Origin of the sequence: Vibrio owensii (genome assembly GCF_002021755.1) — a bacterium.
Taxonomy (GTDB): Bacteria; Pseudomonadota; Gammaproteobacteria; order Enterobacterales; family Vibrionaceae; genus Vibrio; species Vibrio owensii.
The window spans coordinates 3,114,261-3,229,603 of the sequence record NZ_CP019959.1 but is presented as its reverse complement, the minus strand read 5'-3'; the positions used below and the strand labels follow the sequence as shown (position 1 = coordinate 3,229,603).

Sequence of the window (115,343 nt, the reverse complement as noted above, 5' to 3'; positions counted from 1 at the left end):
TCTGAGAAGCCGTGGATGCCTCAGGTCCAGAAATGCAGACAAAGGATTCGCGCCTGTGTTCGATCAAATGAGAGATCGCCAAATTTGCTCCAGCTTTATGATCACAACTGAGGGAATTGACGGGCGTCCCCTCTGGTACATCAATAAAAACCAGCGTGAGCTGACTGAACTGCTCCACAAGGTTCTCTGCCATCTCTCTGGTAACCGGGGCGTTGATGATAATAGCATCAACTTGCTGGGCAATGAGTTCTCGGATTGCGCTACGGAATTCCTCAATGGAGTTGTCACCTAACACTGCCAGCGCCGTCGCGTAATCCATCTCATGCGCTTGATTGCGAACGCCATTAGCAATAAGAGCCACACCGTGCAATGAGATATCCAAAGAGACAATACCGATGATCCGCGACTTCGCTCGGCTCAACATTTGTGCCCCTTTGTTCGGCACGTATCCAAGCTTTTTGATTGCGTCGTTGACTCGTTTTCGTGTTTCTTCTGCGACGTTATCCGCGCCATTAGTTACGCGTGATACGGTTTGCGTCGAAACCCCAGCTAATCGTGCAACATCTTTAAACGTGACTGCCACTGCGTTCTCCTATTCTGATTTGCTGTTCACTCTACCAAATTCATTCGAATGTTCTCGTGAACAATGTCGTAAAAAACATGAAAAAATGTTCCCGAAAACAGCAGATCTAGCACACAAAACCGCGTTCTAGAACCTGTTCAAAGTCACATTTAAACGGCTACTCAATCGAAATAAAACCAAACAAGCGCATGATTATTTGCAGATTAAATGTTTGCGAAAACAGAGAAACAACATGCAAAAAATTGTTCACTTAAAATCCAAGAATCACAGCATGATCATTAAAGTGGATCGTGTTCCTGAAATCCTTCATTGGGGATCCAAGATCGCTCAGATCGATCCCGATTTAATGCTCTCAACCGAACGTCCTATCTCGCAGGCTCGTCTTGATGTCGACGTACCCCTATCACTTTGTCCTGAGCTTGGTAGTGGTCACTTTAATGCGCCTGGGATTGAAGGGCATCGCAATGGCGAAGACTGGGCTCCCGTGTTCACAACCACATCCATTGAACACGATGACAACAGCGCGACATTTACTCTGCAAGATGACATTGCGGGTCTTGAATTATTGATTGCGCTAAAACTGGACTTTAACAGTGATGTGGTACAGAAACGCATCACCGTAAAAAATACGACTGCCGGTGAGTATTGCTTAGGTAAGCTCTCCTCTACCCTGCCACTTCCTAACCATGCAAACGAACTGATGACGTTCCACGGTCGATGGTGCCATGAGTTTCAAACTCAGCGTTTGAGCTTTGAGCATGGTGGCTTTATGCAAGAAAACCGTCGCGGTCGCACCTCTCACGAAAACTACCCAGGTTTGTTCGCGGGCACTAATGGCTTTAGTGAACAATTGGGGCAAGTTTGGGGCTTCCATCTTGGTTGGAGTGGTAACCACCAACTTCGTGCCGATGTTCGCAGTGACGGTCGTCGCTTTGTTCAAGCTGGTGAACTGCTACTGTCTGGTGAAACGCGTCTACAAAGCGGTGAAACCTACCAATCACCATGGCTTTACGCGACATACAGTAACTCGGGGTTGAATGGAATATCAGATCGATTCCACGAGTTTGTTCGTGCCAATATTATCCAATTTCCAAACAACAAACCTCGCCCTGTTCACTTAAACACGTGGGAAGGCATCTACTTCGATCATAAACCCGAATACATCATGCAGATGGCAACCGAAGCCGCTGAGATGGGTGTCGAGCGCTTCATCATTGACGATGGCTGGTTCATTGGTCGTGATGGCGAACGCGCAGCGCTTGGTGATTGGTACTTGGATGAAACGAAGTACCCGAATGGTCTTGAGCCTGTCATCGAGCACGTAAACAACAAAGGCATGGAATTTGGTCTTTGGGTTGAGCCAGAGATGGTCAGCCAAGACTCAAACCTCTATCGCCAACATCCAGATTGGGTATTGAGTCTGCAAGGCTACCACCAGCCTTCAGGTCGCTGGCAATACGTGTTGGATTTGCAAAATCAAGATTGCTTCAACTACCTGTTTGAGCGTTTGAATGACTTGCTGACTCGCTACAACATCGGCTACCTGAAATGGGATATGAACCGTGAATTGGTTCAACCAGGGCATCAAGGTAAACCTGCTGTGCATGGTCAAACGAAAGCGCTTTACCGCTTGTTAGACGAGCTTCAAGCAGCACACCCTGCGGTTGAAATTGAGTCTTGCTCTTCGGGTGGTGGTCGTATTGATTTTGAAATCCTTAAACGCACTCACCGTTTCTGGGCTTCTGATTGTAACGATGCGCTGGAACGTCAAGCGATTCAACGTGGTATGAGCTACTTCTTCCCACCTGAAGTTATGGGCGCTCACATTGGTCCTGCAGAGTGTCACTCAACCAATCGTCGCCATGCGATCAACATGCGTGGCGTGACGGCGTTAAGTGGTCACATGGGTGTGGAACTCGATCCAGTAAAAGAAAGCGCGGAAGAAAAACAAGCGTTTGCTCATTACATTCAACTGCACAAACAGTATCGCGATTTGCTTCATTCTGGACGTACTTTCCGCATCGATCCTGCCGATCAAAACCAGAACATCTATGGCGTTGAGAACGGACAAGAAATGCTGATTACGGTGTGTCAGTTGGCCATGCCAAGTCATGCGCTGCCATCTCCACTTCGCGTTAGCTGTGCGGATGAAGACGCCCGTTACGAAGTCAAGATTGTTGAAATGCCAAAAACCAGCTTCCAGTTGATGAAGCAACGTCCGCAATGGCTAGACAAAACCCTGACACTAAGTGGCGATAACTTAAAGGAAATTGGGGTGACACTTCCGATTCTCGACCCAGAATCGGCACTGATTGTTCACCTTAAGAAAATTTAAACCTCTATCTGTGCCCTCTAGTGACCGGGTTTCAACTTCGCGTTGTTCCTGATAAAACACTCCTATACGCGCTAGAGGGACACCCTACAACTAACAAGCAAAACTTAATTGCTTAACTTGTTAAGGAAACAAAATGTCTATTACAGTATTACTTTCGTTCTTGCTGTTTACAGGCTTTGTTGTGGTGTTCACTTACAGCAAAGTTAAAAACGATAAAAACACCTCTCAAGATGGCTTCTTCCTTGGTGGACGAAGCTTAACAGGCGGGCTGATTGCCAGCTCTTTGATTCTGACCAACTTGAGTGCCACCAGCTTCGTTGGCATGAGTGCACAATCCTACACCCACAACATGAGTGTGATGGGCTGGGAAGTGGCCTCTGGCGTCACACTGGTTATCATTGCGCTTCTGCTTGTTCCTCGCTACCTCAAGCAAGGCATCACCACTATTCCAGACTTCTTAGAAAGCCGTTACGACATGTCGGTGAAGAAGTTCGTTACCCTGTTGTTCTTGTGCCAATACGTCATCAACATTCTACCTACCACTCTTTACGCTGGCGCAGTGGTACTGGGTGAAATCTTTGATGTACAAGGTTTACTGGGCATTTCTGAGTTCAGCTCTATTGCCCTTATTTCTGCCACTATCGGTTTGCTGGGTTTCTTCTACGCGATTTACGGCGGTCTAAAAGCCGTGGTAATTGCAGACACGATCAACGGCGTAGGCTTGATCACCGGTGGTTTGATGATCCCTGTATTTGGTCTGATGGCATTAGGCGGCGGTAACTTTATGGAAGGTTTGGACGTATTGTTGACAGCCGCACCAGAAAAGCTGCAATCCGTAGGTAAAGAGACCGATCCACTGCCGTTCTCTACCCTGTTCACAGGTCTATTGTTGGTGAACTTATACTACTGGGGTACTGACCAATCAATTATCCAACGTGCACTTGGCGCGAAGAACCTGAAAGAAGGTCAGAAAGGTGTGATTCTGGCGGGTGCGATTAAAGTTATCTCTCCACTTTTCCTAATCATTCCCGGAATCATTGCGTTCCATATGTTTGGCGCAGATGCGGGCAACCCAGATACGATGTACACACGCTTGGTGAACGAAGTGTTGCCTAAGCCGCTTGTTGGTTTCTTCGTTGCGGTCATGTTCGGCGCAATCCTGAGTACCTTTAACGGTGTATTGAACAGCTCAACCACCTTGTTTGCTTTGAACGTTTACAAGCCACTATTTGGCAAAGGCAAATCGGATGAAGAGTTGGTCGGGAAAGGTCGTATTTTCGGCGTTATCATTGCGATCATTTCGGTCTGTATTGCCCCTTTCATCATGTACGCACCAGAAGGCTTGTTCCAATACCTACAAATGGTTGCGGGCTTCTTTAGTGTGCCTATCTTCACCATCGTGTTTGTGGGCTACATTTCAAAACGTGTTCCTGCTATTGCCGCTAAAGTTGCTTTGGTCGTGTTTGTTAGCTCTTACGCTGCGATGCAATTGGTCTTTGGTACACCAATTCACTTCCTACACCAATTAGCGATTCTATTCGTCGTGTGTACTGCTCTGATGTTTGCGATTGGTCACTTCATGCCGCGTGATACAGACTACGTAATGCCAGTGAATGAGAATATCGATGTGACGCCATGGTCATTCCGCTTCGAAGCATCAGCGGTCATCATCTACATGGTATTGGGCGCTTACGTGATGTTTTCAGACTTCGGTTTTGTCTCAAGCGATCCGACTATCATGCAAGTGTACGGCTTCTGTGGTCTGGTGTTGATGTTCGGTGTGGTTTCTAACTACTTCATCAAACGCAGAAAGCACAAAGAAGTGTCAAAGCTCAATGACATGTACATGCCTTAAGTCGACTTAGATTACACACATAAAAATCGGAGCACTGGCTCCGATTTTTGTTTTCTACCGAAACTTCGTCATCAACAACGAGCTTTTGAGGAAAGAAATGTCTCCTCGAGGTACTTTTTAACCTTTCGGATTTTTCGAGGTAAACGCAACATCAGAACATCGAACACATGGAGAAAGACAATCCTTGGGGCACTTTAAATAAACCAAACAAATACATCGTCAGGCTTTATAAAACCTAGAAATCTCGATATTCATGCAACCTTCTATTCGCCTGCCTGTTCACATCAATGAAGTCCCTTTTAGGCAGCGTCTAATTGCGGTTTTACTTTCAAGTTAAAGATGCACCCCGCTTCCCTTTATCTGTCCTTATAGCGCTTAATGAAATCTATCGCTAGAATCGCAGGTCTTTGATTTTACAAGTGACAGATCAATCAACAGCATCGATAACATCACCAAATTCCTCTCTAGAAGCGCAACCAAGTGTGAAAATAGTGATGCTGAAGATGTTCCTAGAAAGGTTAATCATGGCGAATACTAACTACAACGCACCGCTTACATTGCAACTTTATTTGGCCGCTGCATTCTTTTTTGGCACCTATGGCGGACGCGTATGTCCGATGCTCAGTACGCTCAGCGTTTACGAAGTCATTTTGCACTGCGCCGTGGTGTTTACCTTCATTTATTTAGTGCGCCACTTTATTCTCGCGACACACCCGCTAATTGCACAAAACCGCCAAGCTAAGCTGGATACGATTTTATTTACTGCGGTTAGCATCCCTTTCGCGGCTTATTACAACCTTCAGTATGACTTTACGTTCGATAGCAATGTAAAGGTCTTGTTTGGCATGGGGCTATTTGGCTTCCTGACAGGTTCTATCCTTCAACTGCAAAGCAAATTGGCTCAATTTAATGACTTGCGCCAGCAAAACCAATTCGATTTTGTCCTCTCAGGGCAACGTCAATCTATGGTCAAACAGATGATCGGGATGATGATCGCTTTGCTGATTACCTTAACGGCGATTTTGACCATGGTCGCTGTAAAAGACATTTATTGGCTAGAACAGAATCCGGAACAAATCGCCAATGGATTAGGGAAAATTAGTTTCATTAAGGAGCTGGTTTACATAGCTCTTGTCGTTGGTGGATATGTGATCGCGATAATGATTCTTTGGACTCGCTTAATGCGGAAGATTTTGTTTAGTCAAGAACAAGCATTATTGGAAGTCACTCAAGGCAAGGTGACTCAACGCCTTCCTGTATTCCAACATGATGAGCTGGGCTCAATGGCCTGTCTCACCAACCAAATGCTAGACAGCTTGCAAGTTTCGCAAGACGAGGTGAAAACGACGCGTGACGTTGCCATTGTCAGCTTATCTGCCTTGGCAGAGTCTCGCGATAACGAAACTGGCGCACATATCATGCGAACGCAGGAATACGTCAAAGTGCTGGCAGAGCACTTAAGTCAGTTTGAACAGCATCGTATGTTACTCACTCCCAATTACATTGAACTGTTGTATAAATCGGCCCCACTTCACGATGTGGGTAAAGTCGGCGTGCCTGATAGCGTGTTACTCAAACCGGGAAAATTGACCGATGAAGAGTTTGAGATCATGAAGGGCCATGCTGAAATTGGTGCCGAAGCGTTGTCAATTGCAGAAAAACAGCTAGGAAGTAGCTCATTTTTGCGAGTTGCGAAAGAGATCGCGCTAACACACCACGAAAAGTGGGATGGAAGCGGTTATCCGAACCAACTTTCGGGAGAAGCAATCCCACTATCTGGTCGACTCATGGCGTTGGCAGATGTCTACGACGCGCTAATTTCAAAACGCGTTTACAAGCCAGCGTTCAGTCATGACAAGGCGAAAGCGATCATTCTTGAAGGCAGTGGTAAACATTTCGACCCTCAAATCGTCGATGCTTTTCTTGCTGTCGAAACACAATTTCAACATATCGCTCATCAATATCAAGATGAGCAAAACATAGCCGCTTAGTTATTTATCCCCCCTCTTATAACGCATCTTAAGAGGGGTTTTTATGTCAAAAGCATTGGTTATGTTAGATTTCTGTTTCAAATCAAAACTTTTTTAAGTTTTCTTTTCACTAACTGTTGTAACGAATATTGCTGAAAGGTATAAATGTCAGCAGACCCCTTCGATTAACATGGATGAAGATTATGTTTGAAAAAGTAGTTGCCGCTCCGGCCGACCCTATTCTTGGACTGACTGAAGAGTTTAAAAAAGATGCTCGCGCTGAAAAAATTAACCTAGGCGTTGGTATTTACAAGAACGAACAAGGCGAAACCCCTGTTCTTGCGACTGTTAAAAAAGCCGAAGCCGCACTGATTGAAACTGAAAAAACCAAATCTTACCTAACAATCGAAGGTACAGCAGAATACGGTCTAGCAGTGCAAAAACTGCTTTTCGGCGCAGATGCTGAAATCGTTGCTGGTAAGCGTGCTAAAACAGCACAAGCACCAGGTGGTACAGGCGCTCTGCGCGTTGCTGGCGAGTTCATCAAGCGTCAACTTGGCGAAGTGAAGATCTGGATCAGCAACCCAACGTGGGCAAACCACAACGGTGTATTCACTGCTGCTGGCATTGAAACCGCACAATACAGCTACTACAACGCTGAAACAAAAGACAAAGACTTTGATGCGATGCTGACAGATCTGCAAGCTGCATCAGAAGGCGATGTCGTTCTTCTGCACGGCTGCTGCCACAACCCTACAGGTATCGATCCAACGCCAGAAGAGTGGGAAACACTGGCTAAGCTAGTAGCAGACAAGAAACTGCTTCCTCTATTTGACTTTGCATACCAAGGTTTTGCAAAAGGTGTAGAAGAAGACGCGGCTGGCCTACGTATTTTCGCGAAATACAACAAAGAAATCCTAGTGGCGAGCTCTTTCTCTAAGAACTTCGGTCTTTACAATGAGCGTGTAGGTGCGTTCACTCTAGTTGCTGAATCAGAAGAAGTAGCAACAACTGCATTCTCGCAAGTGAAAGCGATCATTCGTTCTATCTACTCTAACCCACCAGCGCACGGCAGTGCTGTTGTGACTCACATTCTTGGCGATGCAGAATTGCGCGCAGAATGGGAAGCTGAAGTAGCAGAAATGCGTGACCGTATCCAAGAGATGCGTGAGCTGTTCGTTGCAACTCTGAAAGCAGAAGGTGTAGACGCGGACTTCAGCTTCATCGAGCGCCAAAACGGTATGTTCTCGTTCTCTGGTCTATCTAAAGAACAGGTGAACCGTCTGAAGGAAGAGTTTGCAATCTACATTGTTGGCTCTGGCCGTATCAGCGTAGCAGGCATGACGAAGTCAAACATGGGTCCTCTGTGTAAAGGTATCGCTGCGGTTCTATAATCGCCATCTAGCGAAAACCGCTTAAAAAGAGAAAAGGTCAGCAATTGCTGACCTTTTTAGTTTCTACTGTTTTGTTAAAACACCGCGATAGAAATCGCGATGTCTTTCTCTTCTGCTACTAGTAAATAAACTTGAAGCTAATGCCTACTTCATTGATGTGATCAGAGGGTTGGCCTTCATAATCCGTATCGCGGAATTGGTAGTAAAGTCCAGTACCGATAACATGATGCCACTGGTAGTTGAAGCCAATTTTGTAGTTGTTCTCGTCAACAATATCGCTGCGGTTTAAATGTACTTCCGCTGTTGCCATTAGCTTCTCGCTGAATAGATAATTCGCACCGATGGTGACACCTTGAATAAACTCACTGTCAGATGAAATGGTACGGTCTGTGTTGTCATCCGTTGCTTTCGCTTTGATCGCACCAAGGCCGTAAATACCATACACATCAAGCTGCTCATTGATGCCATAACGATAACCACCACCAAACATTAAACGGTCGATACGTAAAGTGAAGTCGTCTGGGTGGAAAAATTGTGCGGAATAATCCACATTGAGTAGCCAATTATCACGAACCAAATAATTACCACCCAACCCTAGCGTCGTGGCGTTGGAATTATCTAGCCATTCTTCGTTTGTGGTTCCGGCACCGACATCTAAATTGATGTGCTCGTAACCAAATTTTTCTGCTTGTTCTGCTTCTGAGGCAACGCTCATTATTGGTAATGCTACAAGAGGTGCAGCGAGTAATAGTCTTACCATTCTACTTCCTTCCATGAGTGTCATCCAAAACTCTTCTATAAACGCCATTGTATTGATTTAATTCGGCATCTTGATGACAGCGTAGCCGAATTAATTAGGATTTGCCGTGCGACTTGTCTGAATCTTATCATTGCGCACGAAAAACAGTGATCCGATAAGATTCTGTTTTAAAACTAAGTTAAGATTACCCTATCACTTGCAAACCAAAAGGCACCTTAATGGAAGCAGAACTTCTCGAGATATATAACTTTCTCGCCAAGTATCCCCCATTCAACGAGCTTCCGGAAGAAACGCTCACCAAAGTGACAGAGAACATCGAAATCTCTTACTACCGTCAAGACACTCCTATCATTCATTTCGGCGATCAGATCCACGATCTTTACATGGTTCGTAGCGGTGTAGTTGAAGTCTATCGACGTAAAGGTGAACTGTATAACCGGCTCGACGAAGGCGACCTTTTTGGTCAGATGGGTCTTCTAACCAACAACAAAGTTCGCTTTCCAGTAAAAGCGATTGAAGACTCCCTGCTCTACTGCATTCCTCAAGATATCTTCCAAGAACTGTACGATAACTTCGATTCATTCGCAGATTTTGTTGAAGTAGAAAACAGTGCTCGTTTGCGCCAAGCGGTTTCAGAGAACAACGACGCGAACGATCTAACGACCTCGAAAGTAAAAACACTTCTCACACGCGATGCGCCAACCATCGAGCGCGGTCAAACGATTCAAGAAGCCGCACAATTAATGGCGCAAGATAATGTGTCATCACTGTTGATCGTTGATCCTGATTTTGTGCTCGATGAAGACGATCCACAATCCCCTGTCGTCGGTATTATCACCGACCGCGATTTATGTACCCGCGTCTTGGCAGAAGGGTTGTCGCCTCTCGATGAAGTATCAACGGTCATGACGACCGAGGTTATATCTCTCGATCACAACGCTTACGTTTATGAAGCGATGCTAACTATGCTTCGTTACAACGTTCACCACTTGCCGGTTGTAAAAGATCAAATGCCTATTGGCATCATCGAAGCGACCGACATTGTTCGTTACGAATCGCAAAACTCACTGTTGTTAGTAAGTAGCATCTTCCAACAACAAACCATCGAAGATTTGGCCATTGTCGCTGACGAAGTGAAAAGCAGTTTTGTTCGTCTGGTTAACGAAGACGCCAACTCTCACATGGTCGGCAGTGCGATGTCGGTCATTGGCCGAAGCTTCAAGCAACGCCTGCTCGAAATGGCAGAAGAAGAATTGGGCCCACCGCCAATCCCTTACTGTTTCCTAGCCCTTGGTTCTATGGGCCGTGATGAGCAGCTATTGGTCACAGACCAAGACAACGCCATCATTCTCGACGATACCTACCAAGAGGAAAAACACGGGAAATACTTCGAAGCACTCGCACAATACGTTAGTGATGGTTTGAACGTGTGTGGCTACAAATATTGTACCGGTGACATCATGGCGACCAACCCAGAGTGGCGCATGACACGTTCAGAGTGGGAAGCGTGCTTCGCCGATTGGATTGACGACCCGAACCCGAAAGCCTTGCTCAATGCGTCTATCTTCTTCGATTTAGATGGCGTTTATGGGCGTTTAAAATGGGCAGAACAATTGACGAGTTTCATTGTTCGACGCGCACGTAAGAACAACCGCTTCCTCGCATGCTTGGCTCGTAACGCGTTGAATCGAACCCCACCACTGGGCTTCTTTAAAGACTTTGTGATGGAAAAAGATGGCCAGCACAAAAACTCGATCAACTTGAAACGTCGCGGTACAGCTCCTCTTGTGGACTTGATTCGTGTTCACTCGTTGGCGGTGGGGTCACGCGCTCAAAACTCATTTGAACGACTCGATGACATCATTGATGCGGGCATTTTGCCGAAAGGCCGTGCTCAGGATTTGAAAGACGCGATGGAGTTCATCTCTATGGTACGTATCCGTCACCAAGCGATCGATGTCGAATTGGGTATTGAACCAGATAACAACATTGAGCCAGAAAATCTGTCGGACTTCGAACGACGTAACCTAAAAGATGCGTTCCAGATCCTCAGCAATGGTCAGAACTTCCTTAAGTTCCGTTATCAGGCCAGCAACAAGTTTAAGTGAGGCGTGGAATGATAAAAAAGTTGTTTCAAAAGCCGACCATTCAATGGCATACCAAGTTTCAACACAAGTTGGAGCAAGCGAAAGATGATCGGTTAATTGCCTTTTATGGAAAGGCGTTACCCGCGCCGGAAACCCCGCTGTCCCAAGTGGAATTCGTGGCACTCGATTTCGAAACGACGGGCTTAAATCCGCAAAAAAATGGCATCATCACCATAGGTTTGGTGCCTTTTAATCTCAATCGAATTTTCTTGCGCCAAGCGAAGCACTGGAAAGTACGCCCACAAGAAAAACTCGATGAGGAATCGGTCATCATTCACGGTATTACTCATAGTGAGTTGATCGACGCTCCGGATTTGGGTGAGATTTTAGGACCATTACTTGAAAGCTTGGCGGGAAAGATTGTCGTGGTGCATTACCGCCGTATTGAAAGAGAGTTTCTCGCTCAAGCGTTGCGCACTCGTATCGGCGAAGGCATTGAGTTCCCTGTGCTGGATACGTTGCAAATTGAAGAGGATATTCAACAAAGAACATCTGGTGGTTTGTGGAATAAGCTAAAGGGTAATAAGCCGAAATCCTTACGTTTAGCACAATCACGACGTCGCTATGGCCTTCCAGATTACACGCCACACCATGCGTTAACGGACGCCATTGCCACCGCTGAATTACTTCAAGCGCAAATTGCTCACCACTACAGCGAAAAGCAACCAATCAGTAGCTTGTGGCTGTAGCGAAGCGAGAAGCGAGAAGCGAGAAGCGAGAAGCGAGAAGCGAGAAGCGAGAAGCGAGAAGCGAGAATATTATCTCTAGATAAACAAAAAGGAGCCAATTGGCTCCTTTTCTCTTTTCATTAAACGCGAATATCAGCGCTTAACTAACACTCTAAGCTTACAGCTTGAAGCGTTTGATCTCTTGCTCTAGCTCGTGAGAAAGCTCAGACAGATGCGCCGCTTGCTCTGCTGCTTGGTGCGCTTCAACAGAAAGCTCGTTAGACACGTCACGAATGCCTTCAGTGTTACGAGTGATTTCTGTTGTCACAGACGCTTGCTCTTCCGCTGCAGACGCAATTTGCGTTGCCATGTCGCTGATGCGCTCTACCGCTGAGTGAATTTGAGTAAGGCTCACTGCAGCTGAGTTTGCATCATCAACACTGGTGTCTGCTAGACGACGACTGTCATCCATAATGCCTACCGCTTTCGCTGTTGTGCCTTGTAGCATCTCAATCGTTTCTTGAATCTCTTGAGTAGAAGCATGAGTACGTTGGCTCAGAACACGAACTTCATCCGCAACTACCGCAAAACCACGACCTTGCTCACCCGCACGCGCCGCTTCGATAGCTGCGTTTAGTGCTAGTAGGTTAGTTTGCTCTGCAATGCCTTGGATAGTCGAAAGAATCGTGTTGATTGCGTTACCGTGTGCTTCTAGCTCTTGAATCACGTTGGTTGCAACTTGTACTTCTTGCGCTAGGTTTTGGATAGAGCCTTGCGTTTGAGTCACTTGGCCTGAACCGTGAACACATGCTTGAACCGCTTCTTCAGAGCTTGATGCTGTGTTATCTGCGTTACCTGCAATCTCTTGCGTCGCTGCGGCCATTTCGTTAACAGCCGTCGCGACCATGTTGATTTCGTCTTGCTGGTAAGAAATACGCTGACTACGCTCGTCAGCTTGTTGAGCCGTTGTGCGCGCTTGCTCAGAAAGAGCAGATGACACATGGCTTAACTTGGTTACCATCGTGTGCATATTGCCAACAAAGCGGTTGAAGTTGTCAGCCAGTTTACCGACTTCATCATCACTGCGTGGTTCAAGGCGTTGCGTTAGGTCACCTTCACCCGATGCAATCTCTTCAAGCGCTTGTGATACTCGGCCAAGGTCGCGGAACAAGAAGCCCACTAACCAAGATACGGCCACAATCACCACAATCGTAATCAGTACCGCAGTAATCAGCATTTCACGCAGTAGTTGCGCGTGGCTTGCTTCTTCTGTTGCGCGGTCCATTTCAATCGCGAACATCCAGTTTGTGCCAGGTACTTTACTGAAGTAATAGAGCTTATCTTTGCCCTGAATGGTTGCCGTTTCAATTGAGCCCGTGTTTGCTGCACGTTCAATGGAATCTTTCGTAAATTCTTTAGATAGGTCAGTGATTGGCTTAAGCGTTAAGCTTTTGTTTGGATGAGCAAGGAAAGTTCCGTCATTCATATCGATCAGCATTGCGTGCGCATTTTCACCCGCATCTAAGCTGATAACATCATTGATCAACTGATCAATCAGTACGTCAGCACCAACAACACCAACAAACTTACCGTTTTTCATTACAGGTTCTGCAATGGTAACCAGTAGCGCGTTAGTGATCGCATCTTGGTAAGCTTCAGTGATGATCTGCTTACCTGCTGCATTTGCATCTTTGTACCAAGGGCGAGTACGAGGATCATAGTCTGCACGGTTACGTTCTGGATGAGAACGGTACATGCCACCTTCCGGAGTACCTAGGAAGATATCGTCAAAGCCCCCCGCTTTGCGCGCTTGTTGTAAGAAAGGCACCACGTCTTGCTCTGTTGAGTAGTCGTTGAAAGCCGTTGCAATGTCTTTGCGAATCGCAACCCAGTCAGAAATACCTTCTGATGCTGCGTTACTTAGGCTTTGTGCTCGTGAATAGACACCTGAACGCGTCTGATCAAACAATTGACCAGCCGACAGCCAAGTCAGTGCTGTTGCCATCACTACAACAGCAGATAGGCTTGCGCCAATTAGCTTTTGTTTTAATGATAATTTCATAATTATTTTAAGAGGTTGGGAGAACAGTTAAGGTGGCTGAATATTACACATTTCTGACAAAGTAATCACGAAGATTATTCACAAAATTAAGACAATAACCTGTTGTAAAATAAAGAATTTACTTCGTCATTTTTTTGGCAAGCGTCAGAAAAATCGCACAAAAAAAGCCAGCATTCCGCTGGCTTTTTAACTCGTTAATATCTAACGATATTTATAAATCACATCAATTACTGACGTTCTGTTCTCATGCCCATCAATAGGCTGACACACATTGCAAGCAAAACGAATGTGAATGGTAACGCGGTAGAGATAGCACCAGCCTGCAGCGCTTGAACCGCTTCTGAACCACCAATCCACAGTAGTGCAACCGCAATCGCACCTTCCATAAACGCCCAGAATACACGTTGTAGAACTGGCGCATCCACTTTACCACCAGCAGTAATACTGTCGATAACCAGTGAGCCAGAGTCCGATGAAGTGATGAAGAATACCAATACCAACACAACAGCAATGATAGACAGCATGTTACCGAATGGCAGAACATCAAACATTTGGAACATCGCTAGTGATACGTCAGTTAGACCGTTTGCACCTAGCTCACCCACATTGTTGATCACTTGATCGATAGCTAGACCACCGAATACTGACATCCAAATTAGTGTTACCGCTGTAGGAACAATCAGTACTGCCGTGATGAATTCACGAACTGTACGACCACGAGATACGCGAGCGATGAACATACCTACGAATGGTGACCATGAAATCCACCAAGCCCAGTAGAATACTGTCCAACCTTGGAACCAAGCTTCGTCAGTACGACCAAACGGGTTGCTCAGTGGAACCAAGTTTTCTATGTACGCCATAAAGGTGGTAGGAATTGAACCTAAGCTCACAGCCCAACCAATCAAACCAACAAGGATAAGCAGTAGGAACGCAATAACCATGTTGATGTTACTGATGACCTTTACACCACCATCGATACCACGGATTACCGAAACAACCGCAAGTAACGTCACAATCGTAATAACGACGATCTGTAGGCCTAGACCCGGCTCCACACCAAACACGTGGTGAATACCACTCGCTGCTTGTTGTGCACCAAGACCTAGAGACGTTGCAAGACCAAATAGCGTTGCTAGTACTGCAAGGATATCAACAATATGACCTGCCCAACCCCACGCGCGATCGCCCAACAATGGGTAGAAGATCGAACGCATAGAAAGCGGAAGGCCTTTGTTGTAAGTAAAGAAAGCTAATGATAGTGCTACGACACCGTAGATTGCCCATGGGTGTAGACCCCAGTGGAACATTGTCGCGCCCAGTGCAAGCTTTGCAGCCTCTGGGGTATTGGCTTCAACACCGAGAGGCGTTTCGTACCAACCAGTGAAGTAAGCTACAGGCTCTGCCACACTCCAGAACATCAAACCGATACCCATGCCTGCCGCGAATAACATCGCAAGCCAAGACATGAAAGAGTAATCCGCTACCGCATCTTTACCACCAAGGCGAATCTTACCCATTGGTGACACAATCAAAGCTAAACAGAAGATTACGAAGATGTTGCCTGAAAGGATGAACAGCCAGTCAAATGAGCTAATGATTTTTAGCTTAATGCCATCCAACGCTGTTTTTGCGGTATGTGCATCAAGCACCAACGCCGCGATAAGAAATAGTGCAATGAAACCAGCACTGATACCAAAAACAGGATTATGTACGTCAAAACCCCATTTCTGGACGTTGTCTTGACCAACCGTATAGTCGGTACTGTCGATACTGTACTTATCTATACCTTTTGTCATTGTTCCTCTCTTTTGTGTTCTCGTTTTTCGGCAGCAAACCAAAAATTCATTCGAACACGATACATTTTATTTTCCATGAAAGTGGAAGATCCTACCATTTGAGGCGTTTTTGTCTATCTTTTGCTGATAAAAAATCCAATAACTTACTTTTCAATCAGAAAAATCCACCAAAAAAAGCGAAAACAACCACGACAATAATTAGACCACAAACATTTATTACTATAATAATTCTAGCCGTTACTTTTTTACCCGCCGAATACCCTTAAAAACAATAAGGAGAGCCAAGGCAAATAATTGAAAATTGGTGTCGCGATCCCTAACTAAGCCCTTTTAATAACAACGCTTTTGAGTTAGTGTCGCCTCGTTACATGATCCCTTAATGACTGGATTACGAAATTGGAAAAGTACGAAGAAGTCTTGGTCTCGATTCGTCAGATCATCCGCGCTATTGATTTACATTCAAAGAAGTTGAGCAAAGAGTCTGGTTTGACGGCTCCTCAGCTGATTCTAATGCGTGCTATTAGTGAACTTGATAACGTCACTATCAAGCAATTGTCTAGCCATACCAACATGAGTCAGGCAACGGCTACGACTATCCTTGACCGTTTAGAGCGCAATCAACTTGTCGAACGACGCCGTAGCGTAGAAGACAAACGTAAAGTTCATGCTGTCTTGACGGAAAAAGGCCAAGAAGCGCTTAAACAAGCTCCGACGCCATTGCAAGAGCACTTCATCAGTCGCTTCCAAAAGCTTGAAGAGTGGGAACAAAGCTTGCTGCTATCTTCTGTTCAGCGCATCTCTACCATGATGAACGCAGAAGACATCGATGTTGCGCCAATGCTTGAACTAGGCAGCATCACTAAACCAGAATAAGCTTCTCTGTGCGCTCATGACTCCCATCGGTGATGAGCGCGTTTGCCCTTCTCTTACTCTATCAATCCTGTTTCAAACGCATATTTCGCTAGCTCAGCAGTCGAATGTAAGTCCAGCTTATGTTTAATGTTGTGACGATGCGTTTCCACCGTTCGATAACTGATATCCAAAAGCGTAGCAATCTTTTTACTACTATTCCCCTGTGCGACTAATTTAAGTACCGCTTCTTCGCGGCGACTCAGTGGATTAGGCTTTTGTGCCGCAGGTACAACATCTTGAGTAAACAGTGTTTGGGTGACAGATTCACAAAAATACGTCGAACCTTGATTCACGGTTTTAATCGCTTGAACCATCTTGTCGGCTGAGATTTCTTTCAACATATAACCGACTGCTCCGGCTTGCATCACCTTCATGATGTATTCGCGATTGTCGTGCATAGTCAGCATCAGAATTTTACTTTCCGGGCGTTCTTCCTTAATCACACCTGTTGCTTCTATCCCATTCATAATGGGCATGCTGATATCCATTAAGATGACATCCGGGTTGAGCACTTTTGACACTTCAATGGCTTCAAGCCCATTGCTTGCTGTGCCTATCACATCAATATCAGGTTCCAATTCCAGACGCGCCATAAACCCATCCAGTACAACCTGATGATCGTCCACAATCACCACACTAATTGGTTTATCCATAAACTAATCCATCCAAATCTAACAATACGGTGATTTCCGTTCCCAACCCTGGTTCGCTCATCAATTCAAACTCGCCGCCAATAAACTCGACACGCTCACGCATGTTGCGCAGACCAATCCCCTGGCGGTGTACCGATTGATTGACCATAAAGCCAATACCATCGTCCCGTATCAGTAATTGCAGCATATTGCCCATTTTTTGCAAAATAACGGTGACCTTTTTTGCCTTGGCGTGCTTTTCAATATTATTCAACGATTCCTGAGCAACGCGATATAGCGTGGTCGCCACTTCCGATTTCAGCTTAACCTGCCCTGTATCGAAATGGCTGTCGATGTCCATACCAGAATGGGAATGAAAGTCCTGCAATAACGTAGAAAGCGCCGCCTCTAGGCCGATGTCATCCAAGGCGCTCGGGCGAAGTTGATGGGAGATATGGCGCACTTCGTTAATTGCGGTGATCAACGAACGCTGAGATTTGTCGAGGTGGGATTTGAGCTTTTCATCTTCAATACGATGCCCCATCAAATCGAGATGGCATTTACTTGAAACCAACAACTGATTGATACCATCATGCAGCTCTCTAGCTAGGTGCTTTTTCTCATCCTCTTGGAACATCACCGTTTTATGGGCCAGTTCTTTAAGGTTTTTATCCGCTAAGCGATGCTCATGGAGGTTGATAGCGAGGGTTAAAACAATAATCACAGCGACCGTGACAACCAAAATCACAACTACGGTAAAGAAAGTCGTCTCGATATTCTGATTCACCGCAGCGCGCATGTTGGCAACTTCACGGCTCACATCCTCTATGTACAACCCCGTGCCAATCATCCATTCCCATTTATCAAGCCATGCGGCATAGCTTAACTTAGGCACGACTTCACCTGTGGAGGGTTTCTGCCAAAGGTATTGATGGAAACCGCCGCCAAGTTGGGCTTGATAAAGTAACGCCTCAATCAGGTGATCGCCGTTTTCATCTTGGATGTGAAGTAAGTTCTGCCCCACGAGATCAGGCAGAATCGGATGGACTAAATTAGTACCGTGTTTATCGTAAGCGAAGAAGTAACCATCTGAGCCATAGCGAAGGCGGTTCAGGATGGCTTTTACACGTTCTTTGGCAACATGCTCGTCGATAGTAGAGTCGTTATAGATGTGAGAAATCGCATCGAAAGCCAGATCAACGGTATCTTTCAATGCCACTTCTTTTGATTGGATCAGACTTTGGTGAAAGATCTCCACTTCGCGTTGACCCAACGTTTTCGCTTGGTAGATGGAAATCCAACTGATGCTTGCTGACACCAAAACCACTGGGATCAATGCCAGCAAGATTAATTTGGCTTTGAGAGGCATCCTTTCCTCCAATGAAACGCTGATTAGCTTAATAACTAATCAGCTTAACAACTTGTCTCAAAAGGTAAAAACTCTCAGGTCACAAAAACCTCGTTCCCCGACGACATCATGGCTTTTATGACATGCCGTAAAAGCTTGGGAAGAACAACAGGGAAGCCAGAACCACGATTTGAATCGCGATAAATGGCATAACGCCTCGATAGATATCACGAGTTGTCACACCCGTTGGTGCTACACCTTTTAAATAGAACAAGCTAAATCCAAATGGTGGTGTGAGGAATGAGGTTTGAAGGTTCATGGCAATCAAAATCGCAAACCATGTCATGTTGATACCCATTAACTCAGCTACAGGCGCAATGATCGGCACGATGATGAAACAGATTTCTACAAAGTCGATAAAGAAACCGAGAATAAGAATCACCAACATGGTAATGATCAAAAAGCCCCACTTCTCACCCGGAAGCTCTAGCATCCACTCTTCTACCAAGTAGTCGCCGCCCGTGTAGGTAAATGCCATCGAGAATGCCGTTGCACCCAGTAGAATCGCGAAAACCATCGCTGTGACTTTTACCGTCTCTTTTGATGCTTCATACACCATTGACCAGCTGAACTGTTTGTAAAGTAGCGAAAGTACAATCGCACCAGCACCGCCTAGCGCCGCTGATTCGGTCGGCGTGGCAATACCAGCAAAGATAGAACCCAAAACCACAATGATCAGTGCTAAAGGTGGCAAAACGGCTTTGAGCGCGGTAATCACCTCTTCCTTACGGCTGATGGATTCATCACGTTCGATAGGTTGAGCTGCCTCAGGGTTGAGCTTGGCGTAAATCAAAATATAGATAACGTATGCACCAACCAGCATTAAACCCGGCCAAATCGCGGCTTGGAAAAGGTCTCCGACTGGCACCCCCAACACATCACCAAGAAGAATTAGAACAATAGAAGGTGGAATAATTTGCCCAAGCGTGCCTGACGCACAAATGGTGCCGCATGCCAAACCTTTGTCGTAGTTGTACTTGAGCATCACTGGCAAAGAGATCAACCCCATTGCCACTACTGATGCACCAACCACGCCCGTCGATGCTGCAAGCAGCGCACCAACCAAAACCGTTGAGATAGCGATACCGCCACGAATACCACCAAACAAACGCCCCATCGACTCAAGCAACTGCTCTGCCAGTCGGGTCTTTTGTAAAACCAACCCCATGAAGACAAACAGAGGTACTGCCATCAATACCGTGTTTTCCATGATGGATTGAATGCGATATGGCATGAATGCAAACATCTCGATGCCTTCTGCCCATACGCCGAAAATTAATGCAATGCCGCCAAAGGTAAAGGCAACAGGAAAACCGAGTAGTAACGCAAACAGCGCTACAAAAAACATCACTATACCGATCATGCTGAATTCCTTTTACGACTTACCGTTGTTACCGGCATAGATAAGATGAGGGTTAACAATTTTATTGATGGAATGAAGCAGTAAGCCCATACCACTGATCGCCATAAACAAGAATGAGAGTGGAATCATGGCTTTTATGATCCATCGATATGGTAAACCGCCAGGGTCTCCAGACGTTTCTCCAAGAGCGAAACTCTCTTTGGCAAAATCGATACCGAACCAAGCAACCAATAGGCAGAATGGGAAAAGAAAAAGTAACGTGCCTAAGATATCGATGATGGATTGCGCTTTATACGATAAGCGCTCATAGAAAATGTCGACTCGAACGTGACCACCGGATTTAATCGCGTATGGCACACCCAATAAAAATACAGCGGAAAATAGATGCCACTCCATTTCTTGGAAGGCGATGGATACGTCATTAAACACGTAGCGCATAACAACGTCGTACACCACGTTCGCTAATAACAAAACAAATAGGATGCTGGATAACCACCCCAGAAAATCACCGAAGCGGTTAAAGATTCGCTCAATATAAATAAGGCTTCTCATTCCGAACTCCATGGAACGTGTGGGATTGGCTCCGCTGGTTCGCGGAGCACTTGTTATAGTCTTCTCTAAGAGAAGTTTTTCTTGGGCTTCTTTTGCTGGCTAAATCGCTCGCGCTAGCCAGCATGTCGAAGTTATTGCTGAGCTTGGCTGTTTAGGTAAGCTCGGTGTGAGATATCAGACCAAGGACGCACTTGTTCGATGTAGCTTGCTTGAGATTCTTGAATCTCTTTCGCTAGCGCATCTTTTTCTGCGTGCTGTTTAAGTAGACGTTCGTTCGCTTCACGTAGCGCTGAAATAACTTCAGGCGGGAAGTCTTTTACTTGAACATCAGGGTATTCCGATTGAATTGATGCCCAGTTCTTACCACTCTCGTGCTTAGACTGAGTGTACATGTCGTACGCGGCGGCTTTCATCGCCACTTGAAGGATCGCTTTCAAATCATCTGGTAGACGTTCCCAAGTACGCTTGTTCACTAGGAACTGCAGCTCAGTGCCCGGCTCATGCCAACCTGTGTAGTAGTAAGGCGCAATTTTGTGGAAGCCCATACGTAAATCAAGAGAAGGACCTACCCACTCCAATGCATCAATCGTACGACGCTCAAGCGAGGTGTATAGTTCGCCCGGTGCAATGTTGGTTGGCTTCGCACCTAGCTCAGCAAGGATTTCACCTGCAAAGCCTGGGATACGCATTTTCAGACCTTGCAGGTCATCGACTGATTTGATTTCTTTCTGGAACCAGCCACCCATTTGGGTATCCGTGTTACCACCAGGGAAAGATAATAGGTTGTGCGGGGAGTAAACTTTTTCCATCAACTCCATACCGCCACCGTAGTAGAACCATGCGTATTGTTCTGTTGGCAACATACCGAAAGGCATAGAGGTAAAGTAAAGGGTGTTTGGTACTTTGCCTTTCCAATAGTAAGACGCCGAGTGACCCATATCGTATTGACCGGATTTCACCATATCAAATACACCAAGTGGTGCTTTGTGTTTGTTTGCAGAGTCAATGCGGATTTGTAAGCGTCCGTTTGACATTTCTTCCGCCATTTTTGCCATGTTCTTTGTTGCGTCACCAAAGATAGGGAAGTTTGGCCCCCACGTCTCCGCTAGTTTAAGGCGGTATACTTTGTCATCAGCAGCATGAGCAGAAGTTGCTACGAATGCCATCGTCGCGACCATTGCTGTCGCCTTGAGCACTCGTTTCAGAGATTTTTGGATAAGACTCATCGTTCACGTCCTTTGTCACCAAGATTATTGTTGTCATCCATTACATAAGGATTCGCTATAGAAGATGGGACATTACATGGAAGTAAGAAATGGGCATGAACACGCAACAAAAATGCACTTAAACGTGAGCCTTAGCCATTAGTATTACGTAGTTATACGTAATCTTTTTAATATCAAATTGCAGGAGCTTTTATTATTCAGATAGTTAACTGAAAAGCCATATCATCAAAATCTGATAAAGCACGTACGTAGTTGACTGCGAAAGAATTTACACAGTATTTAATAAAATGTGACAAATGACGGAATTGTATAGTTAGAATACTCAGTTATAAATGAGCGAAAAGCGTTTTTTGGGCAAAAAAATACCCCGACTGGAGTCGAGGTATTCAATTAAGAAACAGAATTACAGCGGTAATTAAACTGCTTTATAGATAACTTTGTTACCTGCTAACTGCTCTTTTTGAACTAGGTTTTCTTCAAGAAGCTTCTTCAGTGCGCCAGTAGCCCATGATGCCGCTTTAGTGTCTTCTTGACCTGCAGCTAGACCAATACCTTTAGGGTTGATACCTTCAGCATTTGCTACAACGATATCTAGAACTTGTTGTTGCTTAGGAGTTAGTGCAACCTCAACAGTTTTCGCTGCAGCTACTTTCTTCTCAGCTACTGCTTTCTCAGCAACAGGTTTTGCCGCTTTTGGTGCCGCAGCTACGTTTGCTACTGTCGCTTTAATGCGTTTTTGCAGTTTCATCTGCACTTTACGCTTATGAGCAAGTCTCATTGAATATTTCTCCAGTTCACTGCATCTCAGCAGGGATGAAAATTTGAAGCGCGTTTTATACCAAAATTCATCAGCGATTTGTAGGTTTTAGCGGCGAAACGCGATGAAAAATGCGCTCACTGCATAGAACGTCTACTATTTAATCAGATAAATTGTGAACGGATTTATTGAATACTGGGTATAAAAACAGAGGTTCTTTGTTCTTGATAGGCAAACAATTGAATATCAAGAAACATGTGTCTCAACGCCATTGTTCATTGAGGTTGAAAGCATGGAAACGCTGCATCTAAGTAACTCACATTTCAAATCCGACTCCCCCATCAACAAACTGATCATGTTTATGGTCGTTACCATCACCATGTTTCTGGTTTTGATTGCGCCGGGATGGAAACAAGCGATGTTGTCGGTCGTACTGATGGCCATCATCGTTGGCTTTGCCATCATCATGATAAAAAAGAGCCAAGTCTCTTTCACCCTTACCGCCTCCCACTTTCAACAACACCTCTTTAAAGGCGGCTGGGTGGTGCGCTGGAAAGACATCGACTCCATCGGCATTTGCACATACGAACAAGAAGGCTGGCACCAACCCCTTCCTTGGATAGGGATTCGGTTGAAGCATTACTCACCTTATCTCAACGCGATTTGTCCACGTATCGCGACGGAAATCTTGCTTGGGCAAAGAGCCCTTCTTTATTTAGGAGCAAAACAAAATAATTGCGAAACAAAGTTTGAAGACATGGTGTTAGACCCCACTCCTTACATCAATAAAGAAGGGATGCACTATGAGGGCCTACAAGCGATGCTAGCGAATAGAATGAAATATCAAAGACGATTTTATGGCTACGACGTGTTTATCTCAGCCAGTGATTTGGATAGAGAAGCGGAAGAGTTTGTGGGATTGGCTCGACGTTACCTAGCGGCCGCCGAGCCAGATGCTTAATTCAAAGACGCCTTAGTAAAGCGGCATTTCGTCAGCAACGAACGGGTTTGTTTTGCGCTCGTGACCAAATGTCGACTGTGGACCATGACCTGGTACGAAAGTAACATCGTTGCCGAGCGGCCATAACTTCTCTTTGATCGAGCTAATCAGCGTGTTGAAGTCACCTTGTGGGAAATCTGTGCGACCAACGCTACCGTTAAACAGAACGTCGCCGACAAACGCCAAGCGTGCTTCTTCGCTGTAAAGCACTACGTGACCCGGTGTATGGCCCGGAGTGTGAATCACGTTTAGGGTTTGATTACCAAAAGTGACCTTGTCACCTTCATTTAGCCACTGATGCGGTTCAAACGCTTCAGTCAGTGGGAAACCAAACATTTGGCTCTGACCTTCTAAACCTTGCAACCAGAAGTTATCTGCCTTGTGTGGGCCGACAATCTCAGTACCACCTAACAGTGCAGACAGTGGCTCTGTACCACCAACGTGGTCCAAGTGGCCGTGTGTTAGCACTAGGTTTACTACTTCAACACCCAGTTCTTTGATCAGCATTGCGAGTTGCTTTTCATCACCACCTGGATCAACCACAATGCCCTTCATGGTTTCATCACACCAGACGATAGAACAGTTTTGAGAGAAAGATGTTACTGGAACAACTTGGTATTTCAGAGCCATAGATAACCTATACCGAATAAATTTGCATGAAAACTGCCGCAACTATGACACTAAGCCCTAGTGACTTCAAGCTTTGTACCATGGGTAATAGGCGACGTTCTGAGACGAGAAACCCTGTCTCAACTTGGCACTACCAAGAACGAACAGCACCCGTATCGATATGAACAAAGTTACTGCGTGGATAATAACCCACACCACCGGCTTTTAGGCTTAATGCCGCATCTCGAACTGTTGAAAGCTTCACGCCATCTAAACGGAAATCAATGGCCTTTCCTTCCATGTGCATGCTCTTTTTCGCCACACCTGAAGAACCATTACGCAATGATGCGTTAGTCAATGGAGAGCGATAGCCAGAGATCACAATCACCTCTGCTTCCGTGCCAATCAACTTTTGGATTTGACTGATCTGATCGAACAGACGTCGATCCATTGGATGAACTTCATTACGGCGATGATCACGACAAAACTGATCAAGACGCTTCAGCTCTTCGTCGACATAATTTGTGCCATTGAAGTAGCACGACTCCAACAACTCACCAGTATTGAGGTTATTCATCGCGAGAACACGAGGTTCATCAGGCAGAGATGCCCAAGACATACTTGGCATTGCTGAAGCAACAACGACACCACCAGCGGTCATTTTAAGAAAATCACGACGGGAAAAATTACGACTTACCATGAAAATACTGCTCAATTACTGTACGAGCAGCGGACATTACCGAAACCAATTTAACGCGTCAAATGCATAAATCGGTCCGGCTTGTCGTTTTTAGGCTGGTTTTTCTGTTTACTTATTGAACAGAAAACAGATTTTATGAATTGTAAATTTTTTTAAATTGAGAACGAATCTCACCCTTGATCATCGTATTGATAAATATCATCACGGTAGTACAAGGTGCCCTCTTCTAACCATGCGGTTTGATAGATGATATGCACTTGAATTCGTTCACTAAGTGGTACAGAGGTGTTAGAGCGACGACCATTTTGACGCTTCTTCGCTAGCCTTTCTTCCAGACCTTGAGTCTTGAAGAGTAACTCCGCCAATTGGTCAGCATGTTCGACACGAACGCAACCAGAACTGAACGCGCGACGATCTTGGTTAAACAGGTTTTTACTTGGTGTGTCGTGCAAGTATATCGCTTGTGGATTCGGCATATTGAATTTATACAGACCCAAAGCATTGTGTGAACCCGATGACTGTCTCATACGATATGGGAAAGTTCTTGGGTTCACGGTTGCCCAGTTGATAGTTGTTGGATCAATGATCTCGCGCGATGTCCAAGAGCGAATAATCTGGATGTTGTGTTGCATCAGATACATCGGATTGCGTTTCACCTTTGGAATGATGTCTTTCACCATGATCTTCCACGGCACATTCCAAGTAGGGTTTAAGATCACTGAGTCCAATGTACCTGTCATGATTGGCGTCTTACGTGATGCTTTCCCTACGACAACTTTAGATTCAAACAACGGCTGCCCATCATGCCAATAAGTCACTTCATATCCGGGAACGTTAACGAATACCACGTTGTCGCGCTCTTTTGCCCAAATACGAGAACGCTCGGCGTTTAAGGCTAATGAGTGCAAACGTTGCTGTGGTGAGAAGTTAATCCAACGAATCGTATTGGGACCGATGATGCCGTCTTGTTTCAAGCCATGAATACGTTGGAACTCCATCACCGCTAGCTCTAGGTTTTCATCATAGAGTGTGGTTTCAGTATCCAAATGCCCAACATCAACACCCACAATCTGCATTCGAGCAATCATGCTGGCTTTATCAAACAACTCATCCCCAACTCGGGCTAAACGTTGATCTTGTTGATAAAGAGGGAACTCAAACTTGGCGTAAGTCGACAAAGATGCATATGCAGTATTGAACGATTCGTCCATTTGCAAAGGTGAGCGCAACTCAGCAAGGAACTCGTCTAACTTTCCGACTGTGATTTCATTACTCAGTAACGAGAGCGTCTCAATACTCGGCGCAGGGAAGCTAACATTACCTTTGTTCGCAAATAACCAATTGATGCCCTCTTCTGGAACCTGCTCTAGGTACGAAAGATACATGAGTAATGAGTCACTCATTACAAGATCGAAATCAAGCTTGTCGCCTTGTTCACGCACTTGTTCTATGCGGCGCAGTTGGTTGTCAAACTCTTGAGTCACATCTGCTAACGCAACGAGCTTAAGCTGAAAAAGGAGTTGTTCTACATCGCTTTCGTTTTCCCAGTTCAAGCGATAATTAGTGCTTTGATACAGTTGATCAATTACATCTGGGTAATGGATCATTTTTTCTACAGACAGCTGATCAACCGCCCCCTCTTGCTCTGTTTGTGCAGAAGCATCGAGAGAAACTACTGTTGAAAAGCTGCAAAACGGCACCAAAAGTGCCGTTATCATTAGGAGTCTAGCAATCACTGAAACGATCCTTCCGTTACATGCCATAAAAAAAGTATGGCAAATATCTCACGGGTTGCAGCTTTAAAATTAAGAATCTGAAGACGAAAACGACAACAAAATTCTCAATAAGTGCTTACTCAATGATCTTTCTAGATAATTCTCGACCAATGGTTATCCCATTGCACACCGCTTGCGAAGGTACTTTTTGATTCTTCAGGCCTTTGTTCGACCACTTTTCCCGCGCCAGAACTGACTCGGAATTCATCACCGTAGGTCACAACACCAGAGGCGTCTGGTAACGCACTTAGCTCTACCAATTTGCCAGTAGATTTAGACCATATACCATAACAACTGCCCGGAGGCGAAGTGGCTAAGATCCATTCATCGGTTGCTGCAATACTCGCAACGTAGTGATTGAAACGCGCCCACTCTTCAGGTTCAGCTTGAAGATCTTGCATTTCACCACCACGCGTGTGCATGGCGATCAGGGCTGGATACTCGTCCGGCTCACCACGATATTGCTGACCACAAAGCACGGTTTCCGCACCATCATGGGCTAAGTGGCGAATACTCAGCTTATGATCGGGTAAAGACACTTGATCCAGTAGCTCCCCTTCCTGTGAAAGGTAACTCAGGCTCGGTCTCATGCTATCAAGATTGAGAGGTTCACGGCCATTAGTGTGTACGCCACCGACGCCAATCGCCAATGCGCCATCAGGCATCATGATCACTTCATGAGGGCCAAGGCCAAAACCCGTTAACTCATCGATTTTTTGATATTGCTTCTGCACATCATAAACACCAATGATCCCACGACTTGTCCCCCTCTCCCCTTCTGTGGCAAATAGCAACGTGCCATCATGGGAGTAAACGCCATGCCCATAGAAATGGCGATTTGGCTTTGCTAGTTGCAGTTTGATCATCTGCTCTGAGCGATAATCAAACACCATGAAGAAAGTTCCAGGTCGACGACCAAAGACTACGGCGTGGCCTTGTTGGTTTGTTGCTACACCATGTCCACGCTCAGGAATCGGCAATGAAGATAGCGGCATACCATGCTCATCCGCTACCACCGCTTCATATTTATCTCTGCCAATGATAGAGCAGCCGATCAACGCAGGCTCACGTGAGCTTGTTGAAGCACAACCAAATGGCATCATAGGCGTAGCCGCCCCGAATAGAGCGGCTTTCAGTAAGTTTCGGCGGGTTTGATCAGTCACCATCGGTTGCATTAAATCCTATAACCACGCCAAGCTCGATCGCGACTTCTTCGTGAATCAGGTACTTCAATTGCTCTAGCTTATTGTATTGAGCGAGCACCATGCGATAGCCTTCTTTTGTTTGTAGTGCAGCAAACAAGCTCTTATCTTCTGGCCAAGTTTCTAACGCCATTTCAAACTGATGAACAACACGGTCTGCGAGATCTGCATGGCCTTGCTCTCTAAGAAGCGCATCTAGACCATTCCCGTTAGCAAAGTACAACGCTTCCATCCCTTGAAGGTTGGATTTTAGGTTCGAAAGCGAGGTTTCTGAACGCCACGATTCTGAGAAATACGGGCGAGGCTTGCCAATCTTCGCTAGCGGTCGACTCAACTTCTTCATGCTGTATTCAAGCTGATTAGAGAGCAGTGAAATGTACTCAGATTCCCATTCCGTCATCTCTAGCGATTTCCAAGGATTCTCTGCCCAAGAATCCGCAATGATCTGCGCTTTGTTATCGAGGTTTTCTGCAATCGAAACGCCTGTCGCACAAGTATTGTTGTTGCTAGATAAGGTCGACGCTTTATCGTAAAGCAGCCATTCCAGTGCCCCTAAACCTTGCACGGTGACACTTTGGGTGGAAATATCTTCTGCACTCCAAGCTTGATCAGATTTCGTCAGTACAGACATCTTACGACCAGTGGTGTTCTTTTTATCTGGCCAAAACTGAACATTCCAGCTTTGCTCCAACGCCATAGCAGGGCCACGTTCTTGACCTTGTAACGCCATCCACGCAAGCATAGTTTGATGCCATTGCTGTTTTACTTGTGCATCATCTTTCGACTCTGATGCGCAGTAATCCGCGAAGCGTTGTTCAAGTTCTGTGGTTTGCGCTAAAAACGTCTGCGCTGATTGAAACTCGACCTCGTACACGCTTTGAGAAATATGGCTTGTACTCTCAGGCTTGGCTGAGCTCGAACCGACGGTCGATTGGCAACCAACCAAACTTAACGTTGCAGCAATCGCACTCACTAACAGTGTTTTTTTCATGGTTGCTTCCTTATAGAGAGTTCAGAAACGCAATCAATGCGTCACGTTCTTTTTTGTTCAGTGCCAAAACGTTTTGTTTCGCCGTTTCAGCTTCGCCGCCGTGCCACAACACCGCTTCCAACAGGTTACGAGCGCGGCCATCATGTAAGAAGTAAGTGTGTCCGTTTACTTCTTCGGTATAACCAATCCCCCATAGAGGTGCCGTTCGCCATTCACGGCCGTTTGCTAAGTATTCCGGACGGTTATCGGCTAAGCCTTCACCCATGTCGTGCAGAAGCATGTCTGTGTATGGATGGATGAGCTGCTCAGAAAGCGCTGGTAACTCTGGTCGCTTGACCGTTTTGACACTGGTTTTATGGCAGCTTTCACAACCAGACGCAGCAAAGATTTGCTGACCAAGTTTCACGCTAGGATCATTGATGTTACGGCGAATAGGTACGGCTAAGTGCTGGCTGTAAAACTCAACGAAGTCGAGAATATTTTCACTCACTTCTGGTTTGCCGCCATTTGGCATGTCGTCACAAATGCTTTGTTTCGAGGTGCAGTTTTCGTTCGGGAATAAATGGCTCGTAAGGCCCACATCACCATTGAATGCCGCCGCATTTTGCTGCATTAGCGTCGGTTGACCGGCTTTCCATCCAAAGCGACCAATCGAGAAGTCGTCCTTCTCAATATCCCACACCTTGTTTACTTTGCCTGAGATACCATCTTTGTTGGCATCTTGTTCGTCAGCCCAAGCGAGTAGCGTTTCGTCGGGAATACTCTCCAACAAGCCAAGACCGATCATTGGCGGTGCCACACGTGCTGAGAACTCAGTATCAGGGTGCATATCGCCGTAACCCAGATCGGTAATGTTCAAATGAGGTTTTCTTAGTGTCACCATCGTACCGTCTTTAAATTTCACTGGCACATCGGTGTAAGTAATTTCGATTTTGCCTTCTGGCGTTTGATCTTGCAGGGCGAAATCTTGAAGCTGGCCACCATAAGTCGGCTCAGGTATGCCACCATCTTTGATGAAGGCTTTCTTTTGTTCTGGCGTCATCGCAGGAATGCTTAAGCGCACTAACATAGACACGGCATGTAAATCATCTTTCTCTGGCGGATGACCTCGACCGTCTTTGATGTGGCAGTTCTGACAACCATTAGTGTTAAAAAGCGGGCCTAGGCCATCACGAGCGTCCGTTGACGCTGGCGCTTGTACCCAAGGGTTACGGAAAAAGCTGTTACCTACGCTAAAGTCGAGGCGCTTACTCATCGGCAGGTTGGCAGCAGGAAGAGAATAGGCGTTCGCGCCATCTTTTTTAACACTGGTTTTGCCACCAGACTTAACATCGTAAGCCATGGCAGAAGAAGAAAGGAACGCGGCTAGCGCAGAAATTAGGTATGGCTTCATATCATTGCTCTACATATACAACAAGGGTGATAACAACGAGCTCAAACGGCAAAAGGGCTCACAAAGAGCCCTTATTTATTATGGTTTTCTTATTAAAACTCGTGGTCAGCAGTATCAGGGCTTAGGCTGTCGATGCCGACAATGTTTGCCGCTCGCTCAATCGCAACAGTTTGCGCTACCAACGACATGATGGTGTCGTTTACTAGCGCGTTGCCTTGTGCGTTACCCGCCGCAATAAGTTGGTCAAAGTGCTGGTTATTCTTCTCTGCAGAAGTCACTAGCTCACCAACTTGGCTACGTGTTGTATCAAACTGCTTTTGAATTTCGGTCGCAGCTTTCTTGTCTTTTTGAGCAACAAGGTCAGCAATACTCGGACCAGACAGTTCTTTGCCGTTTACACCTTTGTATGTACCTGTGTAAACATTGTAGATGCCTTGCTCATTGTAGTAGTGAGAGTTGTGCGTGTTGTCTGAGAAACAATCGTGCTCGTCTTCAGTCGAGTTCGCTTCTAGTGCCACCTTCATACGTTCACCCGCTAACTCACCTAGAGAAAGAGAACCCATGCCGAATAGCATCTTACGAAGACCATTGTCAGCAGATTCGTTCAGTAGCTCTTCACGGTAGTTGCCTTTCACTTCTGCAGACCACTGCTTTTCCATCCACTCTAGGTCTTGAACCAGTAGATCAGCGGCCGCTTTTAGGTACTCACCACGACGATCACAATGACCATTCGTACACTCAGAACCCACAACGAAATCAGTGTAAGCACGTTGACCTGCACCCGCGTTAGTGCCGTTTAGGTCTTGGCCCCAAAGCAAGAATTCAATCGCGTGGTAACCTGACGCAACGTTTGCCTCAGAACCGCCTACTTCGTTTAGATCTGCTAGTAATTCTGGCGTAATTTTTGAAACGTCCAGTTTAGAAGCACCAATCTGCAGACTTGTGTTTGCGATGATATTTGCAGCCGCACCTTCGTTACCCAATTCGTATTGGTAATCAGCCGCTACGTAGTCGATCAGACCTTCATCAAGTGGCCATGCGTTTAACTGACCTTCCCAATCGTCAACAATCGCGTTACCAAAACGGAAAACTTCAGACTGTTGGTAAGGAACGCGAGAATCTAGCCAAGCTTGTTTTACTTCTTCAAGCTTTTTCGCTGATGGTGATTTTAGGAATTCGTCGATTTTTACATCCAGCGCTTTCGCTGTTGTTACTGAATCAGCAAACACAGCATGAGCAACGTCCGCGTAATGTTCGACAACTTGTTGTTTAGTTACTGTAGCAGCAACGGTAGAACCACTGGCAATGAGGAGTGATGCAGCAATAGATTGGACTAAAACTTTTTTTGCATTCATCTGAAGCATCCTTGTTGAGCATTTTAATTATCGTATTGGTAGTGCTAATTATTCTTATTTGCACTTTAGTCCCGAAATAATACAAATTTACAATTTATTTGCAACTCCAGATACAAAAAAAGCCTCATAATAATGAGGCTTTTCACATGCTTTATTGTCAATATTATCTTTATAATTAGACCTTTAGGTTGTGTTTCCCGTGAGAAACTTTTGCCTTAAGGTAATTTTCATTGCCATCTTTGATGTGCGCAGAAGTGTTGACAACTTCTGAAATTTCGATTCCGTATTCCGATAACTCACGGATCTTCTTAGGATTATTCGTTACCAAACGAATCTTGCTAACACCCAATGCTTCTAGCATTTGTGCTGCTTCTGTGAAGTCACGCAGGTCATCATCGAAACCCAAATGATTATTCGCTTCGTAGGTGTTCATGCCTTGGCTTTGCAAGCGGTAAGCATCAATCTTGTTGTATAGACCAATACCGCGCCCTTCTTGGCGAAGGTAAAGGATGATGCCACCTGATTCGCCCATACGATTAATGGTCTCTTCTAGTTGCTCACCACAGTCACAGCGTGAAGAGTGGAACACATCGCCAGTCAAACACTCAGAATGCATGCGAACTAATGGCATGTCCTGAGTTTGGTCTGCTTGTTTGAAGATAATCGCAACATGCTCTTTATCTGTCTTCAGACCATGGAAAGACAGGATTTCGGCATCAATGTTACTTTTAGCCCCGACTTTAAAATCTACTCTGGCACGTACTTCCGCCATATCTACACTCACTCGATTTATTGCTTGATGCATTTTCGTTATCGCATTCATGGGATTGCTCTCATTTGCTCTTCAACTATGGGGATTGATACCGCATTTTTCAATGTTGAGATCACAAAGAACCCTATTCTTATTCATGACAAGCTAGGAAATCCTGTTCGGACACTTCCCGCTAGCCGACTTTACAAATGTTATAATATAACATTTATAATTAACTACAATAAAAAAACCCCAGACAAATTTGCCTGGGGTTTCGAAAGCGTTAGTTGAAGAATTGATTTTAGTGCGTTTGGCTGCGCTTCCATACGGCGAGCTCAATCCAAACCGCTTCAAGTTCTTGAATCTCTTCGTCGGTTAAAACGGCGAGTGTAGAAGTGACTTGTGGCAGCTTCGGTGACTGCAATGCACGAATCTGCGAATAAAAGTCCTTTTTTAATTGCGATATAACTGAATCCACTGCGTACACCTATTCATTCTTTTATTACTCCTCCAGCTCAATTTTTATGGTCTGCTATTCACTGGAGCCTTCATAAATTCGAGAAAATGATAACATTCTGCTTGTTATGTGCACAATTTATTTTTAATAGTGGAATAACGGTCACATTAATTGCGCTTTACCATTCGGATCGAATATAAGACAAAAAGGATCAAAAATAGAGCAGGAAAGATCCACAGTAACGCGGTGGTATAATTAAATGGCGGTTGATACAGAACAATATTCCCATAACGAGCGACTAGGTAGTCTTTTATTTCTTGATTTGAACTGCCTTGATTAGCCATGGTGTACACCTTCAATCTAAGGTCTTTGGCGGCTTGTGCATTGGACTCTACAAGGTTTTGGTTTTGGCATTGCGGACAGCGTAATGTCTTGGCTAATGCGGTTGCGCGCTGTTGCACTTCAACAGAATGAAACTCAAACAGATCAACATTCTGTTCTAAATCCGCACTTCTCGTGAAAGGAGAAAATAGTGTAAATAGGATTAATGTGAGGAGAAGACTATTAAATTGAAACATTCAAATATCCTGAAAATATATCGTTCCATTTATCTGCCGTTAGCTCTCCGCGATATTTGATCAATATACGACCATTTTGATCAATCAAGTAAGTTTCCGGCGTTCCAATAACACCTAGCTCCACAGCGAGCTTTCCATTAGGGTCACTAATTACTTCAATATATGGGTTTCGTTTAGAGCTCAAATATTCACGAGCAGCTTGTTTTTGATCTCTATAATTCAGCCCGATAATAGGCACACCGAGTTCTGCTAACTGCAATAACTCTTCATGCTCTCGCTTGCATACCCCGCACCAAGATGCCCAAACATTCAATAATTTATATCCGTCGCTTTTGAACAATTGCTCAGAAACTATGTCATCAGAGATCAGAGAAGTAGAGCGAAAATTAGGTGTCTCTAAATTTCGTTGTGGGGACAATTCGACATGTGGTCGCTCAGACAAGGCCACCGCAGTAACTACAGCAAACACGGCAACAGCTACAACGAGACCTGCGAGTTTAAGCGTATTTCTCGATCGCATTGATAGCCTCTCTCCTTTTCTTTAGGCCGGTTAATAGCGCACCAAACACAGCTAATAGCCCGCCAGACCATATCCACCAAATACCTGCGCGGTATTGAACTTTAATCGCATAAGCATGAGTGTCGACTTTGTCACCCAATGTCACGTAATAATCGCCATGCCATAGTGAACAAATCGCAGGCTCAGTCATGTTCATTACTCGCACAGGGTAATGGCGCTTCTGCGGGTTGAAATTGAGCATGCGGCCATCTTCCAAATGCAAGGTAATCTGTCCTTGTTCCGCGGTATAGTTCGGCCCCACCAGCCATTCGATACCATGATAATCGATAGTGATCCCCGCCCTTTGTTGAGAACTGCCTGGTTCGACACGTAAATTGTATTCATAAGAGTAGTGACTATTGAATACAGCCCCACTCACCGCCAGAGCAAAACCGATATGTGCCATCACGATTGGCATGAGTTTACGCTTATTGGAACAGCGAAACAGCATAACGAGATGCGCCACAATCACCCAAGTAGCCAATGTTATGGTTAGCAATACTTCGAAATGCAGTGCGTGCACTAAGAAGATAAACCCGATCCCAGCGACAAGAGATAACGCAATACTGATCGCGATATCAGCGCTTACACTCGGAACTGTGCCTTTTGTCCATTTCAGCACCGGCATCAAAGCTAAGGCAATTAGAGCCAGTATGCTTAATGGGAAGATCAGACTATTAAAGTAAGGTGCGCCAACTGAAATGTTCCCTAAGCCGAGCAGTTGATAAACCATCGGATAAAAAGTGCCAAGAAAAACGATGGCAGTCGCAATAACCAGCAGCCCTTTGGCGATATAAGCAGTGTAAGCTCGGCTCGTTAGAGATTGAAGTTTGAAGCGAGGGAGTTGTTCTCCTCGCAAAATCAATACGCCAAAAGTGATAATGACAAGCAAGCTCAATACACCAAGCAGCACCAAACCTTTAGTTGGGTCCACCGCAAAAGCATGCACTGAAGTCAGCACGCCAGAGCGCACCACGAATGTCCCTAAAATGCTTAGGCTGAACGTAGCAAACGCCAGTGCATAGGTGCTCCAAATTGCGCCTCTGTTACGTGTTGCGACAACACCGCTGTGCAACAAAGCAGTACCAGTAAGCCAAGGGAGTAAAGAAGCGTTCTCGACAGGGTCCCAAAACCACCATCCGCCCCACCCTAACTCATTGTACGCCCACCATGCTCCCACCAAGATACCCAACGTGAGCGTTCCCCATGCAAAAAACGCTGCGCTTCGAGCGACCACATACCAATCGCTCATAGGTTGTTTACCCAATAGCGCCGCTAATGCAAAAGCTAATATTGCTGCGTAACCGACATAACCGAGATAAAGCAATGGTGGATGAATGATAAGCCCAACATCTTGCAGCATAGGGTTTAGATCTCGCCCTTCCGAAGCCAATACTTGGGCATATTCGAACGGGTTAGAGGTCATTAACGTGAACCATGCAAACGTCCCGATCAGAACGTTCATGACTCCTAGACAGTCACAAGTATATTGGGCATTGAGCGGTGACTTAAATGCAATAAACGACGCCCATAAACTCAGGGTCACGACCCAAAACAACATGGAGCCTTGGTGCCCACCCCAAGCGGCAGCAATTTTGAAAGCTACGGGAAGTTGACTGTTGGAATGCGTAACAACATATTCCAACGCGAAGTTGTCTTGCACGAAGCAGACGATCAGAAGTGCTAAACAAATGATGGAAGCTAAGCTAATGATGTGGGACATCGCGACTTGATGCGGCAATGTCGCCTTCTTACCCATAGCACGACGTAGCCAATGCAGAAGCGATGCACAAGTCGATGTTACAGCCACCAATATCAGTAAGAAGAACCCTAGCTCGGCCTCCATTTTCCCTCCTTACACTATGGTCATTTGACCGGCATAGAGAATGAAAGTACGCAGCATAAGTACGCCAACCAAGCTCAACGTCGTGACCGCAAAAACATAACTGCCTTTGTGGCGCACTTCAGAAGGCGTCAACCAATTGAGAGTCAAAGGCGTAATCATGCCGATGAACACTACCCCAACCCAGAACCATTGAGCCCAGAATCCACTCGAAATAGCATTCCAAGCCGCGACTTCGTTCTGACCACCGCTGAAGATCAGTCCAGTAAAGAAGGTCACTAAGACAAACAATTCAAACAACACTACTGGGCGTTCAAATCCGTGCACCCAAGACACACTTGGGCTGCTGGTCGACTCTTTAAACACCAAGATTCCGAACATCAAACATGCTGCTGCACCCGAGGACAAACTAGAGAACAGGAACAAGATTGGCAGTACTGGATTGTTTAGCATTGGGTAACTCTTCAACGCAGACAATAGAAAGCCAGTGTATGCCGCAAGCACGATGGCTAAGAATCCCAAAAACAATTCAATTGCGTTGTTGGCTTTCCCCGCCTTAATCAAAATACCATCGGCAAAATCCAGCAGCTTGCTTGGTAACTTCCCTTCACAGAAGCTGATGATTTGATGGCGGAAGATAACGCCAATCCAAACAAACAGCACTAGCATGTACACTTGGAACAAGATCACGCCCATCGACATCACCGACGTTGGGTTGTAGTAGATCATGATCTTCCAAAACTCTAAAGGCTTGGTTAAATGGAAAATCAAAATTACTAACCCAGCAATGATGCCAAATGGCGCAAGCCAAGCCATCGCTTTCATGATGCCGTTGTTTGCGGGATCACCTTCAATCACTTTGCGTTTTAAATAGATAGAAATCATCACCGCACCTGCTGACATCCCAGCAAGGAATAAGTAAATCGCGATGATCCAATCCCAGACTAACGAGTCAAAGTGGAATGCACTTTCGAAGCCGTTCATGATGACACCTCCCCTTTGCTATGCGGAATTTTGTACAGTTTAGGTTGCGTACCTAAATGCGATTTATCGCGATAGACAACATGGCTTTCGATAGCTTTGCTCACCTCGCTAGTTGGGTCATTTAAATCACCAAAGATGAGTGCTTTTGTTGGGCAAGATTCCACGCAAGCTGGCTGCTTACCTTGCGCTAGGTTGGTATCACGGCAGAAGTTACATTTATCCGCAGAGTGATCGACTGGATTAAAAAAGCGCACTTGGTAAGGGCAAGCAGCAAGGCAATAGCCACATCCGACACATTTCTCTTTATGTACATCCACGATGCCGGTCGCTTCATCTTTGTATGCAGCGCCTGTTGGACAAACGTATACACATGGTGGGTTATCACAGTGCTGACAGGATTCACGAGTAAACTGGTATTCCACATCTGGGAACTCGCCAATCGGTTCACTGCGATGAATTTTAAGTCGGGTCACGCCTTCAGGGACTTTATTTACTTCGCGACAAGCATCAGTACAGGCGGTACAGCCAATACAGGTATTTTCATCATGAACCATACCCATGCGTTTCGCTTGTTCACTGTTGCTGGCATAAAGAGAGGAGCTAACAACGGAAGTGCCTGCAACGCCTGTAGTTAAAATCAACGCGCCGCTGCCGGCTAAAAAGTTTCTTCTCGAACATTTCATGCTATCTCTCCTCTTCTTTGGCAAGTTCAGGTTCGACGGCAAATTCAGAGTGACAATCCACACACTGCTTGATCAGTTGTTTTCTGTCGTACGACAACGCTTTGGTTTTCGCTGCGTGTACATCGTGGCAATTTGAACAAGTGAGGTTTTTGGCGTGCACATCGTGTGTCCAGTGGCTTTCTCTCAGCTGTGCCGGTGCGTGGCAATCCACACATTGGCTGTTAGCTTTAAGAATCATGCTTGGATCAAGGAACACTTTGTCGTGTACCTCTTTCGATTGCGCGGCAGAAAACTTAATCACATCAGGCGCGCCTTCACGATGGTCGGGACCAATATTGCTATGGCAATTGGTGCAATTAAGTTGCTTCCCTTGGCTGAGTAGTGCTTGCGGGTCATGCGAAAGGTTCAGAGTCTCTTTGGCATCCTTATGACATTGCAGACACTTGTAGTCTCGGTCACGGATCAACTCGACTTGATGACGCTCAGCTTGAGCACCTTCAATCGGCTCTGAAGAAGTCGCATGGGCGGCGATGGAGAAACCATAGATGGCAAAGACGAAGAGAAGTTTCAGCATTGTCTCTATGGTCAATTTTATATTGCCCATATTGTTCTTTCCTTAGCTCGATAATAATTGATAACTATTCTCAATTATTTATTTGAGCGACAATTAATTTCCTCTGAAGATATTTTTCAAACCTTCAAATGACATCAATTCTTATTTCGGAAAGCCACAACGCTAAACCTATATTTATAATACCTCTATTATTCATAAGGGGTAGAAACACCTGCTCAAAAAGCGAACTAAATCACCCTATTTTTAAAAAGGTTAAAAGCCCAATACATTGACGAACAAGGACTTAACCACTACCACTTTAGGGGTATATAAATTCAAACATGACTGAGATCACTGGTGTAAATTGATCTAAAACAAGACAAGATTCGCTCACTATTTCATCTATCCAATTAAGCAATATTATTAATCGTAGATCTCCAGTTCTTATTTGGAATAGCTTCTCACAACGCTGCTAATAAAAACGAATATGGAGATAACACCGTGAGCATAAAACACTGGATGAGCGCACCTATCGCGGTTGCGACCTTATTCGCCAGCCAATTATTTTTGGTCGGCGCTCCGTTGGCGGCAGAAGAAAAAGACCTCATTGACCCTCGTAATGACGCCTTTGAACAGAACCATCCCGACCAATACCACTCTTGGAAAGCAACATCCGAAAGCGAGCACATTGAAGATGCCCTAAGTGAAGACCCAAACATGGTGATCTTGTGGGCTGGCTATGGCTTTGCAAAAGACTACAACAAAGCACGCGGTCACTTTTACGCACTTGATGATGTTCGCCAAACCTTACGTACCGGCGCACCGACTGATGAAAAATCCGGCCCTATGCCAATGGCCTGTTGGAGCTGTAAAAGCCCTGACGTTGCTCGCGTGATTGATGAACGTGGTGAAGACGGTTATTTCGAAGGTAAATGGGCACGCTTGGGCTCAGAAATCGTCAACCCTATCGGTTGTTCTGACTGTCACGACACTCGCTCTGAAGAATTTAAGAAAGGCGAACCAGCACTGGCGGTAACTCGCCCTTATGTTGAGCGTGCTTTTGATACTATTGGTAAAAACTTTGATGAACAATCTCGCCTAGATAAGCAAGCATCGGTCTGCGCTCAATGTCACGTTGAATACTACTTCACCGGCCCGACTAAAGCGGTTAAGTTCCCATGGGATATGGGCACCACCGTTAATGACATGGAGAAATACTACGACGCGTTGAATTTCAAAGATTGGACGCATGCAGTATCTAAAGCTCCGATGCTAAAAGCACAACACCCGGGTTACGAAACATGGCGCGATGGCATCCATGGCAAAAACAAAGTGGTGTGTGTGGACTGTCACATGCCTAAAGTAACCAAAGAAGACGGCACGGTGTACACAGACCACAAAGTGGGTAACCCGTTTGATCGCTTCGAAGACACCTGTGCACAATGTCATACCCAAACTAAAGAGCAGCTACAAGGCATCGTTTCGACTCGCAAAGCACAAGTATTGAACATGAAGCTAACCGCCGAGAAGCAAATCGTAGCGGCACACTTTGAAGCAGGCGCAGCGTGGAAAGCAGGTGCAACAGAAGCAGAGATGGAACCTATCCTACAAGATATTCGCCATGCACAATGGCGTTGGGACTACGCAATTGCTTCTCACGGTGTTCACATGCATGCTCCTGAGGTAGCACTAGAAGTACTAGGTACTGCAGTTGACCGCGCCGCTGACGCTCGTACCAAGTTGGTTCGCTTACTGGCCACCAAAGGCATTACTGACCCTGTTCAAATTCCAGATATCTCGACCAAAGCCAAAGCACAACAAGCACTGGGCATGGATATGGAGAAAATGAACGCAGACAAGAAACACTTCCTAGAAACAGTAGCGCCAGAGTGGGATAAAGCGGCAGCTGAACGCGAAGCCACGTATTAGTCTAACTGGCAGCGGTTAATTTATAGATACAACAAGGGGCGTACTGAACGCCCCTTTTTTTGTGTTTATTTGTTTCTTTGTTATCTTTATTTCTTCATCCTCGATTCTATCGAGAGACAAAATCGAATGTACTAGCGACGAGGAAGCCTCGGCCTCGGTTGAATATTTGGACGTGTCTTAGGCATCTGCACATTTGGACGAGCAACTGGGCGTTGGATCTTCGTTTCCGGTAATGCTTTTCTTTGTTGAACCTTTTCTTTTACCGCTTTGTCTTGTAAAGCCGCTGGCTCAATACGCTCCGGACGATTCTCCCATTTGGTTTGAATCTCTTGCTTTTGCTCGTCAGGCAATGATTGCCAATGATCGTCGAGTTGGCGTTTCATGTTATCGATATTGGCGGACATATCATCGTCCTTCCAATCCTCGACTTTGTCTTTGATGGATTGCTGTTGGTCTTCATCTAAACCATTCCACCACTCTTCCAGTTTCTCTTTATATTCGTCGTCGTTGTCGCAACAACCCGGATAGTAATAAATCCAGTAGTCGTCATGATCGTACCACCACGGATCGTAATAACCTGAAGAATAATAAACCGAAGAGGAAGAACCAGAATGATCGGAAGAGCTACAACCCGCCAATACAGAGCCGCACAGCAAAACCAATATGCTTAGTGCCTTATTTTTCATTCGTTGCCCACCTTTCCCTCTACTGCTTATTAAATTGTACGCTTACAACAGCTCTTTTGCTTTGTTGATAGAGTTAATGATTTGCACTCTATCTAAATTTGGATCATTAGAATCTAATAATAGTACCCAAGTATCAATGGCTTCCTGAAAGCGGAATGACAGAAAATGGTCATTTGCGATCAAAGACAAAGCCGCTTCATTGTGCGGTTCTATCTGTAGAGCTTGTTCCAGAAGCAGGCTGACTTCTTGCGTCACAGATTGTTGGTGGATGTAGTATAAAGTGGTCGCCTTTGCAGCAAGTTGCGTGGCACTGACAGGTTCAGTCAGTTGGATCGCGTAATCAAAGCAAATCAACGCACCGTCAAATTCACCCTCTAGTAGGTAGCCCTGCCCGAGTTGGAACCACAATTCAGCGTTGTTTGGGTCCTCTCGCAACTGGTCTTGAATCTCTTGCATGATGTCACGAGCAGTCATCATACGTGACATTTCTGCTTGCATCGGTTGAGGTGGAGTTTGACGCAGCAGTAAGAAGCTTGCACTGGTTATGACAAGCACTAACAGACAAAAGCCGAACCATTGGGTAGGTTTAACTTTTGATGCACTCAGTGATAAGAGGACGATGAACAAGCCCATCAAGGAGATGGCAACGAAAAACCAAACAGACATAAAGCAACCTATGAATAAAGATAACGCCAGTGTACTGGTTTCCGACTTTCATTGCGTTGATACAGATACAAAAAAGCCGAGCGTTATGCTCGGCTTTCAAATTTAGCGATTTAGAAGAAGCTTACTCTTCTTCTGAACCTTCAGCTGTATCGTCTGCTGCTGGCGCTTCAGGAGCTTGACCTTCTGCGTTCGCCTCTGTTGCTTCTGCTTCTTCGCCTTCTGGCAATTCAACTTCTTCAACTTCGTCGATGCGTTGTAGGCCAACTACTGATTCGTCTTCGGCTGTACGGATAAGTGTCACACCTTGGGTGTTACGACCAACTTGGCTCACTTCCGCTACACGTGTACGTACTAGAGTACCAGCGTCGGTGATCATCATCATCTCGTCGCCTTCTTCTACTTGTACGGCGCCAACAACTGGACCGTTACGCTCAGAAACCTTGATAGACACAACGCCCTGAGTTGCACGACCTTTCGTTGGGTATTCCGCTAGTTCAGTACGCTTACCGTAGCCGTTTTGTGTAACCGTTAAGATATCGCCTTCGTTAGACGGAACGATTAGAGAAACAACTTGGTCTTCGTCTGCTAGTTTCATACCGCGAACACCCGCCGCTGTACGACCCATTGCACGCACTTTGTCTTCGCTGAAGCGAACCACTTTACCTGCTTTAGAGAACAGCATGATGTCGCTATCGCCGTTTGTGATATCAACGCCAATTAGTGAGTCATCATCACGTAGGTTCACAGCGATTAGGCCGTTTGAACGTACGTTTGCAAACTGGTTCAGTGGGGTCTTCTTAACCGTACCATCGCCTGTCGCCATGAAGATAAATTTCTCTGGTGAGAACTCATCAACAGGAAGAATTGCAGTGATACGCTCACCTTCCTCTAGAGGAAGGATGTTTACGATTGGCTTACCACGTGCAGTACGAGTTGCATGAGGCAATTGGTAAACTTTCAGACGGTAAGTCTTACCACGAGTTGAGAAACACAGAATGTTATCGTGAGTATTTGCAACAAGTAGACGTTCGATGAAGTCTTCATCTTTCATCTTCGTTGCACTCTTACCTTTACCACCACGGCGCTGAGCTTCGTAGTCGCTTAGAATTTGGTACTTAACGTAACCTTCGTGAGACAGAGTTACTACTACGTCTTCACGAGCAATCAGCTCTTCCATGTCGATGTCATGGGTTGCTGCTGTGATTTCTGTACGACGAACATCACCGTAACCATCACGAACCGCTTCAAGTTCTTCGCGGATCACTTCCATTAGACGCTCAGTGCTTGCAAGGATGTGCATTAGCTCTGCGATTTCATCTAGAAGTGCTTTGTATTCATCAAGAATCTTCTCGTGCTCTAGACCGGTTAGACGGTGTAGACGAAGTTCTAGAATTGCTTGAGCTTGAGTCTCTGTTAGGTAGTACAGACCATCACGGATACCGTATTGATCTTCTAGCCATTCTGGACGTGCTGCATCAGTACCAGCACGCTCAAGCATTGATGCTACGTTACCAAGATCCCAACCACGCGATACCAAGCCAACTTTTGCTTCTGCTGGTGTTGGTGCGTTTTTGATCAGCTCGATAACTTCATCGATGTTTGCAAGAGCAAGAGACAGTGCTTCAAGGATATGAGCACGTTCGCGCGCTTTGCGTAGTTCGAAGATAGTACGACGAGTGACAACTTCACGACGGTGGTCAACGAAGCACTTCAACATGTCTTTTAGGTTGAATAGCTGTGGCTGGCCGTTGTTTAGCGCAACCATGTTGATACCGAAAGTCGTTTGAAGCTGAGTTTGTGCGTAAAGGTTGTTCAGAACAACTTCACCCACAGCGTCGCGCTTACATTCAATAACAATACGCATACCGTCTTTATCAGACTCGTCGCGTAGTGCACTGATGCCTTCTACTTTCTTATCTTTAACTAGCTCAGCGATCTTTTCGATCAAGCGAGCTTTGTTTACCTGGTAAGGGATTTCAGTGACGATGATGGTTTCTTTACCATTCTTCTCCACTTCGATTTCCGCTTTTGAACGCATGTAGATCTTGCCGCGACCAGTTTTGTACGCGTCTACGATGCCTTTACGACCGCTGATTAGCGCTGCCGTTGGGAAATCAGGACCAGGGATGTAATCCATTAGTTCATCAATAGTGATTTCTTCATTATTGATGAACGCAAGACAGCCATCGATCACTTCGCCAAGGTTGTGCGGTGGGATGTTGGTTGCCATACCTACCGCGATACCAGAGGCACCGTTTACCAATAGGTTAGGAATTTTAGTTGGAAGAACCGCTGGGATTTGCTCCGTACCATCATAGTTAGGTACGTAGTCCACGGTTTCTTTATCTAGGTCAGCCAGAAGTTCGTGGGCAATTTTCGCCATACGTACTTCGGTATAACGCATTGCCGCAGCAGAGTCGCCATCGATCGAGCCAAAGTTACCTTGACCATCGACCAGCATGTAACGAAGTGAGAACGGCTGAGCCATACGTACGATTGTGTCGTACACAGCGCTATCACCGTGTGGGTGATATTTACCGATTACGTCGCCAACAACACGGGCTGATTTTTTATATGGTTTGTTCCAATCGTTGCCTAGTACGTTCATCGCGAATAAAACGCGGCGGTGTACTGGTTTTAGGCCATCACGCACATCTGGAAGAGCACGACCCACGATTACTGACATCGCGTAGTCTAGGTATGAACCTCTAAGCTCATCTTCAATGTTTACGGGCGTGATCTCTTTAGCTAAATCGCTCATAGAGCCATTATCCCTCTATTATCTGATCGTAATTACGATACGTGTAAGGTGCAAAAATATAACACACAATTCATCAACGGGGCATCACTTTCCCACTCGTTTTATCAGGTTGTGAGCTTCGTTATGAGTTAAATGAAGAGAATTTGCACATTCATCCCATATCTTTATGAAAACTGACTACATTTCCACCAACACCGCTCAAAAATCTCTCCTGTAGCGATTGTGAGAAAAGAAGCAGTTTTAACGTATCGTACCATTGGAGTATAATCACGCCTTCCAAAGGACTATTAGCGAAGCGATATAACTATCATGACAAAAGCACAAAACGTCGACCCAAGTGAAATTAAGAAATTCGAAGAGATGGCTTCTCGTTGGTGGGATTTAGAAGGCGAGTTCAAACCACTTCATCAAATTAACCCGCTTCGCTTGAACTATGTCCTAGAGAAAGCTGACGGCTTATTTGGCAAAAAAGTGCTCGATGTTGGCTGTGGTGGTGGCATTCTTGCGGAAAGCATGGCAAAAGAAGGCGCCGTCGTTACCGGTCTCGATATGGGCAAAGAGCCATTAGAAGTGGCACGTCTTCATGCTCTTGAGACAGGCACTAAGCTGACTTACATCCAAAGCACTATCGAAGATCACGCAGCAGAAAATGCAGGCACTTATGATGTCGTGACTTGTATGGAGATGCTTGAGCACGTTCCTGATCCACTGTCTGTGATTCGCTCTTGCGCGGCATTGGTAAAACCTGGTGGCCACGTCTTCTTCTCTACTTTAAACCGCAACATCAAATCTTACTTATTTGCGATTGTCGGTGCTGAAAAGCTACTCAAGATTGTGCCTGAAGGCACTCATGACCATGAGAAGTTCATCAAACCGGCAGAAATGATGAAGATGATTGACCAAACCGACCTAACTGAAATGGGTATTACAGGTTTGCACTACAACCCTTTTAACGACAGCTACAAACTCGGTCATAATGTGGATGTAAACTACATCGTTCACACTGCTAAATACTGATTAATAAAATCATTATTGCCTAGCCAGTTTGGCGAACAGTAATATGAACTTTATTGAAAAGCGGTAGCACAGAAGCGCCGCTTTTTTTGTCAATTTCTGTAGAAAAAAAGTGCTCTAGATTCCATTTTGACCAATCTGTTTTTAACAAACAAAAACTGTCAAAGATCAAGGAAAATATTTTTACATGCGGTTATTTATGAACCGATCTGAAAAACGTAATTTTCCCCATTCAAGTCAGCCCTTTTCTCATCGGTTAGTGTTCACTTACTGATTTTTTTTATTTTGTTAGTTATCCACAAGTCATCCCAAACCTGTACCTTGAAAACTCAGGGTAATAGCACTATCTTGTAACTCGCAAACAAATGAACCCCTATATGTTGTGTTTCGACTACAATATATAGATAGACTTTGATCACAAAGCCGCCGCAAATTTTACAAGTTTTGCACATAAACAAACAAAAACACGGCTTTTATCAGTTTTCTTAGGGAAATAAAGCAGAATGAACCAACAACTTACCGTCACTAAGCGTGATGGCCGCAAAGAAACTATCGATCTGGAAAAAATCCATCGCGTTATTACGTGGGCTGCAGAAGGCCTGAATAACGTTTCGGTATCACAAGTAGAACTACGCGCTCACATCCAGTTTTACGACGGCATTACGACGACAGATATCCACGAGACTATCATCAAGTCTGCAGCAGACCTGATCTCTGAAGAGACACCGGATTACCAATACCTAGCTGCTCGCCTAGCGGTATTCCACCTACGTAAAAAAGCATACGGCCAATACGAGCCGCCAACGCTGTACAACCACGTAGCTCGTCTTGTTGATATGGGTAAGTACGATCAACACATTCTAGAAGACTACACGAAAGCTGAACTGGACGAACTTGATGCGTACCTTGACCACAAGCGCGATCTGGATTTCTCTTACGCAGCAGTAAAACAGCTAGAAGGCAAATACTTCGTACAAAACCGTGTATCTGGTGAGATCTACGAAAGTGCGCAGTTCCTATACATCCTTGTATCTGCTTGCCTATTCGCTAACTACCCGAAAGAAACGCGTCTTGACTACATCAAGCGTTTCTACGATGCGACGTCGACATTTAAGATTTCTCTACCTACACCAATCATGTCTGGTGTACGTACCCCTACTCGTCAGTTCAGTTCATGTGTACTTATCGAGTGTGGTGATAGCCTTGATTCTATCAACGCAACAGCAAGCTCAATCGTGCGTTACGTTTCTCAACGTGCGGGTATCGGTATCAACGCAGGTCGTATCCGTGCGCTAGGTTCTGAAATCCGTGGTGGTGAAGCATTCCACACAGGGTGTATCCCGTTCTACAAATACTTCCAAACAGCCGTTAAGTGTTGTTCTCAAGGTGGTGTTCGTGGTGGTGCAGCGACTGTGTTTTACCCGCTATGGCACGGCGAAGCTCGCTCGCTAATGGTTCTTAAAAACAACCGTGGTGTTGAAGAGAACCGTGTTCGTCACATGGACTACGGTGTTCAGTTGAATAAACTGATGTACCAACGCCTAGTAGAAGGTGGCAACATCACGTTGTTCTCACCATCAGACGTACCGGGTCTGTACGACGCTTTCTTCGAAAACCAAGAAGAATTCGAACGTCTATACGTGAAATACGAAAACGATCCTTCAATCAAGAAAGAAACGGTTAAAGCGATCGAAATGTTCACTCTGCTAATGCAAGAGCGCGCATCAACAGGCCGTATCTACATTCAGAACGTGGACCACTGTAACACTCACAGCCCATTCGATTCAGAAGTAGCGCCAGTTCGTCAATCAAACCTATGTTTGGAAATCGCACTGCCAACTAAGCCTCTGAAAAACGTTGAAGATGATTCGGGTGAGATCGCTCTGTGTACGCTATCTGCGTTTAACCTAGGTGCTATCAAGTCTCTAGATGACTTTGAAGAGCTATCTGAGCTTGTAGTACGTGCACTAGATGCACTGCTTGATTACCAAGATTACCCACTACCAGCGGCATACAAGTCGACAATGAACCGTCGTACGTTGGGTGTTGGTGTTATCAACTTCGCATACTACCTAGCGAAGAACGGCGTTAAGTACTCTGACGGCAGCGCTAACGGTCTAACTCACCGCACGTTTGAAGCGATTCAATACTACCTATTGAAAGCATCTGTAGCGCTAGCAAAAGAACAAGGTAAGTGTCCTTCGTTCCACGAAACGAACTACGCGAAAGGCCTATTGCCAATCGACACTTACAAGAAAGACGTTGACCTAATCTGTGAAGAAGAACTGCACTACGATTGGGATAGCCTACGTCAAGAGATCATGGAACACGGTCTACGTAACTCAACACTGACTGCGCTAATGCCATCTGAGACTTCTTCTCAGATCTCTAACGCGACAAACGGTATTGAGCCACCACGTGGTTTCGTATCTGTTAAAGCGTCGAAAGACGGTATCTTGAAGCAAGTTGTGCCAGATTTCACTGAACTGAAAGACAACTACGAACTGCTTTGGAACATCGGTTCTAACGACGGTTACCTACACCTTGTGGGCATCATGCAGAAATTCGTTGACCAAGCGATCTCTGCAAACACAAACTACGACCCTTCTGGTTACGAGAGCGGTAAGGTTCCAATGAAGAAACTTCTTCAAGACCTTCTAACTGCGTACAAGTATGGTGTGAAGACACTTTACTACCACAACACTCGTGACGGCGCGAAAGACGACCAGAAAGACGCAGTTCAACCACAAGATGACGATTGTGCAGGCGGCGGTTGTAAGATTTAATCTTACCCACCCTAACAATCCGTAGAAACAAACAATCGAACACCTCCCCGCTTGGGGAGGTCTAAAAGGAATTGAGGCATTATGGCTTACAGTACTTTTAACCAGAACAAAAACGACCAACTAAAGGAACCAATGTTCCTAGGTCAATCAGTGAACGTTGCTCGTTACGACCAACAGAAATTCGAGATCTTCGAAAAGCTAATCGAAAAGCAATTGTCTTTCTTCTGGCGTCCGGAAGAAGTGGACGTATCAAGCGATCGCATCGATTACAACAAGCTACCAGACCACGAGAAGCACATCTTCATCTCAAACCTGAAGTACCAAACGCTGCTTGACTCAATTCAAGGTCGTAGCCCGAACGTTGCACTGCTACCGCTTGTTTCTCTGCCTGAGCTAGAAACTTGGATCGAGACTTGGTCTTTCTCTGAAACGATTCACTCTCGTTCATACACACACATCATCCGTAACATCGTGAATGATCCAAGTGTGGTATTCGACGACATCGTTGAAAACGAGCACATCCTAAAGCGCGCTAAAGACATTGCACACTACTACGATGATCTGATCCAAGCGACAAATGACTACCACCGTTACGGTGAAGGTGAGCACGTTCTGAACGGCGAAACGGTTAAAGTTAGCCTGTACGATCTGAAGAAGAAACTGTACGTGTGTCTGATGTCAGTAAACGCACTAGAAGCAATCCGCTTCTACGTAAGTTTCGCTTGTTCATTCGCTTTCGCAGAGCGTGAGCTAATGGAAGGTAACGCGAAAATCATCAAGCTGATCGCTCGTGATGAAGCCCTTCACCTGAACGGCACACAGCACATGATCAACTTGCTGCGTAACGGCCAAGATGACTTCACATTCATGCAAATCGCTGAAGAAGCAAAGCAAGACTGTTTTGATCTTTTTAAAGAAGCGGCTGAGCAAGAAAAAGAATGGGCAGAATACCTATTCAAAGACGGTTCAATGATCGGTCTGAACAAAGATATCCTAAGCCAATACGTTGAGTACATCACCAACATCCGTATGCAAGCGGTAGGTCTACCAATGGCATACCCGGAAGCAACTTCGAACCCTATCCCATGGATCAACGCTTGGTTGTCATCGGATAACGTTCAGGTTGCGCCACAAGAAGCAGAAATTTCATCTTACCTTGTTGGTCAGATTGACAACGAAGTAAGCGCAGACGACTTCGAAGGATTTGAGCTGTAATGCCAAGCATCAAAATCAACAAACTCGTCAGCATTGAGTCCAACCCATCCAATACAATTTTGGAGACGATGGAACAAGCTGGTTTACTCCCTGAATACAACTGCCGTGACGGACACTGTGGTGCTTGCCGCTGTAAGTTAGAGTCAGGTGAAGTGGAGTATGTTGGTTTTGCTATGGCTTATACTCAGCCAGATGAGATTTTGCCATGTATTTGCAAAGCGAAATCCAGTGTTTCGCTCAGCGGTGTGAACTACGCGATGAAAGAGAAACGCGCGTAGATTTAGCACCAGTGAATACTAAAAAGCCAAGGCATTTGCCTTGGCTTTTTGTTATCTGCTGTTTTCAAGCGACAGCATTAAAGTGCGCTGCTCGGAATATGCATCTCTTTCACTTTCTCTAAGAAAGCGTATTGCGCTGACATTGGCTTTCGCTCCAAATAACGGCGCAACATATCTAATGCCGCCGCACTGATGACTTTGACTTGATCATCGCGTTGATATTTTCTCGATAGCTTGTACAACGCCCCCCACTCTCCCGTAGAAGTGGAAAGTGCGACAGAGAAAACGCCCTCATCAAGCTTACCTGTGACTAACGCTAAATCAGTACCACACTTCTCACGCGTCGCCCCCGCCAGCGCAAACGTCGCCGCTAACGGATCACCTTCGTCTGTAATGGTTTGGCTCTGACCTGCTAATACCCAGCCATGACCAAATTGCTTTTCAACGTTTTCATCACCGTTAAGCCAATAAGTTAAGTGCCCTGCACTGCTCTTCTCTGAAACGGACAAGGTTAATCCTTTATCCACCAGCAGTTGACCTACGTGGTCGACCATTGGCATATCGACACTCACCGTATTGCTTTCAAGGTGCTTGTGAATGATCTGCATGAGCTTCATGCGCTGTTCAACTTGATTCGATGGGCCAAACAGCTTCACTTCAATAAAAGGTAAATACGAACGATAGCCAAGCTCATAACCTTGTGGCAGCTTCATTTGGTCAAGCTTATCTGAAATACCAGACTCCGACAGACCAAAGGTATAAATTCGGCTGCAAGACGCACTTTCGACTTCAGGGAACAGTTTTTTCAAATCTGGCAAAATTTGCGTTTCTGCCATCAGCTTAAATTCACTTGGTACGCCAGGGGTAAAATAAAAGACGGCATCATTGATCAGCATCTTAAAACCGCAAGCGGTACCAATTGGGTTATCTACGATTTCTGCCGTCTCTGGCAACATCGCTTGTTTTAGGTTGCTGTCTGGCATAGGAATACCACGACGCGCATACATTGCCTCTAGATGCTCTAACCAATCTTTGAACAACACAAGCTTACACTCAGCGGCTTTTGCTGCCGCCGCCGCACTCATGTCATCGGTGGTTGGTCCCAAGCCACCATTAACGATGACCACATCGTTATTGAAGCTGAGCATTAGGAATTCTTCAATTAGACTCGACTGCTTGTCACCAACGGTTGAGCGTTTCGTTAAGCCAAATCCATGCTGATAAAATAAGCTAGACAGCCAAGCAGCATTTGTATCAACAATATCACCGTGAAGGACTTCTTCACCGGTACTAAGCATCGCAATTTTCACAACTGACTCCTGAAAATAGGCAAAATCCACATTTTTTCGACATTGTGCCTATATCGTTTTCATTTTATTAGACTAATCTCTTAGTTAATTTGTTGAGATTAAATGTAGGTCAAGTATTTAAATGGCTGTTCTTTTAAGGGATAATTGTGAGCCCGATCATCAAACCAACAACTCGGAGACCTCTGTGTCAAAATCATCCATGTTCAAGAAAACTCTAAGTGGTCTTGTTCTGACTGCGTCAGCTGCGGCGAACGCGAGCCAGTACGATATGAGTAACCATATCGAGTTCTCTTACACGCCTGATTGCCTGTCAGGTTACTGCGAAACGACTACTCTGTATAGCTTCGAACCACAAAATCGTAGCTTTGCTATGGGGTTGGATAGCGATGATTCCTTAAATCTCGACGCAGGTCTTCAACCAAAGCACATGATCGTGCCAAAAGACAAAGATTGGGATTACCTAATGGGTCAAACATATACCATTCTCGGTTTGAGTGTGGCGACTGTTGGTTTGATGACGTTACTACCAGAAAGCATTACTAAATGGGACGAAGAAGACCGTGACATGAGTAAACTCGGTAGTAAGTGGAAAGATAACGTTTCAGACGGTCCAGTTTGGGATCGTGATGAACACTTCCTAAACTACATCATGCACCCTTACTTTGGTGGTGTTTACTACACAGCGGCGCGTCACGCGGGTTACAACGAGTTTGAATCGTTCCTATACTCAGCGACCATGTCGACTTTCTTCTGGGAATACGGTGTCGAAGCGTTTGCTGAAGTCCCATCATGGCAAGACTTGTTTATTACTCCATTTTTTGGTGCCGTGGTAGGTGAAATGATGCTAACAGCCGAGCAAGACATTATTGCCGGCGGCGGTGAAGTGATGGGTTCAGAGACAATGGGTGATGTATCTCTGTTCTTCCTAAACCCTGTAGGTCATATCCACTATTGGGTATCCGATGCTTGGGGTGGTAGCGCAGAATTCCAGTTCAGCTCATCTCCTTGGTTCGGCAACCAAGATGCCGCGAAATTCGCGATGGATGCTGGCGCAAGCTACGATAACATCTTCTACGGTTTCGAAATGAAGGTAACCTTCTAAAACCAAACATTTAAGAAGCAGCTCACGGGCTGCTTTTTTTGTGCCCCAAGCATAGTTTTCATTATTTGCATCACGAATTAGCGTCAAAAATTGACCTTCGTCAAACATAACCCTCCCCCAGCACCTACACTGAAATTAAGGAAAAATTCCAATAACTTAAGTTCTTAAACCTTAAGCTCAAATCACTACAGCGATACGTCTAACCGTGCCGCACCCAAACCTTATTCCGGGAGGGGACATTATGAACACAGTGTTTATCGTTAATTTTGTTGGTCAGGCATCACCCGCAACCATTAAACAGCTAGCAGCGGTTACACATGAAAACGACGGCAAATGGTTAATCAGTAAAGTGAACTTTATTGAGGATCAGGTCGCCGGTGTTATCAAGGTTGAACTTCCTGAAAAGAACGTAGATATCGTTAAAGAAGCGTTCTCTGCTTGCCAAACATTGGTAGTGAGATTTGTTGATTCAGAACCGCATGCTCACGCTCAAGAGACGGTTTTTCAACTGCGTCTGGATGCCAACGATCGAGCTGGTATCGTCAATGAAATCACTCATGTCCTTGACGGACAAGGCATCTCTATTCTTGATATGGACTGCCAACGTGTATTTATTGCTGGCGGCGGCGGTGTTAGCTCAAGTCTTTTCAGTGCAAAAATGGCGATTAAGTTGCCAAGTGAGTTAGGCATTGATGACGTAGCGAATGAGCTAGAAGCACTAAGCGAAGATACACGCGTTATTGTGGAAGGTTAACGCGCTGTTCCTATTATCCAATAAAAAGAGCAGCGTTATGCTGCTCTTTTTCGTTTTGTCTTGGACAATTTGGTGGTTACTTCACTGTCCATTGAGACAACGAACGTTTGAAATCTGAGTAATCAAACTCGTTCAGTTTTTGAATCTCGCCGCTTGAACGCTCGCAGTACACAGATGGCATACGTAGACCGTTAAACCAGTTCAGCTTCACCATGGTGTAACCCGCGCTATCCAGAATATGCAGACGCTGACCAATCTCTAGTGGTTGCTCAAAGTTCGCCACACAGAACTGGTCACCAGCCAGACAAGAACACGAACCAATGATGTATTCGTGCTCGCCGCTTTCAGACGCTTCCAGAATTGACGCTGGCTCATTGTAAATCAAGGTATCTAGTCTATGCGCTTCCGTTGCCGAATCCACAATCGCTGTCTTCTTCACGTTCTCAACGATATCTACCACAGTCACGACAAGATCCGTGGTCTTGGTAATAACGGCTTCGCCCGGCTCTAAGTACATTTGCACGCCATGTTTTTCTGAGAAAGCTTTTAGCGCAAGACCTAGCTTCTCGATGTCGTAGCCCGGCCATGTGAAGAATACACCACCGCCCATGCTTACCCAGTCTAGCTTGTTTAGGTACTCGCCAAACTGCTCTGAGATCGAATCAAGCAAGCCGATAAATGCGTCTACGTCTTTGTTCTCACAGTTCATGTGGAACATCACGCCATCAATACCATCGAAAATTTCTGGCTTGATGTGGTCAGCTTGTACGCCCAAACGAGAGTATTGGCGTGCTGGGTTCGCTAAATCTTGACCCGCGTAGCTTACACCTGGGTTTAGACGCAAACCAATTGATGCTTTACCTTCAACAATATGACGGTATGCCGCCAGCTGTGACTGAGAGTTGAAGATCATCTTGTCGCAGATATCTGCTACTTCACGAACATCATCTTCGCTATAACCCACGCTGTATGCGTGCGTCTCACCGCCAAAAGTTTCGTAGCCAAGCTTTACTTCAAACGGGCCAGAGCTGGTTGTCCCGTCTAGGTAAGGCTTGATGATGTCGAACACACCCCATGTTGAGAAGCACTTCAGTGCCAACACCAGTTTCACGCCAGAGATATCTTTCAGCTGTTTTGCTTTCTCTAAGTTCTCAACCAACTTGTCTTCATTGATCATGAAGTACGGGGTTTTCAGTTGTTCTTTGCTCATAACTAACCATTTATCAACGATTACCCCCCTCTAACTCCCCCTTAGAAAGGGGCAGGATTAAACCAAGCCACCTCTACTCTTGCCAAAAAAGTGGAAGATTTGAAACTAAGTTCAATCTGTCTTTGCTCCTCCCCTGTTCAAGGGGAGGCTGGGAGGGGTTAACCTTAAATACAACAAAAGCAGCCACGGCTTCACGCCATGACTGCTCGAGTAATCTAAATAAGTTTGACGTTAAACTTATTTGTTCAGTTCGTGAATCAGCGGCAAACCTTGACCTGCTTCTAATTCCTGAACATGCCAATCAAGGCCGATAGTTGGCATTGTTTCTAGGAACGGGTCTGGGTTTAGCTGTTCCATGTTGAACACACCTTTATCTGCCCATTCTCCACGGAAGAATTGCAGCGCTGCAGTGATAGCAGGAACACCTGTCGTGTAAGAGATCGCTTGGTGTTCTACATCTTCGTAAGCCACTTCGTGGTCTGCGTTGTTGTAGATAAACACGCTACGCTCTTTACCGTCTTTCTTACCTTGAACCCAAGTACCGATACACGTTAGGCCAGTGTAGCCTGGTGCTAGAGACGTTGGATCTGGTAGCATCGCTTTTAGTACATGAAGAGGTTGGACGACTGTACCATCGTGTAGCGTCAACGGGTCTGGGCTCAATAGGCCGATATCACGCATTACATTGAAGTAGTTGAGGTAACGGTCACCGAAACCCATCCAGAATTCAATGCGTTTAGCAGGGATGAACTCTTTCATTGAGCGAACTTCATCGTGTGCCATTGAGTACACTTTGTGTGAACCACAGTTCGGGAAATCGAACTCTAGCATACGAGAGTGACAAGGTACTTGTTTCCACTCGCCGTTTTCCCAGTAGAATGAATCGCCTTGGATCTCAAGCATGTTCGTTTCTGGGTCAAAGTTCGTCGCAAACTTCTTACCGTGATCGCCTGCGTTCACGTCCATTACGTCAATCGTGTCGATTTCATCAAACAGATGCTTCACTGCGTACGCCGCGAATACTGATACTACGCCTGGATCGAAACCCGCGCCTAGGATACCCGTGATGCCCGCTTCTTCAAACTTCTCACGGTAGCCCCACTGCCAATCGTAAGCTTCGGGAACCTGCTGACCTTCAGAACATAGGTCAACCGCTACTGATGTATCTAGGTATGAAACTTTTGCTCGGTAACACGCTTCCATGATTGGCATGTTAACCCACGGAGGACCCGCGTTGATCACTAGATCCGGTTTTACTTCTTCAATAAGAGCAACCAGAGAATCTACGTCGTCAGCATTCACTGCACGCGCGTCTAGTTTCTTAGCTGAATCTTTCAGGTTGTTTTTCTTCTGAATCGATTCGATGATCTTCTCACACTTACCGATAGTACGTGATGCGATTGTGATATCACCCAGAACGTCGTTGTTTTGTGCTGCTTTATGTGCAACAACCCAGCCAACGCCGCCTGCACCAATCTGTAGAACTGCCATAGTTTTCCGTTACCTTTATTAAACTAGCTCAACTGCTAGCGTGTTGATTTTCAAGAGCAAAGATTCAAAGTCCGCTGTCGTCAGACAAGGATTCAAAATCGTAAATTTAAGAGCGGTCTTACCATCAACGATGGTTTCACCAAGTACCGCGATACCACGAGTTAACGCTTCAAGACGCAATGCTTTGTTCAGTTCATCTAAATCTGCAGATGCGTTGTTTGAGCGTACATTGGTTGCACGGAATAGAACCGTAGAAAGTGCTGGTTCAGCAAGAAGTTCAAACTGCTCGTGGTTGCGAACCATGTCGGCAACCTGCTGCGTTTGTACCAATAAGTGATCGTACATATCGCCAAGCGCCTTAGGACCCACGTTTTGCATCGTCATAAAGACTTTCAATGCGTCAAAACGCTTCGTCGTTGCGATAGATTTGTCGACCAAGTTTGGTAGCTCATCATGTTCACGGTTTAGGTAGTCAGCATGATGAAGCAGGAACTTAAAGTTAGATTTGTCGTTCACCAGCAACGCACCACAGCTGATTGTTTGGTAGAACAGTTTGTGGAAGTCGACACTGATCGAGTGTGCACGCTCTACACCTTTCAGGCGTGATTTGTGGCTGCTAAGAATCAATGCGCCACCGTATGCACCATCCACGTGCATCCACATCTCATGTTTCGCTGCCATATCAGCAATGAATTCTAAATCGTCAATTGCGCCGTGATCGGTCGTACCCGCGGTGCCAACAATAGCGAATGGAATCAAACCTTCTGCTTTTGCCTGTTTTAGAACTCGATCTAACTGAGTAATGTCCATTGTGCCGTCAGCGTTAGCATCGACGGTCATCACGGCTTTCTCACCCAGTCCCATCCAAGATGCTGACTTTTGAACCGTGAAATGCGATTTCTTCGAACATACGATACGAAGTTTGTCCGCGTATTCTGGAAGACCCAGCTTTTGGATTGAGTGGCCACTTAGCTTGTCAGCAATCCAGTCACGCGCCAGCATTAGGCCCATTTGGTTGCTTTGTGTACCGCCGCTAGTGAAAATGCCATCCGACTTCTCACCAAGCTCGTACTTGTCACACAGCCAGTTAATTACTTTCTGCTCAACGTAAGTCGCAGACGATGCTTGATCCCATGAATCCATTGATTGGTTCAATGCTGCAATCATGGCTTCTGCCGCTACCGCAGGCATGAGAGGAGGCGTATGTAGGTGAGCAATACAATCTGGGTGCTGAGTGAAAATCGCATTCTTCGCAACAAGCTCTGCAGCTTCATCAATCACTGACTTTAGCGATGCGTTTTTGTTGTCCAGATCGACCGCGTTAATCGCCGCTTCCAGCAGTTTAGGCTCCATTCCCGAGTATGGTGCATTCACCTGCTCAAACACCGACTTCATTGCTGCAGTCATGTGATTCATCACAGACGCAAACTCAGTACCACCAAGTTCACCAGTTTGAATGAAGTGCTTTTTCCACTCTTCTTGTGGGTCTGCTTCAACGTGGCTACCGCCTGCAGCGATAATTGCGTCTTCCAGAACTCGAAGTGCAAAGTCAATTTGCTCGAAAGAAATGATAAGCGGAGGAAGGAAACGAATGACGGAGCCGTCGCGGCCGCCCTTCTCTACCATCAATCCACGCTCAAGCGCCGCACGTTGGATAGCAAGAGTAAGCTGGCCATCTGACAAAGGCTCACCAAACTTGTTTAGCTCGCCACTTGGATGTTTAATCTCAACACCAAGCATCAGACCTTTGCCGCGTACATCTGCAATACAGTTTACGCGTTTTTGAATACTCTCAAGACCAAAACGAAGGTATTGACCTGCAACATTGGCGTGCTCAACAAGGTTGTCACGTTGAATGATTTCTAATGCTTTCGCACCTGATACCATTGCAAGCTGGTTACCACGGAAAGTACCGGTGTGTTCACCTGGCTTCCATGTGTCATGTTGCTTGTTGATCACCAATAGTGACATTGGCAAGCCACCACCGATCGCTTTAGACAAACACAAAATATCAGGAACAATGCCCGCTTCTTCGAATGCGAAGTTGTAACCCGACTTACCGACACCACATTGAATTTCATCAAAAATCAGTAGGATACCGTGATCGTCACAGATGCGGCGCAGCTCACGTAGCCAGAATGCAGGCGCAGGAATAACACCGCCCTCACCTTGTACTGGCTCTACAATGATTGCTGCTGGCTTCATGATGCCTGCTTCGTCGTCGTTCAGTAGACGCTCGATGTAGCGAATGCTTGCTTTCGCACCTTCATCACCGCCTAGACCAAACGGGCAACGTAAGCTGTAAGGGAATGGCATGAAGTGCACGTCTGACATCAAGCCTGTACGACGAGCTTTGGTGCCCAAGTTCCCCATCATACCCATGGTGCCGTTCGTCATACCGTGGTAGGCACCGCGGAAAGCGAACATGGTGTTACGACCTGTGGTTTGTTTGGCAAGTTTGATTGCTGCCTCAACCGCGTCTGCACCTGAAGGGCCACAGAACTGAATCACACAGTTGTCGCTCAGCTCTTGCGGTAAAAAGCCTTTAACAGACTTGATGAAGTGCGTTTTCGCAGACGTTGCGATATCCAGAGTCTGGTACGGCAAACCAGAATCCAATTGTTCTTTTAGCGCTTGGTTAATCTCTGGGTGGTTGTAACCCAAAGCCAATGTACCCGCACCAGCAAGACAATCTAGGAAGACTTGACCACGCGTATCTTCAACCAAACAACCATAAGCTTGCTTAATCGCGATTGGTAGACGACGTGGGTAAGAACGAACCTCAGATTCATGCTCTGCTTGTTCGATAAGAACTTGATCAGGCGTTAAATCGTAGATTCCTTCAACAACAGGAACCTGGGAGGAAAAGTAATTTGCGATAGTGTTATCGACTTCAAAGGCAGTGCTCATACTACATAATCCCTTGAATTATAATGATTCTCTTTCCTGTATTTATTCTCGTTAGTATTAAATAACAGGAGATATAGATACACCTCCGCATTCGTCATCGATTAAATGACAAATACAGATAACCCGTCACAACGAGCGTGACTTTTTATTTTGATTGGGGAGTAATCAAGGTTCCGTAATGCACCCGTTTTGTAAAACAGGACATTTCGGCAGTATGAAGCTGATTAGTGTGTGTTTGTTTAAAGGTTTCAATGTTGGGTTTCCCATTAACATGCTGTTTCTTACAGCACTAGTATCCCGTCTATCGACAAATGGCTTTGTCGATACCTACCCTACGTAGTGTCACAATCAGCTTGAATGTTCACTACGCGTATCCCCCAGAGAATCAAAGTCGTAATAATACGCTCCGAGATTGCGCGCGAATTTATCACAAACTAAAATCTTCTGGCAATATGTTTTCACAGGTTGCATATTGATTGAGATCACAATCACAGCAAACGTTTACTCAGTTCATTTTCCGCAATATTGATATCTATCGCAGAAATTAGCGTCAGAAGTGGATCATCTGAAATGCTCAAAGGAAGGCTAAGGAAGCTGTGACAGGAAACTTAGGGAACCCTAAAGTTACTATTGAAGATGTGACAAACCGATTCTGATCAGCGGTGTGAAGCTCTGGGGATGAGAAAAGTGAGCTCATAGCAGTTGAATCGATAGAAACGAAAAAGCCCAGCATTTATGCTGGGCTTTCCGAATCTGGAGCGACACACGAGGTTCGAACTCGTGACCTCAACCTTGGCAAGGTTGCGCTCTACCAACTGAGCTAGTGTCGCAGATTTGAGATGGTGCCCCGGGCCGGACTTGAACCGGCACAACGCGAACGTCGAGGGATTTTAAATCCCTTGTGTCTACCAATTCCACCACCAGGGCACACAAATTTCTTTGTAATGCCTTTACAGAAAAGTAAAACACCATCATCTGATACCGCTTAACGCCATATCATTTTTATTTGGAGCGACACACGAGGTTCGAACTCGTGACCTCAACCTTGGCAAGGTTGCGCTCTACCAACTGAGCTAGTGTCGCATTCATTCTAAAAAGAATGATGGAGGCGCCTCCCGGAGTCGAACCGAGGTCCACGGATTTGCAATCCGCTGCATAGCCACTCTGCCAAGGCGCCTCATTTGTGAAGTAAGCATCGCTTCTTTCACCACCCTTTCAAGCCGTGCTCTCTTGGGTACGGAATGCATTCTACGGATTCGGACGATCGAGTCAACACTATTTTTATTTTTTTAAATCGTTTGACCAGAATTTGTGCGAAAGACGGTAAATTGATTAGTTTTAATACTGAGATTAGCCCAAATACTCTTGTTTATCATGAATATCGAGCTACACCTCTCACCTATTCTGTGGCGTTCCTTCTTGTATTAACTATCGATAATTAAAGTAACAAACCGCACTAAGCGTTTAGTCGGATTAAAAACAAGACTCATGTCACATTTTTCTTCATCACAAATCCGAGGCATAAAAAAAGCAGGCTATATCGCCTGCTTCTTAAAATGCTATTTATGTGTTGTTTGATTAATGGTGCTCTTCGTTGAGCAAATCATCTTTCGCCGCCGCTAAGTATTGAACCATTGACCAATACGTTAGGAAAGTCGCGATATAAAGAGCGCCAAAGCCTAGCCATACCATCCAATCATCGTAACGCCAGATCAACACCCACAATGCGAACATTTGAGACACGGTTTTTACTTTACCGACCCAAGAAACCGCAACACTGGCTCGTTTGCCGATTTCTGCCATCCATTCACGCAATGCAGAGATGATGATTTCTCGCGCTATCATAGTTACCGCAGGAATGGTTACCCAAATCGTGTGGTAGTGCTCCGTAATCATAATCAGAGCAGTGGCGACTAAGACCTTATCAGCGACTGGGTCGATGAAGGCACCAAAACGAGAGGTTTGGCCTAACTTACGAGCTAGCATGCCGTCTAACCAATCGGTAAACCCTGCAACCCAGAAAACCATTGCTGCTGCAAAAGGAGCCCAAGAGTAAGGTAGATAGAAAACAACCACAAAAACTGGGATTAGGAACAGTCTTAGTAGAGATAGAATGTTCGGGATATTCAAACGCATTTTATTATTCTCTTACACATTGCGGCTTAATGTTGCGGGATTTTCCTTATTGTTTCAATGCTTGGAAAATAATTTCTGCCAAAGAGTGACTAATTCCCGGTACTTTGGCGATTTCTTCGACACTTGCACGCTTTAATTCCTGTAAACCACCCATGTATTTAAGCAAAGCTTGACGACGTTTTGGGCCAACGCCTTCAATTCCCTCTAAAGCACTGGTGCGACGCGTTTTTCCACGTTTCGCTCTGTGCCCTGCGATAGCATGGTTATGGCTCTCATCTCGAATATGTTGGATCAGGTGCAACGCTGGTGCATCACTTGGCAAGTTGAATTCTTCACCATCTACGGTAATTAAGGTTTCAAGACCTGGTTTACGTGTCACCCCTTTTGCAATACCAATCATAGTCGGACGCTTTGGCCAATCTCCCCAATACTGCGAAATGATTTCATGAGCACGATTCAATTGCCCTTTACCACCATCGATAAAGATAATGTCAGGTATCTTCTCTACATCAAGTTGCTTCGAATAACGACGCTCTAATGCCTGTCCCATCGCCGCGTAATCATCACCACCCGTAATGCCTGTGATGTTGTAGCGACGATACTCTTGCTTGACTGGACCTTCACTGTTGAACACCACACAGGAAGCAATAGTGCTCTCGCCCATCGTATGCGAAATATCGAAACACTCCATTCGAGCGATGGTTTCCACACCCAAGACTTCTCTCAGTGCTTTGAAACGCTGGTTGATGGTCATCTTGTGATTAATCTTAGTGGTAATCGCCGTCAACGCATTGGTATTGGACAACTTAAGGTAACGACCGCGTGAACCTGTTGGAGAACTATGGAATTGAACCTTGCGCCCCGCTACTTCACTCAGAGCTTGCTGAATCGGCTCGATATCGCCACCTAGCTCTTGATTCAAGATAATGCGAGAGGGAATAGTACGCGCCTCGTTATGACTCAAGTAGTACTGGGTAAGGAAGCTATCAAACACTTCTTGTTGACTGGTGTTCTGTGGAATCTTAGGGAAATGGCTACGACTGCCTAGCACCTTACCCTGACGAATCATCAAGATATGGATACAAGCAATGCCGTTTTCTTGGGCAAAACCAAGCACGTCCATATCATCCATGCTGTCTTCTGAAACGTACTGTTGTTCTTGTACGCGTCTAATCGCTTGGATCTGGTCACGGAATTTGGCCGCATCTTCAAAACGAAGTTGTTGGCTTGCCACTTCCATCTTCTCAATGAGTTGCTCAAGTACTTGCTTATCTTTGCCCTGCAAAAACAAACGAACAAAACCCACCAGCTCGGCGTACTCTTCATCCGAAATAATCGTGCTCACACATGGGCCTGCACAGCGACCAATTTGATACATCAAACATGGACGAGTTCGGTTGGAATAGACCGTATCTTCACACTGGCGAACAGGGAGGGTTTTCTGCAAAAGGTGTAAGGTTTCTCGTACCGCGCCAGAATCCGGATACGGCCCAAAGTATTCACCTTTGCGCTTTTTCGCACCACGATGCATAGACAATCGCGGATGTTTATGACCGCTAATAAAAATGTAAGGGTACGATTTATCGTCACGCAGAAGTACGTTGTATTTCGGTAAGTATTGCTTGATGTAGTTATGCTCAAGGATGAGCGCTTCCGTCTCGGTATGAGTGACCGTGACATCAATCTTAGCAATATTGCTTACGAGGGCGCGCGTTTTCTCGCTATCTACTTTTTTACGAAAGTAGCTTGAGAGGCGCTTTTTGAGATCTTTGGCTTTGCCTACATAAATGACAACAGCCTCGGCGTTGTACATTCTGTAAACGCCGGGCTGATGAGTTACTGTCTTGAGAAAGGAAGCCGAATCGAAGGGTTGATTCACACTAAAGGGTCTCGGTGTCCAGCATTCCGTGGCGGATCGCTAAGTGTGTTAACTCAACGTCACCATTAATGTCCAGCTTGCTAAACAGTCGGTAGCGGTAACTGTTGACTGTTTTTGGACTTAAATTCAATTGTTCAGAAATATCCGTTACTTTCTGGCCTTTGGTTATCATCATCATGATCTGCAGTTCGCGTTCAGAAAGATCTTTAAATGGGTTTTCTGAGGCAGGTGAGAATTGACTCAATGCCATCTGCTGCGCAATCTCTGGCGAGATGTAACGCTGCCCACTGTTAACCACACGAATTGCGTTAACCATTTCATCAGGACCCGCGCCTTTAGTTAAATAACCAGAAGCACCCGCCTGCATCACTTTAGTTGGGAACGGATTTTCCGTATGAACGGTTAGTACGATGATTTTTACATCTGGATTCACGCGAAGAATCTTTTTCGTGGCTTCCAAGCCGCCTATTCCTGGCATGTTCATATCCATTAAAACGACGTCAGCATGATTACTACGACACCATTTTACTGCTTCTTCACCGCTGTCAGCTTCTCCTGCTACGTTCATTCCACGGACGTCTTCAATAATACGTCGTATCCCTGTGCGAACCAGCTCGTGATCATCTACAAGGAAAACATTTATCAAACTTGTATCTCCACACTTTTATTGGCTCTGCACCCACATAACATTTGTCAAATGTGGATATCAGTATGAGTGCCTATATACTAACGCATATGGCAAAAAATTGCTTTCTATGAATATGTGCTTAAACGCAAAGTTTGGCAAGAACTTATTCATAAACCACTCTATTATTTGAGTGCGCTCTGTGCAAAGCCGAATTTTAAGACAAGCTAATTAACAACATAAGCTCCAATAAATCAAGCAGCTAGATTTCACTTTGCTCAGCAAAACGCAATATCACCCATAAATGGTTATTCCATAAGCGACATATCTCAGCTTTTGTACACCCAAGGCACCACGATTTAACCAGCAAAATAGAGCGTTACTTTTCACTGGTTATTTTTACAGTTCTTAATGATAGAATACGTTCTTCACTGATTTACAAGGTTTCTCTCTATTGAACATCCAACAAGGCTTCCTTCTCACTCGCCAAGCCCGAGACATCAAAGGTCAAACTCAAATAGAGTTGTGGCTTTCGACCGAGAATGGTCCGACCCAATTGTTGATTCAAGGAGAAAGACCCGTCTTCTTTATTGAACAAGCGCAAATCGAACAAACCAAGCAATTTGCCACTTCTAAACAAATTGCTGTCGACATACGCCCGCTAGAGTTAAAGAGCTTCCAACTAACACGTTTAGCCGCCTGTTATACCCAGACCACAAAAGACGCGTTCGCCCTACAAGATGAACTCAAGCAAAACGACATAGTCCATTTCGAGGGTGATGTACGACTTGCCGATCGTTATCTGATGGAACGCTTTATCAAAGGCAGCATGGAGTTTACCGGGAATCTACAATCTCGAAACGGGTTCCAACGCGTCCAAAACGCAAAGTGTCGCACGGGCGAATACCAACCTAAATTGCATGTAGTTTCCCTCGACTTAGAGTGTTCTGAAAAAGGCATCCTCTATTCCATTGGTTTAGATAGCCCTGTCGATTCACGTGTGATCATGATTGGTGAGCCAGAACCGGCCGATACACCAATTCTATGGGTAAAAGATGAAAAAGCGCTACTTGAAGCTTTGATTGAATGGTTTAAGCAGTTCGACCCAGATGTCATTGTCGGCTGGAACATTATCGACTTCGACTTCCGCCTGCTGCATAAGCGCGCAGAATGGCACAACATGAAGCTGATATTAGGCCGAGCAGACCAACCGAGTTTTTTCCGTAGCTCAGCGCAAAGCCAACAAGGTTTTATTTCTATCCCCGGTCGTGTGGTGCTGGATGGTATAGATACGCTTAAAACCGCGACGTACCACTTCCGCTCATGGTCACTTGAGTCCGTTTCACAAGAACTGCTCGGAGAAGGTAAAGAGATCCATAACGTGCATGACCGAATGGATGAAATCAATCGCATGTACCGTTCAGACAAACCATCTCTGGCGAAATACAACCTGCAAGATTGCGTGTTGGTAAACAAGATTTTCGACCACACTCACCTGCTCGACTTTGCGATTGAACGCTCTCGCCTCACAGGTGTGGAACTGGATCGCGTTGGTGGTTCTGTCGCGGCTTTTACCAATTTGTATCTGCCGCAAATCCACCGAGCCGGTTATGTTGCGCCAAATCTGCATCCAGAAAACTGGATCGCCAGCCCTGGCGGCTATGTGATGGACTCTATCCCTAACCTTTATGATTCCGTATTGGTCCTCGATTTTAAGAGTCTGTACCCCTCTATCATTCGCTCATTTCTGATTGACCCTATGGGCTTAGTCGAAGGTTTGCAGCTTGAAATCGGCAAGGCAGAAGATGAAGCCGTACCGGGATTTCGTGGCGGTCAGTTCCATCGTTCAAAGCACTTCTTGCCAGAGATGATCGAAAAGCTCTGGGCAGCGCGAGATGTTGCCAAGAAGAATAATGAGAAAGCCTTCTCACAAGCCATCAAAATCATCATGAACTCTTTCTATGGTGTGCTTGGTTCTTCCGGCTGTCGTTTCTTTGATACCCGCCTTGCTTCTAGTATCACTATGCGTGGGCACGAAATCATGAAGCAAACTAAAGTTCTGATTGAGGACAAAGGTTATCAAGTGATCTATGGCGACACCGACTCAACCTTTGTTTCTTTAAACGGCGCATATAGCCAAGCAGACGCCGATAAAATTGGTAATGAACTGGTCGACTACATCAACCAGTGGTGGAATAACCATCTGCGCAGCGAGTACAACCTCAACTCGATTCTTGAACTTGAGTACGAAACTCATTATCGCAAGTTCTTGATGCCGACCATTCGAGGTGCCGAAACGGGCTCGAAAAAACGCTATGCAGGCCTGATTGGTGAAGGCGAACAAGAACGCATCATCTTTAAAGGGTTAGAGAGTGCACGTACCGACTGGACACCGCTGGCGCAGCGATTCCAAAACACCTTGTACCAAATGATCTTCCATGGTGAAGACCCTAGTGATTACGTGCGAGAGATGGTTGAGAAGACCAATGCGGGAGAGTTTGATGATCAGTTGGTGTATCAAAAGCGCTTGCGACGCAAATTACATGAGTATCAGAAAAATATTCCGCCACAAGTACGTGCTGCGCGTTTAGCCGACGACATCAATGTCAAACTCGGTCGCCCTCTGCAATATCAAAACCGAGGTCGAATAGAATACTTAATTACTGTGAATGGACCTGAGCCACACGAGTATCTCAATAGCCCTATCGACTACCAGCATTACATTGATAAACAGCTAAAGCCGGTTGCGGATGCGATATTGCCGTTCATTGGCACAGACTTCGAGCAGTTATCTGCGCCGCAGATGGGCCTGTTCTAAATCAGGTTCTAGATTGAAGGGAGTTAACGCTAGCTGACGTTACCCAATACGAAATTCGGTCTTTTGGTACTGAGCCACCAACCACTCACCAAAACCGTCAATTAAACCAATCACAGAACGTTTAGGGATAGCGCGACCAGAGAGCAAAATGCCAAGGCGTTCTATCTCTAGCTGCTTTTCTGGGTGGTATCGTAGAAATTGCTCCCCACATTCAAGCGGATCATCAAACCAACGTTTGTCTCGATACATGACAAGCGAGTACGACGCACGAAGTAGCTTCTTAGCGATAGTTACTTGGGCACTGACCAGCTCTTCAATGCTTTGTGCTTGTACTATCTTAGTGCGATACACCGATAGCCAGTCTTCGACATCCATGTTCCAATGTTTAGCAATCTCCCAACTTGGGACGTAATCTCCAAAACAATCCGCCAGATCATCTCCGTAGACGCACACGCAGCAGTGTTTGAGCATAAAGCCCCAAGTAAAAATGCTGTCTAGGTTTGCGACCTCACTCACCAAGGCGGTACGAATCGATACCCCTTTAACGTGAGGGTATCCCTGTTGAGCACGCCATTTGATGGTGTTCAACAAAGTAGCGCGATTGTTTTCAAAGTTCGACTTAGTGACAACGACCATATCGAGATTCGATTTTCCTGCAACCGCCGACTTGCGTGCCACACTACCGTAGACGTAGACACTATGAAGATTGGCCCCTAGCCCGCCTTTGAGGCACGCCAGAACTTCTCTGAGCAGAGGTTCAAATTCAGGTTGGAATGGATGCTTTGGGTCGATGACAGGGAGAGACATTGAAGAAAACGCGATCTCAAGCTTTTAACGGACGATGGGCTATATGATCCACTAGCCTAGCGTTTGAATCAAGCCCATTAAAGCCCTTATTGACGTGCAAATTACTGTGCGGAATTTTGATGCCAGACAAGCAACTTAGCGCTATAATCACCAAGTTTTGCTTAATAAGTGTAAATAGGAAAATACAATGCCAAAGGCAAGTGAAATCAAAAAAGGCTTCGCAATCGAGTCTAATGGTAAAACTCTTCTAGTAAAAGACATCGAAGTAACCACTCCAGGTGGTCGTGGCGGCGCTAAAATCTACAAAATGCGCTGTACAGATCTAAACACTGGTGCACGTGTAGACGAGCGTTACAAGTCTGATGACGTTGTTGAAACAGTAGAAATGAACAAACGTGCAGTTGTGTACTCATACGCTGATGGCGATGAGCACATCTTCATGGATAACGAAGACTACTCACAATACACATTCAAGCACAACGAAGTTGAAGATGAGCTTCTGTTCATCAACGAAGACACTCAAGGTATTCACCTTATCCTAATCAACGGCTCTGCTGTTGGTATCGAGCTTCCTTCTTCTGTTGAGCTAGTGATTGAAGAAACTGATCCTTCAATTAAAGGTGCATCTGCATCTGCACGTACTAAGCCTGCACGCTTTGCTTCAGGTCTTGTTATTCAAGTTCCTGAGTACATCGCGACTGGTGACCGTGTAATCATCAACACGACTGAACGTAAATACATGAGCCGAGCATAAGTATGTCTGATTTGATTTCTTACGACGACGTTATCGACGCTGCGTACGACATCTTCCTTGAGATGGCTCCAGACAATCTAGAGCCAGCTGATGTCATTCTGTTTACTGCGCAATTTGAAGATCGTGGTGCCGCAGAACTTGTTGAAACTGGTGATGACTGGGTTGAACACGTTGGCTTCGATATCGACAAAGAAGTGTATGCAGAAGTTCGAATCGGCTTAGTAAACGAGGAAAATGACGTACTTGATGACGTTTTTGCTCGTATGCTAATCAGTCGAGACCCAGAACATAAGTTCTGTCATATGCTTTGGAAACGTGATTAACGATTTCCTCATCATGATCAAAAACACCAGCCTCGCGCTGGTGTTTTTTTATGCCTACGATTAACAGTTACTTGTGATTGGCAAACACGAAAGATCGCGAACGCGAAACGCTAGATAAGAAAAAGGCTTGCCAATGTGGCAAGCCTTTCTGATTTTCTGCTATCGATTAACGATGCTTGTTACGTGCGCCTTGGTCACCAGCAGCCTTCTTCGGCTTACGACGAGAAGGGTTGTTGCTGCGACCTTTTGGTGTGTTAACACGCTCTTCGTGACGCTTAACTGCGCGACGAATTTTTTGGCTACGAGCACGTTCACGCTTACGTGATGTGTTGTCTTTGTTTAGATCAAGCATGGTTTCTTTCTCTGGACGAAGTTCTACAAGCTCACGCAGGTAGTTTACTTCTTTCAGGTCTAGTTCCATCCAACCGCCACGAGGCAGTTTCTTGTCTAGGAAGATATCACCGTAACGAACACGCTTTAGACGGCTAACCGTACATTCTTGAGATTCCCACAAACGACGAACCTCACGGTTACGACCTTCGTTAATCACTACGTAGAACGTGTGGTTCATACCTTCACCACCCGCATGTACTACGTCTTCAAAACGAGCCATACCATCTTCAAGTTCAACACCACTTACTAGGTTGCGAACTTTCTTTTCGTTCACTTCACCAAATACGCGTACTAGGTATTCACGCTCAACCTGGCGGCTTGGGTGCATTAGGCGGTTTGCCAACTCACCATCCGTTGTGAAAAGCAGCAGGCCAGATGTGTTCGCATCAAGACGACCAACTGAAATCCAACGAGAGCCACGAATTTTTGGCAGACGATCGAAAACAGTGCGACGACCTTCAGGATCGTGACGAGTACATAGTTCACCTTCTGGCTTGTAGTAAGCCAATACACGACAGATCACTTCTTCTTGTGCCTTTGCAGACACAATGTGACCGTCGATACGAACTACGCTGTTCTCATCTTCTAGTCTTTCACCAAGTTTAGCTACGATTCCGTTCACGCTAACGCGACCAGATTTAATTAACGATTCAATCTCACGACGAGAACCGTGTCCAGCACGTGCTAATACTTTTTGTAACTTTTCGCTCATTTATCTACCTATGTGTCGTCTTCACAGACGTCGAGACCAGAATTGGTCTTCAATTGTGCAAGTTACCCAACCTATTGGGATTTTTTCGGTCGGACATTATACGAGATTCTCTGATTTAATGTAAGCAAAATCGTCGATATTGTCACTGCAGAATGTCCTTCGGAAACTCACACTAAACTCATCATCTTCTCCAACTTAGTACCAGACTCATTGGCATTAGAACCGCACTATTATGGGTCTGTGTCCACCTCTTAAAAAATCCCCTACCTGATAAAATTGTCAGGGCTATAAGAAAGATAACCCTACAGCTTGCTAGCTCCCTTAATCAGATGAAAAGGAATAATAAATGTCTCATACAAATCTTGACCTAAATTGGATATTTGGCACCTCAGAAGATGACAACATGACCGGCACAAAAGGCTCGGACACGACTGATATTTTTGTCGGCTTTGGCGGCGACGATAAGTTTGTTGGCTTTGGTGGAAACGACTATGTCTTCGGTGGTCGTGGTGACGATACCCTACTAGGTGGCAGAGGGAATGACCTACTCTCAGGCGGTTCAGGCGATGATTACTTGTCTGGCGGCTTAGGTAATGACCTGTTATTTGGTGGTTGTGGTGACGATACAATTTTCGACTACTCAGGCAACAACTTTATCAATGCCGGATGGGGTGACGACACCGTAGTTGTCGGTGATGGTCATTCTGTGATTGCTGGCGGTTGCGGCGATGACACGTTCGTAATGACCAACCGTCTTGCTGTTGGCGTTCCCGATCAGCCAGTTTCTTCAAACGACATCGAAGTAAAATCAGAAATTCTCGATTTCAACATTTGTCACGACAAGCTTGTCTTTGATATGGGTTTAGATACCAACAACGATGGTATTCGCGATACGTTCTTGGACTCGGCAGACGACTTAACTCTGTCTTACAACGATTTCGGTTGGGCAGTTTACTCAAGTGACGAGTTTAATGTAGAAGTGACACTGAAAGGTATTGATGCAGGCTACATCAACTACATTGAGCACCACGGCATCGATATCTTCGATTTTGCCTAAATTGATACCATTCCATTGAATCAGAAATAAGCGGATTCAAAGTAAAAAGGGAGGCACTCACGCCTCCCTTTCTTGTTTTGTTAAGAGTAAAACCAGTTACTCAAATGGTGCCGGGTCGCCAGATCCAACACGAGCAACAACCGCTTCACCTTCACTGAAGTCGATAACCGTTGTTGGTTGCTCACCTAAGTAGCCACCGTTAAGAATCACGTCTACGGCGTGCTCTAGTTTGTCACGAATTTCTTCTGGGTCCGATTCCGTCACATCGCTACCCGGTAGGATAAGTGACGTAGACATCATTGGTTCACCAAGTGCTTCCAACAGGTCTAGTGCAATGCGGTTATCCGGTACACGAATACCGATGGTCTTACGTTTTGCATTCATCAAACGACGCGGCACTTCTTTTGTGCCCTTGAAGATGAAAGTGTAAGGACCCGGCGTGTTATTTTTCAGTAGTCGGAATGCCGCGTTGTCTACGCGTGCGTACAAAGAAAGCTCCGACAAATCACGACACAACAAAGTAAAGTTGTGCTTATCATCCAGACGGCGGATCTGACAAATACGTTCTAACGCCTGTTTGTTTTCTAACTGACAGCCTAGTGCGTAACCTGAGTCGGTTGGGTAAACCACCACACCGCCGCTACGAATGATTGCTACTGCTTGATTGATCAAGCGAGCCTGTGGGTTTTCTGGGTGAACGTAAAAAAACTGGCTCATTGTAATTCCTCATTATCGAACCTCTCGGCTCTATATTTTTATCGGTTCTCGATTTCGTCTTGTTGAGCGTTATCCAACGAAGGATCAATACCCCAATCTTTCCAAACTGGTTCTACGCCCGCGGGTAACCAGAGGTTTCTTCCCAATTCCATCCACGGAGATGGATAGTGAAAGTCGCTGCCTTGAGAAGCTAATAGTTTGTATTGTATAGCATAATCAGCCAAGTTGCGTCTTTCTTGTTGCGCTTGTTGAGGCTGTGCCACTTCCATTGCATCCCCACCCGCTTCAACAAACGCGGCTAATAGGCGCTTTACCCACTTCGCAGTCAGTTGATAACGACCCGGATGCGCAAGAACAGCAGAGCCTCCAGCAGCATGAATTGCATCAACCGCATCTTTCATTGAGCACCAATTTGGTGGCACGTAACCTGGGTTAGAGCGGGTTAGAAATTTCTTGAACACCATCTGCATGTTTTTGGCATAACCATTATCCACCAACCACTTGGCAAAGTGTGCACGAGTGATTGGCGCGTCACCCGCGATTTGCTGAACTTCTTCTAGCACACCTTCGCGAGTCGCTTTTTGCAAACGTTCAGCAATCATCTCAGCTCGGGCAACACGATGCGCTTTTTGCTGTTGAATCAGCTCTGCCAGCACAGGGCTTTCTGGATCGATGTTCAATCCAACAATATGGATGTCTTTGTTCTGCCAAACAGTCGAAATTTCTATACCGTTGATGATTTTTATCGGCAGATTATTCTCTTCAACGTATTGCTTGGCCGGAGCTAAGCCGTCAACCGTATCATGATCCGTGATCGCCAAAACCTCGATATCAAAACTCAATGCCCTATCCACTAAATCGTGTGGTGCAAATCGACCATCTGACGCGGTGGTGTGACTGTGTAAATCAATTCTCATCTTTTTGTCGTTTTAATGCTGTTTTGGGGTTGACTTTTCATCTCCGCACTAGTTAACTAGTACACAAATACGAAGTACCTAATTTAAGGCTCACCATGTTACAAGAATTTAACCAAAATCAGGAAGCGAAAGTTGCAGTTCGTCTGAATAAGATGAATTCTGCTGACCTTGCTTGGTGGCGCACTTGGACAAGTTCTTGGTGGGCGAACGTGTACTTCTAGTTTAGAGAATTAAATGTCACAAAGCCCGCTACTTCAGCGGGCTTTTTGTTTTGTCGTCCATCTCACATTCAACTGCTCAAACATTCATCGGACATGACCAAAACTTGATTGGGTGAACGTTTGCTTTATGCGACTATGTACGGCAGGAAGATGTAAAACAGCTATAAGGAGGTCTTGTGAACAAGGCCATTGAAATTAAGAAACTTGGACAGCTTGAAGTGCTAACGGCTTCCGTCCCTTATACTCAAGACCCGACTCGTTTGTTCCACACTTTATGTGAGAACAAAACTGACAGCCTGTTGCTGGAATCTGCTGAGATCGATTCGAAGCAAGATTTGAAATCCCTGCTGATCGTAGATTCAGCGGTTCGCATTGTCTGCTACGGCCACACTGTTAGCATGCACGCCTTGACCAACAACGGTAAAAACCTACTGTCTCACCTAAACCAGAACATTCGTGGTGACGTTGAGAGTAAGTTCGATGGCGAAACGCTAACTTTAGAATTTGACCAACCATGTGACACGTTAGATGAAGATTCTCGCCTACGTGAAGCCTCTTCTTTTGATGCGCTGCGTTTGGTTCAGCATAGTTTTGATATTTCGCAGCAAGACAAACACGCGATTTTCCTTGGTGGTCTGTTTGCCTACGACTTAGTCGCAAACTTCGAGCCGCTTGGTAATGCAGAAGCAACAAATCAGTGCCCAGATTACGTTTTCTACGTCGCGGAAACATTGCTTGTTGTCGACCATCAAACGGAATCTTGCCAGCTTCAAGCGACGTTGTTTGTTGATGGTTCAGAGAAAACAGCGTTAGAGACTCGTATTGCAGAAATCAGCGCTCAGTGTGCAGCGCCAAAACTACTGCCAAGCGCAAAACAAATCGCTGACGTAACGGTAGAACCTAGCGTATCTGATGCAGACTTCTGCCAAACTGTTCGCGACTTAAAAGAGTTCGTAGTGAAAGGCGATGTATTCCAAGTTGTACCATCTCGCCGATTCACTCTACCTTGCCCTTCTCCACTGGCGGCTTACAAAGAACTGAAACAAAGTAACCCAAGCCCTTACATGTTCTACATGCAAGATGAGCTGTTCACTCTGTTTGGCGCATCACCAGAAAGTGCGCTTAAGTACGAAACCGACACTAACCAAATTGAAATCTACCCAATCGCAGGCACTCGTCGCCGTGGCAAACGCCCTAACGGCGAGATTGATTTCGACCTAGATAGCCGCATTGAACTTGAACTGCGCACCGACATGAAAGAGAACGCAGAACACATGATGTTGGTTGACTTAGCACGTAATGACGTCGCTCGTATTGCTCAAGCTGGCACTCGCCACGTAGCAGACCTTCTAAAAGTCGACCGTTACAGCCACGTAATGCACTTGGTATCTCGTGTGGTTGGTCAACTGCGTGAAGACCTAGACGCGCTGCACGCATACCAAGCTTGTATGAACATGGGCACGCTCACTGGTGCACCAAAGATTCGTGCAATGCAGTTGATTCGCGATGTAGAAGGTGCACGACGCGGTAGTTACGGCGGTGCTGTGGGTTACCTTACTGGCGAGGGTACGTTAGATACTTGTATCGTAATCCGCTCAGCGTACGTTGAGAACGGTATTGCTCAAGTTCAAGCTGGTGCGGGCGTGGTGTTCGACTCTGATCCACAAGCGGAAGCAGACGAAACGCGCGGCAAAGCACAAGCGGTAATCTCTGCTATCCAAGCAGCGCATAAGTCACAATAAGGAATAGGGTTCAGAGATGGCTAATATCATTTTTATCGACAACTTTGACTCGTTCACCTACAACCTTGTGGATCAATTCCGCTCGCTAGGTCACTCAGTCAAGATTTACCGAAACAACATCCCAGCAGAAACCATTGAACAAGCGGTAAATGAGCTTGAAAACCCAGTGGTTCTGCTATCACCAGGTCCTGGTGCACCGTCAGAGGCAGGCTCAATGCCAGAGCTTATCCAACGCATGAAAGGCAAAGTGCCGATGCTCGGCATTTGTCTAGGTCACCAAGCGATTGTTGAAGCATACGGCGGCACTGTTGCTGGCGCGGGCGAAATCATTCACGGTAAGGTCTCTATGATGGAGCACCAAAACCATGCGATTTACCAAAACCTACCATCACCACTTGCAATTGCACGTTACCACTCGCTAGTTGCGACCAAGGTTCCTGAGAGCCTAACCATCACAGCAGAAGTGGATGACTTGGTAATGTCTGTTGTACATGAAGAAGATAAAGTTTGCGGGTTCCAGTTCCACCCGGAATCTATTATGACGACCTACGGAGCGACACTGTTGGCCAATGCCATTGAATGGGCACTTGAAGAACAAACTTCAACGAACCCACTCACTGCTTAAAAAGCACTTGGCACATAAGAAATTTAGGAGAGGAAATATGGAAGCAATCATCAACCCTATTATTACCAAACTGTACGAGCAAGAATCGCTTACTCAGGAAGAGAGCCAACAGCTATTCGACATCATTATCCGTGGTGAACTAGACCCAATTTTGATGGCATCAGCACTGACTGCACTAAAAATCAAAGGCGAAACGCCGGATGAAATAGCAGGCGCGGCAAAAGCACTACTGGCAAACGCAAACCCATTCCCTCGCCCAGATTACGATTTCGCAGATATCGTAGGCACTGGCGGCGACGGTCACAACACCATCAACATTTCAACCACTGCGGCGTTTGTTGCTGCAGCATGTGGTCTAAAAGTAGCGAAACACGGTAACCGCAGCGTTTCAAGCAAATCTGGTTCTTCTGACCTTCTTGATTCATTTGGTATTAACCTAGCAATGAGCGCAGAAGATACGCGCAAAGCGGTAGACGAGATCGGTGTTGCTTTCCTATTTGCACCTCAGTACCACGGTGGTGTGCGACATGCGATGCCAGTGCGTCAAACCATGAAAACACGCACTATCTTTAACATTCTTGGCCCACTGATTAACCCTGCTCGTCCTAACATCGAGTTGATGGGCGTTTACAGTGAAGAACTGGTTCGTCCTATCGCAGAAACCATGCTACAAATGGGTATGAAGCGCGCCGCTGTAGTACACGGCAGTGGCTTGGACGAAGTAGCAATTCACGGCGAAACAACCGTTGCTGAAATCAAAGACGGTAAGATCACAGAATATAAACTAACGCCTGCAGACTTCGGCCTAGAAGCGCACCCACTAGAAGCGATCAAAGGTGGCGATCCTGAAGAAAACAAAGCGATCATTACTAATATTCTGACGGGTAAAGGTACAGACGCACAATTAGGTGCAGTGGCAGTGAACGTTGCTCTGCTAATGCGTCTATTCGGCCACGAAGATTTAAAAGCCAACACGCAGCAAGCGATTGAGGCAATGAATTCAGGCAAGGCGTACCAATTGGTACAACAACTTGCCGCACACGCTTAAGGAATTGAAGAAGATGACTGACTTCAACACTCAGAAAGCTGACAACCTGTCTGAACACGTTTCCAAGAAAGAAGCAGAAATGGCAGAAGTACTAGCGAAAATTGTCCGCGACAAATATCAGTGGGTTGCAGACCGTAAGGTGTCTCAACCGCTAAGCACATTTCAGTCTGATTTGCTGCCATCGGACCGCAGCTTCTACGATGCTCTGAGTGGCGAAAAGACGGCATTCATCACCGAATGTAAGAAGGCATCTCCTTCTAAAGGTTTGATTCGTGATCACTTCGACTTGGATTACATTGCATCGGTTTACAACAACCATGCAGATGCAATTTCAGTCCTAACAGACGAGAAGTACTTCCAAGGTAACTTTGACTTTCTTCCTCAAGTGCGTGGTCAAGTCAAACAACCAGTTCTGTGCAAAGATTTCATGGTAGATACTTACCAAGTTTACCTAGCACGTCATTACAGTGCTGATGCTGTGCTATTGATGCTTTCTGTCCTGAATGACGAAGAGTACAAAGCGCTAGAAGAAGCAGCACACAGCCTGAACATGGGTATCTTGACCGAAGTCAGCAACGAAGAAGAGCTTCATCGTGCCGTTAAGCTTGGCGCACGCGTTATCGGCATCAACAACCGTAACCTTCGCGACCTAAGTACTGATTTGAATCGTACTAAAGAACTGGCACCGACAATTCGCGAACTGGCTCCTAACGCAACAGTAATCTCAGAATCTGGCATTTATACACATCAACAAGTTCGTGATTTAGCGGAATACGCAGACGGCTTCTTGATTGGTAGTTCACTGATGGCAGAAGACAACCTTGAACTTGCAGTACGTAAAGTGACGCTGGGTGAAAACAAAGTCTGTGGTCTTACTCATCCAGATGACGCAGCGAAAGCGTATCAAGCTGGTGCGGTATTTGGTGGCTTGATTTTTGTCGAGAAGTCGAAGCGTGCGGTTGACCTTGAAGGTGCTCGCTTAACCATGAGCGGTGCTCCTCTGAATTATGTAGGCGTTTTCCAAAATCACGATATCGATTTTGTTGCTTCTGTCGTGACCTCTTTGGGTTTAAATGCAGTGCAACTGCACGGTCAAGAAGACCAAGCTTACGTAAACCAACTCAAAGCCGAACTGCCAGCAGCAGTAGAAATTTGGAAAGCTTACGGCGTGACTGATGCCAAGCCAGAACTGCTTGCAGACAACATTGATCGCCATTTATTAGATGCGCAAGTTGGCACTCAAACTGGCGGAACTGGTCAAGTGTTCGACTGGTCACTGATCGGCGACCCAAGTCAAATTATGCTAGCGGGCGGACTGTCGCCAGAAAATGCTCAACAAGCAGCGACACTAGGTTGCTTGGGATTAGATTTAAACACTGGTGTAGAAAGCGCACCAGGCAAAAAAGATTCACAGAAGTTGCTCGCGGCATTCACCGCCATTCGCAACTACTAAAGCTGGATATCAGCTAAAAAATTTAAAGCTATTCGTAGCGAAAAATACGAGAAGGAATATAACGATGGCAAAACTGAATGCCTACTTTGGCGAATACGGCGGTCAGTACGTTCCGCAAATTCTAGTTCCAGCACTGGAGCAACTAGAGCAAGCGTTTATCGACGCGCAAGAAGACCCAGAATTCCGCAGTGAGTTCATGACGCTTCTTCAAGAGTATGCGGGCCGTCCAACGGCTTTGACTCTAACTCGTAACCTAACCAAAGGTACGAAAACCAAACTGTACCTAAAACGTGAAGACCTCCTTCACGGTGGCGCGCACAAGACCAACCAAGTGTTAGGTCAAGCACTGCTTGCGAAACGCATGGGTAAAAACGAAATCATCGCTGAAACAGGCGCAGGCCAACACGGTGTTGCGACCGCACTAGCGTGTGCACTACTTGGCCTTAAGTGTCGCGTGTACATGGGTGCAAAAGACGTTGAGCGTCAAAGCCCGAACGTATTCCGTATGAAGCTAATGGGCGCAGAAGTTATTCCTGTCCACTCGGGTTCAGCGACACTTAAAGATGCATGTAACGAAGCGCTGCGCGACTGGTCAGCAACTTACGAAGACGCGCACTACCTACTAGGTACAGCGGCAGGTCCTCACCCATTCCCAACGATCGTGCGCGATTTCCAACGCATGATTGGTGAAGAAACGAAGAATCAGATTTTGGCACGTGAAGGTCGTCTTCCTGATGCGGTTATCGCATGTGTGGGCGGTGGTTCAAACGCGATTGGTATGTTTGCTGACTTCATCGAAGAAGAAAGCGTTCGCCTAATTGGTGTTGAGCCAGCAGGTAAAGGTATCGATACTGACCAGCACGGTGCACCACTTAAACACGGTAAAACGGGCATCTTCTTCGGCATGAAAGCACCGTTGATGCAAGATCCAAACGGCCAAGTTGAAGAGTCTTACTCAGTATCTGCTGGCCTTGATTTCCCTTCAGTTGGTCCACAACACGCACACCTAAACGCAATTGGCCGTGCTGAATATGACAACGTGACGGATGATGAAGCACTAGAAGCATTCCAGGAAATTGCGCGTAACGAAGGTATCATCCCTGCTCTAGAATCTTCTCACGCACTGGCTCATGCACTGCGTATGGCTCGTGAGAATCCAGAAAAAGAACAATTGTTAGTTGTGAACCTATCAGGTCGTGGTGATAAAGATATCTTCACTGTACATGCCATCCTAGAAGAAAAAGGAGCGATCTAATGAGCCGTTATGCAAAGATGTTTGAGCGCCTAAACGAGAAAAACCAAGGCGCGTTTGTACCGTTCGTAACGGTTTGCGATCCAAACGCAGAACAGTCTTACAAGATCATGGAAACATTGGTTGAGTCGGGCGCAGATGCCCTAGAACTCGGTATTCCATTCTCAGATCCTCTTGCGGATGGCCCAACTATCCAAGGCGCTAACATTCGCGCGTTAGACTCAGGTGCAACACCAGATATCTGCTTCGAGCAAATTGGTAAGATCCGAGCTAAGTACCCAGAGTTGCCTATTGGCCTTCTGATGTACGCGAACCTTGTTTACTCTCGTGGTATCGAGAACTTCTATGAGCGTTGTGCAAAAGCAGGTATCGATTCTGTTTTGATTGCAGACGTACCAACTAATGAAAGTGCTGAATTTGTTGCTGCTGCAGAAAAGTTTGGTATTCACCCAATCTTCATCGCACCACCAACGGCAAGTGATGAAACACTGAAGCAAGTATCAGAGTTGGGTGGCGGCTACACTTACCTACTCTCTCGTGCAGGTGTTACTGGCGCAGAAACCAAAGCAAACATGCCTGTAGGTCATATGCTCGATAGACTGAACCAATTTGATGCACCACCAGCGCTACTTGGTTTTGGCATCTCTGAGCCTGCACAGGTGAAACAAGCACTAGAATCTGGTGCGGCTGGTGCAATTTCTGGTTCAGCCGTGGTAAAAATCATTGAAGCGAACGTTGAGCAGCCACAAATTATGCTCGACAAGCTAGGTGAATTCGTTTCTGCAATGAAAGCTGCAACACAAAAATAACGTATCACTGATTTGATAACTATGAGATCGATTCCTTATTAAACATTCGGAATCGATCTTTTTTTTAACATTCAGTTTCTAAAACCTCCCTTCCATTACCATCCATTTTATAAACAACACCAATCAAAACCATTACCTCAAACAATAGCAAACGATTGCTATTGATTAAAAAACTATCATTAATCAAGAAATTCCTAATTAGTCGGTGAGTTTGTACCGGAATTGTATTGCTAATTGTGAATGATAAGTGTAAAAAGCAAGGCGATATAATTATCCAAATAACAACTTTAGATTGGTGGGTAATTTTAGGATTTTACATTTTATTAGCACAGAGGTTATGGAAGTGTTAAAACAAAAGAGTTTGCTAAACAACATTGGCGTGCAAGTCGTCATTGCAATGATCGTAGGTACTGCCGTTGGTGCCTTTATGGGTCAAAGTGCGACTGTATTCGCGCCACTTGGTGCAATCTTTATCAACCTGATCAAGATGCTTGTGATCCCTTTGGTCGCAGTAGCGCTTATCTCAGGTGCGGCAGGTCTAGGCAACAGCCAATCTGCAGGTAAAGTGGGCTTGGTAACCCTAGGTTACTTCGGTCTGACATCCGCCCTAGCAGTAGCACTTGCGCTAGTCATGGGTGAAGTATTCCAACCGGGCATGGGCATCGACGTCTCTGGCGTTGAGGGCATGTTCTCAGCAGAATACGCTTCAAAAGGTGAGCTACCGACTTTCTGGGCAACCATCACTGGTATGATCCCAACTAACGTTTTCCAATCACTAAACGAAGCGAACATCCTTCAGATCCTTGTGTTCTGTATGTTCTTCGGTATCGCGATTTCAAAACAAGAAAAATCACGTCGCGAGCCAATCATCAATGGTGTTAACTGCATCGTTGACGCTATGGTTTGGATGATCAACAAAGTGATGATCATTGCTCCTATCGGTGTATTTGGTCTGATGGCTGAAGCGGTAGGTACGTTCGGTTTTGGTGCCCTGATGGTGGTATTCAAACTGTTCGTTGTTTACGTAGCGGCAATCCTAGTGTTCGGTTTCGTGGTTTACCCAGCGATGGTGCACGTGTTCACTAAGACATCGGCGAAGAAGTTCGTTTCAGCAATGAAAAAGCCACAAGCCGTTGCACTGTCTACAGCTTCTTCAATGGCGACACTGCCAGTAACAATGGATACGTGTGAGAAAGAGTTAGGTGTTCGCAACTCAACAGCATCATTTGTTCTGCCTCTTGGCGCGACCATCAACATGTCTGGTAACGCGATTTACTATGGCCTAGTAGCCATTTTCTTCGCGCAATTATTCAACATCGACCTAGGTATGGGCGCTTACATTGCGATCATCGTAACTTCTACACTAGGCGCAGTAGGCCAAGCAGGTGTTCCTGGTCCTTCATTCCTTGTTGTGGCTGTACTTCTAGCGGCAGGTATCCCAATTGAAGGTCTACCACTATTGTTCGCTCTTGACCGTATCTTCGATATGATTCGTACGGCACTAAACATCACAGGTGACGCAGCATGTGCCGTTATCGTTGATGCTCTAGTGGAAGAAGAAGCACAGCAAGTTGAGCTTCAAAAGCAAGAAGCTTAAGCCTGAATGCAATTTAAACAAGCCGCTCAAAAGAGCGGCTTTTTTTCATCTCAAACTTGCCTTACGTAACCGTTTAAATAGAAACCGGTAGCATATTTTTTCTTTAGTGATATAAGGACGACACAAACATAAAAAATCAATAAACCTAGGCTAGGTTGTCCCATGAAATTAACCTTATCTTTAGGCTCACTGTCGGCTAACAGTTTGTCTATCGAACAAAAACAGCAAGCGCTGCTCGATCTTGTGATCAACGCTTATGAACCACATGAGCGCACCGCGCTTTTTCAAACCATTACGGATTACCGTAAAAACCAACTCACCTCTCTCTTCCCAGAGCATCAGCATAAAAGCTATTCCGTTCTCTTTGAGTTAATGGATTATCGCGATCTTATTCAACGCTATCCAAGCACACTATCAGAAGAAATTGCTCTACTTGAAGACGTTGTAGGACAGTGCTACATGCATTGGTTGGACTTTTGGTGTGAGTGTGAGATCGCTGCGATTAAAGCCAAGTTTCCATTAGAAGAATACGCTTCAACAGCACCCAAACTGCCCTTTGAAGACAGCGCTTATTACGGTGCGCTAATTGAGCGCGTAGAAGATGCTCAACTTATGGTACAAGCTCCGAGCCATCCGCAGGCAATGCCATTGAGTGATGCGATTGCACTCAGCAATCTTGAGCTTTTTATACAAGGTGAAAAGTGGTACGAAATGCTGCCACTGTTGTTTTTGTCCCAAGTTGGCAAACACTTCATCGTGTTAAAGCACCCAGACCAAGAGCCTTGCCCTACTCTCGTTGCTTCTGCACTTATCCAAGATTGGTCCATTCATGATACTTGGCTCAGCTACGCACCGCAGTTTAGTAACGAACAGTGGAATTACTGCTTTCCTAGTTATGGCTACTCCGAATTCACGCGTTTACAGCTATTTACACCATCTGCACTGTTAAAATGTTACTCTCTCCCAGAATTTGATAGTGAATTCAAGTTACAATTGGCTGATACGCAAGCCGTATGTGAAGTGCTGCGCCTGACCGTAAGTGGAAATGCTCAACAAAAACTCTACTTCCTCTACCTCGCTCAAAAAGAACTGATGAGCGTGTTGCATCAAACAGGTTATAAAATCGGCTTCACCATTATCGAGCAACCTTTCATGCTCAACTTTTATCAAGCCATCGACGCAAAAGCGTATTTCCATTCAGGTTATTGCGACTTAAATAACGATGGCAAAGAGACGTACCGTGGATTCTGGAATTTTGAAATGATGGTCAAAGCATTCAGTGATACCGACTTTCGAGGCTATAAACGTGCCGTTCGAGAGATCAGAAAACGTGGTTCCTTAGAAAGAGATGAGCATGTTTGATTTTAGCTTAGAGGCAATAATCTACGCCAAGGCCGTGACGCTCCTCGCGACCGTAGCCGTGGTTATGATGTGGCTCTTCTATTATTGCTATCGCCTGAAACAAAAAAATGAAGTGATCTTCGGTACACACCACGCGCCTTACATAGCGTATTCAGTGTGTATCATTGCGTGGATCAGTAGCAACGCTTACTTCCATACTGACTTATTGCCTCAACTTGGCGCAACGGCCGGCATATTCATGGCAAAGTTTGCCAACCTCGCCTCGTTTTTTGCCTTTGCGTTTGCGTACTACTTCTCTTGCCAACTCGCGGCAGAACAGCGAAAAGGCAAAGTCCATCTATGGCAGCAGGCGATTTTCGTTACCCTTACGGTCTACTCACTGTTTATCAATTTGCGTCCCGATTTGACGGTTGAACATGTGGACATCGTAGGGCCAAGCCAATTCGTCATTGAGTTTGGGCCTCATACTTCGTACTTCTTTATTGGTCTTGTCAGCTTCGTTGTCCTCACGCTAGTAAACCTTGTTGCAATGAGAACCAACAGCAGCAAGCTAACCTTAGCGAAAACGAATTACATGATCGCCGGTATCTTGGTGTTCATGCTGTCTACCGCAACCATTCACCTTGGAATGACCTATTTCATGGGGGATTTCTCACTTACTTGGTTACCACCAGCCTTGTCCATTAGTGAGATGTTGTTTGTCGGTTATGCATTGTTGACCTCTCGCTTCTACAGCGTGAAATATCTGGCCTACATGTGCCTGAGTGCATTGCTCGTTTGTGCGATATTTGTTCTTCCGCTGGGGGCAATATTTATTCCGCTAACGGATAGCAACCAATGGCTTATCGCCACACCTATCTGTGCACTTATCGGTATCACATGGCATTTACTCTACAAACGAGTGAGTCGTTACGCTTCTTTCCTGATTTACGGCAACAAAAAGACTCCGGTTCAACAAATCCTAGCGCTAGAGGAAGATTTTAAACTGTCGATCGATGAGGCTATGCGTCACCTTGGGAATCTACTGCAGATTCCAAATGACAAGTTGCGTCTCGTAACCAGCAACTACAACGAAACCTTTTACGAAGATTACCTTTCTTCTAATAAGTCGGTGTTGGTTCTTGATGAGCTTTCTGAAGAGTTGGATTACAAGGTTTCCGCAAAAGGCTCACTCAAAGCCCTCTACGACAAGATGAGCTCGAACGACACAGCTTTAGTCATGCCTTTATTTGGTCAAGGCAAATCGGTGACGCATTTATTGGTTTCTCCACATAAGAGCAACAATCAAATGTTCTCTAATGAGGAGATCTCTGCGCTGCAGACCTTGCTCACGCGAGTCCAAAGCACTATTGAGGCCGACCGCCGCATTCGTCAAAGTCGTGCTTTAGCAAACTCGATTGCCCATGAGATGCGTAACCCTCTTGCTCAAGTTCAATTACAATTTGAGGCCCTAAAGCAGCACATCGAAGATCAAGCCTCTGTTGAGCAGATCAAATTGGATATAGAGAATGGCCAAGCGGCGATTCAACGTGGTCGCCAACTTATCGATATCATTTTGCGAGAAGTGAGCGACAGCTCTCCGGAGCATGAGCCTACCGCGATGACTTCGATTCACAAAGCCGTCGACCAAGCCGTCAGTCACTACGGTTTTGAAAATGAGAAGATAATTGAAAGAATTCGCTTACCGCAACACACTGACTTTGTTGCAAAACTCAACGAGACCTTATTTAACTTTGTCATTTTCAATCTGATTCGTAATGCAATTTACTATTTTGACTCGTATGCAGATAGTCAAATTGAGATAAGCACCAAAACGGGCGCTTACGAAAATATTCTCGTCTTCCGCGACACTGGTCCAGGCATCGACGAGACGATATCTCACAAGATCTTTGATGACTTTTTCTCTTACCAAAAGAGCGGTGGTAGTGGCTTAGGTTTAGGTTACTGTCAGCGTGTAATGCGTTCATTTGGCGGCAGAATTGAGTGCGAATCTAAGCTTGGCGAATTTACCGAGTTTCATTTGTACTTCCCTGTTGTGCCAAATGCACCAAAAGCCGAAACCTTACGCACACCTTACTTCAATGACTGGAAACACAGTAAACGAAGCACTGAACATAAAGTCACAGCCAACGTACAAATAGATAGCCAAGCACCAACAGTGCTCATTGTCGACGATAAAGAGGTGCAACGTGCGCTTGTACAAATGTATTTGAACCAATTGGGCGTCAACAGCTTACAAGCGAATAACGGTGAAAACGCAGTAGAAGTATTTAAAAACAATCACGTAGATTTAGTTCTAATGGATGTGCAAATGCCTGTTATGAACGGGTTTGATGCAAGCCAAAGAATCAAGGCGCTCTCTTCTCAAACGCCTATCATTGCTTTGTCGGGTGAGTCTGGTGAACGAGAATTAGACATGATCAAAAAGCTGATGGACGGGAGACTAGAAAAGCCAACGACATTGAACGCTTTGCGTCATGTTTTGAACAACTGGTTGAATAAAGATGCCGCGTCTAGCTCTTTTGAAAAAGAGAACGAATAGTTGGCATCCGATATGCATTGCTGAAGTACAAATCGAATTATCCACAGATTCAAGTCCTCTACAGGATGGAGGAGCAGCTTGATAAGGAGTGAACATGATGCTTCATCGACACACATATTACGGCTTGATTCACCACGGTATCAAAACACTGTTGCTTGATCGCGTCGGTCATTACACTGAAGAAGAATACCACCAGTACCTAAGCCTAATGACCGGAAAATCAACGTGTTTTACCATGTCTCATGATGAGTTAGAGGCGACCGTCGATAACCTTCTGAGAGAGGGTTATCTAGAAGATGTTAAGACATTAATCACGCGCTACCAAAACGTCGCGTAGCCACTACTCCTCTCAAAAAATTGCCGTATTGATTACGGCAATTTTTGTTTCCACTAAGCTATAAATGTTCACATTGCCTCAGATTTCGCTAGACTGTCCTCAACTCAACAACTCGGTATTTTTGCAGCATGAAGCAAATCCTTGATTTTATTCCACTCATCGTCTTCTTTGCACTTTATAAGATGTACGACATTTACGTTGCGACTGGTGCTCTTATTGCCGCGACTGCCATCCAGATTGTGTTGACGTTTGTACTGTACAAAAAAGTAGAGAAGATGCAGCTGATCACTTTCGCCATGGTGGCCATCTTTGGCGGTATGACGATATTCCTCCACGATGAGAACTTCATCAAATGGAAAGTGACCATTGTTTACGTGATATTTGCTGTAGGCTTAGCTGTCAGCCACGCAATGGGTAAATCAGCAATCAAAGGCATGTTAGGTAAAGAGATAACGTTGCCGGATGCGGTTTGGACCAAGATTAACTGGGCATGGGTCGGCTTCTTTTCGTTCTGCGCAGGCTTGAACGTATACGTTGCGTTCGAACTCCCATTAGATGTTTGGGTGAACTTCAAAGTGTTTGGTTTGTTGATTGCAACGTTCGCTTATATGATTGCAACGGGCTTCTACATCTATAAACACATGCCAAAAGAACAGAAAGAGCAAAAAGAGAACTCATCCGATGTATCGGTTGATGATTAAAAACTCAGTTTTGCTATAATTCGCTCATATTGATTATTCACAGCGACCTTTGGGTCGCTGTTTTGTTCTTGCTGTCTGGACTTTTGGTGTTGCCTTATTGCAATCCACCCAGACTAGCTTTGCTAGAGTTAATGGATGTCAAAATGAGTCAGGAAATTCAATCCCCTCGCGGCCAATTGCTGCTTCGTACCCTCGCTATGCCTGCCGACACTAACGCCAATGGCGATATTTTCGGTGGCTGGATCATGTCTCAGCTCGATTTAGCGGGCGGTATTCTTGCTAAAGAAATCTCTTCTGGTCGAATCGTAACGGTCTCAGTATCAAGTATCACTTTTAAAAAACCCGTTCGAGTCGGCGACGTTGTGTGTTGTTACGGCGAATGTACTAAAATCGGTCGCACTTCAATGAGCATCGATTTAGAAGTTTGGGTTAAGCCAATCAAAGAACACGGCATTGAAGACCGTTTCATGGTTTGTGACGCCACCTTCAACTATGTTGCGATCGATACTGAAGGCAAACCACGCCCAATTCAGAAGTAATCAAGTACGCCATAACCAATAAATGCTAGGAAGAACCTCACAATTTTTCATGTTCGCTTGTGAGTGACACAAAAAAGGCGTTAAATTAAGACTTTACCCTACCAATTAAGGAAATATGCTATGTGGTACGTCATCTTTTCTCAGGACATCGAGAATTCATTGGAAAAACGTATGAGTGTTAGACCGCAACACCTTGAGCGCTTACAACAGCTTCAAGACGAAGGCCGACTACTCACAGCGGGTCCAATGCCAGCGATCGATTCTGATAATCCAGGTGAAGCGGGCTTTACAGGCTCAACCGTAATAGCAGAGTTTGCTTCTTTGGAAGATGCTCAAGCATGGGCTGATGCCGATCCTTATATCGCGGCGGGTGTTTACGAAAATGTCATCGTAAAACCGTTCAAGAAAGTGTTTTAAGTTATGAAAAAATTACTGTGTCTATTCCTCGCATTTGGTGCCTTAGCTGGCTGTTCATCGAACGATGATAAACAGCGCCAGCTCGAATTGATGGCCTCAAACCGTGCGGGTGTTCTTTCTGCGGGCTTACCGCTTGAATACGGTCCTCTTAAGATTTTACGCATCTCATCCAATAAGAATGTGGTTGAGATGATGATGATCTACAACGACGATGCACTGGGTGCTAAGCCGTTAAACCAAGTTTTGAATACCAGCATTTACACCTACTGCAACACGCCTTCCGTTCGTGAGCAAATCGATATGGGCTTGATGTACCGCATTAAGATCCGTAACTCTCGCGGCCAATTAATGGCAGATGAGCTAGTATCAGAGCAAACTTGTACTGCGACTCAACAGCCACAGTAATGCGCTTATTCGTTCACTAGAATGAGTAAGAGATCAGATAGAAAAAAGCGAGGCTCAATGTCCTCGCTTTTTATTTTCATTTGCTAGTAATCATTAAGCGAGCTCAGTGCGTAACTTTTTCGCGGCTGAGACCAGATTTGCTAACGCCGCTTCTGTCTCTGCCCAGTTTCTCGTCTTCAAACCACAGTCTGGATTCACCCATAAGCGCTGTACTGGCACCTTCTCTGCTGCCTTCTTCAACAGACCTTCAATCCACTCTTGTGTTGGAATGTTCGGTGAGTGAATGTCGTAAACGCCAGGGCCGATTTCGTTTGGATAATTAAACTCTTCAAACGCTTTGAGTAATTCCATGTTCGAGCGAGATGTCTCAATGGTAATGACGTCCGCATCCAACGCCGCCACCGAATCAATAATCTCATTGAACTCGCTGTAACACATGTGGGTGTGGATTTGCGTTTCCGGTTTCGCGCTTGCCGCAGAGATCTTAAACGCATCAACAGCCCATTGCAGATACGCTTTGTGGTCGCGCTTCTTCAAAGGCAGACCTTCACGTATTGCAGGTTCATCAATCTGGATAATATTGATGCCTGCATCTTGTAGGTCGGATACTTCATCACGTAAAGCAAGCGCTAGTTGGTCTGCAATTTCCTTACGAGTGATATCTTCTCGCGGGAATGTCCAACATAGTATTGTCACCGGACCTGTGAGCATGCCTTTCATCTGCTTGCTGGTTAATGACTGCGCGTAGGTAGACCATTCAACCGTGATCGGCTTTTCGCGTTCAATATCTGCCACAACAATGGCTGGTTTCACACAACGAGAGCCGTAGCTTTGTACCCAACCAAACTTTGTGGTTTGGAAGCCAGCCAAGTTTTCGGCAAAGTATTCCACCATATCGTTACGCTCTGCTTCGCCATGCACCAAAACATCAAGGTCGAGCGCTTCTTGGCGTTTTACCGCATCAGCAATATGACCTTTTAGCGCTTGGTGATACTCAGCTTCTGAAAGCTTGCCTGTGCGATATGCGCTACGCTGAACACGGATTTCCCCTGTTTGAGGGAAAGAGCCAATGGTCGTCGTCGGAAGTAGCGGCAAATCAAGCACTTCAGCTTGGTGAGCGGCACGCTCAGCATATGGTGCACTGCGCTCACCGAGTGACGCGGTAATGCTATTCAAACGTGCCTGTACTTGAGGTTTGTTCACATGAGTGGCTGTCTTACGATCCTTAATTGGCTGGCTGTAAGTATCGCAAGCGAGAATGGCGTTTGGGTCACCATCTAGCGCACGCCCAAGTAGCGCCACTTCCGTCACTTTTTGCTTCGCAAACGCAAACCAACTTTTCACTTCTTCACTCAAAGAAGGTTCGAGATCGAGGTCAACAGGGCTATGTAACAGTGAGCAAGAGCTCGCAACCCATAATTGGTCGCCAATTTTATCTTTAACGGGCTGTAAACGTTCCAACTGTTTGCTTAGGTCAGTACGCCACACATTACGTCCATTCACTACACCCGCAGACAATATCCAATCCTCTGGCAACTTAGTGACAACTTCATCCAGTTGCTCTGGTGATGCAGACAAATCAATATGCAGGCCATCCACCGGCAGTTCAATAATCTTGTTTAGTGTGTCACTGACAGAATCAAAATAGGTCGTCAGTAACACTTTCACATCGCTGCGGATCACCTGATATCCGAGCTTGAATGCGTCAGCCCATTTGTCTTCAAGTTCAAGTGAAAGAATAGGTTCGTCAATCTGCACCCACTCGACACCCAAACTTACCAGCTTAGAGAGAATGGCTTGATACGCAGTCAAAATTCTCGGCAATAGCGTTAGGCGGTCAAAGCCCTCTTCCACTTCTTTGCCTAAATACAGGTAACTTAATGGCCCAAGCAGAACCGGCTTCACTTTATGCCCTGCTTTAATCGCGTCGTTTACTTCCTCAAACAATTGCGGCCAACTGACTTCAAATGAATCATCCTTACTGAATTCAGGAACAATGTAGTGATAGTTAGTGTTGAACCACTTCGTCATATCAGAGGCAGCCGCTCCTTTGCAATCACAGCTAGCTTGAGACTGCCCACGGCCGACTTTGAATAGCGTGTCTAGATCTGGAAACCCATTAGCGTGACGCTTCGGTACATGCCCAAGCAACAAAGTGGTTGTAAGTACATGATCGTACCAAGCAAAGTCACCAGCCGCAGCGAAGGTTAAACCCGCTTCCGTTTGCGTGCTCCAGTTCTTCTCACGTAATGCAGCACCAACTTGTTTGAGTTCGTTTTGATCAATTTCTCCTCGCCAGTATTTTTCCTGAGCAAATTTGAGTTCGCGTTTTTCACCAATGCGTGGGTAACCAAGAATATGCGTTGTCGTCGCCATGTCCGTATTCCTTATTCAGTGTCTGATGTTTGAGTCAGAACATCGAGTATGAAACTTACCAAGATGTCTGGATGGCTAAAACTATCTCTCTGACAAGAGAATTGAACAACATCCAATTATTCAACTTGTTTATTAAATAATTTCATAGTGAGGGATCTCACTCGCACTCAATCAAAACAAATGGACGTCTAGACGTTTACATATCCATTTTTTATCGGTAAGTTAATAAAGCTCATGGCAGATACATAAGGATGAATGGGATTCATGATAGAGTTGAAACACTTACGTACCCTCACCTCGTTACGAGATACAGGGTCACTCACAGCGACAGCGACAGCTTTACATCTGACGCAATCAGCCCTTTCTCACCAAATCAAAGATCTCGAATCTCGTATTGGAGGCCAGCTATTCTTGCGTAAAACTCGCCCCGTGAAGTTTACGTCTGAAGGTGAAATCTTGCTTCGACTGGCCGATGACGTCTTGCCTAAACTTGCCAGAGCCGAGAACGAGCTCGCGAGTCTAAAAGAAGATGTGAATGGCCGCTTGCACATGGCAATCGAATGTCACTCTTGCTTCCAGTGGTTGATGCCTGCGCTTAAGGAGTATCAGATCACGTGGCCAAGCGTCACGCTCGACTTCTCCTCCGGATTTGGCTTTGAGCCTCTACCTGCATTACTCGCCGGAGAACTTGATTTGGTGATCACTTCCGACATTCAACCTCGCTCTGAAGTGCACTATGAACCACTGTTTGATTTCGAAATGCGCTTGATCACGTCCACCAGCCATCCCCTTGCCAATAAAGAGATCATTGAACCTGAAGATCTTGCCGATCAAACCATGCTTTCGTATCCAGTTCAGAAACAAAGATTGGATGTGGTGAAACACTTCTTACAGCCAGCAGGTATAGAGCCAGCAAAATGGAAGCAAGCAGATAACACGCTAATGCTCGTACAAATGGTGTCAGCAGGATTGGGCGTCGCGGCATTGCCTAACTGGGCTATTTCGGAGTTTTCACGTCAAGGGCTCATTACCAGTAAGCCGTTTGGTGATGGGTTATGGCGTCGCTTGTTTGCTGCAACACGAAACTCAGAAAAAGATAAGCGTTATTTACAAGCCTTCTTTGCCACCGCGCGCCAACAATGCAAAAGCCACCTTGACGGCATCAAGATGGCTTAAAAATTCGGAAAGCGAGACGAATTTAACGTTCGTAAGATTTGAATTGATTAGTGAGTGGGTCGTATTGATAACCAAGCATATCAAGCTTGCCCACTAGCGATTCCACATCCATTTCGTACATGGAAACGAGCTCTTCAAAGCTGTCGCACTCTAAGCGCAGCTTTTCATTAACGATACCCAGCAAAATAATGCTGTCCCAGTTACTAACATTGCTTAAGTCCATAGCGACACTCCTCTAAGACAAGGTATTCGACCTCAATTCTGTTGAGCACATGCGTCTTGGCGCACTCTAAACGAATAGAGGCTATATCTAAAGCGTAGACTTAATCGGATGATTTGAAAGTGAGCTCGGTCTAAATCCCGAGCTCATTAAGCAGAATTCTGAGAGGATGTAAGGTCACTGAGGCTTATGCGCCAAGTAAAAATAGACCTTGAAGGCTGGTCATTGAAGCAAGAGCCAGTAATAGCGCCGCCGCCAATTGAACTTTATTCGGCGCTTTGTGAGTAAAGATATGCCAGCACCAAACGACAATAGCCACAATCAGCATCGCCAATGACGCCAAGATGTGTTGCGTCACCGAGTTTAGCGTCGCTTCATCCAATTGATACGCCGAGAACAAGGTCATTACGACCAACAACATACCAGAAACCACGCCAGTCACAGGCAAAATACGGTGGAAAGCTTGCAGACGGCTGCGTGCAATAACCAGAAGCAGTTGAGCAAATGCCGCACCCAAGAAGAAGATCATCAGCGCCATCGAAGCCGAGGCTGCCCAATGCGGTTGCTCGAACACTTGAATGCTCACATAAGCAAACGCCAAACCGTTAGCGAGGTGCAGCGCCCATAGCGGACCTTTTTCACGAGTCTTTTTAGTCTGAACTTGAGAGTAGAAATAGAAGATCGCGAACACGACCATAAACGCTTCAATACGGAGTGAAGCCACTGCCAACCAAAGAATACCAATTGACGGCAACATCTTATGCAGACGACCACGTTGACCCGGACAGATATCGCCTTTAATCAAAAGCAAAGTCAACAGCGCTTGCGCGCCAAACAGCATTGGAGGAAAAGTTAACAGCAGTTGTTGAATCATGTTGAATGCAAACTCAAAAGTCATTTTGGGGTGGCGATAATAGCAAATCGCCTACCGCCAAACCACCTAAACGCAACAGGGCTTTTAGTTATTACTTATGGGTCAGCATTCATTACAGTGAGGCCAAATAACTCAACACATCTTCTTGCGTCAGCAAACCGCGATATTCGTTTTGCGAGTCACATAAAATCCAAGGGAACTTGGTGCCTGCTTTTACTAAAGCTTTCACTTCAGAGACCGGTAGGTTTGCATCCACTCTCTCAAGCTCTGTATTCATCACTTGGTTCACTGGTCGCTTCCAAATGCGGTTCTCTCTTTCTGATTCCAGATCCGTCCCCATCGCTGGTGTTAAATGCAAATTGACCTGTTCCTTAGTAATCAGACCAACACAGCACTTTTCATTTATCACGACTAAAGGTGCATCTGGGCTAAGATTCATGTACTCAACCGCCAATGATAATGGCTCTCCAGGGTCTAAACGCCTTACATCACGATGACTCAGTGAAAGTAAAGATTCATCACGTGTTGGCTTTATGACTACCCCGTTAAATCGCTTCTTGTGACATTGAGGCTTGTCCAATAAAACCACAGGAATAGCTTGAGAAAACAAGAACCCCTGCATGTAATCGACGCCAACACTAGCAAGTACTTTTAGTTCCTCTTCTGACTCAACCCCTTCCGCAACCACTTTAACATTCAGCTTATGGGCGAGCTCAGTGATCATCTTAACGATGCTGTATTTTGTACTGCCCTCTTCGATGTTCTTGACGAACTTGCGGTCGATCTTGAGTAGATCAAACTGGCCTTTTTCGAGATAGGAAAACGAAGAATATCCCGTACCAAAATCATCAATCGCGATCTTAATGCCCTGCCCGCGCAATTCTTCCAACGCGACTGTGTGCTCTTGGTCTTGTTCGAAATACGCCGTTTCAGTCAGCTCAATAGTAATACGGCTTGGGTCTACGCCACTCTCTGCGATTAAGTCTAAAGAACTTTGCAGAACTTGAAGGGAATCTAATTTGGTATTTAACGAACGGTTAAGCGTTAAGCCAATCTCCTCACCATAGACTTTTTGAATATGAGGCAATTGCTTGAGTGCAGTTCTACACACTACGTCGTCCAGTGCAGCGATCAACTCTAGGTCTTCCACCACTGAAATCATCTCTTGTGTGTCGTAGGTTTTATTCTGATGGTAGAAACGCGCTAACGCCTCAAACTTCACGATTTTACCAGTGCGCGTTTCAATAATCGGTTGAAAATACACATCGACTAATTGGCTCTCAATTTGCGTTCTTAAAAACGCTTCCAGATGATGACGCTTGACCAACTCGTCATGCAAGTCACTGTTGTAAAAACTAAAGTAACTTTGGTCACCTGTCGGTGCAGAGACCATCGCTTGCGCGGCATGCACCAAAGCTTGTCGTGGATTATTGGTATCGTAACCCAGTACTGATACCCCTGTTTGACCTTCTACAATCACATCATGCATGCTCGAACCCAACTCACTTCTTAGTTCAACAAAAAAGCCTCTCAACGCAATCTGAATCAGCCTCAAAGGGCTAAGCCATTGACAGCGCGGCGTCTGCAAACAAACGACAAATACATCTTTGGATAATTGACCGGCAATGCTCGCGTGTCGACTACGCATCATGAAATCCGCTAAACCGAGCTGTTGCTCAAGCAAGTTTTTACGCGAGAAATTAGGACGTAACGTCATGACGATGTTCAAATCTTTGTTGCCATTTTCTCTTGCTAGATTGGCAAGCTGAGATTCGAATTCGTCACGAGGGGGAAGAAAGGCCGACCATTGTTGAGCTTGTTCTCCCGCTTTTTTCATCCAAAGCAGAGAGGCAGAAATATCCGTCGAAAAACCAAGGAACAGTGTTCGACCAGAGGTAAAATTAAGACGATAGATACACAAATGGTGGGCTTGATTACTTCCGTTTGAAGCGCGACTTAATAGATTGCCACTCCAGTAACCTTCTTGGCTAATCTGCTCCCAGATATCATCGTAGAAGGCTTTACTGTGATGGTCAGAGCTAAAAATGTTAGTTTTCAAACCGACAATATCGCGGTTTTCATACCCCATTTGTTGCTCAAAAGCACGGTTACAACCAAGGATTCGCGTCTCTTGATCAGCAACTAAGATACCTACATTAGGTAAATCGAAGATGGTTTCGAGGATTTTTGCCAATTCCTCACAACCGGTGATACTCAATTGTGGAATAACATTGCCTTGAACGATGTGATCATTCAGGCGTTCAAAGCTCATGTCGACATGAACCAACATGGCCTCATTCGGCATCAAACAACAAGACAAATTGCCGTGCCCGCCATCTCGTTCAATTTGCGCTATTTTTTCCCGTGCGACATCTTGCTGGCCTAGCAACATGTGTTCAAACAAGTCGTCTAATCCGCTAATGGGTTTCTTTAAGCCGAAAGCGGCCATCATGCCATTCTGGTCACATTCAAATTCTCGGGTCTGAATATCGTAAGACCAATCGATAACCTGAGAATGACCGGCCGCTGGCTGCACATCTCCTTGTGCAATAGACAATAGTTCACTCATTACCTAGCCCCCTATTTTTATCAGCCATTGCCTCTTTTTACTGATTACCCATGGTGTCGCCTGATTTTGCTGTAGTTTTATGATTGCAAAGTGGTCATACACAATTTGGAACGTCACGGCGTTCGGTCAGTATTTAGAGTCAAAATGACGTATGCATTAGCATGCACTTAAATAAATTATAGGAAGAGTTTTCAATAAGCACACCATTGCTTATCAATAAATTTTCACCATTAGAAAAGCCAATAACCACAAGGCTTTGAAGGACATAACGCAGTAAAAAACACCAATGCAATTGCGAGTAGTTTTCATCTACGAATAAAACTTACTGAACTAAGCTTGATAAGGGAACTTGGGTATAGATACCTGATTATCAAATCGCTATAATTCGCGCTCCCTGGAACAGAGAGCAAAATATGACCAACGACATTACTCCTATTCATGAGTACAAAAAATACTGGGCTGAGTGTTTTGGTACGGCACCCTTCTTGCCGACCAGTCGCAAAGAAATGGACGCCCTAGGATGGGATAGTTGTGACATTATCATTGTCACGGGTGACGCGTATGTAGACCACCCGAGCTTTGGTATGGCGATCATTGGCCGTCTATTGGAATCTCAAGGTTTCCGTGTCGGTATCATTGCTCAACCAGAATGGCAAAACAAAGATGCTTTCATGCAACTTGGTAAGCCAAACCTGTTCTTCGGGATCACTGCGGGCAACATGGACTCCATGATCAACCGCTACACTGCTGACAAAAAGCTTCGTCACGATGACGCTTACACACCTAATAACGAAGGTGGTAAACGCCCAGACCGTGCAACTTTGGTGTACTCACAACGTTGTCGTGAAGCATACAAAGGCACACCTATTGTTCTTGGCGGTATTGAAGCGAGTTTGCGTCGTGTAGCTCACTATGACTACTGGTCAGACAAAGTTCGCCGCTCTGTTCTGTTCGATGCAAAAGCGGACATCCTTTTATTTGGTAACGCCGAGCGTGCTCTTGTTGAAGTAGCGCACCGTTTAGCCGATGGCGAAGACATCACCAACATGACCAATATCCGTGGTACTGCGGTTAACTTACCTGCAGAACCAGAAGGTTACACGGTTATCGATTCCTCTCGTATTGAGAAACCTCGTAAAGAAGCGTTCGTACCTAAGAACCCATACGAAGTAGAAACTCAGTGCGACACCAAAAAAGAAGAGCCAGAAGCGAAGCCAATTACGATTCGCCCATCACGTCATGATGCTGCGAACACCGCGGTGCGTTTACCTGCCTTCGAAAAACTAAACAACGACCGTATTCTGTATGCGCACGCAAGTCGTGTTATGCACCTAGAGACCAACCCGTACTCTGGTCGTGCCCTATTGCAACGTCATGGTGACCGCGAGCTTTGGGTAAACCAAGCGCCAATCCCGTTGACGACAGAAGAGATGGACTTTGTATTTGGCTTGCCTTATGCGCGTGTTCCTCACCCTATGTATGGCAAAGCAAAAATTCCTGCTTACGACATGATCAAAACCTCAGTTAACATCATGCGTGGCTGTTTTGGTGGCTGTTCTTTCTGTTCGATTACCGAGCACGAAGGCCGTATCATTCAAAACCGCTCTCAAGATTCCATCATCAACGAGTTAGAAGAGATCCGTGACAAGGTTCCAGGCTTTACCGGTACGATTTCTGACTTGGGTGGTCCTACAGCAAACATGTACCGTCTTGGCTGTAGCGATCCAAAAGCGGAAGCAAACTGTCGTCGCCCTTCTTGTGTGTTCCCAGGTATCTGTAACAAACTGAATACCGACCACAAACACACCATCGATCTTTACCGCGCAGCTCGCAAAGTAAAAGGTGTTAAGAAGGTCATGATCGCATCTGGCGTACGTTACGACCTTGCAATTGAATCACCGGAATACGTGAAAGAACTTGTGACTCACCACGTCGGCGGTTACCTGAAGATTGCACCTGAGCATACCGAGAAAGGTCCACTGGATCTGATGATGAAGCCGGGCATGGGCACTTACGACCGCTTTAAAGAGATGTTTGAGAAGTACAGCGCGGAGGCAGGTAAAAAACAATACCTGATCCCTTACTTCATCTCGGCGCACCCAGGTACAGAAGACGAAGACATGCTGAACTTGGCTCTATGGCTGAAGAAGAACAACTTCGAGTGTGACCAAGTACAGAACTTCTACCCATCGCCAATGTGTAACGCAACGTCGATGTACTACTCAGAGACTAACCCTCTGAAGCGCGTGAAATACAAACAACGTGAAGATGTACCTGTGGCGAAAGGTGAGCGTCAGCGTCGCCTACACAAAGCTCTACTTCGCTACCACGATCCAGCTAACTGGCCAATGATCCGCGAAGCGCTGATCAACATGGGTAAAAAACACCTGATTGGTGATAAACCAAACTGTTTGGTTCCGGCAGAAGACATTGATGCGCAAACACCAGCACAACGTCGTAAGTCTGGTCGTCACGGTGCAAACCGTTTTGCGACCAAACACACCAAGAACCAACCGGGCTTCGGTGGTCACTTGAACAAACGCTCTGAAGGTGGCTCGCGTGATGGCAAGCCATCTGGTAACCGCAACGGTTCAGGTAAAGCGCAAGGTGGTCAAAACGGCCAAGGTCGTGGCAATCAAAACGGTCAGCGTCCTAATACGGGATCACGTCCTGGTAGCAACAACCAAAACCGTTCAAACGGTACGGGCTCACAAGGTCAAGGTCGCCCTCAAGGACAAGGCAAACCAGCGGGTCAACGCAAACCTAAGCGCCGTTAATTCAATAGAGCTTGAACAGTAAACTTGAATAGTAAAAAGGGCTTCAGAGGTAACTCTGAAGCCCTTTTGTTTTGTCTTTAGTTTGCAATTATCACTGCGATGCCATTAAGAACTGCACACTAGAAACTACCCCCTCCGAAAGCCACCTTTCTAGAGCATCAGATTATCCCTTTCTATAATCGGATTAAGGTAAGCCAGCACGTGATATCTAGTCATATAGATGAGCGCAAGAATACAAATTACTGAATTGACGCAACATTGACATAATTGATTTAAATCAATTTTACTGTGTTTCGCATAATTAAAACAGGAAGTCTAAGTATGTCAAACAAGAACTATGTAACCACCTTAATGCTGTTGTGTGCCTTTGCCTCGAGTGCGAATGCGGAAAGCAAAGATGACATTGATAACATAAAAAATAAAATCGGCGATATCCAAGATAGCCTCTCTCAATCGCAAGACACCATGCAATTCGTGAGATCGGTTTCTGGTTCAACCTTTGTGCCGGAACCGAAACACAGTAAAGATATGCCTTCTTACAGTTACTTCACGATTGAGAGCTACGACATATTCAGCAGCCCTTCTGGCAAGCGTATGATTCAAGCAGTTATCACCAACAACTCTGGCGGTGGTATTAAGCTCAAGACATCTCAAATCAAAGCGTACTTTGGTGGCCAAGTGTACTTATCCCCTTCTTCGATTGAGCAGGGCGATAAATTCGCTCAAGGAGAAACGAAGTCCGTCACTTTGCATTTTGGTGAGAATAGCGCTTCTATCCTTGGTTTAATGACCAGAAACTACTAAGCGATTTTGGGACTAAGCTTCTCTCCAGCAATCAATGGTAATAAAACTGATGCTCTAAACTTCATATTCCCTTTTTAAGCCATCAGCTTCCCAAAAAATCGTACTAGAAACAGATACTAGAGAGGCTCTAGGGGTAACTCCGGGGCCTTTTTTGTTTTGTATGCTGCTCTCAACAGCCCCTATCACAACTCACAATTCGACTCTAACTCACCCTTAAGTCCTATCGATACAAAAAATGGTATACGCCAACCAACTTATTGGAAAAACAAACAACTTTTTGGTTAAAGCAGAATCACGCAAGGAATAACCCACTGATTTTTAGTTGTTTTATTTTGGTGCGATATTTGCCTAATGGAGTAAAACTCTTAAACATAGGCTGACGATGAGTAATCCACTTCCTCCAAAAACTTCGATGTTTTGGCACGACAACAGCTATACCCACGAAGAAGCTGTTCAGGCATTTGAAAGCGATGGCACGTTGAAATCTCTGAATACCGTTCCAACCACCGCATCCGATGATATGGCTGGCTCGCCTCCAGAGCGCAGTATGTTTTGGGAGGGAGAAACAAAAAAAATCGATCCGCCACCGCCGTCTGAGCCAGAGCCTCTCAATTTAAAAACCGAGAAAGAACCAACAGAGGCTTTACCGGCACATTTCATCCCTGTTCGCTACGCTATCGATCAGCTAGAAACAGAAGAAACACAACCTTTTGGTTTGCCTGAAGAATGGAAAGGCCAAGGCCCAGCCAAACTCAATACCGTTGGCTACACCTTGCGTCAGCTTCGCGATGGTTGGTTGTATGTCTATGATGCAATCAACAAAAGCCTAGACGAATACGAAATCAAAGGAACGCAATTCACGCTCTACAAGCTGGGAGAGTCGGAAAGCCCAGAATCCGAACAGCGTGGGACACCAGAAGGTGCAAAACCTTTCCTTACTTACGAAGATGGGAGCGTGCTGTCGATTTGTTACTCTGAACACCGTTGGACATGGAACATGTTCATGCGCGTCCTTAACAATCCGAGTAATCATATCGATCGCATGCAAACTGTCGTGTTATCCGCAAACGAGAATCAGCCCAACATTGCACCCATAGATAAGTTAACTCAAGTGGCTGATATTGAATCTTCCGCCGTTGATGATGGGCGTTTTGCGGATTCCGGCATCGCTACCAAAGCTGATGAAGATGGATCCGTCTTTAAACCTGTCGCAGCTGAGAGTGATTTAACCTCTGCGATTCCAGAAGAAGAATCGGGCTACTTCGTCGCGATAAAAGATTACGCCGCTGACATTCAAGATATGTCGCTGAATTTTGTTGGTACAGCAAGCCCCTACCGTCTTTTCACTGATCAGTTTTCAAACCAGTGGAACTTAATGCAGACTGCCATGCAACTGTGCATGTTCGGGGCAAGTGACGAGATAGACATGCCAGCTAGCGTTAAGCGTAACGGCGAAGAGCTGTCGTTTTATACCGACATGGCTGAATATTATGATTCCTCTAACCAACTTGATTTGGCAGAGCAAAATAAAGGCTCAGTTCAATCAGGCTATCCTGCTAAATTTTCCGCTGGAGCGATTGAATCACACCAACATACCCAAAGTTACATTGCCAAAGCAATACAGGACAAATATCGGATTTCTGCAAGCCGATTTGGTAAATACGAACAATGGATAGCGACTGAACGCTGGCGTAAGCAGCTCAACTGGAAGCAAATGCTGAGCGAGATGCAAGAGCTGTCAGAACAAAAAGAAGCCATGCTTGCCGAAGTTGTTTCAGTAAAAAGCGACTTTATCGCTGTAATGGAGTCTTTGACACCGCATCACCTCGAGAGAACCTTCGACCTATACAGTGAAGACACACAATACAGCTTGTATCAACTTCATAAACAAGCCGTTGAGTCATTTACTTTGGTGATGCAAGAAGAAGACCGCCAATGGGCTGAAAGCCAATGGGAGAAACCAACCAGCTTACTCGCACTCTACACTTCTGGGTTTAGTCGTAGCCTCTTTAAACAAGTGGAGAAGTTAATTCCTGAACAAGTTTCAAATCAGGTAGGTGAAGTAGACGTCGCCAAAATTGCTCCAGACACTGAAAGCTCAGACAAACAATTTATGGACTACGTTTCGGCAGCAAGTAACCGTATAGGTATGTATGCAAAAGTAATGGACTTTATTTCTAACCCAAATACTGCAGAAACCGAGTTTTTAAGAGATATAGCGAAAGGATTCGATGGGCTAGATACCATATTCAAAGCGACGAACAGTGCTTTATTGAAGGGGGTAATAGAGGTTGGCGTTAGCCTTACAGCCCAAGCGTCGATCTTAATGATATCTCTATTGTCAAAACCGTTCACCCGAACAAGTTTTTACCTAAGAGCAGCCGTTGTAGAGCGCTTGTCGATAGATACTCCAATCAATGTCAATAAAGGCTACGCTCAAAATTTTGGTACTTGGAAGTCCGACCATGATAAAAAACTCATCGCATCTAACCAAAACAAGGAAGTGTTAGCAGCCTTCAACAAGGGTGATAAAACTATATCAAACACGCAGTATAAGAAGGCTCTACAGCAACAGCGGCACCTTCAAAAAAGCTTAGCCGTTGCGACATTTGAATACCCACAGTACGTAGAACTTCCAGATGACGTACTTAAGGCAACAATTCAAATGCGTAAAGACATATGGGACAACAGATTAAACAATCTTAATCAACGGTTTGAAGATGTGGGTGGTTTAGGCTTCTTAGCTCTGATTTTCAACTGCCTCGCACTTGCTGATGCAATGAACAGTATTCAAGAAACAGGGTTAATGTCGCAAGATGATTTCTTAGATGTTCAACAAAAGCTGTTTTACACGGCCGGAGCTTGGACAGGTATCCGTACAGGTAAGTTCTGGGATAGTGTGAAGGGTGACCCTAAGTTAAGAGCCCATTCATACAAAGTATTAAAGGAGTTAGTGAGTCATAACGTCGAAGGTTTTGAAAACTTGATCCTTGATGACTTAAAGCTATTCAATAAATGGCTCGCGATTACAGGGGCTTTAGGTGCGCTAGCTTCAGGTATAGAGGCTTACCGTTCTTGGCAACGAGAAGATGAGCTGTATGGTCGAGAGTTAGTGTTTCAAAGGTTGAGTACAGCTAGTTTAGGCGTAACAAGCGCTATCGCCACGTTGCAATTTGGAGGCACATTAACAGGATGGCTCTCACCTAACATAACATTTGGTGCTCCAGTTATGGCTGCTTTAGTTGCAGTAACGATTATTACTTTAGTTGCCAATCACGTTCTGAGTAAAGTAAAACAAGATGATTACCAAAAATGGTTAGATAAACTGCCTTGGGGTTATCACCCTGCTCGCACTCAGTGGAGCCAATCTGCAAGCTTGCCTGAAAGAGAAAAGCATAATTCAGCATTGGTGCAGCAAGCGCTGTTTGACTTACAATCTATTATTCAGCAACCTACGGTATACCATCAGCCTATTGAAAAAGTACAGGCTTATCCAGGCTATACACATCGTGAGTTAGTTGGTTTGGAAGTGCATGTTCAGCTTCCACAACGAGCTGCAACGAATGGTATTATGGTGAGTACTAACACCAAAGCAACAGAAGATGATTTAACGTCCGGCTCCTGGCATCAAAACGCAGATTTAGTCACGCTACAAACTCAAGACCAAACGAGCAAAGAATTACTGGTGTACAAGGTAACATTGCCAATTAAAGAGGCCGATCAATACCTTGCTATGCAAGTAGCTTATGATGTGGAAGATGATGCCCCAGCTAAGCGTGAGTATTGGTTCCAAAACGGCGTAAAACAGAGTGCAACTTATGGCTCAATTTCAGACAATACCAAACAAGACATCATTAAAAAAACACTCACCCCCGTTGTTAGCACATTAGTTTTTCAGGAGTAACCCTTGGCGTATTCACCATTTTATATCACCCCAGAAGAGTTGGCTGTTTATCAAGAGGCGCAAGAGCAAGAAATTCTCACAGGAAACAATTTAACAACGTGGCGTAAGTACGATATTGAAGAGCCAAGTCGATACCTTTATTTGTTCATTTCGATTGTAGCAATGTTGCCGATAATTGTACTTTTCTACTTCCTTGGCTTTTGGTCTCGAGGATGGGTTAATGATGCCATATCGGTACTTATCACATTTTTTGTGTACTCGTTAAGCTACTACATGTATGGACGAGACTATCGCTATGACTATATTTTTTCAGATAAAGGCTTTGTGATGAAAAAGCGTCGCAATATGCCTAAATGGATAAATACCGCCGCGCAAGCTGTTGGCTGGATAGGTGCAGTAGTATGTGTGGTAATGGTAGCGGTGGTAGGCCCGATGGCGTTAGCGGGAACTGGAGCCCTTATTTTATTCTCATTCGGTATGTTAAAACGTCAGCCTGATGAACCAACAGAAGTAAGGGTGGGCGAACGAGAAGATTGGCTTTTTGCGGACTACAACAAGAAAAGAAAAGTAATTAAGTTCTTTTTTAAGTATGACAGGTGCGAATACCAAGATACTGCTCAGGAGATTACTTTTCGCTCACAGGGGCGATTCTATTGTTACATTTTCTTTAAAAATGAAGCTGCCTTAGAATCCATGGTCACGCAACTTTCAAATATCTGCAAACTGGATTGTAAAGAGGTCAATGATCACAAAAAGCTGTTTGAAGCGAAGCCTGAACCTAGACTTTTTACAACTCCTGCTCGTTATCGAGAATACCCTACTAATGAAGTGTTTGATTTAAGGGGTGCGAAAACGCCACTCCCAGAGTGTAAGTATCTTTACAACGGCAAGTGGCAAACGGAATCTGAAATCGAACAATCAAAACCTGAACTAACGACAGCCAAGGAGTAACCCTTGGCTTATTTACCTTTTTACATCACGCCAGACGAGCTTTCGGCTTATCAAGAAGAACAAGAGCAACAAATTCTAAGGGGGAAAGATCTCACAACCTGGCACAAGCACGATATTGAAGAGCCTTTTCGATACTTATACCTATCGATTGCTATAGCCGCTGTCAGTCCATTATTTTTCCTTACCTATTTCCTACATGATAACAGTGACATGATCTTAACTTATATTTTATCGGGTCTGACGATAATCATGTCTGGTGTATCTTATCTGACATTTGGTTTGGACAATCGTTATGATTACACCTTGTCCGATCGCGGATTGGTTATAAAAAAGCGACGTGATTTACCGAATTGGGTCAACTCTGCGACTCAAGCCATGGGTTGGATTGGAGCAATAGTTTGTGTCGTGATGGTTGGGGTTGCTGGACCCATGGTTCTTGCCGGAGCTGGTGGGTTTATATTGGTTTCATTTGGTATGCTTAAACGACAGCCTGATGAACCAACAGAAGTGAGAGTTGGAGAGCGAGAAGACTGGCTCTTTGCTGATTACAATAAGAAAAGAAAAGTGATTAAGTTCTTTTTTAAGCATGACACATGCGAATACATTAATATGGAACATACTAAGATTTCACGCTTACACAACCGATTCCACTATTACGTATTTTTCAAAACCGTGTCTGACTTAGAGTCTATGGTCAATCAGCTAGCGACGGAATATAAGCTTGACTGTACAGAAGTCGCAGACCACAAAAAGCTATTTGAAGCCAAGCCAGAGGCTAGACTGTTTGGTACGCCAGTTTGTTATAAAGAATATCAAACCGATGAGGTATTTGATTTAAGGGCGTCAAATGCCCCGCTCCCAGAGCGAGAGTACCTATACAACGGTAAGTGGCAAACTGAATCAGAAATCGAACGCTTAAAAGCGGCTGGTGAACAGCAAGCTACTCCAGCTTCATAGTTCACTGCAAGCATTAAGAAAGGGCTCCAGAGATTACTCTGGAGCCCTTTTGTTTTATCTGAATTTTACCTTGGGTTACTAAACTACTTCGCTACGTTGCCTGCAACGTTTAGTGCATCCCATGTACGTGCGAATGGTGGAGCGTAGCAGAAGTCCATGTAGCCTAGTTGCTGTGTTGTCATCTTCGCAGTGATAGCAACAGCGAGTGCATTGATTCGGCCTACAGCGCCCTTCTTACCCACGATTTCGCCACCAAGTAGTACGTTGGTTTCTGGGTGGTAAACCAGCTTTACTTTAATGTCTTCTTGACCAGGGTAGTAGTCAGTTTGGTTCTTATCTGAAATAGTTGAAACCTTCACTTCCAAACCATGTTCTTTAGCTAGAAGTTCCGATACGCCTGTACATGCAAGTTCGTAGTCCAGCACTTTCAAGCAAGACGAGCCCAAGAAACCACTCATGTAAGTGTCTTTGCCAGCAAGTTTATCCGCCATCATACGCGCTTGCTTGTTTGCTGTGGTTGCCAGTGGAACATACACTGATTTGCCTAGCGCCATGTGGTGAACCACTGCACAGTCGCCAGCAGCGTAAATGTGTGCATCTTCTGTTGCGCCAAACTCATCCACTAGCAATGCGCCGTTCGTTGCTTTTGGTAACTCGAATGCTTCTGTGTTTGGTTTGAAACCAAGTGACATGATCACAACGTCTGCTTCAACATTGCCGCTGTCGGTTTCTACGATGTAACCGCCCTGCTCTGCGTCGCGAATGGCTGATACGCTGCAACCGGTTTTAAGCTCAGCGCCAGATTCACGAATCGCGCCTTCTACCACTTCAATCATTTCCGGGCTGAACTGACGGCTCATCACGTGTTGTTCGCGCTCAATGATGGTGACGTGTTTACCTAGTAGGTGCGCTGCATCGAACACTTCAAGGCCGATAAAGCCGCCGCCGATAACACAAACGCGTTGTTTGTTGCTGTCCTTAAGTGCTTCTTTTACTGCCAAACCATCTTCCATGCTGGTTAGCGTGTATACGTGCTCTGGGTTGAACTCACCGAACGATGGCACGATTGGGCGTGCGCCAGTGGCAATCACCAACATATCGTAATCGATGGTGCTTTCTTCACCTTGGTGACGAACTTTAATCTGTTTTTCAGTGCGGTCTAGTGCCACCATTTCAGTTTCAATGCGTACGTCTAAACCAGATTTAATCGCTTGTTCTGGGGTACGAGAAATCATGCGCTCAGTGTCATCAAACATGCCACCAGCAAAGTAAGGTAAACCACACGCACCGAACGAGATGTAATCGCGCTTATCCAGCACAATCACTTCATCTGATGGCTGATTACGTTTGTATTTCGCTGCGAAACTCATACCTGCAGCGCTACCGCCTACGACAACAACTTTCATATTTATTACCTAAATAACCTGAACTCAGGAAAAACGGAGAGCACCCGCGTTGGGTGCTCTTTATTAAGTTTGGAAATTACACTGCTGCTTCTTTTGACACTGTTGCAGCAACATCAGCGTTGTATTGCTCAGTGTTTAGTGAGCCATTCTTCTTCGCGGTTAATACACCTGACAACATTGAGCCAGAGATGTTAAGCGCGGTACGAGCCATGTCGATAAGCGCTTCGATAGAAACCAGAATCGCCACAACTGTAATGTCTAGACCCATGATGGTTAGTACCGCTACTGCTGCGAACGTTGCACCGCCACCAACACCTGCGATACCGAATGAAGCAATCGCGATGACAGCAATCAGTTGTAGGATAAAGCCTAGGTCAACTGGCATACCCATTACTTGAGCCGCCATGATAGCTAGCATTGCTGGGTAGATACCCGCACAACCGTTCTGACCGATACTGGTACCGAATGTTGCTGACATGTTTGCTGTTTCTTCGTCCACACCTAGACGTTGAGTTTGAGTTTCAACGTTTAGTGGGATTGCCGCCATGCTTGAGCGAGAACCGAAGCCAAATACTAGCACTGGCCAGATTTTCTTCATGAACTTCGCAGGAGACAGACCGAACATAGACACCATCACGAAGTGGATAGCGAACATTACACCGATTGCCACGTAGCTTGCTAGTAGGAAGCGACCCATTTCTGCTAGTGCGAACAAATCGTTTGTCATCATGAACGTGGTCATCAGAGCGAATACACCGTAAGGCGTCAGCTTCAGAATCTCACGTACCATAGAAAGTACGACTTCTTTTGCAGAGTTGATGAAATCAACGAAGTTTTGTACTTTCTCTGGCTTACGGTTTTTCACTTGCAGGATACAGTAGCCAAGGAACATACCGAACAATACCGTTGATAGCGTCGACGTACGTTGAGAGCCCGTTAGCATGTCAAAGATGTTGGTTGGGATGATAGACAGCGCCATACCTGATAGACCGCTGCTCGCCATCGCATCTTGTGTTGCAATCAGAGAGTCACCACGTGCTTCGATAGCGCTGTTAGTGCCAATAGTGCTGACTAGCGCGTTAGCATCGATACCGAATAGGTAAATACTTGCGATGCCCACTGCCGCAGAGATAGCACAAGTGAAAAGTAGAATACCGATGATTTTTGGTGCGATACGCGATAGTGCACCACCGCCTTCTACGTTCATGATCGAAGAGATCATCGCTACAAATACTAGCGGGATTACGATCATTTGTAGAAGCTTGATGTAGCCTTTACCGAACACAGAAATCAGTTCAGCAAAACCTGCCGTTGCAACGTTGCCAACACCAAATACGAGCTGAATCGCACCGCCGAATAACAGACCAGCAGCAAGCGCACTCAGTACGCGGAAGTTAAAGCTTTTCTTTTGTTTTTTGAAGTTCGCAAGTAATGCGTAGAACCCAAAGAACAGGATGCTCAATCCAATAAATGAAACGCTCATGAGAATCTCCTATTGATACCCATTTATGTCCGAAAATCGGTTACTTTTTGTATGCAATGGCTTCAACTTCAACCAATGCGTCTTTTGGTAGTCTTGCTGCTTCAACACAAGAGCGAGCTGGTGCGTTTTCTGTACCAAATACCTCTGTGTACACTTCGTTAAATGCGGCGAAGTTTTCCATGTCTGATAGGAAGCATGTCGTCTTAAGTACTGTGTCTAGGCCAGCTCCGCTTGCTTCTAGAACCGCTTTTAAGTTTTCTAGAGACTGACGAGCTTGCTCTTTGATGCCGCCTTCAACAAACTGCATGGTTTCTGGAACCAGTGGTAGTTGGCCTGATGTGTAAACCATGTCGCCGTAAGACGTCCCTTGAGAGTAAGGACCGATAGCGGCAGGTGCTTGTTCAGTGGCAATGATCTGTTTCACGATATAACTCCTAAGTTATTAGTTTTATTCTGATTTAAATTCACGGATAAACTTGTAAACCGCCTGACGGCTGATCCCAAGTTGCTCTGATACTTGTGTGGTCGTCTCTTTTAGCTCAAATACACCGTTATCAAACAAACAACGAATGATGGCTTTGTTACGACCTTTAGCGGAAACCGTCTCGTCTTGATCCACCTCTTTCATAGCAGCGCTCAATGCCTGCTTAATGACATCATTCGCGTTATTGCTGAAGGTTTCACTGACCAAGGTTTGCGATACGTGACACTGTGGCATCAGCGTCTTGACGATTTCTGGGAATGGGAAAGATAAGTTCATGTTGATGCACAGCATGCCAATTGGCTTTTGCTCTGGGCCAGCCAAAATGCACGTGGTCGATTTCAGTAGCGAGCCATCGGCAGCATTGGTGAAATAACTCTTCGGAGAGACTTCGCCCGTTTTCTCGAATGTGCTCCACATACGTAAGCCCAAATCGGTGATTGGCGAGCCAATTTCACGCCCGGTATGATGACCATTCACGATCTTCACGACTGAATTTTCTAGGCTTTCAAATGAATGAATAACCACTTCACAGTACGGTCCGATCAAATCGGCAATCGTGTCTGCTAAACGAAAGTAGTTGCTTAAACATTCTCTGTCTTCGTCGGTGAATCGAACTTGCTTTACACTCATCATTTCGGTTTACATTTTTGAACTCAATGACTGCAAACTACTCCTTTCGGGTGAGTTCAGCAATACAGAGTAAACTTCTGTAAACCTAAAAAATACGCTTAAAACACCAACAAATTACCAAGAATCGATCGAAATCACGCACAATAGTTGAACAAGATCACCAAAAACATATGAGTCAGGTTTAATTTCTTAAACCACATCAAAGTTTAAATATTTAAAATCAAAGATTGCGTTTTTGAACACTTTAATGATCTAGAACAAGTTCCAAAACCCAGTAAAAACCACGTACGGTAATAATCAATTTGAAGCGCAACTTGATTTATAAAATCGGCGTCAATTACAGCACTCTCAAAAAGGCATTAGATGAATAAAACATCACCATGCACACATCACTTAATTCCGTTCCATGCCTATAAGACGAAGTCATTTTCAAAAAGACGCAACCAAAGCAGAAAAAGTTGAATTGAATAGTTTGGGTTAGTGTTATTGGCACGAACAAAAAAGCCGAGCGCATAATGCACTCGGCTTGTAAGGGAGACTCAATAAAAGAGACGATTAAGACAGCTTGAACTTACTCAGCTCGCCGTGAAGATCGCTCGCTTTTACCGTCAACTCGTTACTGATTTCTACTGATGAGGTCATCGTATCCATCACCTCTACCGCCGTGTCGTTGATGATCACGACATTACGGTTAATCTCTTCCGATACTGAACTTTGCTCTTCTGCTGCCGAAGCGATTTGGTTGTTCATGTCATTGATGACTTCAATCGCTTGGTTGATTTCAGACAGAGCCAAGTGCGCTGCTTGAGTCTCACCCTTAGTATCGATGGCTTGTTTTTGGCTTTGCTCCATCAACACAACGATAGATTGCGTCTCTTGCTCTAGTCGAGCCAGCATCGCGCGGATTTCTTCTGTCGAACCTTGAGTACGATTGGCCAGATTACGAACTTCATCGGCAACGACTGCAAAGCCTCGGCCTGCCTCACCTGCGCGAGCCGCTTCAATTGCAGCGTTCAGAGCCAATAGATTGGTTTGTTCTGCAATACCACCGATCTCGCTCAGAATGCCTTGAATCGCCGTGCTGGAATCGACTAAGTTCTGTGTTTGTTGCTGCGCATCGTTCACTTGCATTGCCAAGCTATCTACCGCATTTGCGGCGTTATCCATGCGTGTCATGCCGTTCAAGCTGTTGCTTTGTACTTGGCTTGCAGCTGCTGCCGCTTGAACTGCTGAGTTCGCGACCTCTTGCGCTGTGGCACTCATTTCATTGATTGCGGTTGCTAGCGAGTTCACCTCATTTACTTGAGCATTCAATTGGTCACGAGAAGCTGCGGCACGCGTCTGGCCCTCTGTGGCGTTCTTATCGACTTGGTCTGCCGTTGCCATCACAGTCAGCAGCATCTCTTGCATACGCGATAGGAAAGTATTGAACCAATGCGCCAGTTGCGCGGTTTCATCTTTGCCTTTCACTTCAATGCGGTAAGTCAGATCACCCTCACCTTGTGCAGCGTCTTTGAAACGTTCAACCAAGTTATTCAGAACTTTACCAAGCGAGCTTGCAATAAATGCCATTGCAGCAATGCCTAGAAGAGCAGCGATGATCCCCGCCCAGATACCTTTTTCAAGCGCTTCTGAATTCTGGTCATCACTCCATTGTTGGTAGTCGTCGACGCTTTTTGTAAGGTGGTTGCTGGGAACCGACACCATGACTACCCATGGAGCATCGCTCGTATCGATAGCTGTGATCGCGTATTCATCACCACCAAAAGTCACCAAACCTGCGCCATCACGTTTCGCAATAGACTGAATGTTTGACCATTCTGCAGCAAGCTCTGACGACACTTTCTTACCGACCATATCGGCAGCACGGCTGTTCGCGAGCGTAATACCTTTCCAAGACGTGATAAGGATTTTGCCTTCGCCATCAAACAAGTTATGCGCAAAACGTTCACTCTGGCTTTGCAGCTCATGCAGCGACAAATCGAAGCCTAAAGAACCGATGATTTTGCCATCCTGCTTAATGGGTTGGCTGATGGTCGTGATCAGCTCTTGTTTGCCTCTTACTGGATAGAAGTAAGGCTCCATGACAAACGTCTTGCCCGTTTCGTAAGGCATAAGGTGCCAATCATCTTTGCGCTCGCCATTGCTGTTGAGTTCTGTATTGCTAAAGCTTTCCATGGCGACCGCATCAAAGCTGTCGTGCTCGTTCGGCGAGAAAAACGGCGCAAGATAACCTTGGCTGTTAAACCCATCTTCTGCGTTGAACGTCACTTGCTGTGGCCATGTTTTATCTTGCCAAACCATGTAGCCAGCAAATACGGCTTTATTCTGAGCCTCTAGCGCGGCAGTAAACTGTTTAACAATAAGGTCTGCGCTTGCGTTACGCTCTGCGCTTAACTCAATAATAGAGCGCGCTTGCTTTAGGTTTGCCAAAACAGGATCAAGCTGGTTAGCGATATTCAAACCTTGCTGAATCGCGGTATTTTGCAGATCTGTGTTGGTCGCATCGGTCAATTGCGCTTTCACTTTTTCGTTAATTTGCTTGTTCACATCCGTGAAAGCATTGGTGGTCATGCCCATTGCAATCAACAAAGTGAAAGCCATTGCTCCACCCGCACTCACTGCAATTCGCGTACGTATACTGTTAAACATATTAGCCTCTATGACTGATGATAAATTGGCGTTAGCTTTTGAAATTTCGTGGATTTTAAACAACAGAAGTGAATAGAAGACGCCAAAATATGAACAGAAAGAGAACAGAAAGATCTGCATTATTAACAGAGTTACGACGGAGGGCGGTTTTATATTTTCTAAGTATGAGCTGCACAATAAATAAAGTGCATCAGAAGAAAGCCTAAGCTCTTGTATTTATAGAACTTAACCCTTAATAATAAAATGGTTTTTATATGAAAATAGAGAGATATCAGAGCGCATGGATAGAAAGAGACAGATTACTCAATACGTGATATAGATCACACTTAAATTTCATCCATCTCCCTGTTTTAAATGGAATTATCGTCATTCTCGACAACCCCACCCGACTTACCCTTGGCGAAACACCCATTTTGCACTGAGTAAATAGTTACTCACCATGCCTGCCAATATGCCTAAGATCAAAGCCAAATAGACCATCACTCCTTGTGTTCCAAGCGCGAGCGTTACGCCTTTGAACACAATAAAGTTCGGCAAAGCACTGATACAGGCACTCGCCATAAATTTTTGCCATTGAGCGAAAGGGTTGGTTTTTTCTGCTTGAGAGAAAGTCAGCCAGCGATTGCCAAGCCAAGTCGTAGTTGCTGCAAACAAAAATGCTATCCCACGAGCCAGCATCAGCTCCAGACCAAACCAATGGAACAACACAGTAAAGATAAGGGTGTCGACCATAAAGCCGACACCACCTACTAGAGCAAACCTTGTTAACGAAGCAAACCTTTCCAGCGAAGCAAATTTTGGTAATTTGCCCATTCCGCTATCCGACCACACAGGTGTAGAGTGAGCGTTTCGATTTTGCTGTGAACTCGTTGGTACAACTCAACGCATTTTCATGAATCATGCTATCCACTTGCTGCGATTTACCAATCAGGTGGAATTTCTTCAGATTGTTTAAGTCATTCTTATCTTCAAGCTTTTTCGCCTGACCATGGCTATAGAATTGGCCTGAGAACGGGCGCTTACCAATGTAAAAGACCGGAGCGTTGTCATTAATTTGCGCGAAGATTATGCGGTCGCTGCGGCTATCTGCTTTGCCCATATTCAAAACCAACATCGCAATCATAAGCAGGGCTGGCAACACCGCTGCCGTTCCGGTCAACCATTTGAAATCGTGTTTATCCACCAGCATTGCAATCAAAATACCCAACGCAGGCACACCCGGTAATACGTAAGCAGGCAAAATATTCCCAGCCATGGTGAACAAGATCATTGGAGAAATCAGCCAACACATCAGGAAGCTAAACAAACCTTGATGATCAGTTTCAATGGCTTTGAGTACCTTACGACGTTTCCACGCCAAGATAGGCAATACGATTGACCAAGGCGCAGCCGATTGCAGCCAGAACACCCAGATCATCCCGCGTGGTTGATCATGAGCGGAGCCATACAGATCCCCTTCCCAACCGCTGACAACGAAACGCTTAAAGTGCTCACCAACAATGAAGTAATCAATAAATCCAGGCGTCGCCATTTCAGCCATGATGTACCAAGGCAGAGCAATCGCTAGCATGAGCGCCAACCCCGATACAATTGGAAAACGCTGCCACAAGGCTTTGAAGGCACCAAAAAAACCATGCTGAATCACAAGCCAAGGAAACACTGCGATGCCCATGATCACGATCGCCACTGGACCTTTTGCTAACAGCCCGCAAGCCAAGCCAAAGAAACCGAGATAACCCCACAATCGGCTGTGTTTGTCTTTGCCAAGCCAGCAGTAATAAAAACCGACCATCGCCATGGTCATTGCTAACGTCAGCGCCATGTCTGTCATCACCGCACCCGCCGCAATTGAAAAGATGCCACACGTCGCCAGTACCAACGCTGCGATGACTGCATTAAAGCCAGCGCGATGCGCCATGAAAGCAACAAAAACAATCGTCGCAACACCCGCTAACCAATGAGGTGCGCGCACCGCAAATTCATTCAATCCAAACAACTCAATACCATAAGCACTCATCCACGTGAACAGGGGTGGCTTCCCCCAAAAAGGCACGCCGTAATCAAACTGTGGGGTAAGCCAATTGCCGGTTTCCACCATTAAGCGTGCCATTTCGCCGTAGCGGGCTTCTGTGGTGTCCATCAAAGGGTAAGCGGCAAGTGAAATAAGACGGAGTAAAAGAGCAAACGCCAACAACAACCACAGATGGGTTTTATTAATACTCATGATTACGCGGTTTCTCCCAATTTAAACTTCATGGTTTGGATGGATTGATGTTTTGCAGGCTGCTCGTAAACAGACTGAATAAGATAAAGAGGACGTTGCTTGGTCTCGACAAAAATGCGGCCAATGTATTCGCCCAAAAGGCCAATCGACAGCAGTTGCACACCGCCCAATGCAAGTTGGACGACCATCATGGATGGGTAGCCAGTGACAGGCTCACCAAACACAACGGTTTTCATCACAATGAATGCGCCATAGATAAAGGCACTGAACGCCACTAGCGCACCAGCAAGTGTCGCTAAGCGCAAAGGACGAATGGAAAACGAGGTAATGCCGTCCATTGCAAGGCCAATCAGCTTGAGGTAGTTCCATTTGGTTTCACCACAGAAACGAGCGTCACGCTCAAACTGAACCGTCACTTGCTTGAAACCCGGCCAAGAGAAAATGCCTTTCATGTATCGGTTACGTTCTGGCAGCGCATTGATGTGTTTGACCACTTTTGCGCTCAGTAGACGGAAATCACCCACGTTCTCCGGCACATCCAATTTCGCCATGCTGTTAAGCACTTTGTAAAAGCAAGCGGCCGAAAAGCGTTTGAACCATGTTTCACCGTGGCGTTCGCTGCGCTGCATGTTCACCACGTCATACCCTTCACGCCATTTTGATACCATTTGCGGGATCAACTCCGGCGGGTCTTGCAAGTCGGCATCAATCACGATCACCGCTTCACCTTGGCAGTGTTCCAGCCCCGCACTCATGGCGGACTCTTTGCCGAAGTTACGGCTTAGTGCAATACAACGAACGTCGCTAGAAGATTGAGAAAAGTTTTGCGCGATCATTAGGCTGTCATCTTTGCTGCCGTCGTCGACATAGACGATTTCACAGCGTTCTGGCATTTCATCCAAAACGGCGGCTAAACGACGATGAAATTCAGGCAAGACTTCTTGCTCGTTAAAGAATGGCACCACAACAGACAAAACTGTTTTAGGCTCAGTGTGTTGGCTCACCTTTGAAAAGGTTGCAGCGTGAATGTTGAAGGTTGACATGCTACTCTTCCACTAAATCCGATGAATGAATCCAGTCTACAAACATCAATGTGAAAGAGATGTTGTTGACATCTTTTTCACGTTCTTAGTGAATAATGTTCGGTTAAGACGAAGTCTTATTTTCGAAAACCCGTCCACTTGGAGAGAAATACATGAAACGCGTACTTTTAGTCGAAGATAATCGAGAAATCGCAGGCATGCTGTTCGATTATTTTGAGTGTGCAGGTATGGAACTCGATTATGCAGACAACGGCGAGCTCGGCTTGAAACTGGCGATGGAAAACACCTTCGACATCATCTTGCTCGACCTCATGTTGCCACGCATGGATGGCCTGACCATGTGTAATAAACTTCGCGACGCGGGCAACAACACACCAGTGCTTATGCTGACTGCACTTGATAGCCGTGACGATATGCTCAAAGGCTTCCAACATGGTGCGGATGACTATCTAACCAAGCCTTTCGACTTGGATATTCTTGAAGCGCGCATGATGGCACTGATCCGCCGTTACCGTGGCACTGTCGCGTCGAGTAAGTTGGAATACGGCGAAGTCTCTATCGACCAAAAAACGCGTAAAGCTTACCGCCAAGATAAACTGCTGGCGCTAAACCCCACCACTTACACCATTCTGGAAATGCTTGTGAAAAGCGCGCCAGACGTAGTAACACGTGAAGAAATCGCCTTCCAACTTTGGCAAGAGAACGAGCCGAACAACGACGTTCTGCGCAGCCACATTTACCAACTTCGCAACCAACTTGATAAGCCATTTGAACAACATGTGCTTATCACCGTACCGAAAGTTGGCTTCCGCTTGGAGACAGGTGCATGATCAATCGCTTACTTGCTAGCACGCAAAGCACACAAAGTATGACAGGGCGACTCGCTCTGTTTTTCTCTTTTGTGTCTGTCGTGATTGGCATCTTCTGCTTTTTGTTGATTACCGGCTCCCTGCTTTGGTCTGAAGACCGTGTCGGCGAGCGTCGTATTATGGTCGACAAAAAAGAAGCGATTGAACATTTCCAGTCCCACCCAGAGCAAGGCAGTATTCAGCTTGACCTGCTCACCACCGCTTACAACGACATCTCATTGGTTGCCGAGCGCTACCAAAAATACCTGATTGGTCAAAAGCACTTTCTTGATGAGGTAGAAGACGGTGAATACTCGCGCATGGTTTACATGAGTACTTACACCTACAAAGGCGTTGAACATCCCGTGATTCTGGTTTCCTTGATTGATGAAATCGAGATCACCTCAGAGGAATTCATTCTCGTCGTCGCTATGGTGCTCTCCATTGTCGCCGTGCTGGTGTTCCTATTTGGTAGTCTGTTGTTGCGTTTGTCACAGCGCTTGATTGAACCCGTCAATGCGCTCAAAACTCAACTCGATCATCACCAAGGCGATGCCACGCAAACTTTTAGTGTGCCTGAAGGCTCGGCCAAAGAGTTCCAAACCCTTGCGGATGAGTTGAATGAGTACCGCCATAAAATCAACCAAGTCATAAAGCGTGAGCAAGCCTTTGCACGATACGCAAGCCATGAACTGCGTACACCATTAACCGTGATGAAAGGCTCAAGCAGCTTACTGGCGAGAAGTGCGAACACAGATTTCCAAACCCGCCAAGTGAACCGAATTCAGGATGCAACGCAGCAGATGTCGACTATGGTGGATGCCCTACTCGGCTTAGTGCGTTACGAGCGTAATGCAGATGATTCACCAGTGCGCAGCATCACCGAAGAAGAACTCAACCAAATCATCTTCCAAAGCCAAGCTCAGGCGGATGAGAAAGCACTCAGCTTTGATGTACAGATCGACGGCAACCCAAGAACGCGCGCGACCAATGCCGTGCTAACCATTATTCTTGGCAACCTGATTCGCAACGGCATCGCCGCGACACCATCGGGATCAATTCATATCAATATGGATGAGAACACCATCTCGGTGCGTGATGAAGGCGAAGGCTTTTCGACCATTCCGCACTCTGATGGGCACGGATTAGGTTTGATGATTGTGGACGATTTGTGCCAACGCTATGGCTGGCAATTTAAGATTGGTACACATCCAGAAGGTGGTTGTGAGGCGGTGATTGATCTTGCGTCAGAACATCAAGAGGCTTGCTCAGAGTAACTTCCTCAGCGCTTAACTCAATTGAGAGGTATCGACATTTGCTCAGTCTCAAAACGAGCAATTCGATACCTCTTTCTAATTCCGATTGAATGAAATCTTATGCTGCAAGTGCTGCTAGTCGATTGAATGCTTGCGATGCCGATTCCGACGCTTCACATACAGAAAACATATCTTCGATAAAGTACTTCAACGCTCTGGATTCAATGGTTCGGATTGCCGCTTGCTGTTCGTCCGATAAGTAACCGTAAATGCTTGCCGCGCCAAAGTCGCCGAAGATCATCTCACCTTGGTCATTCACCAAAGTGTTGTGCGCATACAAATCACCATGGCACACCTTGTTATCGTGCAGATGATTAAACACGTCCACCATTTGCTCCACAATGGAATTCACTTGCTCGACCTTCAGCGTAAACCCTTGTGGGAATGTATCTCGAGTGCAAGTTTCCAGTGTTGGCGGTAAACCTAAGTTGTAGTAACGGTTTGGGATCAGCTCCATCACCAAAGCAAGCTCATTACCATCGTCTACTTGCGC

Annotated in this window: 94 protein-coding genes, 4 tRNA genes and 1 other annotated feature (2 of these 99 cut by a window edge); of the genes, 42 read left to right on the top strand and 56 right to left on the bottom strand. The window is 45.6% G+C overall.

All coding sequences use genetic code 11. The annotated features are described in order from the left end of the window. Positions 1-583, bottom strand: partial view of a LacI family DNA-binding transcriptional regulator gene (locus tag A9237_RS14815; protein ID WP_078608486.1) — the 5' portion only. It extends 479 nt beyond the left edge of the window; 583 of the gene's 1,062 nt are visible here — the first part of the coding sequence; its start codon is at positions 581-583; its stop codon lies off the left edge, out of view. Positions 584-815: 232 nt separating this feature from the next. Between A9237_RS14815 and A9237_RS14810 the strand changes: the two genes are divergently transcribed. The 4 genes from A9237_RS14810 (at position 816) to A9237_RS14795 (ending at position 8,137) form a co-directional block, all read left to right on the top strand. Next, on the top strand, positions 816-2,918 hold the full coding sequence (locus A9237_RS14810) for an alpha-galactosidase (RefSeq protein WP_078608485.1): 2,103 nt from the start codon (positions 816-818) through the stop codon (positions 2,916-2,918). Positions 2,919-3,051: 133 nt separating this feature from the next. Next, positions 3,052-4,773: a solute:sodium symporter family transporter gene (locus A9237_RS14805; protein ID WP_078608484.1), complete on the top strand. Its 1,722-nt coding sequence runs from the start codon at positions 3,052-3,054 to the stop codon at positions 4,771-4,773. Between the two features lie 524 nt (positions 4,774-5,297). After that, a complete protein-coding gene (locus A9237_RS14800) occupies positions 5,298-6,764 on the top strand; it encodes an HD domain-containing phosphohydrolase (protein WP_078608726.1) in 1,467 nt (488 codons plus the stop codon). Between the two features lie 182 nt (positions 6,765-6,946). Further along, positions 6,947-8,137 (top strand): amino acid aminotransferase, encoded by a 1,191-nt coding sequence (locus tag A9237_RS14795; protein ID WP_009706876.1) that lies wholly within the window; start codon positions 6,947-6,949, stop codon positions 8,135-8,137. A 118-nt stretch (positions 8,138-8,255) separates the two neighbouring features. On the opposite strand, the gene A9237_RS14790 is transcribed toward A9237_RS14795, so the two are convergent. Further along, a complete protein-coding gene (locus A9237_RS14790) occupies positions 8,256-8,897 on the bottom strand; it encodes an outer membrane beta-barrel protein (protein WP_033005876.1) in 642 nt (213 codons plus the stop codon). A gap of 218 nt (positions 8,898-9,115) precedes the next feature. Between A9237_RS14790 and A9237_RS14785 the strand changes: the two genes are divergently transcribed. Both A9237_RS14785 and A9237_RS14780 read left to right on the top strand, forming a co-directional pair. Continuing rightward, positions 9,116-11,005 (top strand): DUF294 nucleotidyltransferase-like domain-containing protein, encoded by a 1,890-nt coding sequence (locus A9237_RS14785; protein WP_005438856.1) that lies wholly within the window; start codon positions 9,116-9,118, stop codon positions 11,003-11,005. 8 nt (positions 11,006-11,013) lie between these two features. Next, complete coding sequence (locus A9237_RS14780; RefSeq protein ID WP_078608483.1) at positions 11,014-11,733, top strand: 3'-5' exonuclease; 720 nt, start codon at positions 11,014-11,016, stop codon at positions 11,731-11,733. 157 nt (positions 11,734-11,890) lie between these two features. Here A9237_RS14780 and A9237_RS14775 read toward each other — a convergent pair whose 3' ends face one another. Together A9237_RS14775 and A9237_RS14770 are read right to left on the bottom strand one after the other, a co-directional pair. Continuing rightward, positions 11,891-13,774: a methyl-accepting chemotaxis protein gene (locus tag A9237_RS14775; protein ID WP_078608482.1), complete on the bottom strand. Its 1,884-nt coding sequence runs from the start codon at positions 13,772-13,774 to the stop codon at positions 11,891-11,893. A gap of 227 nt (positions 13,775-14,001) precedes the next feature. Then, positions 14,002-15,573 carry a BCCT family transporter gene (locus tag A9237_RS14770; RefSeq protein ID WP_005438862.1) on the bottom strand — a complete coding sequence of 524 codons (1,572 nt, stop codon included), beginning with the start codon at positions 15,571-15,573 and terminating at the stop codon, positions 14,002-14,004. 396 nt (positions 15,574-15,969) lie between these two features. Here A9237_RS14770 and cosR point away from each other — a divergent pair, with 396 nt between their 5' ends. Next, positions 15,970-16,446 (top strand): MarR family transcriptional regulator CosR, encoded by a 477-nt coding sequence (gene cosR / locus A9237_RS14765; protein ID WP_005438864.1) that lies wholly within the window; start codon positions 15,970-15,972, stop codon positions 16,444-16,446. A 53-nt stretch (positions 16,447-16,499) separates the two neighbouring features. Here the strand turns inward: cosR and A9237_RS14760 are convergent, their stop codons facing one another. The 6 genes from A9237_RS14760 to A9237_RS14735 all read right to left on the bottom strand — a co-directional run bounded on the left by A9237_RS14760 (position 16,500) and on the right by A9237_RS14735 (position 22,444). Beyond that, positions 16,500-17,138, bottom strand: a complete 639-nt coding sequence (locus A9237_RS14760; protein WP_009706881.1) for a response regulator — start codon at positions 17,136-17,138, stop codon at positions 16,500-16,502. Next, positions 17,131-18,486 (bottom strand): cache domain-containing protein, encoded by a 1,356-nt coding sequence (locus tag A9237_RS14755; RefSeq protein ID WP_005438868.1) that lies wholly within the window; start codon positions 18,484-18,486, stop codon positions 17,131-17,133. The genes A9237_RS14760 and A9237_RS14755 overlap by 8 nt, the downstream gene beginning before the upstream one ends. A 115-nt stretch (positions 18,487-18,601) precedes the next feature. Next, entirely contained in the window at positions 18,602-19,888 is a 1,287-nt protein-coding gene (locus A9237_RS14750; protein ID WP_078608481.1) for a TRAP transporter large permease, read from the bottom strand. Positions 19,889-19,900: 12 nt separating this feature from the next. Then, on the bottom strand, positions 19,901-20,440 hold the full coding sequence (locus A9237_RS14745) for a TRAP transporter small permease subunit (protein ID WP_078608480.1): 540 nt from the start codon (positions 20,438-20,440) through the stop codon (positions 19,901-19,903). A 131-nt stretch (positions 20,441-20,571) separates the two neighbouring features. Beyond that, on the bottom strand, positions 20,572-21,666 hold the full coding sequence (locus A9237_RS14740; protein WP_020196510.1) for a TRAP transporter substrate-binding protein: 1,095 nt from the start codon (positions 21,664-21,666) through the stop codon (positions 20,572-20,574). Between the two features lie 415 nt (positions 21,667-22,081). After that, positions 22,082-22,444, bottom strand: a complete 363-nt coding sequence (locus A9237_RS14735) for a hypothetical protein (RefSeq protein WP_005438876.1) — start codon at positions 22,442-22,444, stop codon at positions 22,082-22,084. 271 nt (positions 22,445-22,715) lie between these two features. On the opposite strand from A9237_RS14735, the gene A9237_RS14730 reads away from it, so the two are divergent. Further along, complete coding sequence (locus A9237_RS14730) at positions 22,716-23,384, top strand: DUF2982 domain-containing protein (RefSeq protein WP_078608479.1); 669 nt, start codon at positions 22,716-22,718, stop codon at positions 23,382-23,384. 12 nt (positions 23,385-23,396) lie between these two features. Here the strand turns inward: A9237_RS14730 and A9237_RS14725 are convergent, their stop codons facing one another. From A9237_RS14725 to nrfB, 15 genes are all read right to left on the bottom strand, one after another. Next, positions 23,397-24,053 carry an MBL fold metallo-hydrolase gene (locus A9237_RS14725; protein WP_005430620.1) on the bottom strand — a complete coding sequence of 219 codons (657 nt, stop codon included), beginning with the start codon at positions 24,051-24,053 and terminating at the stop codon, positions 23,397-23,399. 130 nt (positions 24,054-24,183) lie between these two features. Continuing rightward, positions 24,184-24,732, bottom strand: a complete 549-nt coding sequence (mepK, locus tag A9237_RS14720; RefSeq protein WP_038895173.1) for a peptidoglycan L,D-endopeptidase MepK — start codon at positions 24,730-24,732, stop codon at positions 24,184-24,186. Positions 24,733-24,902: 170 nt separating this feature from the next. Next, positions 24,903-26,468: a L,D-transpeptidase family protein gene (locus A9237_RS14715; RefSeq protein ID WP_456303372.1), complete on the bottom strand. Its 1,566-nt coding sequence runs from the start codon at positions 26,466-26,468 to the stop codon at positions 24,903-24,905. A gap of 131 nt (positions 26,469-26,599) precedes the next feature. Further along, positions 26,600-27,682: a DUF1513 domain-containing protein gene (locus A9237_RS14710; protein ID WP_078608478.1), complete on the bottom strand. Its 1,083-nt coding sequence runs from the start codon at positions 27,680-27,682 to the stop codon at positions 26,600-26,602. Next, positions 27,663-28,700: an imelysin family protein gene (locus tag A9237_RS14705; RefSeq protein ID WP_078608477.1), complete on the bottom strand. Its 1,038-nt coding sequence runs from the start codon at positions 28,698-28,700 to the stop codon at positions 27,663-27,665. The genes A9237_RS14710 and A9237_RS14705 overlap by 20 nt, the downstream gene beginning before the upstream one ends. A 10-nt stretch (positions 28,701-28,710) precedes the next feature. Continuing rightward, on the bottom strand, positions 28,711-30,093 hold the full coding sequence (locus A9237_RS14700) for a di-heme oxidoreductase family protein (RefSeq protein ID WP_078608476.1): 1,383 nt from the start codon (positions 30,091-30,093) through the stop codon (positions 28,711-28,713). A 92-nt stretch (positions 30,094-30,185) separates the two neighbouring features. After that, on the bottom strand, positions 30,186-31,448 hold the full coding sequence (locus tag A9237_RS14695; RefSeq protein ID WP_078608475.1) for an imelysin family protein: 1,263 nt from the start codon (positions 31,446-31,448) through the stop codon (positions 30,186-30,188). A gap of 175 nt (positions 31,449-31,623) precedes the next feature. After that, a complete protein-coding gene (locus tag A9237_RS14690; protein WP_171371056.1) occupies positions 31,624-32,271 on the bottom strand; it encodes a GTP cyclohydrolase II in 648 nt (215 codons plus the stop codon). A gap of 229 nt (positions 32,272-32,500) precedes the next feature. Further along, positions 32,501-32,677 (bottom strand): hypothetical protein, encoded by a 177-nt coding sequence (locus tag A9237_RS14685; RefSeq protein ID WP_009706892.1) that lies wholly within the window; start codon positions 32,675-32,677, stop codon positions 32,501-32,503. Positions 32,678-32,823: 146 nt separating this feature from the next. Further along, positions 32,824-33,234, bottom strand: coding sequence for a heme lyase NrfEFG subunit NrfF (nrfF, locus tag A9237_RS14680; protein WP_078608474.1), 411 nt, complete (start codon positions 33,232-33,234; stop codon positions 32,824-32,826). Next, positions 33,221-33,754, bottom strand: a complete 534-nt coding sequence (locus A9237_RS14675; RefSeq protein WP_054577026.1) for a DsbE family thiol:disulfide interchange protein — start codon at positions 33,752-33,754, stop codon at positions 33,221-33,223. The genes nrfF and A9237_RS14675 overlap by 14 nt, the downstream gene beginning before the upstream one ends. Continuing rightward, positions 33,732-35,639: a heme lyase CcmF/NrfE family subunit gene (locus A9237_RS14670; protein WP_078608473.1), complete on the bottom strand. Its 1,908-nt coding sequence runs from the start codon at positions 35,637-35,639 to the stop codon at positions 33,732-33,734. Before A9237_RS14670 ends, A9237_RS14675 begins: the two co-directional genes overlap by 23 nt. 9 nt (positions 35,640-35,648) lie before the next feature. Next, positions 35,649-36,620, bottom strand: a complete 972-nt coding sequence (gene nrfD, locus A9237_RS14665) for a cytochrome c nitrite reductase subunit NrfD (RefSeq protein WP_078608472.1) — start codon at positions 36,618-36,620, stop codon at positions 35,649-35,651. Then, the gene (nrfC, locus tag A9237_RS14660) at positions 36,617-37,303 is read right to left on the bottom strand and encodes a cytochrome c nitrite reductase Fe-S protein (protein ID WP_078608471.1); all 687 of its coding nucleotides are present in this window, start codon (positions 37,301-37,303) and stop codon (positions 36,617-36,619) included. Before nrfC ends, nrfD begins: the two co-directional genes overlap by 4 nt. Position 37,304: 1 nt before the next feature. Beyond that, positions 37,305-37,907 (bottom strand): cytochrome c nitrite reductase pentaheme subunit, encoded by a 603-nt coding sequence (gene nrfB / locus A9237_RS14655; RefSeq protein WP_045480906.1) that lies wholly within the window; start codon positions 37,905-37,907, stop codon positions 37,305-37,307. 450 nt (positions 37,908-38,357) lie between these two features. On the opposite strand from nrfB, the gene nrfA reads away from it, so the two are divergent. Further along, entirely contained in the window at positions 38,358-39,785 is a 1,428-nt protein-coding gene (gene nrfA / locus A9237_RS14650; RefSeq protein ID WP_078608470.1) for an ammonia-forming nitrite reductase cytochrome c552 subunit, read from the top strand. A gap of 131 nt (positions 39,786-39,916) precedes the next feature. Here nrfA and A9237_RS14645 read toward each other — a convergent pair whose 3' ends face one another. From A9237_RS14645 to gyrA, 3 genes are all read right to left on the bottom strand, one after another. Continuing rightward, complete coding sequence (locus tag A9237_RS14645) at positions 39,917-40,471, bottom strand: hypothetical protein (RefSeq protein WP_078608469.1); 555 nt, start codon at positions 40,469-40,471, stop codon at positions 39,917-39,919. A gap of 42 nt (positions 40,472-40,513) precedes the next feature. Beyond that, positions 40,514-41,137: a TPR domain-containing protein gene (locus tag A9237_RS14640; RefSeq protein ID WP_078608468.1), complete on the bottom strand. Its 624-nt coding sequence runs from the start codon at positions 41,135-41,137 to the stop codon at positions 40,514-40,516. 121 nt (positions 41,138-41,258) lie between these two features. Then, entirely contained in the window at positions 41,259-43,898 is a 2,640-nt protein-coding gene (gene gyrA / locus A9237_RS14635) for a DNA gyrase subunit A (protein WP_039987761.1), read from the bottom strand. Positions 43,899-44,207: 309 nt separating this feature from the next. Here gyrA and ubiG point away from each other — a divergent pair, with 309 nt between their 5' ends. The 4 genes from ubiG to yfaE all read left to right on the top strand — a co-directional run bounded on the left by ubiG (position 44,208) and on the right by yfaE (position 49,191). Next, positions 44,208-44,915, top strand: coding sequence for a bifunctional 2-polyprenyl-6-hydroxyphenol methylase/3-demethylubiquinol 3-O-methyltransferase UbiG (gene ubiG / locus A9237_RS14630; RefSeq protein WP_078608467.1), 708 nt, complete (start codon positions 44,208-44,210; stop codon positions 44,913-44,915). 500 nt (positions 44,916-45,415) lie between these two features. Next, positions 45,416-47,698: a class 1a ribonucleoside-diphosphate reductase subunit alpha gene (gene nrdA / locus A9237_RS14620; protein ID WP_078608466.1), complete on the top strand. Its 2,283-nt coding sequence runs from the start codon at positions 45,416-45,418 to the stop codon at positions 47,696-47,698. An 81-nt stretch (positions 47,699-47,779) separates the two neighbouring features. Continuing rightward, positions 47,780-48,913, top strand: coding sequence for a class Ia ribonucleoside-diphosphate reductase subunit beta (gene nrdB / locus A9237_RS14615; RefSeq protein ID WP_005443372.1), 1,134 nt, complete (start codon positions 47,780-47,782; stop codon positions 48,911-48,913). Continuing rightward, entirely contained in the window at positions 48,913-49,191 is a 279-nt protein-coding gene (yfaE, locus tag A9237_RS14610; protein ID WP_005443370.1) for a class I ribonucleotide reductase maintenance protein YfaE, read from the top strand. The genes nrdB and yfaE overlap by 1 nt, the downstream gene beginning before the upstream one ends. 77 nt (positions 49,192-49,268) lie before the next feature. On the opposite strand, the gene A9237_RS14605 is transcribed toward yfaE, so the two are convergent. Further along, positions 49,269-50,501, bottom strand: coding sequence for a CinA family nicotinamide mononucleotide deamidase-related protein (locus A9237_RS14605; protein WP_078608465.1), 1,233 nt, complete (start codon positions 50,499-50,501; stop codon positions 49,269-49,271). A 199-nt stretch (positions 50,502-50,700) separates the two neighbouring features. Here A9237_RS14605 and A9237_RS14600 point away from each other — a divergent pair, with 199 nt between their 5' ends. Continuing rightward, entirely contained in the window at positions 50,701-51,603 is a 903-nt protein-coding gene (locus A9237_RS14600; RefSeq protein WP_078608464.1) for a DUF3943 domain-containing protein, read from the top strand. A gap of 241 nt (positions 51,604-51,844) precedes the next feature. Then, positions 51,845-52,357 carry a glycine cleavage system transcriptional repressor gene (locus tag A9237_RS14595; RefSeq protein WP_005444052.1) on the top strand — a complete coding sequence of 171 codons (513 nt, stop codon included), beginning with the start codon at positions 51,845-51,847 and terminating at the stop codon, positions 52,355-52,357. A gap of 76 nt (positions 52,358-52,433) precedes the next feature. Here A9237_RS14595 and nspC read toward each other — a convergent pair whose 3' ends face one another. The 10 genes from nspC to uvrY form a co-directional block, all read right to left on the bottom strand. Next, complete coding sequence (gene nspC / locus A9237_RS14590) at positions 52,434-53,567, bottom strand: carboxynorspermidine decarboxylase (protein WP_078608463.1); 1,134 nt, start codon at positions 53,565-53,567, stop codon at positions 52,434-52,436. A gap of 237 nt (positions 53,568-53,804) precedes the next feature. Beyond that, entirely contained in the window at positions 53,805-55,058 is a 1,254-nt protein-coding gene (locus A9237_RS14585; protein WP_009706907.1) for a carboxynorspermidine synthase, read from the bottom strand. 18 nt (positions 55,059-55,076) lie between these two features. Beyond that, positions 55,077-57,968 carry a pyridoxal phosphate-dependent class III aminotransferase gene (locus A9237_RS14580; RefSeq protein WP_078608462.1) on the bottom strand — a complete coding sequence of 964 codons (2,892 nt, stop codon included), beginning with the start codon at positions 57,966-57,968 and terminating at the stop codon, positions 55,077-55,079. 754 nt (positions 57,969-58,722) lie between these two features. Continuing rightward, a tRNA-Gly gene (locus A9237_RS14570) sits at positions 58,723-58,798 on the bottom strand. Positions 58,799-58,808: 10 nt separating this feature from the next. Next, a tRNA-Leu gene (locus A9237_RS14565) sits at positions 58,809-58,895 on the bottom strand. Between the two features lie 80 nt (positions 58,896-58,975). Continuing rightward, a tRNA-Gly gene (locus A9237_RS14560) sits at positions 58,976-59,051 on the bottom strand. Between the two features lie 20 nt (positions 59,052-59,071). After that, positions 59,072-59,145: transfer RNA gene (locus tag A9237_RS14555), tRNA-Cys, on the bottom strand. A 401-nt stretch (positions 59,146-59,546) separates the two neighbouring features. Then, entirely contained in the window at positions 59,547-60,104 is a 558-nt protein-coding gene (gene pgsA, locus A9237_RS14550) for a CDP-diacylglycerol--glycerol-3-phosphate 3-phosphatidyltransferase (protein WP_009706909.1), read from the bottom strand. Positions 60,105-60,150: 46 nt separating this feature from the next. After that, entirely contained in the window at positions 60,151-61,983 is a 1,833-nt protein-coding gene (gene uvrC, locus A9237_RS14545) for an excinuclease ABC subunit UvrC (protein WP_078608461.1), read from the bottom strand. Position 61,984: 1 nt separating this feature from the next. Beyond that, complete coding sequence (gene uvrY, locus A9237_RS14540; RefSeq protein WP_005434947.1) at positions 61,985-62,629, bottom strand: UvrY/SirA/GacA family response regulator transcription factor; 645 nt, start codon at positions 62,627-62,629, stop codon at positions 61,985-61,987. 433 nt (positions 62,630-63,062) lie between these two features. Between uvrY and A9237_RS14535 the strand changes: the two genes are divergently transcribed. After that, positions 63,063-65,426, top strand: coding sequence for a DNA polymerase II (locus A9237_RS14535; RefSeq protein ID WP_078608460.1), 2,364 nt, complete (start codon positions 63,063-63,065; stop codon positions 65,424-65,426). Positions 65,427-65,465: 39 nt separating this feature from the next. Here the strand turns inward: A9237_RS14535 and A9237_RS14530 are convergent, their stop codons facing one another. Continuing rightward, entirely contained in the window at positions 65,466-66,233 is a 768-nt protein-coding gene (locus A9237_RS14530; protein ID WP_078608459.1) for a nucleotidyltransferase family protein, read from the bottom strand. A gap of 187 nt (positions 66,234-66,420) precedes the next feature. Here A9237_RS14530 and efpL point away from each other — a divergent pair, with 187 nt between their 5' ends. After that, positions 66,421-66,987: an elongation factor P-like protein EfpL gene (gene efpL, locus A9237_RS14525; RefSeq protein ID WP_005431209.1), complete on the top strand. Its 567-nt coding sequence runs from the start codon at positions 66,421-66,423 to the stop codon at positions 66,985-66,987. A gap of 2 nt (positions 66,988-66,989) precedes the next feature. After that, positions 66,990-67,310 (top strand): HI1450 family dsDNA-mimic protein, encoded by a 321-nt coding sequence (locus A9237_RS14520; protein WP_005431208.1) that lies wholly within the window; start codon positions 66,990-66,992, stop codon positions 67,308-67,310. A 166-nt stretch (positions 67,311-67,476) separates the two neighbouring features. Here A9237_RS14520 and rluB read toward each other — a convergent pair whose 3' ends face one another. Next, a complete protein-coding gene (rluB, locus tag A9237_RS14515) occupies positions 67,477-68,415 on the bottom strand; it encodes a 23S rRNA pseudouridine(2605) synthase RluB (RefSeq protein WP_005434955.1) in 939 nt (312 codons plus the stop codon). A gap of 346 nt (positions 68,416-68,761) precedes the next feature. Here rluB and A9237_RS14510 point away from each other — a divergent pair, with 346 nt between their 5' ends. Beyond that, on the top strand, positions 68,762-69,472 hold the full coding sequence (locus A9237_RS14510) for a calcium-binding protein (protein WP_009706913.1): 711 nt from the start codon (positions 68,762-68,764) through the stop codon (positions 69,470-69,472). 96 nt (positions 69,473-69,568) lie between these two features. On the opposite strand, the gene A9237_RS14505 is transcribed toward A9237_RS14510, so the two are convergent. Further along, entirely contained in the window at positions 69,569-70,189 is a 621-nt protein-coding gene (locus tag A9237_RS14505; RefSeq protein WP_078608458.1) for an L-threonylcarbamoyladenylate synthase, read from the bottom strand. A 38-nt stretch (positions 70,190-70,227) separates the two neighbouring features. After that, positions 70,228-71,106, bottom strand: a complete 879-nt coding sequence (gene rnm / locus A9237_RS14500) for an RNase RNM (RefSeq protein ID WP_078608457.1) — start codon at positions 71,104-71,106, stop codon at positions 70,228-70,230. A 95-nt stretch (positions 71,107-71,201) separates the two neighbouring features. On the opposite strand from rnm, the gene trpL2 reads away from it, so the two are divergent. From trpL2 to A9237_RS14425, 15 genes are all read left to right on the top strand, one after another. Then, positions 71,202-71,327, top strand: a complete 126-nt coding sequence (gene trpL2 / locus A9237_RS14495; protein WP_078608456.1) for a tryptophan operon leader peptide — start codon at positions 71,202-71,204, stop codon at positions 71,325-71,327. After that, positions 71,274-71,377: a sequence feature (Trp leader region), on the top strand. Its footprint overlaps the gene before it by 54 nt. A 126-nt stretch (positions 71,378-71,503) precedes the next feature. Next, a complete protein-coding gene (locus A9237_RS14490; RefSeq protein WP_078608455.1) occupies positions 71,504-73,069 on the top strand; it encodes an anthranilate synthase component 1 in 1,566 nt (521 codons plus the stop codon). Between the two features lie 16 nt (positions 73,070-73,085). Next, a complete protein-coding gene (locus A9237_RS14485; RefSeq protein ID WP_078608454.1) occupies positions 73,086-73,694 on the top strand; it encodes an aminodeoxychorismate/anthranilate synthase component II in 609 nt (202 codons plus the stop codon). 37 nt (positions 73,695-73,731) lie between these two features. Next, positions 73,732-74,742, top strand: coding sequence for an anthranilate phosphoribosyltransferase (trpD, locus tag A9237_RS14480; RefSeq protein WP_078608453.1), 1,011 nt, complete (start codon positions 73,732-73,734; stop codon positions 74,740-74,742). Between the two features lie 13 nt (positions 74,743-74,755). Further along, entirely contained in the window at positions 74,756-76,195 is a 1,440-nt protein-coding gene (trpCF, locus tag A9237_RS14475; protein WP_078608452.1) for a bifunctional indole-3-glycerol-phosphate synthase TrpC/phosphoribosylanthranilate isomerase TrpF, read from the top strand. A gap of 64 nt (positions 76,196-76,259) precedes the next feature. Then, positions 76,260-77,450 carry a tryptophan synthase subunit beta gene (gene trpB / locus A9237_RS14470; protein WP_064368599.1) on the top strand — a complete coding sequence of 397 codons (1,191 nt, stop codon included), beginning with the start codon at positions 76,260-76,262 and terminating at the stop codon, positions 77,448-77,450. Beyond that, a complete protein-coding gene (gene trpA, locus A9237_RS14465) occupies positions 77,450-78,256 on the top strand; it encodes a tryptophan synthase subunit alpha (RefSeq protein WP_042522821.1) in 807 nt (268 codons plus the stop codon). Before trpB ends, trpA begins: the two co-directional genes overlap by 1 nt. Positions 78,257-78,593: 337 nt before the next feature. Then, positions 78,594-79,853 (top strand): dicarboxylate/amino acid:cation symporter, encoded by a 1,260-nt coding sequence (locus A9237_RS14460; RefSeq protein WP_009706921.1) that lies wholly within the window; start codon positions 78,594-78,596, stop codon positions 79,851-79,853. Between the two features lie 162 nt (positions 79,854-80,015). Next, positions 80,016-81,215 (top strand): acyl-homoserine-lactone synthase, encoded by a 1,200-nt coding sequence (locus A9237_RS14455; RefSeq protein ID WP_078608451.1) that lies wholly within the window; start codon positions 80,016-80,018, stop codon positions 81,213-81,215. Further along, positions 81,208-83,757 (top strand): quorum-sensing autoinducer 1 sensor kinase/phosphatase LuxN, encoded by a 2,550-nt coding sequence (luxN, locus tag A9237_RS14450; RefSeq protein WP_078608450.1) that lies wholly within the window; start codon positions 81,208-81,210, stop codon positions 83,755-83,757. The genes A9237_RS14455 and luxN overlap by 8 nt, the downstream gene beginning before the upstream one ends. A 94-nt stretch (positions 83,758-83,851) precedes the next feature. Then, complete coding sequence (locus tag A9237_RS14445; protein ID WP_009706924.1) at positions 83,852-84,094, top strand: hypothetical protein; 243 nt, start codon at positions 83,852-83,854, stop codon at positions 84,092-84,094. Between the two features lie 128 nt (positions 84,095-84,222). Continuing rightward, positions 84,223-84,795 carry a septation protein A gene (locus A9237_RS14440; protein WP_005434973.1) on the top strand — a complete coding sequence of 191 codons (573 nt, stop codon included), beginning with the start codon at positions 84,223-84,225 and terminating at the stop codon, positions 84,793-84,795. Positions 84,796-84,938: 143 nt separating this feature from the next. After that, positions 84,939-85,334, top strand: a complete 396-nt coding sequence (yciA, locus tag A9237_RS14435; RefSeq protein WP_009706926.1) for an acyl-CoA thioester hydrolase YciA — start codon at positions 84,939-84,941, stop codon at positions 85,332-85,334. Between the two features lie 120 nt (positions 85,335-85,454). After that, positions 85,455-85,751 carry a YciI family protein gene (locus A9237_RS14430; RefSeq protein ID WP_020196838.1) on the top strand — a complete coding sequence of 99 codons (297 nt, stop codon included), beginning with the start codon at positions 85,455-85,457 and terminating at the stop codon, positions 85,749-85,751. A 3-nt stretch (positions 85,752-85,754) separates the two neighbouring features. Further along, a complete protein-coding gene (locus A9237_RS14425; protein ID WP_005434979.1) occupies positions 85,755-86,156 on the top strand; it encodes a GspS/AspS pilotin family protein in 402 nt (133 codons plus the stop codon). A gap of 93 nt (positions 86,157-86,249) precedes the next feature. On the opposite strand, the gene metE is transcribed toward A9237_RS14425, so the two are convergent. Beyond that, positions 86,250-88,532 carry a 5-methyltetrahydropteroyltriglutamate--homocysteine S-methyltransferase gene (gene metE / locus A9237_RS14420; RefSeq protein WP_078608449.1) on the bottom strand — a complete coding sequence of 761 codons (2,283 nt, stop codon included), beginning with the start codon at positions 88,530-88,532 and terminating at the stop codon, positions 86,250-86,252. A gap of 264 nt (positions 88,533-88,796) precedes the next feature. On the opposite strand from metE, the gene metR reads away from it, so the two are divergent. After that, positions 88,797-89,708, top strand: a complete 912-nt coding sequence (metR, locus tag A9237_RS14415; RefSeq protein WP_009706929.1) for an HTH-type transcriptional regulator MetR — start codon at positions 88,797-88,799, stop codon at positions 89,706-89,708. A 22-nt stretch (positions 89,709-89,730) separates the two neighbouring features. Here metR and A9237_RS14410 read toward each other — a convergent pair whose 3' ends face one another. From A9237_RS14410 to A9237_RS14400, 3 genes are all read right to left on the bottom strand, one after another. Beyond that, positions 89,731-89,931 carry a DUF4250 domain-containing protein gene (locus A9237_RS14410; protein WP_009706930.1) on the bottom strand — a complete coding sequence of 67 codons (201 nt, stop codon included), beginning with the start codon at positions 89,929-89,931 and terminating at the stop codon, positions 89,731-89,733. Between the two features lie 184 nt (positions 89,932-90,115). Then, a complete protein-coding gene (locus A9237_RS14405; protein WP_078608448.1) occupies positions 90,116-90,826 on the bottom strand; it encodes a hypothetical protein in 711 nt (236 codons plus the stop codon). An 88-nt stretch (positions 90,827-90,914) separates the two neighbouring features. After that, on the bottom strand, positions 90,915-93,371 hold the full coding sequence (locus A9237_RS14400; RefSeq protein ID WP_078608447.1) for an EAL domain-containing protein: 2,457 nt from the start codon (positions 93,369-93,371) through the stop codon (positions 90,915-90,917). A gap of 413 nt (positions 93,372-93,784) precedes the next feature. Here A9237_RS14400 and A9237_RS14395 point away from each other — a divergent pair, with 413 nt between their 5' ends. From A9237_RS14395 to A9237_RS14375, 5 genes are all read left to right on the top strand, one after another. Then, a complete protein-coding gene (locus A9237_RS14395; protein WP_041058268.1) occupies positions 93,785-96,148 on the top strand; it encodes a YgiQ family radical SAM protein in 2,364 nt (787 codons plus the stop codon). A 321-nt stretch (positions 96,149-96,469) separates the two neighbouring features. Further along, positions 96,470-96,952: a hypothetical protein gene (locus A9237_RS14390; RefSeq protein WP_020197895.1), complete on the top strand. Its 483-nt coding sequence runs from the start codon at positions 96,470-96,472 to the stop codon at positions 96,950-96,952. Positions 96,953-97,334: 382 nt separating this feature from the next. Next, positions 97,335-100,856: a T6SS effector BTH_I2691 family protein gene (locus A9237_RS14385; protein ID WP_078608446.1), complete on the top strand. Its 3,522-nt coding sequence runs from the start codon at positions 97,335-97,337 to the stop codon at positions 100,854-100,856. Positions 100,857-100,859: 3 nt separating this feature from the next. After that, the gene (locus A9237_RS14380) at positions 100,860-101,807 is read left to right on the top strand and encodes a hypothetical protein (protein ID WP_078608445.1); all 948 of its coding nucleotides are present in this window, start codon (positions 100,860-100,862) and stop codon (positions 101,805-101,807) included. A gap of 3 nt (positions 101,808-101,810) precedes the next feature. Then, entirely contained in the window at positions 101,811-102,764 is a 954-nt protein-coding gene (locus tag A9237_RS14375; RefSeq protein ID WP_078608444.1) for a hypothetical protein, read from the top strand. A gap of 83 nt (positions 102,765-102,847) precedes the next feature. On the opposite strand, the gene A9237_RS14370 is transcribed toward A9237_RS14375, so the two are convergent. From A9237_RS14370 to A9237_RS14335, 8 genes are all read right to left on the bottom strand, one after another. Further along, positions 102,848-104,170: a CoA-disulfide reductase gene (locus A9237_RS14370; protein ID WP_078608443.1), complete on the bottom strand. Its 1,323-nt coding sequence runs from the start codon at positions 104,168-104,170 to the stop codon at positions 102,848-102,850. A gap of 76 nt (positions 104,171-104,246) precedes the next feature. Continuing rightward, positions 104,247-105,653, bottom strand: a complete 1,407-nt coding sequence (locus A9237_RS14365; RefSeq protein WP_009706940.1) for a cation:dicarboxylate symporter family transporter — start codon at positions 105,651-105,653, stop codon at positions 104,247-104,249. A gap of 40 nt (positions 105,654-105,693) precedes the next feature. Beyond that, positions 105,694-106,077 carry a RidA family protein gene (locus A9237_RS14360; protein WP_005434996.1) on the bottom strand — a complete coding sequence of 128 codons (384 nt, stop codon included), beginning with the start codon at positions 106,075-106,077 and terminating at the stop codon, positions 105,694-105,696. A gap of 24 nt (positions 106,078-106,101) precedes the next feature. Then, a complete protein-coding gene (locus tag A9237_RS14355) occupies positions 106,102-106,770 on the bottom strand; it encodes a helix-turn-helix transcriptional regulator (protein WP_045412045.1) in 669 nt (222 codons plus the stop codon). Between the two features lie 552 nt (positions 106,771-107,322). Continuing rightward, positions 107,323-109,419 (bottom strand): methyl-accepting chemotaxis protein, encoded by a 2,097-nt coding sequence (locus A9237_RS14350; protein ID WP_039842287.1) that lies wholly within the window; start codon positions 109,417-109,419, stop codon positions 107,323-107,325. A gap of 390 nt (positions 109,420-109,809) precedes the next feature. Beyond that, a complete protein-coding gene (locus tag A9237_RS14345) occupies positions 109,810-110,232 on the bottom strand; it encodes a GtrA family protein (RefSeq protein WP_078608442.1) in 423 nt (140 codons plus the stop codon). Between the two features lie 4 nt (positions 110,233-110,236). Then, a complete protein-coding gene (locus A9237_RS14340; RefSeq protein ID WP_045412049.1) occupies positions 110,237-111,643 on the bottom strand; it encodes an ArnT family glycosyltransferase in 1,407 nt (468 codons plus the stop codon). Positions 111,644-111,645: 2 nt separating this feature from the next. Further along, positions 111,646-112,686, bottom strand: coding sequence for a glycosyltransferase family 2 protein (locus A9237_RS14335; RefSeq protein WP_078608441.1), 1,041 nt, complete (start codon positions 112,684-112,686; stop codon positions 111,646-111,648). 152 nt (positions 112,687-112,838) lie between these two features. Between A9237_RS14335 and A9237_RS14330 the strand changes: the two genes are divergently transcribed. Further along, positions 112,839-113,516 (top strand): response regulator transcription factor, encoded by a 678-nt coding sequence (locus tag A9237_RS14330; protein WP_005389368.1) that lies wholly within the window; start codon positions 112,839-112,841, stop codon positions 113,514-113,516. Beyond that, the gene (locus A9237_RS14325) at positions 113,513-114,811 is read left to right on the top strand and encodes a sensor histidine kinase (RefSeq protein WP_041058243.1); all 1,299 of its coding nucleotides are present in this window, start codon (positions 113,513-113,515) and stop codon (positions 114,809-114,811) included. The genes A9237_RS14330 and A9237_RS14325 overlap by 4 nt, the downstream gene beginning before the upstream one ends. A 97-nt stretch (positions 114,812-114,908) precedes the next feature. Here the strand turns inward: A9237_RS14325 and A9237_RS14320 are convergent, their stop codons facing one another. Continuing rightward, positions 114,909-115,343, bottom strand: the end of a protein-coding gene (locus A9237_RS14320; protein ID WP_078608440.1) for a leucine-rich repeat-containing protein kinase family protein. It continues 804 nt past the right edge of the window; only the last 435 of its 1,239 coding nucleotides appear in the window; the start codon falls outside the window, past its right edge; it ends in the stop codon at positions 114,909-114,911.

Bases quoted from the DNA above. Each gene is read 5' to 3' on its own strand.
- A9237_RS14810 (WP_078608485.1), top strand. From the start codon at position 816: ATGCAAAAAATTGTTCACTTAAAATCCAAGAATCACAGCATGATCATT.
- A9237_RS14805 (WP_078608484.1), top strand. From the start codon at position 3,052: ATGTCTATTACAGTATTACTTTCGTTCTTGCTGTTTACAGGCTTTGTT.
- A9237_RS14800 (WP_078608726.1), top strand. From the start codon at position 5,298: ATGGCGAATACTAACTACAACGCACCGCTTACATTGCAACTTTATTTG.
- A9237_RS14795 (WP_009706876.1), top strand. From the start codon at position 6,947: ATGTTTGAAAAAGTAGTTGCCGCTCCGGCCGACCCTATTCTTGGACTG.
- A9237_RS14790 (WP_033005876.1), bottom strand. From the start codon at position 8,897: ATGGTAAGACTATTACTCGCTGCACCTCTTGTAGCATTACCAATAATG.
- A9237_RS14785 (WP_005438856.1), top strand. From the start codon at position 9,116: ATGGAAGCAGAACTTCTCGAGATATATAACTTTCTCGCCAAGTATCCC.
- A9237_RS14780 (WP_078608483.1), top strand. From the start codon at position 11,014: ATGATAAAAAAGTTGTTTCAAAAGCCGACCATTCAATGGCATACCAAG.
- A9237_RS14775 (WP_078608482.1), bottom strand. From the start codon at position 13,774: ATGAAATTATCATTAAAACAAAAGCTAATTGGCGCAAGCCTATCTGCT.
- A9237_RS14770 (WP_005438862.1), bottom strand. From the start codon at position 15,573: ATGACAAAAGGTATAGATAAGTACAGTATCGACAGTACCGACTATACG.
- A9237_RS14760 (WP_009706881.1), bottom strand. From the start codon at position 17,138: ATGGATAAACCAATTAGTGTGGTGATTGTGGACGATCATCAGGTTGTA.
- A9237_RS14755 (WP_005438868.1), bottom strand. From the start codon at position 18,486: ATGCCTCTCAAAGCCAAATTAATCTTGCTGGCATTGATCCCAGTGGTT.
- A9237_RS14750 (WP_078608481.1), bottom strand. From the start codon at position 19,888: ATGATCGGTATAGTGATGTTTTTTGTAGCGCTGTTTGCGTTACTACTC.
- A9237_RS14745 (WP_078608480.1), bottom strand. From the start codon at position 20,440: ATGAGAAGCCTTATTTATATTGAGCGAATCTTTAACCGCTTCGGTGAT.
- A9237_RS14740 (WP_020196510.1), bottom strand. From the start codon at position 21,666: ATGAGTCTTATCCAAAAATCTCTGAAACGAGTGCTCAAGGCGACAGCA.
- A9237_RS14735 (WP_005438876.1), bottom strand. From the start codon at position 22,444: ATGAGACTTGCTCATAAGCGTAAAGTGCAGATGAAACTGCAAAAACGC.
- A9237_RS14730 (WP_078608479.1), top strand. From the start codon at position 22,716: ATGGAAACGCTGCATCTAAGTAACTCACATTTCAAATCCGACTCCCCC.
- A9237_RS14725 (WP_005430620.1), bottom strand. From the start codon at position 24,053: ATGGCTCTGAAATACCAAGTTGTTCCAGTAACATCTTTCTCTCAAAAC.
- mepK (WP_038895173.1), bottom strand. From the start codon at position 24,732: ATGGTAAGTCGTAATTTTTCCCGTCGTGATTTTCTTAAAATGACCGCT.
- A9237_RS14710 (WP_078608478.1), bottom strand. From the start codon at position 27,682: ATGCAACCGATGGTGACTGATCAAACCCGCCGAAACTTACTGAAAGCC.
- A9237_RS14705 (WP_078608477.1), bottom strand. From the start codon at position 28,700: ATGAAAAAAACACTGTTAGTGAGTGCGATTGCTGCAACGTTAAGTTTG.
- A9237_RS14700 (WP_078608476.1), bottom strand. From the start codon at position 30,093: ATGAAGCCATACCTAATTTCTGCGCTAGCCGCGTTCCTTTCTTCTTCT.
- A9237_RS14695 (WP_078608475.1), bottom strand. From the start codon at position 31,448: ATGAATGCAAAAAAAGTTTTAGTCCAATCTATTGCTGCATCACTCCTC.
- A9237_RS14690 (WP_171371056.1), bottom strand. From the start codon at position 32,271: ATGAATGCGATAACGAAAATGCATCAAGCAATAAATCGAGTGAGTGTA.
- nrfF (WP_078608474.1), bottom strand. From the start codon at position 33,234: ATGTTTCAATTTAATAGTCTTCTCCTCACATTAATCCTATTTACACTA.
- A9237_RS14675 (WP_054577026.1), bottom strand. From the start codon at position 33,754: ATGCGATCGAGAAATACGCTTAAACTCGCAGGTCTCGTTGTAGCTGTT.
- A9237_RS14670 (WP_078608473.1), bottom strand. From the start codon at position 35,639: ATGGAGGCCGAGCTAGGGTTCTTCTTACTGATATTGGTGGCTGTAACA.
- nrfD (WP_078608472.1), bottom strand. From the start codon at position 36,620: ATGAACGGCTTCGAAAGTGCATTCCACTTTGACTCGTTAGTCTGGGAT.
- nrfC (WP_078608471.1), bottom strand. From the start codon at position 37,303: ATGAAATGTTCGAGAAGAAACTTTTTAGCCGGCAGCGGCGCGTTGATT.
- nrfB (WP_045480906.1), bottom strand. From the start codon at position 37,907: ATGGGCAATATAAAATTGACCATAGAGACAATGCTGAAACTTCTCTTC.
- A9237_RS14645 (WP_078608469.1), bottom strand. From the start codon at position 40,471: ATGAAAAATAAGGCACTAAGCATATTGGTTTTGCTGTGCGGCTCTGTA.
- A9237_RS14640 (WP_078608468.1), bottom strand. From the start codon at position 41,137: ATGTCTGTTTGGTTTTTCGTTGCCATCTCCTTGATGGGCTTGTTCATC.
- gyrA (WP_039987761.1), bottom strand. From the start codon at position 43,898: ATGAGCGATTTAGCTAAAGAGATCACGCCCGTAAACATTGAAGATGAG.
- ubiG (WP_078608467.1), top strand. From the start codon at position 44,208: ATGACAAAAGCACAAAACGTCGACCCAAGTGAAATTAAGAAATTCGAA.
- nrdA (WP_078608466.1), top strand. From the start codon at position 45,416: ATGAACCAACAACTTACCGTCACTAAGCGTGATGGCCGCAAAGAAACT.
- nrdB (WP_005443372.1), top strand. From the start codon at position 47,780: ATGGCTTACAGTACTTTTAACCAGAACAAAAACGACCAACTAAAGGAA.
- yfaE (WP_005443370.1), top strand. From the start codon at position 48,913: ATGCCAAGCATCAAAATCAACAAACTCGTCAGCATTGAGTCCAACCCA.
- A9237_RS14600 (WP_078608464.1), top strand. From the start codon at position 50,701: ATGTTCAAGAAAACTCTAAGTGGTCTTGTTCTGACTGCGTCAGCTGCG.
- A9237_RS14595 (WP_005444052.1), top strand. From the start codon at position 51,845: ATGAACACAGTGTTTATCGTTAATTTTGTTGGTCAGGCATCACCCGCA.
- nspC (WP_078608463.1), bottom strand. From the start codon at position 53,567: ATGAGCAAAGAACAACTGAAAACCCCGTACTTCATGATCAATGAAGAC.
- A9237_RS14585 (WP_009706907.1), bottom strand. From the start codon at position 55,058: ATGGCAGTTCTACAGATTGGTGCAGGCGGCGTTGGCTGGGTTGTTGCA.
- A9237_RS14580 (WP_078608462.1), bottom strand. From the start codon at position 57,968: ATGAGCACTGCCTTTGAAGTCGATAACACTATCGCAAATTACTTTTCC.
- pgsA (WP_009706909.1), bottom strand. From the start codon at position 60,104: ATGCGTTTGAATATCCCGAACATTCTATCTCTACTAAGACTGTTCCTA.
- A9237_RS14530 (WP_078608459.1), bottom strand. From the start codon at position 66,233: ATGTCTCTCCCTGTCATCGACCCAAAGCATCCATTCCAACCTGAATTT.
- efpL (WP_005431209.1), top strand. From the start codon at position 66,421: ATGCCAAAGGCAAGTGAAATCAAAAAAGGCTTCGCAATCGAGTCTAAT.
- A9237_RS14520 (WP_005431208.1), top strand. From the start codon at position 66,990: ATGTCTGATTTGATTTCTTACGACGACGTTATCGACGCTGCGTACGAC.
- rluB (WP_005434955.1), bottom strand. From the start codon at position 68,415: ATGAGCGAAAAGTTACAAAAAGTATTAGCACGTGCTGGACACGGTTCT.
- A9237_RS14510 (WP_009706913.1), top strand. From the start codon at position 68,762: ATGTCTCATACAAATCTTGACCTAAATTGGATATTTGGCACCTCAGAA.
- A9237_RS14505 (WP_078608458.1), bottom strand. From the start codon at position 70,189: ATGAGCCAGTTTTTTTACGTTCACCCAGAAAACCCACAGGCTCGCTTG.
- rnm (WP_078608457.1), bottom strand. From the start codon at position 71,106: ATGAGAATTGATTTACACAGTCACACCACCGCGTCAGATGGTCGATTT.
- trpL2 (WP_078608456.1), top strand. From the start codon at position 71,202: ATGTTACAAGAATTTAACCAAAATCAGGAAGCGAAAGTTGCAGTTCGT.
- A9237_RS14485 (WP_078608454.1), top strand. From the start codon at position 73,086: ATGGCTAATATCATTTTTATCGACAACTTTGACTCGTTCACCTACAAC.
- trpD (WP_078608453.1), top strand. From the start codon at position 73,732: ATGGAAGCAATCATCAACCCTATTATTACCAAACTGTACGAGCAAGAA.
- trpCF (WP_078608452.1), top strand. From the start codon at position 74,756: ATGACTGACTTCAACACTCAGAAAGCTGACAACCTGTCTGAACACGTT.
- trpB (WP_064368599.1), top strand. From the start codon at position 76,260: ATGGCAAAACTGAATGCCTACTTTGGCGAATACGGCGGTCAGTACGTT.
- trpA (WP_042522821.1), top strand. From the start codon at position 77,450: ATGAGCCGTTATGCAAAGATGTTTGAGCGCCTAAACGAGAAAAACCAA.
- A9237_RS14460 (WP_009706921.1), top strand. From the start codon at position 78,594: ATGGAAGTGTTAAAACAAAAGAGTTTGCTAAACAACATTGGCGTGCAA.
- A9237_RS14455 (WP_078608451.1), top strand. From the start codon at position 80,016: ATGAAATTAACCTTATCTTTAGGCTCACTGTCGGCTAACAGTTTGTCT.
- luxN (WP_078608450.1), top strand. From the start codon at position 81,208: ATGTTTGATTTTAGCTTAGAGGCAATAATCTACGCCAAGGCCGTGACG.
- A9237_RS14445 (WP_009706924.1), top strand. From the start codon at position 83,852: ATGATGCTTCATCGACACACATATTACGGCTTGATTCACCACGGTATC.
- A9237_RS14440 (WP_005434973.1), top strand. From the start codon at position 84,223: ATGAAGCAAATCCTTGATTTTATTCCACTCATCGTCTTCTTTGCACTT.
- yciA (WP_009706926.1), top strand. From the start codon at position 84,939: ATGAGTCAGGAAATTCAATCCCCTCGCGGCCAATTGCTGCTTCGTACC.
- A9237_RS14430 (WP_020196838.1), top strand. From the start codon at position 85,455: ATGTGGTACGTCATCTTTTCTCAGGACATCGAGAATTCATTGGAAAAA.
- A9237_RS14425 (WP_005434979.1), top strand. From the start codon at position 85,755: ATGAAAAAATTACTGTGTCTATTCCTCGCATTTGGTGCCTTAGCTGGC.
- metE (WP_078608449.1), bottom strand. From the start codon at position 88,532: ATGGCGACGACAACGCATATTCTTGGTTACCCACGCATTGGTGAAAAA.
- metR (WP_009706929.1), top strand. From the start codon at position 88,797: ATGATAGAGTTGAAACACTTACGTACCCTCACCTCGTTACGAGATACA.
- A9237_RS14410 (WP_009706930.1), bottom strand. From the start codon at position 89,931: ATGGACTTAAGCAATGTTAGTAACTGGGACAGCATTATTTTGCTGGGT.
- A9237_RS14405 (WP_078608448.1), bottom strand. From the start codon at position 90,826: ATGACTTTTGAGTTTGCATTCAACATGATTCAACAACTGCTGTTAACT.
- A9237_RS14400 (WP_078608447.1), bottom strand. From the start codon at position 93,371: ATGAGTGAACTATTGTCTATTGCACAAGGAGATGTGCAGCCAGCGGCC.
- A9237_RS14395 (WP_041058268.1), top strand. From the start codon at position 93,785: ATGACCAACGACATTACTCCTATTCATGAGTACAAAAAATACTGGGCT.
- A9237_RS14390 (WP_020197895.1), top strand. From the start codon at position 96,470: ATGTCAAACAAGAACTATGTAACCACCTTAATGCTGTTGTGTGCCTTT.
- A9237_RS14385 (WP_078608446.1), top strand. From the start codon at position 97,335: ATGAGTAATCCACTTCCTCCAAAAACTTCGATGTTTTGGCACGACAAC.
- A9237_RS14370 (WP_078608443.1), bottom strand. From the start codon at position 104,170: ATGAAAGTTGTTGTCGTAGGCGGTAGCGCTGCAGGTATGAGTTTCGCA.
- A9237_RS14365 (WP_009706940.1), bottom strand. From the start codon at position 105,653: ATGAGCGTTTCATTTATTGGATTGAGCATCCTGTTCTTTGGGTTCTAC.
- A9237_RS14355 (WP_045412045.1), bottom strand. From the start codon at position 106,770: ATGATGAGTGTAAAGCAAGTTCGATTCACCGACGAAGACAGAGAATGT.
- A9237_RS14350 (WP_039842287.1), bottom strand. From the start codon at position 109,419: ATGTTTAACAGTATACGTACGCGAATTGCAGTGAGTGCGGGTGGAGCA.
- A9237_RS14345 (WP_078608442.1), bottom strand. From the start codon at position 110,232: ATGGGCAAATTACCAAAATTTGCTTCGCTGGAAAGGTTTGCTTCGTTA.
- A9237_RS14340 (WP_045412049.1), bottom strand. From the start codon at position 111,643: ATGAGTATTAATAAAACCCATCTGTGGTTGTTGTTGGCGTTTGCTCTT.
- A9237_RS14335 (WP_078608441.1), bottom strand. From the start codon at position 112,686: ATGTCAACCTTCAACATTCACGCTGCAACCTTTTCAAAGGTGAGCCAA.
- A9237_RS14330 (WP_005389368.1), top strand. From the start codon at position 112,839: ATGAAACGCGTACTTTTAGTCGAAGATAATCGAGAAATCGCAGGCATG.
- A9237_RS14325 (WP_041058243.1), top strand. From the start codon at position 113,513: ATGATCAATCGCTTACTTGCTAGCACGCAAAGCACACAAAGTATGACA.